This window comes from Tistrella mobilis, from assembly GCF_039634785.1.
GTDB classification, from domain to species: Bacteria; Pseudomonadota; Alphaproteobacteria; order Tistrellales; family Tistrellaceae; genus Tistrella; species Tistrella mobilis.
Genome location: NZ_JBBIAB010000015.1, coordinates 1 through 112,808, shown reverse-complemented (window position 1 = coordinate 112,808; position 112,808 = coordinate 1). Strand labels below are relative to the sequence as shown.

Here is a 112,808-nt window from a genome sequence, read left to right as displayed (position 1 = left end):
ATGTCGAAGCTGACCCCCTGGACGATGTAGCTTTCGCCGTAATAGGCGTGAATGTTGCGCACGCTGAAATAGGGGGCCTTGGCGGAGGCGGCGGCCGGCCCGGCGGAAGGCATCGCGTTCATCAGTGGTTTCCTCCGAGATAGGCCTCGCGCACCTTCGGATTGGCGCGCACCTCGTCGGGCGCGCCATCGGCGATGATCCGCCCCTGGGCCAGCACGGTGATCCGGTCGGCCAGAGAGAACACCACATGCATGTCGTGTTCGATGATCACCTTGGTCATGCCGCGCTCCTTGATCTTCTTCAGCAGATCGATCGTGGAGTTGGTGTCGTGGCGCGACATGCCGGCGGTGGGCTCGTCCAGCAGCAGCAGGCGGGGGTGCTGGACCAGCGCCATGGCCAGTTCCAGCCGCCGCTTGTCGCCGCGCGACAGGCTGCCGGCGGTGCGGTGCATATGTTCTTTCAGCCCGACATCGGTCAGCCAGTGTTCCGCCTCGTCGCGGATCGCCGCCTGGGCCGACACCATCTGCAACGGGTTGAGCCTGAACGATCCGTCGCGCTTCGCGAAGGCCGGCACCATCACATTCTGCAAGAGGGTGAGATCGGGAAAGATCTCGGGCGTCTGGAAGACGCGCGCGATGCCCATCTGGTTGATCTCGTGCGGCTTCTTGCCGGTGATGACCTCGCCGTCGAACACCACGGCACCCGAATCCGGCGGCAGCCGGCCGATGCAGACGTTGAGCAAAGTGGATTTGCCGGCGCCGTTCGGGCCGATGATGGCGTGGGTGGTGCCCTCCATGACCTGGAGGTCGATATCCGACAGCGCCTTCAGACCCCGGAAATTCTTCTGCACATCGGCGACGTGGAGGACTGCATTCTCCATGGCCGTCATCTCCTATTCCGCCTTGGCCGGGCGCAGGCCGCCCGTGGTCTGATCCGCCGTCGCAGGCTGCCGGCGCCGTGTCCAGGCCGCCCGGATCCGCCGGGCGCCTTCCATCAGCCCGCCGGGCAGGAAGATCACGATCACCAGGAAGATCAGGCCGAGCGTCAGGTGCCAGCCCTCGCCTACGAACGGCGAGATGACCGTTACCATGGTATGCTGCAGCCCGTCGGGCAGGAAGGAGAGCGCATCTTCCAGCTTGGCATGGTGATAGGCCGAGAAGATGTTCTCGAAATACTTGATGACGGTCGCCCCGATCAGCGGGCCGAGCAGGGTGCCGGCGCCGCCCAGGATGGTCATCAGCACCACCTCGCCCGAGGCCGTCCACTGCATGCGCTCTGCCCCCGCCAGCGGGTCGGTCACCACCAGCAGCGCACCGGCGAGGCCCGCATACATGCCTGAGATCACGAAGGCGGCCATGGTATAGGGCCGGGTGTTGAAGCCGGTATAGGCCATGCGGGTCTGGTTCGACTTGATCGCCCGCAGCATCATGCCGAAGGGCGAATTGTCGATCCGGAGCGTCAGGAAGAAGCCCAGGATCAGCAGCACCGCGCAGAAATAGAACCCGCCGAAGCCGCTCATATCCATGCCGAAGATGGTCGGCACCGGCAGGCCGACGGTCGGCTCGACGCCCAGCGCCGCATCGATGACCCTGGGGTCGCTCTGCGACAGCTGCAGCCCGGTCTCACCATTGGTGATGGGGGTGAGCACCGAATATGCCAGATTGTAGGACATCTGGGCGAAGGCGAGCGTCAGGATCGAGAAATAGATGCCGCTGCGGCGCAGGCTGATGAAGCCGATCACAGCGGCGAACACCCCGGAGACCAGCACGCCGAAGATCAGCGCCGGGATGGCGCTCATGGTCAGCAGCTTGAACGACCACATCGCGGCATAGGACCCGACGCCCAGAAAGGCGGCATGGCCGAAGGACAGATAGCCGGTCATGCCGAACAGGACATTGAAGCCGATGGCCAGAATGCCGTAGATCGCGAACCGCTGGAGCAGATCGGGATAGGCGGCACCGAAGGGCTGCATCCACAGCGGCATGGTCAGGATGACCAGGGTGAAGACGGCCATATAGATCAGGTCGTGGCGAAGCGTGCGCATCTCAGTTCTCCATCACGCCCTTGCGACCCATCAGCCCGCGCGGCCGGATCAGGAGCACGGCGACGGCGACGAGGTAGACGATCACCTGGTCGATGCCGGGGATCACGGCCTTCACCTCGGTCATCGAGGCGAAGCTCTGCAGGATGCCGAGCAGGAAGCCGGCGGCGACCGCACCGCTGATCGATCCCATGCCGCCGACCACGACGACGACGAAGGAGAGCACCAGGAATTCCATGCCGATATGGTAGCTGGGCGGCACGATCGGCGTGTACATCACCCCCGCCATGCCGGCGACCGCGGCCGCGATGCCGAAGACGATCGTGAAGCGGCGCTGGATGTTGATGCCCAGGAAGCCGACGGTCTGGCGGTCCTGCATGCCGGCCCGCACGACCATGCCGTAGGTGGTGAATTGCAGGAAGGCGATCACGCCCGCGATGATGACCAGGGCGAAGCCCAGATAGACCAGCCGCCACCAGGGATAGATCACCCCGGCGCCGAGCCCGATCCACTCGCCGATATTGGCGCTGCCCGAAAAGGCCGGCGGCGCGGCCATCGAGATCGGGTTGGCGCCGAAGGCGGCCTTGATCAGCTCCTGCAGCACGATGGCGAGGCCGAAGGTCACCAGGATCTGTTCGGCATGGGTGCGGCGGTAGAAATAGCGGATCAGCCCGCGTTCCATGGCGACGCCCAGCAGCAGCATCACCGGTATCGCGACCAGGATCGACAGCGGCACCGAATACTGCAGCAGGAAGCCGCCGAAATCGCCCAGCCAGGCCTGGACCAGGGGCGTGCGCACCTCCATGGGCGATCCCCAGGGGGTCAGCTTGGTGGGATCGATGGTCACGGTTTCCAGGCGCAGCAGCCCGTTCACGCTGACGGCGATGAAGGCGCCGATCATGAACAGGGCGCCGTGGGCGAAATTCACCACACCGAGCGTGCCGAAGACCAGAGTGAGGCCCAGGGCGATCAGCGCATAGGCGCCGCCCTTGTCCAGACCGTTGAGCAGTTGGAGAGCGAATGCGTCCATGGGTTTTTCCCAGCCCAGCCTGCGCGGGCCGCTTCCAAGAGGGCAGGAGATACGCGCATGCGCGACGCGCGCATATGAGGACGGGCCGGTCCCGTCGCCGGGGCCGGCCCTGGATCCCTCAACGGGTCAGCAGCGGGAGTTGACCGGGCCGAGCTCGCCGCCGAACATCGCGGCGTCGTAGATCACGTCCTCGGTGGGCACCTGCTTGACGATGCGCATCAGGTCGAACTTGTCGGACGGGTTCTCCTTACCCTGCACGACCAGCACCGGCTTGAAGCACTGGTGATCGTCGGCACGATAGAGAGTGGGGCCGTTGCCGAGCCCGTCGAACTTGAAGCCCTCCAGCGCCTTGACCACACCCTCGGGATTGAAGGTGCCGGCCATTTCGCAGGCATTGGCGTAGAGCAGGGCCTGCACATAGCAGGTGTGGGCGGCCTGCGACGGCGGCTGGCCGTATTCCTGACCGAAGGATTTGGTGAAGGCCCTGGTGCCTTCGTCCTCCAGCTTCCAGTCCCAGTTGGCGGTGCCGTAGATGCCCTTCACGGCATCGCCCGCACCCTGGGCCATCAGTTCCGAGAACAGCGGGACGACGATCTCGAAATTCTTGCCGTTCACCTGCTTGTCGCGCATGCCGAACTGCACCGCCTGGGTCAGCGAGTTGATCATGTCGCCGCCATAGTGGTTGAGGATCAGCACATCCGCGCCCGAGCTCAGCACCGGGGTCAGATACTGCGAGAAATCCGCCGCGCCGAGCGGGGTTCTGACGGTCGCGACCGTCTTCCAGCCCAGTTTCTCGGTGGCCGCCTTGATCGATTCTTCCTGGGTCCAGCCCCAGGTATAGTCGGCGGTCAGGTGATAGGCCTTGCGGTCCTTGCCATAGGCTTCGCCCAGCACCGGCCCCAGCGCCTGACCCGACATATAGGCATTGAAGAAGTGCCGGAACCCGTTGCGGCGCTTGTCCTTGCCGGTGGTGTCGTTGGAATGGGTCAGGCCGGACATGAAGATCACGCCGGCGTCCTGGCAAAGCGACTGCACCGCCACGGCCACACCCGACGACGAGCCGCCGGTGATCATGATCGCGCCGTCACGCTCGATCATGCGGGTGGCCGAGGCGCGGGCCGCATCGGATTTGGTCTGCGTGTCGCCGGTGACGAAGACGACCTTCTTGCCCAGGATGCCGTTGCCCTTCAGCTGCGAGCCCTTGAACGTGTTCAGCATGCCGCCGTCGCCCTCGCCGTTGAGGTGCTTGACGGCCAGCTGATAGGCGCGCAGTTCGTCCGCACCCTCGTCGGCATAGGGCCCCGTCTGGGGCACGTTGAAGCCGAGGGTCACGGTGCTGCCGGTCGGTGCGTTGCAGAAGTCCGCGGCTCTGGAGGCGCTGGTGAAGATGGTCGGTACGGCGAGCCCGGCACCGACGAGTGCACTGCTCCTCAGGAAGGCACGTCGGTTCATCCGAACGATGCTCATTATGTCTCCTCCCGTATCTTGATCGCGCCGATCCGCGGGCCGGCGCGTCAGGCGTTCCCGCCTGGGCACTATCCTTCCCTCATTTGTGGCGTGTTTCAATAAGTCATTGTTTTGGTTATATAATTTTGTAAATCTTTTGAGTCGATATGTCCCTGTTTTGTGATTAATTTACAAGAGCGCTGGTGGGAGAGGGGAGATGTCGCGCACGCTGACCGGCATGAAGATCCGGACCCTGCGCAAGGAGGCGGGGTTGACGCAGGGCGCGCTTGCGCGTCGCGCAGGGATTTCTGCGGCCTATCTCAACCTGATAGAACATGATCGCCGGCCGGTGGCGGGGGAGCTGCTGGACCGGATCGCCCGCGGGATCGGCGTGCCCCGCAGCCTGCTGGATGGCGGTGCCGAGCGTCGGCTGGTCGACATGCTGAACGAGATTGCCGCCGATCCGGCGGTGTCCGATGGCGCGCCGCCCGCCGAAGCGGCCGAGGAACTGGTCGGCCGGGCCCCCGGCTGGGCGGCGCTGCTGCTGGGGGTCTACCGGGCCTGGATGGATCAGCGCCAGGTGGTGCTGGCCATGGCCGACCGGCTGAACCACGACCCCTTCCTGGGCGAGAGCGTCCACCGGATCCTGACCCGGGCGGCGGCGGTGTCGTCGGCGGCCGAAATCCTGGAAGGCGGCGATCTGGAAGAGGCGGACCGGGCGCGTTTCACCGCCATCGTCGCCTCGGACAGCCACCGCCTGGCGGAAACCGCTCAGCGTCTGGCCGGTTTTTTCGACAGCGCCCATATGCGGGTCCGGTCCTCGACCGTGATGGAGCATGTCGACACATTCATCTATGAGACCGGCAATCATTTTCCGTTCCTCGAAACGGCGGCCGAGGGGTTCCGCGCGGGGCTGCGGCGGGGAGAAATGCCCGAAGCTGCCGCCGCCGCCCGGCTGGGGATCGCCCTGCCCGAGGATGATCCGCTGACGCCCGAGCGGCGGCGCTTCGGCCTGCTGCGCGATCTTGCCGCCGTGCTGGCGGGGGACGAGATCGAGGCCTTCGTCGCCGCCCATCCGGCACTCGGCACCGACGAGGCGCGGGTGCTGGCCGCGGCGGCGCTGCAATCCTACATGGCCGCCGCCATCGTCATGCCCTATGACCGCTTTCTTGAGGCGGCGGAGCGCCATCGCTACGACCTGGACCGGCTGGGCCGGATCTTCGGCGTTTCCTATGAACAGGCCGCGCACCGGGCCGCCACGCTCCGCCGGCCGGGCGCCGAAGGGGTGCGCTTCGCCTTCATGCGCTCCGACAGTTCCGGCTATGTGACCAAGCGCATGTCGCTGCCGCGGCTGCCGCTGCCGCGCTATGGCAATGCCTGCCCGCTCTGGCCGATCTATGGCGCCTTTCAGACCCCGGGGGTCACGGCGCGCGCCTTCGGTGAACTGCCCTCGGGCGATGCCTTCCTGTTCTTCGCCCGCGCGGTGGAAAAGCGGCCGCCTGCGGCCGACCGGCCCCGGCACCTGCTGTCGGTGATGCTGGCCGCCGCGGCCGCCGATGCCGACCGGCTGATGCAGGGCGACGGCATCGACCGGGCCACCGCCACCATCCCCCTCGGCACGGTCTGCCGGCTCTGTCCGCGCAACGGTTGCGACCATCGCCAGGAAGCCCCGTTGATCACATGATCCGGAAAACCCTTGGGGGCGGGTCGGTGATGGCTGTAGGCTGAACAAAAAACCGGGGAGGATAGATGCCTTGTCAAGGGCGCGCATACTCATCGCCGAAGATGAGCCGAATATCGCGGAGTCGCTGAGCTTCATACTCACGCGGGCAGGCTTCGAGGTCGACACCATCGCCAATGGCGCGGATGCGCTGGACCGGCTCAGACGACAGCCGTTTCAGGCCGTGATTCTCGACGTCATGCTGCCGGGCATGAACGGTTTCGACGTGCTGCGGGCGATCCGGACCGATCGGACGATCGGCGGGCTGCCGGTGATCGTGCTCACGGCCAAGGGCCAGGCCCATGACCGCGAGATGGCCGAGCAGATCGGCGCCAGCGCCTTCATCGTGAAGCCCTTTTCCAACGCCCATATCGTCGAACGGGTCAGCCATTTCGTCGGGGCCTGATCTTACCGAAAGTCCGCAGGCATGGAGACCGATCCCGTCGATGACGGCGGGGGGCACGAGCAGGGGCAGGGGATCCGCGACCTGGCCGGCGTGCTGCCCTATGCCGCCATTCTGCTGCTGATGCCGCCGATCATCCTGATCTTCACGGCTCCGGTGCAGATCGCCGGCATTCCGCTGATCGTGGTCTATCTGTTCGGGGTCTGGGCGCTGATCGTGGCCGGCGCCTTCATCGTGGCAGAGCGGCTGCGCCGGCAGGAAACGGCGACGGGGCCCCATGCGCCGCGCAGACGGGCAGGGCGGGGCTGAACCGATGCTCCAGGCCAATCTGGTCATCACCGTCTGTCTGCTCTATGTCGCGGTGCTGTTCACCGTGGCCTTCATCTGCGACCGGCAGGCCCGGGCCGGGCGCGCCCGCTGGTCGGCCTCGCCGCTGATCTACACCCTGTCGATTTCGGTCTACTGCACCTCGTGGACCTTTTTCGGTGCGGTGGGCTCCGCGGCGCGCAGCGGGCTTGAATTCGCCACGATCTATATCGGCCCGACCATCGTGTTCACCGGCTGGTGGGTGTTCCTGCGCAAGCTGGTCACCGTCGGGCGGGTGCACAACACCACCTCGATCGCCGATCTGATCTCGGCCCGGTTCGGCAAGAACCCGGCGCTGGGCGCCGTGGTCACCCTGGTGGCCCTGGTCGTGACCACGCCTTACATCGCCCTCCAGCTGCAGGCGCTGACCGCCAGCTTCCAGGTGATCACCTTCCCGGCGGGTGCCGTCACCGCCACCAAGATCGATCTGGTGCCCGACTACTGGTCGGGCGCCTGGGTGGCGCTGGGGCTCGCGGTCTTCTCGATCATGTTCGGCGTGCGCAATATCGACGTGAACGAGCGCCATCACGGCGTGATCGCGGCGATTGCGCTGGAAGCGGTGGTCAAGCTGGTGGCGCTGCTCGCGGTCGGGCTCTGGGTGGTGTTCTGGCTGGCGGGCTCCCCCGCGGCCGCGCTTGCCGATGCGCCCGTCAGCCTCACCAATCCGCAGCAGACCTTCGGCGTGCGCTGGGTCACGCTCTGCATCCTGTCGGGTGCGGCGATCATCTGCCTGCCGCGCCAGTTCCAGGTGACGGTGGTCGAAAATTCCAACGAGCGCCAGCTGCGCACCGCCTCGTGGCTGTTTCCGCTCTATCTCTTCGTCTTCTGCCTGCTGGTGTTGCCGATCGCGGTCACCGGGCTCAACCGCCTGCCGCCCGATGCCAATCCCGACCTCTATGTGCTGACCCTGCCGCTGGATGCCGGCCAGGACGTGATCGCGCTGATGGCCTTCATCGGCGGGTTTTCCTCGGCCACCTCAATGGTGATCGTGTCGTCGATCGCGCTTTCGACCATGATCTCCAACCACATCGTGACCCCGCTGGCGCTGCGCTTCTCGTCGCTGTCGGATGCCAATGCCGAAACCGTGCGCAGCTTCATCCTGGGCTCGCGCCGGGCCAGCATCCTGTTCATCATCCTGCTGGGCTTTCTGTATTTCCGCCTGGCCGCCACGGCCGGGGCGCTTGCCGATATCGGCCTGATCTCGTTCTGTGGCGCAGCACAGTTTCTGCCGGCGCTGGTCGGCGGGCTCTACTGGCGGCGGGCAACCCACAAGGGGGCCCTCGCCGGCATGATCGCCGGCTTCCTGGTCTGGGCCTATATGCTGTTCCTGCCCAGTTTCCAGGACCATTTCCTGATCTCGACCGCGCTGGTGCAGAACGGCCCCTTCGGCTGGGCCTGGCTGAAGCCGCGCACGCTGTTCGGGTTGAGCGGGCTCGACCCGCTGGTGCATGCCGCCTTCTGGAGCCTGTTCGTCAACACCGCACTCTTCGTCGTGGTCTCGATGATGACCGAGCCGACGCCGCTCGCCCGGCTGCAATCGGCGCTGTTCATCGATGTCTTCCGCCGCCGGACCGAGAGCGAGCAGCGGGTGCTGCGCCGCACGGCCCCGATCACCGAACTGCGCCAGATCGCCGACCGGGTGCTGGGTCCGGCGGAAACCGTGCAGATCTTCGTCCGCGACCGCCGGGCGGGCCGTGCTACGGTGGCGAGCGACGAATTGATCACCGCGGTGGAGCAGCGGCTCGCCGCCCATATCGGCGCCGCCTCGGCCCGGACCATGATTTCGCGCATCGTTTCCAGCGAGACGATCAGCGTCGAAGAACTGAAGCGGCTGGCGGGAGAGACCGAGCGCATCCGTGCCTATTCGGCCGAGCTGGAGCGGAAGTCGCAGCAGATCGAGAGCACGGCCGCGGAACTGGCCCGGGCCAATGCCCGGCTGCGCGAGGTCGACAAGCAGAAGGATGATTTCCTGAGCCAGATCAGCCACGAATTGCGCACACCCATGGCCTCGATCCGCTCGTTCAGCGACATCCTGCTTGAAAATCAGGATCTGGACGAGGCGAAGAAGCTCCGGTTCCTCGGCATCATCCAGAATGAAAGCCTGCGCCTGACCCGGCTGCTGGACGGGATTCTGGATATGAACCTGCTGGAGACCCGGGGCCTGTCGTGGTCGCCGGGCCTGCTCGATCCGGAAATGGCGCTGGATCAGGCGATCGAAAGCTGCGAGGCGCTGGCCCTGCGCTCGGGCGTGGTGCTGAAACGGGGCACGCGGACCCGCGATGTCCTGATCCTGGGCGATCGCGACAAGCTCGCCCAGGTGATGGTCAACCTGATCGCCAATGCGATCAAATACAACACCGACCCCACACCCCAGGTGGTGGTGTCGAGCCGCGTGCGCGGCGACATCTACGAAGCGAGCGTGCGTGACAACGGCCGCGGCGTGCCCGAAGAGGATCGGGAGCGGATCTTCGAAAAATTCGCCCGCGGCTCCGCCCATCAGCAGACCGGCGCCGGGCTCGGCCTCGCCATCAGCCGCCAGATCGTCGAAAGCTTCGGGGGCCGGCTGGGCCTCGGCACCGGCCGCAGCGGCGCCGAATTCGTCGTCTCGCTCCCCCTCCAACCCCTGCCGGGCACCGGACGCGAAAGGGCGGATCTGCCGAAAGCTTAGGCAGATCCGCCCGATCGTGATCGTTCAGGGCGCAGTGGCGAATGGCTCAGTGGTGCATCGCCACCGCCGGCAGCACCGGGGTGCGGCCGATTTCACGGCGGGTTTCGCGTTTCACCCAGCGGCTGACCTTCTCAAGCGCGCGGGCTTCGATCTGGCGCACCCGTTCGCGGCTGATGCCGTAGACCTGGCTCAGATCTTCCAGCGTCGCCGGGGCGTCGACCAGGCGGCGGCGGCTGAAGATGTCGCGTTCCCGATCGCCGAGGCTTGCGACCGCGCCTTCGATCAGGGTGCGGGCGCGGCCGGTTTCCTCGGCTTCGGCCAGCATGGTTTCCTGGTCGTCCTCGGGGCTTTCCAGCCAGTCCTGCCATTCGGTATCGGCTTCCTGGCGCACCGGCTCGTTCAGCGAACTGGCGATGCCGTCCAGATAGCGTTCCATGGCCACCACGTCCGAGGGCTCGACATCGAGCTTCTCGGCGATGATCGCGACCTGATCGTCGTTGAGCCCGGCCTCGCCCATGATGTCGAGTTCGCTCTTCACCCGGCGCAGGTTGAAGAACAGCCGCTTCTGCGAGGCGGTGGTGCCCATGCGGACCACCGACCAGGACCGCATGATGTATTCCTGAATGGCCGCACGGATCCACCAGATCGCATAGGTGGCGAGCCGGAAGCCCCGGTCGGGGTCGAAACGATGCACCGCCTGCATCATGCCGAGATTGCCTTCGGAGATCAGATCGGCCAGCGGCAGACCATAGCCGCGATAGCCCATCGCGATCTTTGCGACCAGGCGGAGATGGCTGTTGACCAACTGATCCGCAGCGCGTACATCACCTTCGTCGCGGAAGCGACGGGCAAGGCGCTGCTCCTGCTCAAGTTCGAGCACGGGATAGCGGCGGATCTGCTGCAGATAGGGGCCGAGGCCGGCATCGAACATGTTGTCGCGTCCGGCGGTGCGGGGCGTGCGTGAAGCCATGGCACGTGCCTCCTCTCGACTGACCCCAGGGGAGTCAAGGTCCCGGTGGGGTGGGTCCGGCCGCGCCTCTCCCTGGTGCGACCGGCAGGGTTCGTCCGCACCATGCGGAGCGAAGGCCCTTGCGTCCCGTCGCGGGGAGATATGCAAGCAGTGCGCCAGTTTCCGGCGCGCGTGACCCGTTGAGTCCATCTCGGGCGGTTTTCGTCCCTCTTCTGAGGCTTATACGAGCCGCCGCCCAATATCCTACGTTTCAGGTTGCACCAATCTTACGTCCCGGTCGTCCATCCGGATGCGGCCGCACCACATTATTCCGTGGCGTCAGGCGTTCCGATCTTTCGTGCCTTCCGGTCTCTCTGTCCGGCCAACCGATATGATCACCCCGAAGTTCCCAGGGGACGACATGCTCTTTTCGTGACCATGCATCCCCTCGACGTCCCGAGGATGTCACGCCTTTCGTTACCACCGCCTTAAGAGGCTGCGAGAATCTGCGGTACCCGGTTTTCACCTTCCGGGTGAGGCAGTCTCTCATCTGGTCCGCCCTTGGTCGGGGTAGAGCCCTTGGTCGGGGTAGACAGGCGCACCCGTTCCCGGGCACGCTTGTCTTGTACCCCAGACTGACACAGCCGGACGATGACGTCCATCACACTTTAGAAGAATTCCAAACTAGCCAGAAGCTCCCGCATGTCCTGCGGCAGGGGGCTTTCGAATTTCATGCGACGCCCGGTGACCGGGTGCACGAAGCCCAGCCGGCGGGCATGCAGGGCCTGGCGCGGGAAGCTGCACATGGCCTTGATCCGCGGATCTTCCATCCGCTGCAGGCGGGCGGGGCAGCGGCCATAGACCGGGTCGCCCACCAGCGGATGGCCGACATGAGAGAGGTGGACGCGGATCTGATGGGTCCGCCCCGTCTCCAGCCGGCAATCCAGCACCGAGGCCAGAGGCTTTTCCGACACCTCCACCACGCCGACCATATTGGCGATCCGGTAATGGGTCACCGCAGGCTTGCCGCCGCGGGTGACCACGGCCATGCGCTGGCGATCGGTGGCGTGGCGGCCGATATTGCCCTCGATCCGGCCGGGATCGACCGCCGGCACGCCCCAGACGATGGCGGTATAGGCGCGGCGGATGGTGTGGTCGGCGAATTGCCGGGCCAGGGCCAGATGGGCGGCATCGGTCTTGGCGAAAACGATCAGGCCGCTGGTGTCCTTGTCGATCCGGTGCACCACGCCCGGGCGGGTGGGGGCGCCGATCGAGGACAGCCGCCCATCGCCATGGGCCAGCAGCCCCGAGACCAGGGTCCCGCGATCATTGCCGGCGCCCGGATGCACCACCAGCCCGGCCGGCTTGTCGACCACGATCAGCCACTCGTCCTCGTAAACGATGTCGAGCGCCATGGGCTCGGGCTCAAGGCGGCGTTCCTCGGGCACCGGCACGGTCACGGTCAGCTTCTGGCCGGGCTTTACCCGCCGGGAGGCGTCGGCTATCGTCGCGCCGTCGAGCGTGACCCGGCCGTCGCGGATCAGCGCCTGGACCCGCCCGCGCGACAGCGAGGGCGCGGCATTGGCCAGCAGCCGATCCGCCCGTTCCTCTGCGAAACCGGCAGGCAGGGTGATGTCGACCGTGCCGCCCAGCACCGCCGCGGCTTCAAGGGCCGACAGCTCGTCGTCGTCGAGGCCGGCTTCGACCTCCGCAAGGGGCTCGTCCTCCTCCGCCCCGGCGTCGTCGTCCGGGGTGAGGCCCGGGTCTTCGATGAGGCCCGGGTCTTCGATGAGGGCAGGGTCTTCGATGAGGTCAGACCCCTCGATGAGGTCAGACTCTTCGGTCGGGTCGGAATGGGCCGGCACCGCCGTCTCGCGGGGCAGGTCGTCGTCGCCGGGCCGGCGGGAATCGCGTCCGCTCAAAACATCAACTCCCTTCGGGGGATCGGGGACTTCCAGATGAACGACAAGGCGCCCGAGACGATCGAACAGCGCATGACCCGCATTCTGAAGCGGGTGATCATCGGGCTCGGCATCGCCATCCTGGTGGTCGGTGCCGGTCTAGGCGTGCTGATATACCAGCGGGCGACGTCTAACAAGGACCAGAAGCCGGCAGGGGCCCCGGTTGCGACGGCACCGGCGACGCCTGAGGCCGCCACCCCGGCGCCGCAGCCGGCGGCGCCCGGCCAGATCGCCGGCGATTTCCGCACCGCCAACCCGCCTGCCGCCCCGGCCCGGCCGCTCCGCCCGGTTGGCAGCGACGGGCCGGCGCTGATGTCGGACGAGAAGGTCGTCACCCTGGCCGCGGCGGGCGAGGATGTGATGATGGTCGCCGAAGGGGCCGACGGCGCGCAGGTGCTGGTGGTGATCGACCGGGCCTCCGGCCTGCTGATCCGGCGCATCCCGCTGAACGCCGCGGCTGCGGCGGCCGAGGCGAAATGATCCGGGCGCCGCGGGTGACGATCCGCCCGGCGGCGATGCGGGCGGCGGTCGATACGGTCGAAGCCGCCTATCCGGCCGAAGGCTGCGGCCTGCTGCTGGGCCATGCCCGGGCCGATGGGATCGAGGTGACCGAAACGGTGGCCTCGATCAACCTCGCCCCGGATCCGCGGCGGGCCTTCGAGATCGACCCGGCCCTGCGCCTGCGTCTGCAGCGCCGGTCGCGGGAGGACGGGACAGCGCCGGTGATCGGCCTCTATCATGGCCATCCGGACATGGCGGCCGCGCCCTCGGCCGCCGATCTGGCCGGCGCCTGGGAGGCGGGGCTGATCTGGGTGATCTTCCGGGTCGAGGACGGCCAGATGATCGAGGCCCGCTGCTGGCAGCTGGCGGCCGATGGCAGCTGTTTCACCGAAGGCCTGCTGAGGGTGGGCGAGGGGCGGCCTGCGGCCTATGGCCCGCCGCGGCCGGTCGAGCCTTGACCCGGCACCACCTGTAACGATGTTCGACCAGGGGCCGGCGGTATGATGGGACCGGCCCCGTCAAAAAAACGAGACGATGTGTGGACGACGATCGCGACGACGACCGCGAAGATGCGGAACTGGACGGCATCCCGGGTGACGAGGATGACGCGGGCGGGCTGCGCCCGGGCACCCAGATCGAGGTGAGGATCACCGATCTGGGCAGCCATGGCGACGGCATCGGCTCGTATGAGGGCCGGCCGGTCTTCGTGTCCCATGCCCTGCCGGGTGATCTGGTGGCGGCGACCGTGGAGACGGTGGAGCGCGACCGCATTCGTGCCCGCTGGCTGGAACTGGTGGAGCCGGGCCCCGTGCGGGTAGAGCCGGCCTGCCCGCATTTCGGCCCCTGCGGCGGCTGCGCCCTGCAGCACATGGCGCTGCACGATTATCGCGGCTGGAAGCGTGGCCTGGTCGCCGACATCCTGGCCCGCAACGGCTTCGAGGACGCAAAACTGGCGCCGATGCTGCCGGCAGAGCCGCAGGAACGTCGCCGGACCAGCTGGAAGCTGCGTGCGACCGCCCGCAAGGCGGTGGTCGGTTATATGGAGGCCGGCAGCCGCCATGTCGTCGATGTGGAGCATTGCCTGCTGCTGGTGCCCGAACTCGACCGGCTGATCCCGCAGCTGCGGGCCTTCATGGCCGGCCCCGACGGCTACCCCCATCCCACCCATTTCCGGGACGCCCATGCCGAGGCGACCGAAGGCGGCGTCGATCTGGTGCTGACGCTGTCGCAGGCGCCCGACGCCGAGGGGCTGCAGGCGCTGGCGCGCTTCGCCGAAACCGCCGGCCTTGCCCGGATCTCGTGGCGGCCCGAACCCGATCCGGTGCCCGAGCCGCAGCGCGGCGGCCGCGGCCGGAACCAGAAGGGCCGGCAGAGGAGCCCCGCCCGCGGGGGGCCCCGCGCCGGCAATGCCCCGGCGATCCTGGCCGAGCCCGAGGTGGTGGTGCGGCGCCAGGCGCCGGTGGTGCATCGCGGCGGTGTGGCGCTGGAACCGCCGCCGGCCGGCTTCGCCCAGGCGACCGCATCGGGCGAGGAGGCGCTGGTGAGCTTCGTCGCCGGTGTCTGCGGCCATGTGATCGAAGAGGGCGGCACGATCGGCGACTTCTTCGCCGGCTCGGGCACCTTCGCGCTCGCTCTGGCCCATCGCGGCGCCCGGGTGATCGCGGCCGAGGTGGAAGGCCCGGCGCTGGAGGCGCTGTCGCGGGCCGCTGCTGCTGCGGGTTTGTCCGACCGGGTGACGGTGGAGCCGCGCGACCTGATGCGCTGGCCGCCCTCTGCCCGTGATCTCGCCATCCTGGACGCAGCGGTTTTCGACCCGCCGCGGGCGGGCGCGCGGGCGCTGACGGAACAGCTGGCCGCCTCGGGCGTTCCGCTGATCGCCGCGGTGTCGTGCAATCCGGTGACCTTCGTGCGTGACGCGAAGATCCTGGCCGCGGCCGGCTACCGGCTGGTCCGGGTGATGCCGGTCGACCAGTTCCTGTGGTCGCGCCATGTGGAGCTTGCGGCCGAATTCCGGCTGGATCCGGCGCTGGCGGCAGCCCGTGGCGGCACCGGGCGGCAGGCGCCGCGCGACGACCCGCATGCCCCGCCGCGTGGCCGGGGTGCGGCCAAGACCGATCGTGGTCCGAAGCAGAGGGGGATGCGATGAATTTTCACAGCGATCATGTCGTGGGTGCCCATCCCAAGGTGATGGAGGCGCTGGTCGCCGCCAATCAGGGCTCTGTCCCATCCTACGGCAATGATCCGGTCTCGGCGGCGCTGGAAGAGGATCTGGCGGTGCTGTTCGGCCGCGAGGTCCGGGTGTTCATGACGCCCACCGGCACCGCCGCCAATGCGCTGTCGCTGGCGGTGCTGACCCCGCGCTGGGGCACGATCTATGCCCATAGCGAAGCGCATGTGGAGATGGATGAATGCGCGGCGCCGGAATTCTATACCGGCGGCGCCAAGCTCTCGCTCGTGCCCGGTGATCACGGCCGGATGGATCTGGACCAGCTGGCGGCGCGGCTGGCCGCGGCGCCGCGCGGCTTCGTTCATGCCGCCCAGCCGGCGGCGATCACGCTGACCCAGGCGACCGAAGCCGGCACGGTCTATACCCCCGATCAGGTGCGGCGGGCGGGCGCGATCGCCCGCGAGCAGGGCGTGCGGCTGCATATGGACGGCGCGCGTTTCGCCAATGCCTGCGTGCATCTGGGCGTGGCGCCGGCCGAGATCACCTGGGATGCCGGTGTCGACGTGCTGAGCTTCGGCTCGGCCAAGAACGGTACGCTGGGGGCCGAGGCGGTGGTGGTCTTCGACCCCGAGCTTGCCGAGGCGATGGGCTATCTGCGCAAGCGCGCCGGCCTGCTGATCCCCAAGATGCGCTTCCTGTCGGCCCAGTTCCGCGCCTATCTGGCGGGCGATCTCTGGCTGTCGCTGGCGGGCCACGCCAATGCCATGGCAACCCGGCTGGCCCATGGTCTGCAGTCGCTGCCCGGCGTTTCGCTTGCCCATCCGGTGGAGGCGAACGAGCTGTTCGTCGATCTGGCGGAACCTGCCGTCGCGGCGCTGGAGAAGGCCGGGGCCGGCTTCTATCGCTGGGCCGAGCCCGCGCCCGGCACGGTGCGCATCCGCCTGGTCACCTCGTGGGCGACCGACCCGGCGGAGGTCGACCGTTTCCTGGATCATGCCTCGATCGCGGCCGCCCACGGCCGGCGCTGAGCGGGGCGGGTCGGGGCCGGCCGGGGCGGGGCGGGCCGGGGCGGCGCGAAGCCGTTGATTTTCCGGCCCCCTCATCTCCCCGGAAATATTTCGTCATCTGAGCTTCATTTTTTCTCTTGCACGGTCTGACGGCTGGCTGTAAATATCCGCCCACACGACGACGCCCCCATCGTCTAGCGGTCCAGGACGCCGCCCTCTCACGGCGGAAACAGGGGTTCGATTCCCCTTGGGGGTGCCAATCCTCAAGCGTCGTCAGCGAAACGCCGCGCGGATCTCACGATCCAGCGCGGCGTTTCGCATTTCTGGACTTGGTTTCATTTTCCCTGATCTTCAGCACCCGCCGTCGGATCTTGTCCGGCCGCCGCCGCGCTTGTCCTCTTCCCCGGCCGGGCCTATCGTGCCCGGGCCCAGAATTGCTCAGACCAGAATTGCTCAGAGAGGAGGCCCCGCGGTGAGCGACAACCTCTATGCCCGTATCCGTGCCCGTTTCCCGGCCGACCCGGCCCGGCCGATGCTCTACCGGCCCGACGGCAGCGTGCTCACCTATGGCGACGCCGACCGGATCTCGGGCCAGGTCGCGGCCCTGCTCGACCAGATGGGCGTCGCCCCCGGCGACCGGGTGGCGGTGCAGGTCGACAAGTCGCCGATGGCGCTGATGCTCTATCTGGGCTGCCTGCGGCGCGGCGCGGTCTATCTGCCGCTCAACACCGCCTACAAGCCGGCCGAGCTTGAATACTTCATCGACGATGCCGAACCGCGGCTGGTGGTCTGCCGGCCCGAGGCGGAAACCGCCGTCCGGACCATGACCAATGGCCGGCCGATCGAGGTGGCGACCCTGGATGCCACCGGCGACGGCGCCTTCGCCGACCGGGTCCGCGCCACGGCGACCGTGGCCGAGCCGGTGGCGCGCAGCTGCGACGATCTTGCCGCCATCCTCTATTCCTCGGGCACCACCGGCCGGCCCAAGGGGGTGATGCTTTCGGGCGAGAACCTCTGGAGCAATGCAGAGACGCTGGTCGATGCCTGGGGCTTCACCGACCGGGATGTGCTGCTGCACATGCTGCCGATCTTCCACACCCACGGCCTGTTCGTGGCCACCCATTGCGTGCTGCTTTCGGGCGCCGCCATGCTGTTCGAGCCGAAATTCGATGCGGCCCGGGCGCTGGCGCTGATGCCCAGGGCGACCGTGATGATGGGCGTGCCGACCTTCTATGTCCGCCTGTTGGCCGAGGCGGGGCTCACCCGCGAGGCCACCGCCCATATGCGCCTGTTCGTCTCGGGCTCCGCACCGCTGCTGCCCGAGACCTTCACCCGGTTCGAAACCGTCACCGGCCATCGCATTCTTGAACGCTATGGCATGACGGAAACCAATATGAACACCTCCAACCCCTATGACGGCGATCGCCGCCAGGGCACGGTCGGCCGGCCGCTGCCGGGGGTGGAGCTGCGCATCACCGGCGAGGATGGCCAGCCGGTGGCGCCGGGTGAGGCGGGGATGATCGAGCTCAAGGGCCCGAACGTGTTCAAGGGCTATTGGCGCAAGCCCGAAAAGACCGCCGAGGATTTCACCGCCGACGGCTTCTTCCGCAGCGGCGACATCGGCACCATCGACGGTGACGGCTATGTCTCGATCGTGGGCCGCGCCAAGGATCTGGTGATCTCGGGCGGGTTCAACGTCTACCCCAAGGAGATCGAGCTGGTCATCGACCGGATCCCGGGGGTGGAAGAAAGCGCGGTCATCGGCGTGCCGCACCCCGATTTCGGCGAGGCCGTGGTCGCGGTGGTGGTGCGTGCAGCCGTTGCTGATGCGCCCGACGAGGCCGGCGTGCTGGCGATCACCCGCGATCAGCTGGCCAATTTCAAGCAGCCCAAACGGGTGCTGTTCGCGGCCGAACTGCCGCGCAACGCCATGGGCAAGGTGCAGAAGAACCTGCTGCGCGACGCCCATCGGGACCTCTTTGCCGGCTGATCGCGCCGCGGCGCTTGCATCCGCCCGGGGGCGGGGGCATGTGAAGGGAGACGGGGAAGGCGCCTCGTTCTCCCGCGCTCCTGTCCCCATGTTTTTTCAGGGTCCGCAACCGGAAGGCCGGCACCATGCGTATCGACGTGATTTCCGACACCGTCTGCCCCTGGTGCTTCATCGGCAAGCGCCGGCTTGAAGAGGCACTGGAGATGTTCGCGGGCCACCCGGCTGCCCAGCCGGTGGAGGTGCGCTGGCATCCCTTCCAGCTGAACCCGGCCATGCCGCGCGAGGGCACCGACCGGGCCGGCTATCTGGCGGCCAAGTTCGGCGGACCCGAGCGTGCCGCCCAGATCTATGGCCGCATCCGTGCCGCCGGCGCCGAGGCGGGTATCGACATCGATCCCGAGCGTGCGGCGGTGATGCCCAACACGCTCGACAGCCACCGGCTGATCCACCGCATGCAGCTGCGCGATCTGGCGGCGGCCGATGGCGGCAATCGCGGCGACCGGGTGGTCGAGGCGCTGTTCACGGCGTTTTTCGAGCAGGGCCGCAATATCGGCGACAGCGCGGTGCTGACCGGGATCGGCCTGGCGGTCGACCCCGAAGACACCGATCTCGGCGCCTGGCTCGCCTCTGACGAAGACCGCGACATGATGGCCGAGGCCGATGCCCAGGCGCGGCGGATCGGCGTCGACGGCGTGCCCTGTTTCATCATCGACGGCCGCTGGGCGGTGATGGGCGCGCAGGCGCCCGAGCAGATGATGATGGCCCTGGTCCGCGCCGCCACCGACCCGGCCGGCGGCGGTGTCGCCGATGACGGCGAGGGCGGGATGTCGGATGACGAGGTGGATGGCGACGGCTGCTCGCCCGACGACGGCTGCGCGGTGCCGCCGCGCTGATCCCGGCTTCCGTCGGGGTCAGCTGCCGAGCAGGGTGAGGGCAAGAGAGACGGTCGCGACCGAACCCAGGGTCGAGACCAGGATCGCGGCCGAGATCCGGCTCGTGTCCATCCGGTACTGATCGGCCAGCACGAAAACCGACACCGCGATCGGCAGCGACGCCTCCAGCACCAGGATCCGGACCAGCAGCGGGTCGAGCGCGAAGACGATGGTGGCCATCCCCAGCACCAGCAGGGGGTGGACCACGATCTTGAGCAAAGCCAGCCCCGAGACCTCGATCATGCCGCGGGCGAGCGAGCAGCCGGCGAGGTTGGCGCCCAGCGCGAACAGTGCGCAAGGGGCCGCCGCCAGGCCGACGAGATTGCCATAGGCCGCGACCGGCTTGGGCAGCGGCAGCCCCGAGACGCCGTAAAGCGCGCCGGCCACGATGGTCAGGATCAGCGGGTTGAAGGCCAGCCCGCGGGCGATCTTGATCAGGGCCCGTTTCAGCCCGCCGCCGGCGGCGCGCTCGCTTTCGATCAGCAGCACGGTCAGCCCCATCATCAGCACATGGTCGAGCACGATGATGGTCATAGCCGGGGCGGCGGCTTCCGGGCCGAAGGCGAAGATCACCAGCGGCAGGCCCATATAGCCGACATTGGAAAAGGTGGCGCCCAGCCCGCGGATCCCTGAGATCGCAGGACCCCCGCCGAACAGCCGGCGGCCGCCGAAGACTGCGATCGCATAGACGATCAGCCCGGCGCCGTAATAGGCGCCGATCAGCTTCGGATCCAGCAGCCGGTCCAGCGGGATTTCCGCGACCTTCACGAACAGGAAGGGCGGCAGCGCCACCCAATAGGTGAAGCGGTTGAGCCCGGCCAGCCCGCCCGCATCGATGAAGCGCCGCCGGCCGACGATCCAGCCGGTCAGGATCACCGCGAAGAACGGCAGGCATACATCGATCAGGATCTGCATATCTCGGTCTGTCTCGGGAGAAGGGCTTCCAGGCGGCGGAAGGCAGCGGCCGATCCTGACCGGGTGACCGGCGCATTGCAAGCCCACCACACCTGAAGCGATAACATGTGGACCCTAACTCGCCACAAGCTTGACAGCGGGGGCGGGAAGGGTCGATTATCACGAACAGGTTGAATGGTCCTGTCACCGGATCGATCAGGCGGGGACGCGATGGGGGATCGCCACCCGTCAGGCCGCCGGTGAGCTTGGTGGTCCGTCTTCTGTACCGGGCAATGGGTACGCGCATGGCCCTTGTCCGGCCTTCCGTTCACGAGCAAATTCCGGGCGGACTTCGGTCCGCCCGCTTTTTTTGTGTCTCGACCAGATCGGCCTGCGGGGCAGCCCTGCGGGTGCGACCGCTCGCAAGCCCGCGCCGGCTGCGCTATAGTGCGCCGCGCCGGCCCTGGCCGGCACAGCCCATGCGACCTCTATCCCATGCGACTCTTCGAGGAGCGGCCCTTCCCATGAGCGGCAAGCCCACCGTATTCATCGACGGCGAGGCCGGGACCACCGGCCTGCAGATCCGGGCACGTCTGGCCGGGCGCGAGGATCTCGCGCTGGTCTCGATCGCGCCCGAGCGTCGCAAGGATCCGGCTGAGCGTCGACGCCTGCTGAACGAGGTCGACCTCGCGATCCTCTGCCTGCCCGATGCGGCGGCGGTCGAAAGCGTCTCGATGATCGAGAATCCGGCCGTGAAGGTGCTCGACGCCTCCACCGCCCACCGGGTCAAGTCGGGCTGGAGCTACGGCTTCGCCGAGCTGCTGCCCGGCCAGCGCGCGGCCATTGCCGGCGCCACCCGCGTCGCCAACCCCGGCTGCTACCCGACCGGCTTCACCGCCCTGGTGCGGCCGCTGGTCGATGCCGGGATCATCGCGGCCGATGCGGCGCTGTCGGTCAATGCCGTCTCGGGCTTTTCGGGCGGCGGCCGGCAGATGGTGGAAGATTACGAGGCGGCCGCCCCGGTCGGGCGCGAGGCGGCCTATCCCTATGGCGACTACGCGCTGGGGCTTGAGCACAAGCACCTGCCCGAAATGGCGGTCTATGGCGGCCTTGCCGCGGCACCGCTGTTCGTGCCGGCGGTCGGCCACTTCAAGTGCGGCATGCTGGTGCATGTGCCACTGACCCGGGCCCAGCTGGCGAAGGCGGCAGGCGTCGCCGATGTTCAGGCGGTACTGGCCGAACGCTATGCCGGCGAGCGCTTCGTCAGCGTCGCCCCCGCGGGCGGCGGTGACCGTCTGCGCGACGGCAAGTTCCTGGACCCGCGCGAGCTGAACGGCACCAATCGGCTGGAGCTGTTCGTGTTCGGCAATGATGCCGCCGGCCAGATCCTGCTGGCCGCCCGGCTGGACAATCTGGGCAAGGGGGCCTCGGGTGCCGCGGTCCAGAACCTCAACCTGATGCTGGGCCTCGACGAGGCGGCGGGTCTGGAGACCACGCTGCCGCTGTCCGAGACGACGATGTAAGCCCGTCCTTTCAGGCTTAGAACGACAAAGACGGCTGTTCCGCATCGGCGGAACAGCCGTCAGTTCGTTCATCGCGGGGTCGGCCCGCGCAGGATCCGTGCCGGTCCGGGACCAGAGACCGGGAACGGGCGGGATGGCGGGCTGGGCTCAGGCGCCTGGATCGGGGGACGATCCGCCATCCCTTCGGGCCGACGGTGCACGATCGACATAGCCGGAGCCTAGGATGAAGGCGGCGCACAGTCAATCCTGTTGCGACATCATCAAAATTGCTATGCGCGCCATAGTGGCAATGTGTTCTCAGAAGCTCGGCGGCGTGCAGGCGGAGACGATTTCGGCTTCCTCCTCGCCGACATTGCGGAAGCGGTGGGGCAGGCGGCTGTCGAAGTAATAGCCGTCGCCGGCTTCCAGCACGCAGCTTTCGCCGCCGACCGTCAGCTCGATCCGGCCGCGGACCACGATCCCGCCTTCTTCCGATTCATGGCGCAGCAGCTGCTTGCCGGTATCTGCCCCGGGGGCGTAGCGCTCGTGCAGGATCTGCATCCGCCGCCGGCTCAGATTCTCGCCGATCTGGGCATAGGCGACCGAGCCGCGGGCGATCTGGGTCAACTCGTCCGCCCGATAGAAGGCCCGCTGCCGGGTGGTGAGGTCGAGCGAGAAGAACTCCGACAGCGAGATCGGAATTCCCTCCAGCACCTTCTTCAGCGATCCGACCGAGGGGCTGACCTTGTCCTGCTCGATCAGCGAGATGGTCGCATTGGTCACCCCGGCCCGCTTGGCCAGTTCGCGCTGCGACAGACCATAGATCTGCCGGATGGTCTTGAGGCGCGTGCCCAGATCGCCGCTCATCGTCCCGCTTCTCCCTGTTCCTTGCCGGCCGCCCTGCCGGTTCGTGTTGAAGATATTTGACATTCCATGGGTGCTGCAACGCAAAATCAATAGCTTGCATCGCCCACGGAAATCACTTTGTCGAGTTTAATTGCCAATGCTAGGCTGTTCCACAGGATGAGAGGCAAGCCCCCGGCAGTGGTTGCCCAGTGGGACCACCCGACTCCCAGCCGCCATTGCGGCGGCGGCCAAGGGCGCGGTAGCGCCCGCCCGGCGAGGGACGAACAACCAGACTCCAGCCGCCATTGCGGCGGCGGCCAAGGGGTGCGGGAGCACCCCGCCCGGCGAGGGACTAACAAGCAGGAGCGACGCGGTCATGGCGCGCATCACGGTTCCGAACGATCTGGACGCGCATTGGATGCCGTTCACGGCCAATCGCCAGTTCAAGGCGGCCCCCCGCCTGCTGGTCGGGGCGAAGGACATGTACTACACCTCGCATGACGGCCGTCAGGTGCTGGACGGCTGTGCGGGTCTGTGGTGCGTGAATGCCGGCCATGGCCGGGATAAGATTTCCGAGGCGGTCGCCCGTCAGATCTCGGAGATGGATTATTCGCCCTCGTTCCAGATGGGCCATCCGCTGAGCTTTGAGCTGGCGAGCCGCCTGGTCGAGCTGGCGCCCGACGGCATCGACCATGTGTTCTACTGCAATTCCGGCTCGGAAGCGGTCGACACGGCGCTGAAGATGGCGCTCGCCTATCATCGCATCCGCGGCGAGGGCAGCCGCACCCGCCTGATTGGTCGGGAGCGTGGCTATCACGGCGTCGGCTTCGGCGGCATTTCGGTGGGCGGCATCGCCTCCAACCGCAAGCATTTCGGCACGCTGCTGTCGGGTGTCGACCATCTGCGTCACACCCATGATCCGGCCCGCAACGCCTTCTCGTGGGGCCAGCCCGAGCATGGGGCGGAGCTGGCCGACGATCTGGAGCGGCTGGTCGCGCTGCACGATGCCTCGACCATCGCGGCGGTGATCGTGGAGCCGATCGCGGGCTCGACCGGCGTGCTGATCCCGCCGAAGGGCTATCTCACGCGCCTGCGCGAGATCTGCGACCGTCACGGCATCCTGCTGATCTTCGACGAGGTCATCTGCGGCTTCGGCCGGACCGGCAAGGCCTTCGGGGCCGACAGCTTCGAGGTGACGCCGGATCTGATGACCACCGCCAAGGGCATCACCAATGGTGCGGTGCCGATGGGCGCGGTCTTCGCGAAGAAGGAGATCTACGACACCTTCATGACCGGGCCCGAGCATCTGATCGAATTCTTCCACGGCTATACCTATTCGGGCCATCCGCTGGCCTGTGCTGCGGCGCTCGCCACGCTCGACATCTATGCCGAGGAGAAGCTGTTCGATCGGGCGGCGAACCTGTCGGAGTATTTCGGCAAGGCGGCGCATGCGCTGCGCGATCTGCCGAACGTCATCGACATCCGCAATTACGGCATGGTCGCCGCGGTCGAGCTGTCGCCGCGGGCGGGTGAGCCGACCAAGCGGGCCTATGAGATCTTCGTGCGCGCCTATGAGCAGGGCGTGCTGCTGCGCTTCACCGGCGACATCATCGCCATCTCGCCGCCGCTGATCATCGACGAGGCCCAGATCGACCATCTTTATGCGGTCCTGGCCGAGGCCATCAAGGCAACCGCCTGATCCGCCATCATCCGACCGGCGTTGTCGTCGCCGATCCGCATCCCCCGCCCGGGTATCCCCCGGGCGGTCTGGCCCAGGCCGGCACAAGACCCGGCGGCCCGGAGATGCGGAGGCGGCGCTGCGTCTTTCCTGGGGAGGAAACACCATGCTTCTGGGCGTGCCCAAAGAGATCAAGACCGACGAATACCGTGTCGGCCTGACCCCCGCCGCCGTGCGCGAACTGGTCCATCATGGCCATGACGTGCTGGTGGAGCAGGGGGCGGGGCTGGGCGCCGGGCTCGACGATGCGGCCTACGAGGCGGCCGGCGCCACCATCGCCGCCGATGCCGAAGAGGTCTTCGCCCGCGGCGACATGATCGTGAAGGTCAAGGAGCCGCAGCCGGTGGAATGCCGCAGGCTCCGCCCCGGCCAGCTGCTGTTCACCTATCTGCATCTGGCGCCCGATCCCGAACAGACCCGGCTGCTGCTGGCAAGCGGCGCCACCGCCATCGCCTACGAGACAGTCACCGACGCGGCCGGCCGCCTGCCGCTGCTGGCGCCGATGAGCGAGGTTGCCGGCCGCATGTCGGTTCAGGCTGCCGCCCATGCGCTGGAAAAGACCCAGGGCGGGCGGGGCGTGCTGATGGGCGGCGTGCCGGGCGTGCGCCCGGCGCGAGTGGTGGTGCTGGGCGGCGGCGTGGTCGGCACCAATGCCGCCCGGCTCGCCATCGGGCTTGGTGCCGAGGTGGTGGTGATCGACCGCTCGCTCGGCCGGCTGAAGGAACTGGACGCGCTTTACGGCCCGGCCATGCGCACCCTTTATGCCACCCGCGAGACCATCGAAGAGGCCGTGACCACGGCCGATGCGGTGATCGGTGCGGTGCTGGTGCCGGGGGCGGCGGCGCCCAAATTGATCGACCGGCCGCTCCTGGGGCGCATGCAGCCGGGGGCGGTGCTGGTCGACGTCGCCATCGACCAGGGCGGCTGTTTCGAAACCTCGCGCGCCACCACCCATCGCCAGCCGACCTACGAGGTGGACGGCATCGTCCACTACTGCGTCGCCAACATGCCGGGCGGTGTTGCCCGCACCTCGACCTTCGCGCTCAACAACGCGACCCTGCCCTTCGTGCTGGCGCTCGCCGACAAGGGCGCCGCCCGGGCACTGGCCGAGGATCCGCATCTGATGAACGGTCTGAACGTCCATGCCGGACAGCTGACCATCGAGGCCGTGGCCGAGGCCCAGAACCTGACCGCCGTCACCCCCGCCGACGCGCTCTCGCGCGCCGCCTGACGGCCGGCCGGGTTGCTCCCGCCTGGACCTCGCCACCGTCCGACGCCCGCAGGCCTGGCCTGCGGGCGTCGGTTCTTTTCGGCGTCGTCCGGCAAGGCTATTCTGAAATGTACCAGTTCAGCCAAGGGGTGCATCATGAGCACGGCCGAACCGCAGCTGCCTCCGCCCCGGAAGGAGCCCAACGAAGCCACGATGCAGGCCATGGCCGAGCTGAAGGCGGGCAAGGGCGTGAGATTCGACACGGTTGCAGATCTTATGGCGGATCTGACGGCGGAGGACTGACTGTCCGAGACGGCAGACGCTCTGCTCCTCACACCCCCCGCCGCGTCAACCTGACCGCCGCGATGATGCCGATCAGCCCGACCGGCAGGAAGGCGGCGAAGACCCAGAAGCCGACGGTTTGGGCCGTGGCGGGGTCGGGCAGGGCGCCTTCATGGGCGCCGCCGAAGCCCGAGAGGTTGGCGGCGATGCCGGCGGCCGCGGCCCCCAGCGCATAGCCCAGGATCTGCATGGTCGGCACGGCCGAGGAGGCGCTTTCGCGGACCTCGTCGGGCACGGCCGAGACGATCCGGCGGACCAGGAAGGCCCAGCACATGCCGAAGCCTGCGCCCTGGGCGGCCGCGAACGGGGCCACCATCCACAGCTCGCCATGGGGCACCACCACCGCGAAGCCGGCCACGCCCGCCACGATCACCAGGGCGCCGGCGCGGATCAGCCAGGGCTCCAGCCGGGCGCCGGCGCCCGAGAGCAGGATGGCGGCCAGCGTCCAGGCGACGCTTTCGATCGCGACCAGATAGCCCGCGGTCAGGGCATCTGCCCCATGCAGCACCACGAACAGGATCGGGCCGTAGACGGTGAAGGGCACGGTTGCGGCCGAGAGGGTCAGCACCATGGCGAGCCCCATGCCCTGTCGGCGGCGAAGATCCAGCGCGCCCGGCGGCAGCAGGCCCTGGCCCAGCGGCGCCCGGCCGTCCCGGCGGAAGAACAGGGTGAGCAGGGCAAGGCCGGCCAGGCCCGAGAGGGCGGCGGTCAGGGCGTCGCCGGTGACGCCGGCGGTCGCCACCGCCAGCACCGCCACGATCAGCAGGGCCAGCCGGCCGGTCGGAACCGCGGCCGAGGGCAGGGCATGGGCATCGCCCGATCCGGCGGCGGCCTCGGCCGCGGCGGTCACCCGGCGCAGCAGCAGCCCGCCCGCGATGGCCACCAGCGCGGCCTGGGCGCCGAAGGCCCAGAAGGCGCCGCGCCAGAGCCCGGCATCGGCAAACAGCCCGCCGACCAGCGGCCCGGCCAGGGCCGAGGCGCCCCAGAGCCCCGACATGATCGCATAGAGCCTGGGCCAGAGCCTGGGCTCGTAAAGCCGCGACACCGAGACATGGGCCAGCGCCACCAGCATGCCGCCGCCCAGCCCCTGCACCAGCCGGCCGGCAAGCAGCGTGCCCATATCGGGGGCGATGGCGCTGATGACGCAGCCGACGGCGAAGGCGGTGGCCGCCATGGTGGTGGCCCGGCCGAGCCCTGCCGCGCGGGCGGCAAGCCCGGTGCAGGCCCCGGCCACGATCGACCCCAGCTCGTAAAGCGCCAGCGCCCAGTTCACCCAGGCGAGCCCGCCGATTTCCGCCGTCACCGCCGGCATGACCGTGGTGGTCAGCAGGCTGTCGGCGGCGTGCAGCCAGATGCCCAGGCACAGCACCATGAAGGCGCCGAAACGTCCGCCGCGGCGGATCTCGGCCCAGTCGCTGGCCGGGCGGGGGGTGCGGGCATGGCCTGCGGGGGGCATGGCAATTCCTTTTTCCAAGTTTTAACTTGTTTTAATCCAGGCGGGCCGGCACGGCAAGGGTGAAAGCCGGGGGCCTCAAGCCCTGCCTGTGGTGCAGGTCGGCCTGTATTTCAAGCATTCCTCCCCGGCGGATATCTCGGCTAATCTTCCTTAAATCAAAAGCACACAATAGTCTTGATGCGTCTGGAAAAAATCGCCCCCTCATGAAAAAATTGAAGCTTTATGCGGCGCTCGATCACTTGGGGTTGCGCCGGTCTTATGTCGGTAAAATGCTGGCGATCAGCTTTGTCGGCGTCCATATGCCTCTTGTTTGTCTTGTCATCTATCTCATGCTTGCCGGGGATCTGCCCTGGGCCCAGGCGCAGCCGGTGCTGGCGGTGGTGCTGCTGGCGACGCTCGCCGGGACGGGGGCGACGCTCTGGGCGCTGCATTGTCTGCTCGATCCGGTGCGGCTGGCCTCGCATGCCCTGCATGACTATATGCGTGGCGGTCGGGTTCCCTCGCTGCCCACCGGCCATGTCGACGAGGCCGGCCGGCTGATGGCCGATGTGCAGGAGGCGGTGACCCGGCTGGACGCCGCGCTGGATGCCGTCCATGCCGAACGCGGCCGGCTGATCGACGAGCGTCAGGCGCATTTCGAAATGCTCTCGCGGATGAGCCACGAGCTGCGCACCCCGCTGAATGCCATTCTGGGTTTTGCCGAGGTGATCCAGGGCGAGATGATGGGGCCGGTGGGGGCGCGGGCCTATTCCGATTATGCCGGGCTGATCCACAGCAGCGGCGGCGACCTGCTCCATATGGTCGACGGGCTGCTGAAGATGAGCGAGGCCAAGGCCGGCCCCGCCCGCGGCGGTCCTGCCCGCGACGGGCTGGAGCCGGTGGATCTGCATCAGCTGCTGGGCGAGGTCGCCAATCTGCAGCTGGTCCATGCCGGGCGGCGCGAGGTGGTGGTGACCGTGGTGCCCCAGATGGCGCCGGGGGGAGCCGCCCCGGCATCGGGCCTGGTCATGGAAGACCCGCGGGCCCTGAAACAGCTGCTGATGTTCACCCTCTCGGGCCTGATCGCCGGTACGGAGCGGGGTCGGGAGGTGCGGGTCGAGCTGCGGCAGGCACCCGGCGGCCGGCCGGAAGTCGCCGTCTCGGCCCCCGGCGGCTTTGCCGATGCCGATCTGCCGCGGTCGATCGCCCCCGCGGTCACCGGCGGCCTGCCGCCCGAGGCGGCCGCGGCCGACGGGTTCGGCCATGTCTCCGTGCAGGGCTTCACCCTGGCGGTCGCCCATGCGATTGCGGTGGCGGAGCGGATCGGCATGACCATCGCGCCGGGCAGTCATGGCCGACGGGTCGCCCTGGATTTTGCGCCGGTGGCCTGAGATGTGGCCTGATCAGATCCGGAACCGGTCGAGCGTCAACCCCTCGGTCGAAATCTCGGGCGTGCGGCCCGAGACCAGATCGGCGACCAGGCGGCCCGATCCGGCGGCCATGGTCCAGCCCAGCGTGCCATGGCCGGTGTTGAGGAACAGGTTGCGGAAGCGGGTCGGGCCGATCACCGGCACGCCGTCGGGGCTGGCCGGCCTCAGCCCGCACCAGTAGTCCGGCACCGCGTCGCGCGCAATCTCAGGGAACACCGCCTGCACGCCCTTCAGGATCGCCTGCGAGCGCACCCGGTTGAGGCTGAGATCATAGCCGGCGAGCTCTGCCGTACCGGCGGCGCGCAGCCGGTCGCCCAGCCGGGTGAAGACGATCCGGCGGGCATCGTCGGTCAGGCTGCCCTGGGGGGCGTCGTTGCGGCCGGCGACGTTCAGCGTGACCGAATAGCCCTTCAGCGGATAGACCGGCAGGCGGATGCCGATCCGGCGCAGCAGCAGCGGCGTGAAACTGCCCATGGCGGCGACCACGGCATCGGCCTCGATCCGCGTGCCCATGTCGAGCCGCACGGCGGTGACCCGATCGCCGCCGGTTTCCAGGGCCTCGACACTCCGGCCATAGAGCAGGCGGCCGCCTTTGGCCGCAACCCTCCCGGCCAGGTTGGCGGTGAACAGCCGGGCATCGCCCTGCTCGTCGATCGGGCTCAACACGCCGCCGGCCAGCCGGCTCTGCACCGGCGCCAGGGCGGGTTCGTGGGCCACGCACTCGGCCGGGCTCATCACCCGGTGGGGGATGCCGAGCGTGCGGTCCAGCTCGGCCGCATGGCGGCCGGCGGCATCGAAGCCCTTCGGGTCTTCGAAAACATGCAGGATGCCGCGGCTCGCCTCGTCATAGGCGAAGCCTTCGGCGGCGCGGATCGCCTTCATGCCGTCGAGGGAATAGCGGGCCAGCCGCCAGGCGCGTTCGGTGTTGCGGCGCGCGGCCGCCCGGGTGCAATTGGCCAGGAACCGCAGGCCGAACCGCCAGAGATCCGGATCGGCGCGCCAGCGGAAGACCAGCGGCGCATCCTCGCGCAGCAGCCAGCCGGGCAACGATTTCAACGTGGCGGGGTTGGCCCAGGGTTCGGCATGGCTGGGGCTGATCTGGCCGCCATTGGCGAAGCTCGTTTCCAGCCCGGGGCCCATCCTGCGGTCGACGACCGTGACCTCGTGCCCCTGATCGGCAAGGTGCCAGGCGGTGGCGATGCCCACCACCCCGGCGCCCAGAACCACCACCTTCACGAACGCATCCCTCCGATGGCAGCGGATATGCCGGCAGGCCTGCGACCGCGCGCCGCCTTGTCCGGCGCAGGCGCCCCAGGATATAAGCCCCTCTGGCGTTCGGGCCAAGCTTTCCGCCAGGATCGACCCATGATACGGACCTCAACCGGAAGGGAAGACGGATGACGCGGACGATCTGGATCATCGGCACGCTGGGCGCGCTGATCGCCGTGGCGGCAGGCGCCTTCGCCACCCACGGGCTGGAACAGGCAGGCGATCTGCACACCGCGCAGATCGTGCGCACCGGCGCGCTTTACGGCCTCGTCCATTCCCTGGTGCTGATGCTGCTGGCGGTGCTGCGGCCGCTGGTCGATCGCGGGCTGGTGGCCCTCGACCTCCGGTTGCTGATGGCCGCGGCCGGTGCGCTGGCGGCCGGCGCGATCCTGTTTCCCGGCAGCCTGTACCTCTATGCCGCCACCGGCTGGCGGCCGCTGGTCTTCGTGACGCCGGTGGGCGGCACCGCCTTTCTGATCGGCTGGGTGCTGGCGACGCTGGCGGCGCTGAAGCGGCCCCGGAAGCGCTGATCCATCGACGCCGATATATCGATATCGATGTATCGATGCCGATGTATGGGGTGCCGGGCAACTGCATTGACGTCGATATATCGATGTCGATGCATCCGATCGACCTTCGGGCGTGCGCCCGTGTGTGCGATGCAACTTTTGCGCGGTCGAACATCGCTTGAAATTTTGCTTAATGGTTTAATGCCTTGAACCCGTCGGTCGCGATGCTACCCTCTGGCCAGAGATGAGGCTTTCACGGGACCAGACGGGCCATGGACCAGACCACGCAGCCGGCCAAATTCACGGGCACCGACAGCTACGTCGCGACCGAGGACCTGATGATGGCGGTCAATGCCGCACTCACCCTCGGCCGTCCGCTGCTGATCAAGGGTGAACCCGGCACCGGCAAGACCATGCTGGCGGAAGAGGTGGCGCGCGCCCTTGGCCGGCAGCTTCACCAGTGGCATGTGAAGTCGACCAGCAAGGCGCAGCAGGGCCTGTACGAATACGACGCCGTTTCGCGCCTGCGCGACAGCCAGCTGGGCGACGACCGGGTCAAGGACGTCAGCAACTACATCCTGCGCGGCGCGCTGTGGGAGGCGTTTGCCAGCGAAGAGCCCTCGGTCGTGCTGATCGACGAGATCGACAAGGCCGATATCGAGTTCCCGAACGACCTGCTTCGCGAACTCGACCGGATGGAGTTCTACGTCTACGAAACCCGCGAGACCGTGCGCGCCGTGCACCGGCCGCTGGTGATCATCACCTCGAACAACGAGAAGGAGCTGCCCGACGCCTTCCTGCGCCGCTGCTTCTTCCACTTCATCGCCTTCCCCGATGCCGACACCATGCGCGCCATCGTCGACGTGCATTATCCGGGCATCAAGCAGCTGCTGGTCAAGGAAGCGCTGGAGATCTTCTTCAGCGTGCGCGAGATGCCGGGGCTGAAGAAGAAGCCGTCGACCTCGGAACTGCTCGACTGGCTGAAGCTGCTGCTGGCCGAGGATCTGGACGCCGAGACGCTGCGCGAGTCCAAGGACAAGGCCCTGCCGCCGCTTTATGGCGCGCTGATCAAGAACGAGCAGGACGTGTCGCTGGCCCAGCGCCTGGTGTTCATGGCCCGCCGCCGGGCCGAAGGCCCCGGCCGTCCGGGCTGAGGCCGGGGGCAGAGGGCAGGCATTGGTGCACAGGTCGAGGCGAGAGGGCGGGTCCGGATGCTGATCGATTTCTTCTTCAAGCTTCGCGAGGCGAAGCTGCCGGTCACGATCAAGGAATATCTGGTCCTGATCGAGGGCATGAAGGCCGGGCTCGCCCAGTTCTCCCCTGAGGAGTTCTACTATCTCGCCCGCACCTCGCTGGTGAAGAACGAGAAGCATTTCGACCGCTTCGACCAGGTCTTCGCCGCCTATTACAAGGGCGCCCAGGCGCATTTCGCCGCCATCGAAGGGCAGATCCCCGAGGAATGGCTGCGCAAGCTGGCCGAAAAGCATCTCACCCCCGAAGAGATGGCCGAGATCGAGGCCCTGGGCGGCTGGGAAAAGCTGATGGAGACGCTGAAGCAGCGTCTGGAAGAGCAGAAGGGGCGCCATCAGGGCGGCAATAAATGGATCGGCACGGCCGGTACCAGCCCCTTCGGCGCCTATGGCTACAACCCGGAAGGCGTGCGCATCGGCCAGGACCGGTCGCGCCACCGCCGGGCGGTGAAGGTCTGGGATCAGCGGGCCTTCAAGAATTACGACGACGATGTCGAGCTGGGCACGCGCAATATCAAGGTGGCGCTGAAGCGGCTGCGCGCCTTCGTGCGCGAAGGCTCCGATCTGGAGCTGGATCTGGACGACACCATCCGTTCCACGGCGCGCAACGCCGGCTGGCTGGACCTGAAGCTGGTGCCGGAAAAGCGCAACAAGGTGAAGGTGCTGCTGTTCCTGGATGTCGGCGGATCGATGGACGATCACGTCAAGATCTGCGAAGAGCTGTTCAGTGCCGCACGCACCGAGCTGAAGCACCTGGAGTATTACTACTTCCACAACTTCATTTACGAGAACGTGTGGAAGGACAATTACCGCCGCTTCTCGGAACGCACGCCGACCATGGACGTGCTGAACAAGTTCGGCCCCGACTACAAGGTGATCTTCGTCGGCGATGCGACCATGAGCGCCTACGAGATCGTGATGCCGGGCGGATCGGTCGAACACTGGAACGAGGAATCGGGCCAGGTCTGGCTGAAGCGCTTTACCGACCATTTCCCGAAGATGGTCTGGCTGAACCCCGAACCCCAGCAGCGCTGGCGCTATACCGAAAGCGCCAAGATCACCCAGAAGCTGATGGAGGACCGGATGTATCCGCTGACCCTCCGCGGCCTGGACGAGGCGTTGCGCTATCTGAGCCGTTGACGCCTGCGTCACCGGGCTTGATGGTTGCATCGGGCGGCCTTTCGACGCTATAGTTGTGCCCAACGGACCGCGAAAACGACGGTTCGATGATCGTGCCACGAAAATCAAACGGCCAGGGATGTCCCGGCCCGTCGGAACACGCTGCCGGATAAATCGGGCGGTGGTGACCGTGTATTTTCGGATGGTGGCACGATGGTGTCTTCTACATCAGACAGGAACCCGTTGCGGTTCCAGGGGGCAAGGGCGACACCGTCGGCGTTGAGCGATCCGCCGACGGTGTCCCGGCCGCCGCTGGCCGAGAGCCTGCCTCTCGCTGCCAGGCTGCCCCTGACGGTCAGCCTGCCTTCAGCCGGCTTTGCGCGCGTGGAGACGGCCGGAACCGAGCGGGAGGCGGGCGACCCCTTCATTGCCGGTCTGCGCGATCTGCGCGCCGCCCTGGCCGCCCTGTTCCGCCTGATGGGCATGAGCCCGGCAGAGGCGGCGGGCGTCGCCGACAGGGCGGTGGCGGGCGAGGATCTGCCCAAGGGGCAGGACGAGGCCGTGCCCGCAACCGGCGGGACGGCGGCGGCGTCGCTCGGGCTGGCGGGGATCACGGTCGAAGACGGGGCCGCGGCCCGGCTGGGCGAGGCCATGGCCAAGGGCGCCCAGGCCCTGCATGGAGAGCTGATCGCCCTGCTGATGCGGCTGGGGCTCGACCCGTCGGCCGCGCGCATCGCGGCCTCGCGGCTGCTGGCCGGCATTGCCGCGGCGGGCGGTACGGGCGGGGCGTCGCCCGCCAGCCTGCTGGCCGATATCCGCCGCGGCGTGCCGCCTGCGGCCGGTGCCGTCGGGCTGGCGGTGGGGGTGAAGGATCTGACCTTGTCGCGCGATGCGACCCATGTGCATCTTCATCTGGACAGCCTGGTGCTGCGCGGCTTTCCGCTGGCCTCCGACGGCGTGCGGCTGGTGCGCGCCGATGCCTCTGGCACCCGGCTGACGGCGGATCTGGTGATCCCGACCGGCGTGCCGCTGGAAGGCGAGGGCGGCCTCAGCCGGCGGCGAGCGCCCTGACCGGGTCCATGCCGGCCGCCTTGCGGGCCGGCAGCCAGCCGAAGACCAGACCGGTCAGGAAGGCGCAGCTGAAGGCCATGACGGCGGGCATCGGCGTGATCAGAACGTCGAAGCCCAGCCTGCCGAGCCAGACCGCACTGCCGAGGCCCAGCCCGACGCCGATCACGCCGCCCAGCCCGCAGACGGCGATCGCCTCCACATTGAACTGGATCAGCACATCGCGCCGCCGGGCGCCGGTGGCCATGCGGATCCCGATCTCGCGGGTGCGCTCGGTCACGCCGACCAGCATGATGTTCATGACCCCGATCCCGCCCACCACCAGCGAAATGGCGGCAACCGCCCCCAGAAGCAGGGCAAAGCTGCGCTGGCTGTCGGACATGATGATCTGTGCCGCGGTGCTGCTGCGGATCTGGTAGTTCCGGATGTGGTGCCGGTCGAACAGGATCCGGTCGATCTCGTCGGCCACCCGCTCCATATCCCCGGCGTTGGCCACCTTCAGGGTGACCGAGCTGACATGGCTGCGCCCCAGAAGCCGCATGAAGCCCGAAGACAGCGGGATCAGCACGACATCGTCCTGATCGGTCCCCCCGCCCGATACCCCGCGCGGGGCCAGCACGCCGATCACCTCGAACGGCACCCGCCCGGCCAGCACCTGACGCCCGATCGGGTCCTGACCGGGAAACAGGATGTCGGCGACAGACTGGCCCAGCACCATCACCGCGGCATAACTTCGGATGTCGTCGCGGGTGAAGAAGCTGCCCGCGGCGAGCTGCCGGCTTCTGGCCACCAGAAGATCGGGCCAGACCCCCTGGGCCATGGTCGTATAGTCGCGGTTGCCGACCCTGAGCGTGGTTCTGAGATTGCGCTCGGGAGAAATCGCCGCCAGGCCGCGGATCTCCGACAGGGCCTCGATATCGCCGATGGTGAGCGAGGTGAGATCGGCAAGCGAGCGGATGCCGGGGGCGCCGGCGCGCACGGTGATCAGATTGGTGCCCATCTCGGCAATGCGCCGCAGAGTGGCCTCGCGTCCGCCATCGCCGATCGCCAGCATGGCGATGACCGAGGCCACGCCGATGACCACACCCAGCAGGGTGAGCAGGGTTCTGAGCGGGTTGATGGCAAGCGAGCGGAAGGCCATCCGCCCGGCGCTCGCCACATCGCCCAGCAGACGGACCGGCCCCGACCGGCCCGGGCGACAGGGGGCCGCCTCGGCGGTGGCGGGGCTGCCCCGTCGGCCGTCGCCCTCGTCGGCGACCACCCGGCCGTCGCGGATCCGGATCCGCCGCCCGGCATGCGCCGCCACGGTCGGATCATGGGTGACGATGATAATGGTCCGCCCTTCGCCATGAAGATCGTCGAGCAGGGCCAGCACCTCGGCGCCCGCGGCCTCGTCCAGCGCGCCGGTGGGCTCGTCGGCCAGAATGATGTCGGCATCATTGACCAGGGCACGGGCGATGGAGACCCGTTGCTGCTGCCCGCCCGACAGTTCCGACGGCCTGTGGCCGGCGCGATCCTGAAGCCCCAGCTGCCCGAGCAGCCGGTGCGCCGCCCGGCGGCGTTCCTCGGCCGGGCGGCCGGCATAGATGGCCGGCATCTCGACATTCTCGGCGGCAGACAGGCCGTGCAGCAGATTGTAGCGCTGAAACACGAAGCCGAAGCGGCGGTTGCGCAGGTCCGCCAGCGCATCGGTATCCAGCGCCGAGACGTCCTGGCCGTCGATCAGCAGCCGGCCGCCGCTTGGCCGGTCCAGACAGCCCAGAATGTTCATGAGCGTGCTTTTGCCCGACCCCGAGGCACCGACGATCGCGACCATCTCGCCCCGGTGGATCGAGAGGCTGACATCATCCAGCGCGGTCACGCCCTGGGCGCCGCCGAAACGGCGCGACACCCGGTCGAAGGTGATCAGGGGCCGGGACGGGATCGGGGCCAGGATCGGGGCCAGGGTCGGGGAAGCCGTCTCTGCACTCATGCCCCGCGTGCCCCGGCATGATCCTCTTCCGGCAGGATGACGGTCTCGCCCACCGCAAGGCCGGCGGTGACCGCGGCGCGGCGGCGATCGGCGAGGCCGAGCGTGACCCGGCGTCGTTCCACGCCCCCACCGGCGGTGAGGATGCGAACCTCGTGCCCGCCATCCGGCGTGGCGGCCACCGCCTGCAGCGGGACCACCGGCAGGTTCGTCGCCTCGTCGAACACGAAGGAGACCTGGGCCGTCATGCTGGTCATCAACGCGCCGTCGCTGTTGTCGATATCGATCAGCACGTCGTAGAGCACCACGTCGTTGATGGTCTGCGGGGTGGGCAGAATCTGGCGGATCCGGCTTTCCCACAGGCGTTCGGGCTGGCCCAGGGTCGAAAACCGCGCGGTCTGGCCGGGCCTCAGGCGCACGACATCGGCCTCCGCCACCTGGGCACGCACCGTCATGGTCGCCAGATCCGCCAGCCGCAGGATGATCGGCGAGGTCTGGCTGGCGTTCAGCGTCTGGCCGACCACCGAGGTCTGGGAGACGACGGTGCCGTCGATCGGCGCCAGGATGCGGGTGTAAGAGAGGTTGGTGCGATCGCCGTCGAGGGTGGACTGCGCCTCGCCGATCTGGGCCTCGATCGCCTCGACCCGCGCCTCGGCGATGCGCAGATTGGCGGCACTGGTATCGGCATCCTCGCGGCTGGCGGCATTGGCCGCCACCAGCCGCCGGATGCGGGCATCGCGCAGCCGGGCCAGATCGCGTTCCGCCCGCGCCTGATCGGCCTGGGCCTTCAGATTGCGCAGCTTCGCTTCGTCGCCGGTCACCCGGGTTTCATAGATCCTGGGGTCGATTTCGGCCAGCTGGTCCCCTTTCGCCACCCGGTCGCCGATCGCCACATCCACCCGGCGCAGCTGCCCCGAGACCTGGCTGCCGACATCGACGAAGACCCGCGGTTCGATCAGCCCCAGCGCCGCCACGCTGCGGGTGATGGTGCCCGGCATCACGCGGTAGGTATCCGGCGGGTTTTCGGCGGTCGCCTGCGGCAGGGCGGGCAGCAGCTCGGGCGCCCAGCGGCCGAGCCCGGCACCGGCGGCGAAGAACACGGCCCCGGCGGCGAGGAGGGCAAGTGGTCGCAGGGCAGGGAGGGGGCGCCGGGCAGGGCTGTTACGGTCGGGCATCGGAAGGATCCGTCTGGCGGCAGGCGGCGCCCATGATATGTCGGCGGCGGTCGGTCGCCACGACACAAAAACGTGAAGGTCCGGATTGATCGCCCGGCCGGCCGGCGTTTCAATGAGATTACATCGGATCGACGTCACCGGATCGGACCTGCACCGGTGCGCCGGCCCACCCCCCGCGCGCGAGGATTGCTGCCCATGGGCAAGAAGGACAAGAAGCAGAAGAAGGCCGAAGAGGCCGAGCGCAAGGCCAAGGCCGATGCGGCGGACTGGCGCGACGAGGCGCAGATTGCCGAGCCGGAGCTGGAAAAGGGTGAGGGGCCCGAGGCGGCGCTGAAGCGGCTGCAGGATCAGCTTGTCATGCTGCAGCATGCATATGTCATCCACGGCCATCGCGGCATCGTGGTGCTGGAGGGCTGGGATGCCGCCGGCAAGGGCGGGCTGATCCGCCGGATCGGCTGGTGCCTGGACCCACGGCATCTGCGGGTGCATTCGATCGGCGCGCCCACCCAGGGCGAGAAGCGCCAGCACTGGATGCAGCGCTTCTGGACGCGGGTGCCGGAAAGCGGCCGCATGGCGATCTTCGACCGGTCGTGGTACGGCCGGGTGCTGGTGGAACGGATCGAGGGCTTCGCCACCGAATCCGAATGGACCCGGGCCTATGACGAAATCCGCGCCTTCGAGACCACGCTGCTGGACGAGGGCATCCACATCGTCAAGCTGCTGCTCGACATCACGCCCGAAACCCAGCTCGACCGGCTGCAATCGCGCTACGACAACCCCGAAAAGCGCTGGAAGCTGACCGAAGACGATCTGCGCAACCGCGCCCGCTGGCGCGATTACGAGATCGCCTATGGCGAGATGGTGGAGCGGACATCGCTGCCGCGCGCGCCCTGGCAGCGCATCGACGCCAACGACAAGGACATGGCCCGGGTCGCCGCCTTCGAGGCGATCATCAAGGGGCTGGGCGACGGCGTGGATGTCAGCGAGCCGACGGTGCCGCCGCTGATCCGCGCCTTCTTCGGCGACCCGTCCTGACCCGGCGGCCGCTTCCATGCCGGAACTTGCCTGGCCGACGCCCTATCTCGACGTGGCGAGCGCGCTTGCCATCGGCGCGCTGATCGGCTTCGAGCGCGAGAAGCACAAGGCCGACGAACATCTCCAGGGCGCGCTCGGCCTCAGGAGTTTCATCATCGCGGCGCTGGCCGGTGCCGTCGGCGCGCTGATGACCCGCGCGATCGACAGCCCCTGGCCGCTGGTGGCGGTGCTGCTGGCGGTCTCGGGCGTGGTGGTGGCGTCCTATGTGGTGGAGGTCTCGCTCGACCCGCGCAAATCGGGGGCGACCACCGAACTCGCCGCCGTCGCGACCACGGCTCTCGCGGCACTGGCGGTGCTGGGGCATCGTGACATGGCGGTGCCGCTGGCGGTGGCCTGTGCGGCGGCGCTGGCCTTCAAGAAGCCCCTCCGCCGGGTGGTGAAGGGCTTCGACAAGGCCGATCTGCTGGGCATGATGAAGCTGCTGATCGCAAGCTTCATCGTGCTGCCGCTGCTGCCCGACCGCACGCTCGACCCGTTCGACGCGCTCAACCCCTATCGGCTGTGGCTGCTGGTGATCCTGATCACCGCACTCGGGCTGGTGGGCTATGTGGCGGTGCGCCGTTTCGGCGCCCGCACCGGCACGCTGATGACCGCCGTTGCAGGCGCGCTCGTGTCGTCCACCGCGGTGACGCTGTCGCTGGCCCGCCATGCCGCGGCCGTTGACGGCAACGCCGTGCGCCCCGCGGCCGGTGGCATCCTGATCGGCTGGTCGGTGATGGCCGGGCGCATCGCGGTGCTGCTGGTGGCGGTCAATCCGTCGCTGCTGGTGTTGCTCTGGCCGGTGCTGCTGGCGCTGATCCTGCCGGCCATGGCCGGGGCGGCGTGGCTGCTGCTGCGGCCGACGGGCGCGGCCGCCACGGCTGCAGCACCGGTTGGCGACGGGATGGCAGGCGATGGGGTGGCGAGCGACGGTGCGGCGAGCGATGGGGGGGCGGGCAATGGGGCGGCCCGGGTGTCGGCCGCGGTCGCCAACCCGTTCAGCCTGGGCCCGGCGATCCGCTTTGCGGGGCTGATGGCGGTGATCATGTTCGCCTCCGCCCTGGCCGAACGCTATCTGGCACCCGAGGCGCTGGTCGCGGTGGGCGCATTGTCGGGCCTGGCGGATGTGGATGCGATCACCGTTTCCATGGCCGAACGCAGCCTGGCCGAAGCCGCCCGGCTGGATGTCGCCGCGGCCGCCATCGCCGCCGCCGCCCTGGTCAATACCGGGGTCAAATACGGGCTGGCCGCCACCGCCGGCGGCAGGGTGATGGCCCGGCTGCTGGCGCCGGCGACGGCGGTGTCGCTTCTGGCCGCGCTGGCGGCGGCCTGGTTCAGGCTCTGACGATCGTCACGGGCCGCGGGGCGCAGGCCACGCGGCGCGGGGGGATCAGTCCTCCCGCGCCGTGCCTTCGATGCTGCGCAACAGCGGCTCCACCAGATAGTCCAGCGCCGTGCGCTCGCGCAGCGGCACCATCACCTCGGCCGGCATGCCCGGGGTCAGGCCGGCATCGGGCAGGCGGTGCAGCTCGGTGGTCGGCACCTCGATGCGCATGTCGTAGTAGGCGACGCCGGTGCGCTCGTCGGTGAAGCGGTCGGCCGAGATCTGCGCGACATTGCCGTTCAGGATCGGCGTGGTGCGATAGGGATAGGCGGTCAGCCGCACCTCGGCGACCATGCCCCGATGGACATCGTCGATCTGGTCGGGGCGGAGCTGGGCCCGCACCACCAGCGGCGTGTCGCTGGGCACGATCTCCATCACCGTCTCCCCCGGGCGGATCACGCCGCCCACCGTGAAGGCCGTCAGGCCCACCACCGAGCCAGAGGCCGGGGCGCGGATCTCGGTCCGGCCCAGCTGGGCGCGGACGGCTTCCAGCCGCGGCGTCAGGTCGAAGAGCTGTTCCTGGGTCTGGCGCAGCTGCTCGGCCACCTCGGTCTGGCGTTCGCGCTCGATCTGGTCGATCTGCAGCCGGGCCTCGCCGATCGCCTGGCGGGCGCGGGCGGCATTGGCCTCGTTCTCCCCCCGCTCGCCGTCGAGCGAGGCGGCGGCGCGTTCCAGCGCCAGCACCCGGGTCTTGGGCGTCAGCCCCTTTTCATAGAGCGAGCGGGTGCCCTTCAATTCGTCGCGGATCAGCGCCAGCTGGCGGGCATTGGCGGCGGCCTGGGCCTCGAAGCCCTTGATCTGGGCGCCCAGCTGCACGATGCGCTGCTGCAGGATATCGACCTGATTGCCGCGCGAACTGGTCCGGGTGGCGAAAACCCGTTCCTGGCCGTGAACCAGCTGGTCGATTTCTTCGCCCTTGCCCAGCCGTGCGGTGATGTCGGCGGGAAAGACGATCGCGTCCAGCCCGTCGCGCTCGGCGACCAGCCGGGCCTCCAGGATCTTCAGCGCGTCGGTCTGCTTGGACAGGATCGAGGCCTGGGCCGCGAGTTCGGTGTCGTCCAGGCGAAGCAGCAGCTGGCCCGCTTCCACCCGGTCGCCTTCGCGCACCGGCAGTTCGGCGACGATGCCGCCGTCGCGGTGCTGCACGGCCTGGCGGTTGTTTTCCACCACCACCACGCCGGGGGCGACCGCGGCGCTGTCGAGCGGGGCGAAACCGGCCCAGCCGCCCAGCACGCCGAAGAACAGGACCGAGATGATCAGCCCGGTGCGCAGCGGCCGGCCGGCGCCGTCATCGATGCGGGGAGCGGTCGTCGTCGCGGTCATGCCGTGCCTCCGCGCGGGGATGTGTCAGGGCCATGACCGGTCTGATGTCCCGTCTGGTGCCCCTGATGGGTGGGGGCGGGCGGGCGGCCGCCCTGGGATGCGCTCAACGCCTTCACGACCTCGGCGGTGGGGCCGTACATCTGCACCCGGCCGTCGCGCATCACCAGCAGCCGGTCGGCCAGGCCCAGAATGCCGGTGCGATGGGCGACGATCAGCACGGTGCGGCCCTCGGCACGCAGGCGCTTCAGCGCGATGACCAGCGCCTGCTCGCCCTCGTTGTCGAGGCTGGAATTCGGCTCGTCCAGCGCCACGATCGCGGGGTCGCCGTAAAGTGCGCGGGCCAGGCCGATGCGCTGGCGCTGGCCGCCCGACAGGCCGAGCCCGCCATCGCCGACCCGGGTGTCGTAGCCCTGGGGCAGGCCCAGGATCATGTCATGTGCCCCGGCACGCTCGGCCGCCTGGATCACCGCCGCATCGTCGGCCTCGCCGAAGCGGGCGATGTTGTCGCGGACCGATCCCGCCAGCAGCACGACATCCTGCGGCAGATAGCCGATCGCCGGGCCCAGCGTTTCGCGCGGCCAGCGCGCCGCATCGGCCCCATCCAGCCGCACACTGCCCGACAGCGGCACCCAGAGCCCGATCATCAGGCGCAGAAGGGTGGATTTGCCGGCGGCCGACGGGCCCAGAATGCCGACGGTCTCTCCCGGCCGGACATCCAGATCCACACCGCCGATTGCGGCGCGGTCGGTGCCGGGCATGCGGAAGACGACCTTGTCGAGGGTGATCGCGCCCTTGGGCCGCGGCAGTTTCGTCTCTCCCGGGCGCGGCGGCGGGGTGGCGGCCAGCGCCTTCGTGACCCGGCCCCAGGCGTCGCGGGCAGAGGTCATCTGGCGCCACATGCCGACGATCTGCTCGATGGGGGCCAGCGCCCGGCCGATCAGGATCGAGCCCGCGAACATGGCGCCGGGGGTGACCAGGCGTTCGATGGCGAGATAAGCGCCGATCGCCAGCACCAGGATCTGCAGCGACAGGCGCACGCCCTTGGTGGTGGCGGACCAGAAGGCACCGCGTTCGGCCGCGCGGGCATGGCCGGCCAGGGCCTCGCCCCGCGCATCGTTCCAGCGCGAAACCAGGGCCGGGGCCAGGCCCATGGCCTCGATCGGTTCCGCCTCGCGGATCAGGGCGTCGCTGGCGGCATGGGCGCGCAGCTGTGCCTGGCCGGCCGTGGTCGTGGCCTTGCGCATGCTGTATTCGCCGGCGACGGCCAGCGCCATCAGCAGAAGCGCACCGCCCAGCGCCAGCATGCCGAGCCAGGGATGGATGACCCACATGATCGCCACATAGACCGGCATCCAGGGCAGGTCGAACACCGCACCCGGCGCCGGGCCGGCCAGGAAGACCCGCACCGTTTCCAGATCGCGCAGCGGCTGTGCCGCCGGTGGCTGGCCGGGCAGGGCGGACTGGCGGATCAGCCGGGCAAGCAGCGGGCCCGCCAGGGCCCGATCGACCCTGAGCCCGGCACGGCCCATCAGGATGCCGCGCACCCGATCGAGTGCCGCCATGGTGGCAAGGGCGACCAGCGCGATGATGCTGACGAAGATCAGCGTTTCCTCGCTGCCGCTGGACAGCACGCGGTCATACACCTGCAGCATGTAGAGCGACGGCGTCAGGTAGAGCAGGTTCACCGCGGCGCTGAACGCCGCCGTACCGCCCAGATGCCGGCGGATCGAGGCCCGGGCCTCGGCGATCAGACGATTGCCGTCGGCGGCATCGGTTCTGTCGGGGGTGCTTCTGCCGGGCAGTCGACCGGCGGGCGGGGTCGCGTTCATCGGGAGATCGGCTTCCGTGGGGTGCGGCCGTGGATTATGGCATGAGGATCTGACAACGAATCGGGCTGGATCGGCAAAGGACCGGCGACGGAACCTGTGAGCGAGCCCCGCTGGTCTCCCTTATCAATATCGATGAAACTGCCGGCTGTCATCCGGCTTCGGGCGGCACGTTACCGGTGCGGTGGCGCCAGCGGAAGAAGACCGGTGCGAACATGATGACGTAAACCACCCGCATCACATGGAAAACCGCCACCACGGCGGCATCCAGCCCCAGCGACAGGGCGATCAGCCCCATTTCGGTGAAGCCGCCCGGCACCAGGCTCAGCAGCATCGCCAGGCGTGGTGCGCCGGTCAGCGAAGTGAAGACCGGGGCAAGCAGGACGGCAGTTCCCAGCATGATCGCGGCCGAGACCAGGGCCAGGATAACCACCCGCGCCAGATGATGCAGCGACAACCCGGCGAAGCGCGCGCCCATCATCGAGCCCGCGACCAGCTGGGCCAGCGCGATGCCCCAGACCGGGATCTGCACGGTGACGGCGCCCGACAGATGCAGGCCGCCCGAAACCAGCAGCCCGCCCACGAAGCTGGCGCCCGGCAGGCGGATCCGTTCGGCCAGGCGCCAGCCCGCCAGGCCACCCGCGATCAGCACCAGATATTCCAGGGCCTGGCCGGCCGCGCCGCCACCGGCCCAGGCCGAGACGATGCCGCTATGGGCGGCCATGGCCGGTCTTATGGTCGCCGCCACCCCATGGCCTTCGACATAGGCGAGGTAGAGCGGCACGGTGAAGACCACCGCATAGATCCGGACGGCATGGGTGAGGGCGACGGTCGCGATATCCGCCCGGTATTCCTCGGCGACGCGGGTCATCTCGTTGATGCCGCCGGGCATGGCGGCGAAGAAGGCGGTCGCCCGGTCGACCCGGCCGAAGGCGATCATCAGCCCGTAGCCCAGGGCGAAGAGCAGCAGGATATAAAGGGTGAGGGCGGCCAGCCCCAGAGGCCAGCCTGCGGCATGGGCGAAAGTGTCGGGCCGGAAACTGCCGCCCAGAACGATGCCGAGGGCGACGACGGTCCAGATCCTGAGCCGGCGGTTGGTGCCGAGCGGGGCGCCCAGGATCCCGGCCATGGCGGTCAGGCTCATCGCCCCCAGCATCCAGGCCAGCGGCAGATGCAACCAGGCAAAGACCGCGCCGCCGAGCGCGCCGGTCACAAGGGTGAGGGCGATCCTGAGGGGCATCACGTCCGACGGTATCCTGCTCGCCTTTAGGTTGTGGTGCGATCGAAATCGCGCCTGATGGTATACCAGTTCGGATACGGCTTTCCCATCCCGTCCCGCTCCTGTCCCTGGTGCGTGGATCGGCTCTTGCCTCTGGCGCGCCTGCGCGGGAGAGTAGGGCGACTGTCGAAGTGTGATGCCGATCCGGCGACGCCGCCCCCGCCCGAAAGACGAGGGGCGGCCAACGTCGGACAGTTCGTCCCGCCCCGGGCCCGGTCCGGCCGACCGCTCATCCGGTCGGGCGCCCCCCTGCGGGACATGCGAGGAAACGCTGAACCTGATGTCGGTGCTGTTGCTGACCCACCCGGCCTGTCTCGATCACGAGACCGGATCCTGGCACCCGGAATCGCCCGATCGCCTGCGGGCGGTGCTGAAGGCGCTGGACGCCCCTGAATTCGCGGCCCTGGTGCGCGAAGAGGCGCCGCTCGCCTCGGACGAGACGTTGTCCCTCGCCCATGATGCCGCCTATGTGAAAAGCGTGCTCGCCGCCATTCCGGCAACCGGTGCGCAGGCCCTGCATCTGGACCCGGATACCGTGGTCTCGCCCGGATCGGGAGAGGCGGCACGCCGCGCCGCGGGCGCCGTGGTGGCGGCGGTGGATGCCGTGATGGGCGGGCGGTTCGATCGTGCCTTCTGCGCCATCCGCCCGCCCGGACATCATGCCGAGCCGGCGCGGCCGATGGGCTTCTGCCTGTTCAACAACGTCGCGGTCGGTGCCCTGCATGCGCGGGCCGTGCACAAGGTGAACCGGATCGCGGTGGTGGATTTCGACGTCCATCACGGCAACGGCACCCAGGCGATCTTCGAAAACGACCCGGACCTGTTCTACGGCTCGATCCACCAGGCGCCGTTCTATCCCGGCACCGGGCGGATTTCCGAACGCGGCGTCGCCGGCAACATCATGAACATCCCCTTCGGCGCCGGATCGGGCGGGATCATGGTCCGCCGGGCCTTCATCGAGCGGCTGATCCCGGCGCTGGACGAATTCATGCCCGATCTGCTGCTGGTCTCGGCCGGATTCGATGCCCATCACCGCGATCCGGTGGGCGGCATGGATCTCGGCACCGAGGATTTCGCCTGGATGACCAAGGAGCTGATCGAAGTGGCCCGGCGTCATTGCGGCGGCCGGATCATCTCGACGCTGGAAGGCGGCTACGACCTCAGGGCGCTGGCCGATGCCACGGCCTCCCATGTTCATGTGCTGATGACGGCGCCCTGATCCTGCAGTCTGATCCTGGTCTGCCTTGCCCGGCGGCGCAGGGCCGGCTTACACTCCGCCCTCATTCGATCCGCCCGCCCCAGACAGACCGAGGAGGTTCCGAGGCCATGGCCGCCGCCGACACCCTGCCGCCGGAGATCGCGGAGCTGAGCTTCGAGGATGCGCTGAAGCAGCTTGAACAGATCGTGCGCAAGCTGGAAAGCGGCGAGGCACGGCTGGAAGAGGCGATCGAGGATTACGAGCGCGGGGCCCTGTTGCGCCGGCATTGCGAACGCAAACTGGCCGAGGCCAAGGCCAAGGTGGAGCGCATCGTGCTGGGCGGCGACGGCCGCCCCGCCGGGCTTGAGCCGGTGGATCCCGAATGAGCACCGGCCCCCGGGATCGCGTGGCCCAAGACCCGTTTGCGAGCGACGAGACCGTGATGCCGCTGCCCGTCTTCGACGCGGCGGCACGTGGGGCGCTGAACGCCCGGCTGACCGAGGTGGCGGCGGGCGTCGATGCGGCGATGGACCGGCTGCTGCCGCCCGAAGGCGGCGGTGCCTCCCCCCGGCTGACCGAGGCGCTGCGCTATGCGGTCTTTGCCGGCGGCAAGCGGCTGCGGCCCTTCCTGATCGCGGCATCGGGGGCGCTGTTCGACGTGCCGGCAGACCGGCTCTATCGCGCCGGGGCGGCGGTCGAATTCCTGCACACCTATTCGCTGGTCCATGACGATCTGCCGGCGATGGATGACGACGATCTGCGCCGCGGCCGCCCGACCACCCATCGCCGCTTCGACGAGGCGACCGCCATTCTGGTTGGCGATGCGCTGCTGACGCTGGCCTTCCAGGTGCTGGGTGAGCCCGAGACCCATCCCGACGGCACGGTCCGCGCCGATCTGGTGGTGGCGCTGGCCGAGGCGGGCGGTGCCGGCGGCATGGTCGGCGGGCAGATGCTGGACATCGAGGCCGAAACCCGCGGCGAAGCGCAGGATCTGGGGACCATCGGCCGGATGCAGCGGCTGAAGACCGGCGCGCTGATCGAATTCTGCTGCCGGGCGGGCGCCATTCTGGGCGGTGCCGGCATGGAGGCCCGCACCAGCCTGCGCGACTATGCCCGCGCGGTGGGGCTGGCCTATCAGATCGCCGACGACCTGATCGACGCAACCGGCGATGCCGCGGCCGCGGGCAAGGCGGTGGGCAAGGATGCCGCCCGCGGCAAGGCGACCTTCGTCGGGCTGATGGGGATCGACGGCGCGCGTGCCGAGGCCGCCCGGCTGATGGACATGGCCCTGGCGGCCTTGCAGGGCTTCGATGGCCGGGCCGACGACCTGCGCCGGCTGGCCGTGCATATCGTGACGCGTGACCGCTGACTGCAACCTTCCTGCAACGATCACGGTTGACCGGCGCATGGCTGCAGGCTGTGCAAGCCCCGTGACGGTCGCTATATTGGCCGGATTTCCGCTGGTCCGCCGATCGGCGGGTTTCATTGCCGGTGACGGGATGCCATATCACCGGTAATGCCCGATGCCCGCAGCGATATCCGTCGTTGCGGGTTGCCAGGGCAGGCCGAGAGCCCTAAGAAACGGGGCTCCCGATGCGGCAGGGTCGTTGTCTGCCGGGTCGGTCAACAAAACATCGCGTGCGCGAGGAGAGGTCGCAAGTGTCCGATCGCCCGTCCACCCCGTTGCTCGACACCGTTCGGGTGCCGGCCGATATCCGCGGCTTCAACCGCGACCAGCTGCGCCAGCTGGCCGACGAGCTGCGGGCTGAAACCGTCTCCGCGGTCTCGGTCACCGGTGGCCATCTGGGCGCAGGGCTCGGCGTGGTTGAGCTGAGCGTCGCGATCCATCATGTCTTCGACACGCCGCGCGACCGGTTGATCTGGGATGTCGGCCATCAGTGCTACCCGCACAAGATCCTGACCGGACGGCGCGAGCGCATCCGCACGCTGCGCCAGAAGGACGGGCTGTCGGGCTTCACCAAGCGCGACGAAAGCGAATACGACCCCTTCGGTGCCGCGCACAGCTCCACCTCCATCTCCGCCGGCCTGGGCATGGCGGTGGCGAGCCGGCTGAAGGGTGAGGAGGAGCGGCGGGTGATTGCCGTGATCGGCGACGGCGCGATGAGCGCCGGCATGGCCTATGAGGCCATGAACAATGCCGGCGCCATGCCCGACCGGCTGATCGTGATCCTGAACGACAACGACATGTCGATCGCGCCGCCGACCGGCGCGATGAGCGCCTATCTCTCGCGGCTGATCTCGTCGCGGTCCTACCGTTCGCTCCGCGACATCGCCAAGCAGATGGCCCGGGTCTTCCCCAAGCCGCTGGAACAGGCGGCGCGGCGGGCCGAGGAATTCGCCCGTGGCCTGGTCACCGGCGGCACGCTGTTCGAAGAGCTGGGTTTCTATTATGTCGGCCCGATCGACGGCCATAATCTGGATCACCTGCTGCCGGTGCTGCTGAATGTGCGCGACGCCGACCAGGACGGGCCGGTGCTGATCCACATCGTCACCCAGAAGGGCAAGGGCTATCCGCCGGCCGAAAAGGCCGCGGACAAGTATCACGGCGTGGCGAAGTTCGACGTGGTGACCGGCGCCCAGGTCAAGCCGGCGGCCGGCGCGCCCAGCTATACCAATGTCTTCGCCGATGCGCTGATCGCAGAGGCCGAACATGATCCGCGGGTGCTGGCGGTGACCGCCGCCATGCCGACGGGTACCGGGCTCGACCGCTTCGGCCGGCGCTTCCCCGACCGGGTGTTCGATGTCGGCATCGCCGAACAGCATGCCGTGACCTTTGCCGCCGGCCTGGCGGCCGAGGGGATGAAGCCCTTCGCCACCATCTATTCGACCTTTCTGCAGCGCGCCTATGACCAGGTGGTGCACGACGTCGCCATCCAACGCCTGCCGGTGCGCTTCGCCATCGACCGCGCCGGTCTGGTCGGTGCCGACGGCGCCACGCATATGGGCTCGTTCGACCTGACCTATCTGTGCTGCCTGCCCGATTTCGTGGTGATGGCGCCGGCCGACGAGGCCGAGCTGATGCATATGGTGGCGACCGCCGCCCTGATCGACGACCGGCCGAGCGCCGTGCGCTATCCGCGCGGCGAGGGGCTGGGCGTGCCCCTGCCGGCGCGCGGCACCCCGCTCGAAATCGGCCGCGGCCGCATCCTGCGCGAGGGCACCAAGGTCGCGATCCTGGCCCTGGGCAGCCGGGTCGCCGATGCGCTGAAGGCGGGGGAGGAACTCACCGCCCGCGGCTATTCGACCACCGTCGCCGATGCCCGTTTCGCCAAACCCATCGATGCCGATCTGGTCCGCCGCCTGGCATCCGAACACGAGGTGCTGATCACCATCGAGGAGAACGCCATCGGCGGCTTCGCGAGCCAGGTGACCCAGCTTCTGTGCGACGGCGCGCTGATCGAGCGCGGGCTGAAGCTGCGCCCGATGATGCTGCCGGATCTGTTCATCGACCATGCCAGCCCGCGCGATCAGGTGGAGATGGCGGGCCTCGGCGTGCAGGCGATCGTGGCCAAGGCGCTGGAAGCGCTGGGTCATAACGATGTCGACGTGGTGTTGACCACCAACAGCCGCGCCTGATCCGGACCGCTGCCCCATGGCCACCGCAACCACCCGTCTGGACCAGGCCCTCGTCGACCGGGGGCTGGTGGAGACGCGCAGCCGCGCCCAGGCGCTGATCATGGCGGGGCATGTCTTCGTCGACGATCGCAAGGAAACCAAGCCCGGCACGAAAGTGAAGCCCGGGGCGGCCCTGCTGGTGAAGGGGGCCGACCACCCCTGGGTGTCGCGCGGGGGGCTGAAGCTTCAGGGCGCGATCGACCAGTTCGGCCTGGACCCGACGGCTGCGGTCGCGATCGATGTCGGCGCATCGACCGGCGGCTTTACCGACGTGCTGCTGACCCGTGGCGCCGCAAGGGTTTATGCGGTCGATGTGGGCCATGGCCAGCTGGCCTGGAAGCTGCGCCAGGACGAGCGCGTGGTGGTGATGGAGAAGCTGAACGCCCGCTATCTGACCGAAGAGCATGTGCCCGAGCCGGTCGACTGGGTGGTCTGCGATGCAAGCTTCATCGGCCTGCGCACGGTTCTGCCGGCCGCCCTTTCGCGGCTGAAGCCCGGGGGGCTGGCGGTGGCGCTGATCAAGCCGCAATTCGAGGTCGGCAAGGGCCGGGTGGGCAAGGGTGGCATCGTGCGCGAGCCCGAGCTGCATGCCGAGGTGGTGGAGACGATTTCCGGCTGGTTCGCAAGCCTGCCCGGGGTCGAGGTGGCCGGCGTGACCCAGAGCCCGATCAAGGGCCCGGACGGCAATGTCGAATTCCTGATCGTGGCCCGCTTCACCGCCGGCGGCGCAGGGCTTTTCACGCCGCGCGATCCGGGCGAAGCTGACGGGGATGCCGCCGGGGACTGACCGGCGGCCCGCGCATCCCGAGAGGTCCCGCCCCTCACGAGAGGTCACGCCCGTGCAGCCAAACCGGATTGCCGCCGCCTGGAAGGGGCTTGCCGCGTGCCAGAGCTGCGGCATCCGCCGGCTTGCGCTCTTCGCCGATCTGGAGGCGGAGGATTTCGCCCATATCCATCTGCCGATCGAGGAACGCAGCATCCCGGCCGGCACCGCCCTCTACGGGCTGGACGATCCGGCAGAGGCGGTGTTTACCGTGCGCGCCGGCCTGGTGAAGCTGGTCCATATCCAGCCCGATGGCGGCCAGCGCATCGTGCGGCTGGTGCGGGCGGGCGGGGTGGCCGGGATCGAGGCGCTGGTCCGGCCGACCTATCCCCATGCGGCGATGGCCCTGCAGCCGGTGGAGTTGTGCCGGATCCCGACCTCGGTGGTGACCCGCCTGCAGACCGAAACGCCCCGGCTGCATCAGCGGCTGATGGAGAAGTGGTACGAGGCGTTGAGCGTTGCCGACGACTTCCTGACCGAGCTTGCCACCGGCCATGCCCGCCAGCGCCTGGCCCGGCTGCTGCTATGGCTGAGCGAGGATGCCCCCGATCAGCCGGTGCGGCTGTTCAGCCGCGAGGATCTGGGGGCGATCCTGGGGGTGACGCTGGAGACGACCAGCCGGACGATTTCCGAGTTTCGCCGCAGCGGCGTGCTGACCACGCTGTCGCATAATCTGGTGCGCTGCGACCGGGCGGCGCTTGCAGAGATTGCCGCCTGAACAAGGGGGCCGGCTGAGCAGGAGCTCAGTCCCGGCCGGCGATCCAGCGGGCAATCCCCGGCCAGTATTCTTTCAGCGTGCGGGCGCCCATGAACAGGCCGATATGCCCGCCCGGCACCGTCTGCTGCACGATATCGGCTGCGGGCGTGCCGATATATTTCGCCGCGTCCAGCACCTGTTCCGGCGTGGTGATGTCGTCGCCCGCACCCGCCAGAAGATAGGTCGGGCAGGTGATCGTCTTCAGGTCCAGCCGGCGGCCGAGCGCGATGAAATCGCCCTTCGCCAGACGGTTTTCCTTGAACAGCAGTCGGATCGCCTGCAGGTACCAGCGCCCGGGCAGGTCGAGCGGGTTTTCGTACCAGCTTTCGAAGACCTCTTCCTTGGCCAGATAGGCCGGGTCGTCGATATGCTCGTAGAGGTCGATATGGGACTGGATGTAATGCTGCTCGGGATGCATGTTTTTCCAGCCCTGCAGCATGAACTTGCCGCGCATCAGCCCGCCGCCCAGCTTCACCAGATCCTCGTAAAAGGCCATCGGCGAGGCATGGGCCATGCGTTTGATCGGCCCGTCGCCGGCATCGGTATCGATCGGCGCCCCGGCCAGCACCAGTGAATTCACCTTCTCGGGGAAGCGGGCGGCGATCATCGCCGAGGTCCAGCCGCCCTGGCAGAGGCCGACCAGATTGACCCGGCCGCCCAGATCGTCGATCGCGACCACCAGCTGGGCCAGATAGTCGTCGATCTCCAGATCCTTCATATCGGCGGTGGCGCTTTTCCAGTCGGTCAGCGCGACATGATCGATGCCGTTGGCGAGCAGGGTTTCAACCAGGCTCTGGCCCTGGTGATAATCCGCGATCATCGCGGTATGGCCGGCATAGGGGGCGTTCACCAGCGTGGGGATGCCCTTACCCTGCTGGCCATATTCGCGCAGAGCCATGGTCCGCAGGTCGAGACGCAGCCGGCTGGGCGTGGCGAGTTTGGGCCGCAGATCATCGTGGATGCGGATCTCTTCCTCGACGAATTTCGCATTGCGCGCATACAGCTCCAGCCCCTGCTGCAGCATGTCGTTCGCCATGGCGAGCGGCCAGAAGGCGGGGACGGCGCTGGGGGTGGCGGATCCGACGGATTTCGATGACATGAGCGACTTCCTTTGCGTGGCGTCGCCGGGTCTCCGGCTGCGCCACGAAAATGGGGCAGCCGTTCGGAGCGGAGGCTCGACGATCTCATCGACGGGTCGAGTCTATGCCGCAATGCAGCATGGCAAAAATGAATTCCCTGTCAGGATGCGGCGGCCGGGGCAGGGCAGCCATGCATTTCCGCCCAGTGAAGCAGGGCCGGCAGCTGAACATGGCGTAGCGCATCATGGAGGCGCATCAGCACGGGCCCGGCCTCGGCATCGCCCTGCACCGCCGGCAGCAGCCGGCTTTCATAGCCGCCGATCGCCGCCACGGCGTTGTCGGCCGCCATCCGGCAGGCGGCCCGCAGATCCGCGGGCAGGGCCGGCGGGGCGGCAACCGGGCGCGCCGGGGCAGACATGCCGCGGGCGACGAGCAGGCGGATCAGGGTGGCGGCATGCAGATAATCCGACATCAGCAGGTTGCGGAAGGGCATGACCGGCCCGAAACGCGCAATCACCGCCTCGGCGATGGCCGCCGCCCGCCAGGCTTCGTCCAGCGCCGCCCGAATCGCGGCATCGGTGGTGACGGGCATGACGAACCTCCCTCGGGCCAGGCGGGATCGGGACATGGCCGATCCTGGCGGGGAAGGCCGGCGCGCGCTTTGAGATTCCGCAAGGACAGGACGGCGGATCTGAAGATGATCAGGGGCAGCCAATCGCAGCCAGGAAAGGTCCGGTCCCATGCCGATCCGCGAGATTCTGGGCATCACCGAATTCGATGCCTACACCCCTGAAGAAACCCGCGCCGCCCTGGCGACGGGGGAGATCGTGCTGATCGACGTCCGCACCCCGCAGGAATATGCGGTGGAACATATCGAGGGCGCCCTGCTGATGCCCATGGCGTTTTTCGACCCGCGCTTCCTGCCACCCCAGGACAGCCGCCGCATCGTGCTGCATTGCGGATCGGGCATGCGCTCCACCCGCATGGCCGAACGCTGTGCCGCCGCGGGCTTCGACCGCATCGCCCATATGGCCGGCGGCATGAACGCCTGGAAGGACCAGGGCCTGCCCTATATCGCCACCGACCCTGCGACGGGCGGGCCGGTCAGGAAGTGAGAGGGGCGGGTGATGCCGGTGCCGGGTCGTCATCGGCCAGAGATATGTCCCGGCCGGTATCCCGGTCACGGTGCAGGTCGAAGCTGTCCGTCTTCGGGCCGCTCAGCAGGTAATCCCTGAACGTCATGCGGTCCTTATCTGAACGCGACACCATCCTGTCCTCCCGCCGCTGGCTGACCAGGTATATGATCTCCGGCGGCGGGAGGCACAAGTGATGTGATCGACCTCAGTTCACCCGCCGGTCCCGCCCTTCCCAATAGGGCTTGCGCAGATCCCGCTTCAGGATCTTGCCGGCGCCGGACATGGGCAGCGGTTCGTCGCGGATTTCGACGCTGCGCGGGCATTTATAGCCGGCGATGTGCTGCTTGCAGAAGGCGATGATCTCTTCGGCCGTGGGGCGGGCGTCAGATTTCGGCACCACTACGGCATGGACGATTTCGCCCCAATGCTCGTCGGGGATGCCGATCACCGCGCATTGGGCGACGTCCGGATGGCGGGCGACGACGTTTTCGACCTCCAGAGAATAGACGTTCTCGCCGCCGGAGATGATCATGTCCTTCACCCGGTCGACGATGTAGATGAAGCCGTCCTCGTCCATGCGCGCGCCGTCGCCGGTGTGCATCCAGCCGTCGACGATCGCCTTGGCGGTTTCTTCCGGGCGTTCCCAATAGCCCATCATCACATTGCGGCCGCGCACGACCACCTCGCCGACCTCGCCCACCGGCACCGGCCGGTCGTCGGCATCGACGATGCGCACCTCGCAGCCGATCACCGCCCGGCCGGCCGAGCGGTGGCGGCCTTTGGCCCGGCTTTCGCCCACATGTTCCTGCGGGTGGAGCAGGGTGGCGACGGGGGAAAGCTCGGTCATGCCATAGGCCTGCATGAACTCGACCCCGGGCAGCTTCGCCGTGGCGCGGTCGAGCACGGCCTCGGTGATCGGGGCGGCGCCATAGATGATCCGCTTCATCGAGGAGAGGTCGTAATTGCCGATCGCCGGGTGGTCGACCAGCATCTGGATCATGGTCGGCACCAGCAGGGCCGAGGTCACCTTGTGCTCCTGGATCGCCTTCATCACGCCTTCGGGCGTGAAGGAGGGGATGATCACATGCGGTTCCCCCTTCATCAGTAGGGAGAAGGTCGCAGCCCCGTCGGCCAGATGGAACATTGGCGCGCTGTGCAGATAGACCGTGCCGTCGGGAAACAGGCCTTCGGCCAGGGAATGCAGGCTGTTGGAGATGATGTTCTCGTGCGACAGCATCACCCCTTTGGAGCGGCCGGTGGTGCCGCCGGTATAGAAGATGCCGAACAGATCGTCGCCGCTGCGTTCGGCATCGGGGATCGGATCATGGTTCCGGATCAGATCCTCGATATGGGGCATGTCTTCGGGCGCCGGGCCGTCGCCGGCATAGATCAGGGCGAATTGCGAGCCCGAGGCCGCCGCGATCGCCCGGCCCATCTCGGCGAAGGCGTCGTCGACGATCAGCAGGCTGGCGCCGCAATCCTCGATCGCGTCGGCATTCTCGGCGCGGCTCCAGCGGATGTTCAGCGGCACGATCACCGCGCCCGCCCAGGGGGTGGCGAGGTAGAATTCGATATAGCGGTCGGAGTTCAGCGTCAGCAGCGCGACGCGGTCGCCATCCTCCACCCCCAGCGCCCGGAAGGCGCCGGCGATGCGGGCGACGCGGTCGGCGGTTTCGCCCCAGCTGCGGGTGCGGCCGGCGCAGATCGTCGAGGTCCGATCGCGGGCAATGGCGATCGTCCGTCGGAGCCCTGATGTGATGCCCATATATCCTCCCAGTGGGTTTGAGCGTTGCCTCCGGTATGCCGTCCGCACTTCTTTATCGGGCGGATCGGGCAGGAACGCCGGCACGGGGGAAGAGGGCAGGGCGGCGGGCCGCCGCCCGGGCCCTAGCGTGCCAGCGCGTGCCGCGCCATGTCTGCCATGACGTCGGCGATCTCTTCGGCCGTGCGCGGGCCGCCTTCGCGGAACCACTGGCCGACCCAGTTGACCGCACCGGCCAGCAGGAAGGCGGCGATGCGGATATCGACCTCGCGGATCGAGCCGTCGGCGACGCCCTGGGCGATATAGCCGCGCAGCCTGGTATCGATCGACCGCTTCCAGTCGCGGACCTTGCGCCGGCTGTCGGGCGCCAGGTCGCGATCGTCGACGCTGACCAGACACATGCCGAAATCGGCGGTCATGTTCAGCGTATAGGCCCTGAGGAAGGCGACCGCCCGGTCCAGCCCGCGCTTGCCCGCATCATCGACACCGGCAAGCTCGGCTTCGATCAGCTCTCCGCCCAGCTGATAGCAGGCGTAGAGGATGTCTTCCTTGTTACGGAAATAGTGGTAGAGCGCAGGCTTGGTGATGTGCAGCTGCTCGGCCACGTCCGCCATCTTGGTCCGGTGGAAGCCGTTCTCGACGAACAGCCGCGCCGCCGTGCGCAGCACCGCATCACGCTTGGCATCGCGGTCGCGCTGGCGTTCGGCGGCGGGCTTCCAGGGGGAGGCGGGAATCTCGATCTGCACGGGGGGTCTGATCTCTCTGCTGCACGGGCCTGGGGTCGCCGCCCTCCGGAAACCGCCGGAGCGGGCCGGTGGGCAGATCCGGGGGGATGATCGCACGACCGGCCCCGGATCGGAACGGCCGCGCATCACAATCCGGACGATTGACGGCCCGACTTCGTATTCGGTATCTTACCCATGGGTAAAAGAAAATGTCCATGCCCGTCGCGGCGACCGGCCGCCGGGCCTGTCCACAAGTCCGGTCAAGGGCCCGATCACCCAAGGGGCCAGTCATCCCAAGGACCCGGTCATCCCAAGGACGGCGAGCCTTGAGGGCAGTCGTTCCCCCCCCAACAGGCGAGGAAAGCTCATTATGGTCGAGAGCGTGAGGATCGCGGGCGTCGGCATGATCCCGTTCGTGAAGCCGGGCACCAGCGCGCCCTATAGCGATATGGGGGCCGAAGCCGCCCGTCAGGCCCTGGCCGATGCCGGCATCGGCTACGACCAGATCCAGCAGGCCTATGTCGGTTATGTCTATGGCGACAGCACCTGCGGTCAGGCGGCGCTCTACGAGGTCGGCATGTCCGGCATCCCGGTGGTGAACGTCAACAACAACTGCTCGACCGGCTCGTCGGCGCTGTTCCTGGCGCGGCAGGCCGTGGCCTCGGGGGCGGCGGATTGCGTGCTGGCGCTTGGCTTCGAGCAGATGGTTCCGGGTGCGCTCGCCGACGTCTATCAGGACCGGCCGAGCCCGATGGCGAAGTTCATCGAGGTCGCCAAGGAATTCGACCCCGCCGCCGAGGCGCCGATGGCCATCCGCCTGTTCGGCGGCGCCGGCAAGGAATACCAGCAGAAATACGGCGCGAGCGACGCGGCTTTCGCGATGATCTCGGTGAAGGCGCGCCGCCATGCCGAGCATAACGAGCGGGCGATCTTCCGCACGCCGACCTCGGTGGAAGAGGTGCTGGCTTCCAAGCACATGTACGGGCCGCTCACCCGCCTGCAGTGCTGCCCGCCGACCTGCGGTGCCGCGGCGGCGGTGGTCGTCTCCGAAGCCTTCGCCCGCAAGCACGGGCTGACCGACGCCATCCGCCTGCGCGCCCAGGTGATGACCACCGACTTCCCGTCCAGCTTCGGCGAGAAGAGCATGATGAAGGCGGTGGGCTACGACATGGCCCGCGCCGCGGCCGATGCGGTCTACGAGCAGACCGGCGTCGACCCGATGGATGTGAGCGTGGTGGAGATGCATGACTGCTTCACCGCCAACGAGCTGATCTCGTACGAAGCGCTCCGGCTGACGCCCGAGGGCACGGCCGAGAAGTTCATCATGGACGGCGACAACACCTATGGCGGCCGCGTCGTCACCAACCCCTCGGGCGGGCTGATCTCCAAGGGGCATCCGCTGGGCGCGACCGGCCTTGCCCAGTGCGCCGAACTGGTCTGGCAGCTGCGCGGCCAGGCCGGTCCGCGCCAGGTGGAGGGCGCGAAGATCGCGCTTCAGCACAATCTGGGTCTGGGCGGCGCCTGCGTCATCTCGCTTTACGACCGCGCCTGACCGGCATCGAGCAGGAGAGGATGATCATCCATGCTCGATAGAGCGGCGATCGGGCGGGTTCTCCCGCCCGTTACCGCGACGGTCGAACGCGGCCGTCTGCGGTTCTTTCTGAATGCGATCGGCGAGACCAGCCCGATCCACCACGATACGGCCGCGGCGCAGGCCGCCGGCTATCGCGACTGTCCCATCCCGCCCACCTATCTGTTCTGCCTGCGCATGCTGGATGCGCCCGAGCCCTATGCCCTGCTCGACGAGCTGGGGGTCGATCTCGGCACCGTGCTGCATGGCGAGCAGAGCTTCACCTATCACGAGCCGGTGGTGGCGGGCGACGAGATCCGCTTCATCGGCCGGATCGCCGACATCTTCGACCGCAAGGGCGGCGCGCTCGAATTCCTGGTCGAGGAGATCCGGGTCGAGCGGGTGTCGGACGGTGCCCATGTCGCCGATGTGCGGCAGGTGACCGTGATCCGCAATCCCGTGGCCGGAGGTGCGGCATGAGCGGTGAACCGATTCGGGTGGTGGCCGAGATGCCGCCGATCACCCGCACGCAGCTGGCGCTTTATGGCGGCGCCTCGGGTGACCATAACCCGATCCATATCGATATCGACTTTGCGAAGGCCGCCGGTTTCCCCGACGTCTTCGCCCACGGCATGCTGGTCATGGGGCTCGCCGCCCGAGCCGTGACCGGGGCCGTGCCGCTCTCGCGTCTTAAGTCCTATGGCGTGCGTTTCACCGCCATCACCCAGGTCCACGACCGCCTGACGGTCGAAGCGGTGGAGACCGGCGTCACCGAGGCCGGCGACCGCCGGCTGGACGTGACCGTCCGCGACCAGAACGGCCAGGTGAAGGTGCAGGGCGAAGCGCTGATCGCCGCCGGCTGATCCGGCCCGGGCCTGTCTGCCCTTTTCAAAAAACCTCAGAAAATATCGGGAGTGACGTCAAGATGGGCAAGCTCGACGGCAAGGTCGCGCTGGTTTCCGGATCCGGCCGCGGCATCGGCCGCTCCATCGCCCTCAAGCTGGCGAGCGAGGGGGCGAAGGTCGTGATCAACGACCTCGACGAGGCGCCGGCCGAGGCGGTGGCTGCCGAGATCCGCGCGATGGGCGGCGAAGCCCTGATCTGCGCCGGCAATGTGGCGGCCGAGGATTTCGGCACCCGCTTCGTGAACACCGCGGTCGAGGGCTTCGGCGGGCTCGACATCATCGTCAACAATGCCGGCTATACCTGGGACTCGACCATCCAGAAGATGACCGACGAGCAGTTCCAGGCGATGATCGACGTCCATCTGACGGCGCCGTTCCGCATCCTGCGGGCCGCCGCCGAGCCGATCCGCATCTTCTCCAAGCGCGAGGCGCAGGAGGGGCGCGAGGTCTTCCGCAAGGTGGTCAACATCTCGTCGATCGCCGGTCTCTACGGCAATGCCGGCCAGGTCAGCTATTCCTCGGCCAAGGCGGCGCTGGTCGGCATGACCCGCACGCTGTGCAAGGAATGGGGCCGCTACAAGGTGAATGTGAACTGCGTCGCCTTCGGCCTGATCGCCACCCGTCTGACCCAGGCGATCGAAAAGGAACAGGCGACCATCGATGTCGATGGCCGCGAGATCAAGGTCGGCGTGCAGCATCAGCTGCTCGACACCATGGCCCAGCTGATCCCGCTCGGCCGCGCCGGCACGCCGGACGAGGCGGCGGATGCGGTCTATCTGTTCTGCGCGCCCGAGAGCAACTACGTCAGCGGCCAGGTTCTGGTCTGCGGCGGCGGCATCCTGCTCTGATACCTGTCGGCGGCGGCGGGCCCGCGGCGTGACCGCCGGGCCCGCTTGCCGCACACGATCCGACGGAGACATCCCCATGACCGCTTCTGCCCCCCGGACGACCTCTTCCTGGATGACGCCGGAGCTTGAAAGCCTTCGCGACCAGTTCGGCCGCTTTCTGGATGCCGAACTGAAGCCCCATGCCGCGCGCTGGCGCCGGCAGCGCATGATCGACCGCTCGGCCTGGACGGCGCTGGGCGAGATGGGCGCGCTGGGTGCGGCGATCCCCGAGGAATGGGGCGGCAGCGGCGGCGATGTCTATCAGGAGATGGTGCTGCTCGATACCATCAACCGGCACTGCTCCGATCTCGCCAACGGCTACAGCGTGCATTCGGGCATTGTGACCCATTACGTGCTGACCTATGGCACCGAGGATCAGAAGCGGCGCTGGCTGCCCAAACTCTGCTCGGGCGAATGGATCGGCGCGATCGCGATGACCGAGCCGGGCGGCGGGTCCGACCTTCAGGCGCTGACCACCCGCGGCCGGCGCGACGGCGACGACTATGTCATCGACGGCCAGAAGACCTTCATCACCAACGGCATCGCCGCCGATCTGGTGCTGGTGGCGGTGCGCATCGACGGCACGCCGGGAGCCAAGGGCATCTCGCTGATCGGTGTGGAGAAGGGCGCGCCCGGTTTCCAGCCCGGCCGGCCGCTGGAAAAGATCGGCCTGCATGCGGCCGATACCGCCGAGCTGTTCTTCGACGGCGCCCGCGCGCCCGTCGACAACCTGCTGGGCGGCATCGAGGGCCGCGGCTTCTATCAGATGATGGAGCAGTTGCCCCGCGAACGCCTGATCCTGGCGGTCGGCGCGGTTGCGGCGATGGAGCATGCGGTCGAGATCACCCGCGCCTATGTTCACGAGCGCAAGGCCTTCGGCAAGACCCTGTTCGACTTCCAGACCATTTCCTTCCGCCTGGCCGAGCTTGCGACCGAAGCCCATATCGCGCGCGTCTTCGTCGACGACTGCCTGGTCAAACTGGCCGAGAACCGGCTCGACAACGTCACTGCCTCGATGGCCAAGTGGTGGTGCAGCGAACGCCAGGTCCAGACCGTCGACGCCTGCCTGCAGATGTTCGGCGGCTATGGCTATATCGAAGAAACCGAAATCGCCCGCATGTATACCGACGCCCGGATCCAGAAGATCTATGGCGGCGCCAACGAGATCATGAAGCTGCTGATCGCACGCTCGCTCTGACGGCGCGGTTGCCGGCGATATGAGGATGGGGCCTGCCCGAAGATCGGGCGGGCCCGTTTTTATTCCCCGGGGTGAGACAGCGGTTCTACAGAAAGACGAAGACCAAGGGCAGCCAGAACTTTCAGTATAGTTCCGAATTCGGGATTTCCCTTGTCGCTCAAGGCTCGATAGAGGCTTTCGCGGGAGAGCCCTGCATCTTCGGCAATCTGTCTCATTCCTTTAGCGCGTGCCACGACGCCCAACGCGTCGGAGATAAACGCAGGGTCCCCTGTTTCGAAGGCATCGGACAGATAGCCGGCCATAGCCTCGTCATCGTCCAGATATTCTGCTGGATCAAAGGCCGTGGTCTCCAGCGCCATTGTCATCTCTCCATTTCCGCCGCAAGTCTCTTTGCTTGCTCAATGTCAGCATTTTGACGGCTTTTCGTGCCCCCGCATAGAAGAACAATAAGAACAGTGCCGCGTTGGGTGAAGTAAACTCTATACCCTGGCCCCTCATCAATGCGCAGCTCCGAAACGCCTCCACCCACCGATTTGACGTCGCCAGGATTTCCGGACCGCAAGCGTTGGATGCGGACGGCGATCCGTTGCTTGGCGCGAGAGTCACGCAAAGACATCATCCATGCGCGGAAGATGCCGGTCTGCTGTATCTCGAGCATGTTTCTCCACATCATATAGTAGCTTGCGAGCTACAAATTAACAAGCGCCAGTGACCAAGGAGGCGCGGCATTCGATCTGTCGGCGGCCCGGCGCATTCACCGCACCAGCGCATGTAGCCGACAGTGATTTTCAGATGATTTTCTCTGGAGAATATATCGTAAGCGGCAAACAGGCGCATTCCCCTCATCTGAGCGGGCGTCGCGCTCACCCCCGCGCCCGCAGCCCCGCGCCGGCGGCCAGGGTGAGGGGCAGGCGGCCGACGGCCAGTGCGGCGGCGGTGGTGCGCTCCACGTCCAGACGGTTGAGGACGAGCCGGCCTTCGGAGTATTCGACCACCCGGCCGGTCAGCACCACATGGTCCGGGCGGGGCATCACCGTCACCCGCCCGCGGCGGGGAGAGAGTTGCAGGCCGTCCAGCCGGTCGCGGGCCAGCATGTCGGCGAAAAGCGGCGCCAGACCGGCATGGACGATGCCGGTGACCGGATCTTCGGGCACGCCGAGCTTGGGGGCGAAGAAGCGGCAGACGTAATCGGCGCCATCGGCCAGAGAGGCGCCGTCGGCGAGGCTGGCGACCGCCACCGCCCGGGGCGGCAGGGCGGCGATGGCGGCGGCGTCGGGTCGGATCGCCTCGACCTCTGCCGGATCCTCGACCAGCACATACCAGTCGTGGCGGCCTTCCAGCACGGCAGCCGGGGCGACACCGCCCAGTGCTGCGGTGATCGCGCGCAGCAGCGCCGGGCGCGGCTCGATCCCGGTCAGCCGTTCGCGCGGCAGCGACAGGCACAGCCGGTCGTCCGCCTCCGGATCCCGGGCGACATGAAGCAGCCCGCCACGGGTGCGGAACACCACCGCCGGCGCTTCGGGGGCCAGCCGGCTCAACACCACATGGGCGGCTGCCAGCGTGGCGTGGCCGCACATCGGCATCTCGGTGGTGGGGGTGAACCAACGCAGGTGGAAGGGCCCGGCGGCGGTGCCATCGCCCGTGCCGAACCCGCCCGCATCCTCGGGCACCAGGAAGGCGGTCTCGGACAGCCGGTTTTCGGCCGCGATCGCCTGCATCACCGGCACCGGCAGCCAGGCATCCATCAGGCAGACCGCCGCCGGATTGCCGGCGAACAGCCGCTCGGCGAAGGCATCAAGGTGAAAGATCCTGACGTTTCGCATGGCGGGACCATTCCTTCGCAAACTGTGGGTTGCGTTCAATGGGAATGATCACGCCAATTCAGATCGTCAGGCAAGCGGCATTTGCGCGCCGCGGCAAATCCGTGGTCAGCGGTTCATATCGTGATATTCGTCGTTCGGCAGCATGTCGACCGCGCTCGCGACGCGGTTGGTCATGTTGTAGAAGCCGATGACATTGGCCAGGTCGAAAATGTCTTCGACCGAAAAGCCCGCATCGCGCAGCCGGGCCCGGTCGGCCTCGTCGACCAGGGTCGGGGTTTCGGTAACCTTGGCGGCGAAATCGAGCATCGCCCGGTGACGGAGCGACAGCGGCGCCACCCGGTAGTTCATCACCAGCATCTCGCCGAGCTTCGGATCGCCCGACAGCGCCCTGACCGCCTGGCCATGGGCGACCAGACAGTAATAGCAGCGGTTGATCGACGAGACCACCACCGCGACCATCTCGCGCTCCAGCTTGTCGAGCCCGCTGTCGCCCAGCATCAGCTCGTTGTAGAAGCGGCTGAAGGTGCGGAACTTTTCCGGCCGCAGCGTATAGGCCTGCAGCACATGCGGAACCATGCCGAGCTTCTCGCGGCACTTCGCGTAATAGGCCTGGATGTCGTCGGCATTGCCGGCTTCGTCGGGGATGGGCAGGGCCATCACCTCGGGCTTCAGCTGCAGCGGCTTGTCGGCGGACATGGATAAGCGTCTCCCCGGTTCTTGTTTGATCCGGGGAGTATGCCTGCCGGGGCCGGGGCTGTCTTCAGAAGCCGGGCGTCACCCGCCACATTGGCCGCGATGGCGCAGCAGATGATCGGCCAGCACCACCGCCATCATCGCCTCGCCCACCGGCACCGCGCGGATGCCGACGCAGGGGTCGTGGCGGCCCTTGGTCACCACCTCGGTATCCGCGCCGTCGCGGGTGACGCTGAGCCGGGGGGTGAGGATGGAACTGGTCGGCTTGACCGCAAAGCGCACCACCACCGGTTCGCCATTGGCGATACCGCCCAGGATGCCGCCGGCGCGGTTGCCCAGGAAAGCGGGCTTGCCCTCGCGCATCCGCATCTCGTCGGCATTCTGCGAGCCGGTGAGACGGGCGGCCGCGAAACCGTCGCCGATCTCCACCGCCTTGACCGCATTGATGCCCATCATCGCCTTGGCGAGATCGGCATCCAGCTTGTCGTAGAGCGGATCGCCCAGCCCGACCGGCACGCCTTCCGCCACCACTTCGATCACCGCGCCGCAGCTGTCGCCGGATTTGCGCAGCCCGTCCAGATATTCAGCCCAGCGCGCGGCGGTTTCGGCATCGGGGCAGAAGAAGTCGTTACGGCCGGTCTCGTCCCAGTCCCAGCGGCTGCGGTCGACGCCGATGCCGCCCATCTCGACCAGGGCGCCGCGGATGGTGACGGTCTCTCCCAGCACCTTGCGGGCCACCGCGCCGGCCGCCACGCGCACCGCGGTTTCGCGGGCGCTGGACCGGCCGCCGCCGCGATGGTCGCGAATGCCGTATTTGGCCTGATAGGTGAAGTCGGCATGGCCCGGACGGAACTTGTCCTTGATCTCGCCGTAATCCTTCGAGCGCTGATCGGTGTTGCGGATCAGCAGGCTGACCGGGGTGCCGGTGGTCAGGCCTTCGAAGGTGCCCGACAGGATTTCGACCTCGTCGGGCTCGCGCCGCTGGGTGGTGAAGCGCGACTGGCCCGGCCGGCGCTTGTCGAGGAAGGGCTGGATGTCGGCCTCGGTCAGCGCCAGGCGCGGCGGCACGCCGTCGACCACGCAGCCGATCGCCGGGCCATGGCTTTCACCCCAGCTCGTGAAGCGGAAAAGCTCGCCGAAACTGTTGCCTGCCATGGCCGGTCCGATCCTTCAAAACGGTGCTGTGGGAGAGAGGTGGGGTCAGCTGAGATTGATGTCGGGCGCATCCTCGGCCTTCATGCCGACGATGTGATAGCCCGCATCGACATGCATCACCTCGCCGGTGATGCCGGTGCCCATGTCCGAGAGCATCAGCAGCGAGGCGTTGCCGACCTCTTCGATCGAGACCGTGCGCCGCAGCGGCGAGTTCATCTCGTTCCAGCGCATGATGTAGCGGAAGTCGCCGATGCCCGAGGCGGCCAGCGTCTTGATCGGCCCGGCCGAGATGGCGTTGACCCGGATGTTTTCGGGGCCGAGGTCGGCCGCCAGATACTGCACGCTGGATTCGAGCGCCGCCTTGGCCACGCCCATGACGTTGTAATGCGGGATCACCCGCTCGGCCCCCAGATAGGAGAGCGTCAGGATGCTGCCGCCATGCTGCATCAGCGGCCGGGCATACTGCGCCATCTGCACCAGCGAGAAGGCCGAGATCTGCATGGTGCGCAGGAAGTTGTCGAGCGTGGTGTCGACATACTTGCCCTTCAGCTGGTTCTTGTCGGAATAGGCGACGGCGTGCACCAGAAAGTCGAGCCGGCCCCATTTTTCGGCGATCGTGTCGAACAGGGCCTTCATGCTGTCGTCGTCGGTGACGTCGCAGGGGGCGACCAGGGTCGCGCCGACCTCGGCGGCCAGCGGGCGCACCCGCTTTTCCAGCGCCTCTCCCTGATAGGTCAGTGCCACTTCCGCGCCGTTCAGCGCCACCGCCCTGGTGATCCCCCAGGCGATCGAGCGGTCATTGGCGACGCCGACGATCAGGCCGCGCTTGCCGGCCATCACGTTCGATTGAACGATCATGCGGTCCCCTCGCTGTATCCAGGCGGCCGGTCCAGGGAGGCGCCGGGGGCGCGGCCGGCCCTGGCGGACCTCGTGTGACAGGTTGCATCCTGCAGGTTGCAGACGTGCCGTTCGGCCGGCGGCCGGGCACAGGTGCGGCGCATCCTACACGAAACCGCGGTCCGGTCAAATCGGCACCGGACGGGGCCGGAAGGGCGGATTTCAGCGCTGTCCGGGCCGGTGCATGTGCCGTCGTGCCAGCCTGCGGGCGGCCGCATGCCGGCGCCGGTGACGGTCGATCCGCGACCGCACGGCGGCCCAATAGCCGCCAAGCAGGAAGACATAGGCCGCCAGATACAGCAGCAGCAGGGTTGCGATCATGCTGCCCAGGCTGCCATAGACCGCGTTCATGCCGCCGGTCTGGCGCAGATAGACCGAAAAGCCGATCAACAGGGCCATCCAGCCCAGCACGATGACCGCCGCCGGCGGCAGCAGCACCCGCCGGCGCGGCGGCAGGGCATCGGGCAGCAGGCGCAGCAGGCCCCAGACCACGGTGACGGTACCGGCCAGCACCAGGGGCGGGCGCAGGGTATGGACCAGCCAGACCCAGGCATCGGACAGGCCGAAGAAATCGACCGCAGGCCCGATCGCGATCGGCAGGAAGACCAGCAGCGCCAGCGCCACCGGCAGGGCGAGCGCCCCGCCCGCCACCAGGGCCAGACTTTGCAGCCGCCGTTTCCACAGCGGCCGGACCATCTTCACCCGGAAGGCGCGGTTGAGCGCGTTGCGCAGGCTTTCTAGCGCATTGGAGGCCGACCAGAGGGCGGTGAGGATGCCGAAGGTGAGCAGCCCGCCCTTGGGGCCGAAGATGATCGTGTCGATCGGCCCGCGCAGCGCCTGGGCGACATCGGGCGGCAGATAGTCGAGCAGAGTGAGGATCAGGGCATGAACCTCGCCGCCCTGGCCGATCACGCCGGCCAGCACCACCAGCACGATCAGGAAGGGGAACATCGAAAACAGGCTGGCGAAGGCGATATGGCCTGCAATCTGGTCGGCGCCGTCGCGGGTGAAGCGGCCGTAGGTGACCATCAGCTCGCGGACCCGCCGGTTGCTGCGCAACCGGCGGAGAAGAGGGCGGTAGAAGGGGGTCTTGTCGGGGGTTGCCGTTGCCGTCATTCGATCCCGGCTCGCCGCCGGACCTGATCGTAATCCGCGGGCGGCTTCCACCGCTTCACGAATTCCGTCAGCGCGGGGTCGTCGCGATCGGGCAGGACCAGTTTCAGCACAACGAACAGGTCGCCGCGATCGCCCTTGTCCGCACCCATGCCGCGGCCCTTGAGCCGCAGCCGGCGCCCGCCCGAGGATCCGGGCGGCACGGCGACCCGGACCGGGCCGTCCAGGGTGGGAACGACGATGCCGGCGCCGAGCACCGCTTCAGGCAGGGTGATGGGCACATCGATCAGGATGTCGCGGCCCTCGGCGCGGAACAGGGGGTGGGGGCGGACATTCACTTCCACCAGCGCATCACCGGCCTCGGCATTGCCGAAACCGGGCATGCCCTGGCCGTTCAGCCGCAGTTTCTGGCCGTCGCGGATGCCGGCGGGCACGGCGACTTCCAGCTCGCGGCCCTCGGGCAGGCGGATGCGCTTGCGGGTGCCGCGGGCGGCCTCGATGAATTCCACCGTCACGGTATAGGTGACGTCGACACCGCGGCGATGAATGCCGGTGCGGCCGGCGCTGCCGTTGCCGGCGGCGGCCTGGTCGCTGCGCCCCGGCTGCGCGCGGCGGCTGCGGGCGGGGTCGGTGAAGATGTCCGAGAAAAAGTCGGCGAAGCCGCCGCCCTCGGCACCCCGGGGGCGCGGGCGGGCACGGCCGTTGCCGGCACCGTCGATCTCGCCACGGTCGAAGGCGGCACGCCGCGCCGGGTCGGACAGGATCGCATAGGCGGCAGACACGTCCTTAAACCGGCGTTCGACCTCGGCATCGCCCGGGTGCAGGTCCGGATGATAGGCCTTGGCGAGGCGCCGGTAGGCAGTCTTGATGGCGTCGGGCGTGGCATCACGGCCCACGCCCAGTGTCTGATAAGGATCGGCGTTCACGCGGTCCCCCGTGGACGTAAGCGGGCCGCCGCCCGATCAGGCGGCGGCCCGTGCCCAAGGGTCGTTGCGGCCGGCCCCTGCGTCAAGCCCGTAGACGTCAGGAGTTGACGATCTTCCAGCTGCCGTCCGGCTGACGGCAGGCGGTGCCATAGGCTTCCTCGGTCTTGCCGCCCACATTCACGCGCTGGGTGAATTCGCGGCAGTATTCGCCGCTGGAGCGCTGATAGGTCTTGACCGGGGTGATCGAGCCGGAATTGCCGCTGTCCGGGTTGCTCCAGGTGCTGCTCTGTCCGGTGGGGTTGCTTTCCAGCGCCCGCTGGCTGGCACGCTCTGCCTCCAGCTGGTCGGCACGGTCGAGCGACTTGCCGATTTCATTGCCGGCGAAGGCGCCGAGCAGCGCACCGACGGCGGTGGCGGCCAGCTGGCCCTTGCCCTTGCCGAACTGGGCACCGGCGACGGCGCCGCCGACGCCGCCCAGCACCGCGCCGACACCCTGCTTGGTGCCCATGTCGGACTGGGCGCAGGCGCCGAGGGCGAGGCCGGCTGCGACGATCAGGGGGATGAACGGCTTCATGGGAGCTTCCGGTAGATGATGTGTCGGGTGCGGGCGCCGCATCCGGGGCGCCGTTTCGTATCAGGTGCGCATGGTAGCACGCGACCAGCCATGGCCAAGCGGCCTCGGCGTGTCAAATTTCGGTCGGAGGACAACACATCCGGGCCTTGGGAAAGATATCGGCGGCCCACCCCCGTCTGCCAAGGGGTGCGACAGATGCGACCATGGAAGGGGGCGGGTGCTGCCCGCAGCGCTTGCCGCCCTGCCGGGTGTGGTGCATCTATTGAGCGGAGGGCCGGCGCGCGCCACCAGACCGCCCCCACCCCCCGCCCATCATTCGCGGAGCCTTTGAAACCATGTCCCTCCCCGAACTTGAAGATCCGTTCGAGCAGTTCGGCAAATGGTATGCCGAGGTGCGGGACGAACCCGCGATCACCGAGCCGACGGCGATGTGCGTCGCCACCGCCGGGACCGACGGGCTGCCGGCGGCGCGCATGGTGCTGCTGAAGGCCTGGGACCGCGACGGCTTCGTGTTCTACACGAATTACGAGAGCGACAAGGGCCGCGACCTGCTGGCCAATCCGCAGGCGGCGCTGCTGTTCTACTGGATGCCGCTGGGCCGGCAGGTGCGGGTGCAGGGCCGGGTGGAGCAGGTGACGGCGGAAGAGGCCGATGCCTATTTCGGCAGCCGGGCCCGCGACAGCCAGATCGGCGCCTGGGCCTCGCGCCAGTCGCGGCCGATGACCGGCCGCTACGATCTTGAGAAGCGGGTGGCGGAATTCGCGATCAGGTTCAATGTCGGCCGGGTGCCGCGGCCGGATTACTGGTCGGGCTTCCGGGTGGTGCCGCAGCGCATGGAATTCTGGCAGGAAGGCCGTTTCCGCCTGCATCAGCGCCTGGTCTATCTGAAGGACGGGGACGGCTGGACCCGTCAGTGGCTGTTCCCGTGATCCGGCCGCTGGGCGTTCTGGCACCGCCCGATCCCGAGGTGGCGCGGCTGAAGCGGCGGGTGACGCTCGCCTCGCTTGCGGTCGCGCTCACCCTGGTGGCGCTGAAGCTGGGCGCGTCGGTCATGACCGGATCGGTCAGCATCCTGTCGAGCCTGGTCGACAGCGTGTCGGATTCGGGCGCAAGCCTGGTGACGCTGATCGCCGTGCGCCAGGCCATGCGCCCGGCCGATGCCCATCACCGCTTCGGCCATGGCAAGGCCGAGCCGCTGGCGGCGCTGGGTCAGGCGCTGTTCGTGACCGGCTCTGCCCTGCTGCTGTGTGTCGAGGCGGTGCGCCGGCTGATCGAACCCGAACCCGTGGGCGAGGGACCGGTCGGCATCGCGGTGATGATCTTCGCCATCGTGGCGACGCTGCTGCTGGTCCGCTATCAGGACCGGGTGATCGCCCGCACGCAGTCTCTGGCGGTGGGGGCCGACCGGCTGCACTATGTGGGCGATCTTCTGATCAACCTGGGCGTTATTCTGTCGATCCTGCTCAGCCAGTACGGGGGCGTGACCGAAGCCGATCCGGTGATCGCGGCGCTGATCGCGCTGCACCTGATCCGCGGCGCCTGGAAGATCGCACGGGGCGCGCTGGATGCGCTGATGGACCGGGAACTGCCCGAGGCCGAGCGCACCGAGATCCGTAAAATCGTTCTGGCGGTGCCGGGGGTGCGCGGCATGCACGACCTGCGCACCCGGTCGTCCAGCGTGCACACCTTCATCCAGCTGCATCTGGAGCTGGACCCGGCGGCGCCGCTGGCGGATGCGCACGGGGTCGCCGATCGGGTTGAAACGCTGCTGCATGCGCGCTATCCCGATGCCGAGATCATCACCCATCTTGATCCGAAAGGCGTGGCGGAATTCGTTCCCACCTTCCGCTGATCGTATCGACGGTAGTGATGCCAAAACATCTCCACTACAGGTTGTTGTTTTGCTAGGCTCTCGCATGGTGGATCGCGTAGCGACCATCAGGCCCCATGCCGGGCGACCCGCCTGTCGACGTCCAGAAGGAAGACTGCCGCGATGGATCTTGCCAGCCATATCCGCCGGGTGCCCGATTTTCCCAAGCCGGGCATCCTGTTCTACGACATCTCGACCCTGCTGGCCCATTCCGGGGCCTGGCGCGAGACCATCGACCGGATGGCCGAGGCGATCCGTCCGCTGCAGCCCGATCTTCTGGCCGGGATCGAAAGCCGCGGCTTCCTGGCCGCCGCACCCCTGGCGCTGGCGCTGGGCAAGGGCTTCGTGATGGTCCGCAAGCGCGGCAAGCTGCCGGGGCGCACGGTGTCCCATGCCTATGCGCTGGAATATGGCGAGGATGTGGTCGAGGTGCAGGACGGCATGATCGAGCGCGGCCAGCGGGTTGTGCTGGTCGACGACCTTCTCGCCACCGGCGGTACCGCCGCGGCGTCGATCGAGCTGCTGCGCAAGGTGGGGGCCGAGGTCCCGGCTGCTGCCTTCATCATCGAACTGATGGGCCTCGGCGGCCGCGAGCGGCTGGACGTGCAGGATGTGCGGACCCAGACCGTGCTGCAGTTCCCGGCCTGAGCCGGACCAGACCGTGGGCAGGATCAGGCGCCGGCGCTGATCTCCGCATGGCGCGGGCAGGTGGTGAGGTGGTCGTTGACCAGCCCCGCCGCCTGCATGAAGGCATAGACCGTCGTCGAGCCCAGATGCCGGAAACCCGCCTGTTTCAGCCGGCGGGCCAGGGCATCAGAGACGGCGGTCTTGCCCGGCACCTCGGCACCGGTCGTGAAATGATTGGTCAGCGGCTGCCCGTCCACCGCCGCCCACAGAAAGGCGGCGAGGCCGGGCCCGCTTTCGCGCAGCGCCAGCACCGCCCGGGCATTGGCGATGGTCGCCTCGATCTTGCCGCGGTGGCGGATGATGCCCGGATCGGCCAGAAGCCGCGCCACCTCTGCCGGGCCGAACCGGGCCAGGATGTCGGGATCGAAGCCGGCGAAGGCCCGGCGAAAGCCCTCGCGCCGGCGCAGGATCGTGATCCACGACAGCCCCGACTGAAAGCTTTCCAGCACCAGCATCTCGAAGAGCGGCCGCTCGTCACGTACCGGCACGCCCCATTCGGTGTCGTGATAGGCCCGGTAGAGCGGGTCGGTGCCGCACCAGGGGCAGGGGCCGTGCCGGGTGTCCTCCTGCTCAGTCATCGGTTCGCGGCCGGGCGGTGATGGTCAGCCCCTGGGCGGTGAGGGCGGGGCCGCTGCCGTCGGTGGCCTCGGTCGTGCGGTCGATGCGCAACAGGGCGAGGCCGACGGGGCCGATCGCGCTGCGCAGCTGGCCGGCCTCGCGTTCCCCCGCTATCACCGGCGTGCCCGGGGCGGGCAGGGGCGCGCCATCTGTGGCATCGACCACGAACAGCCGCTTGCGGACCTGGCCGCGGAACTTGCTGCGGGTGGTGACCTCCTGGCCGACATAGCAGCCCTTGTCGAAGGCGACACCGTTCAGCCGGTCCAGATCATGTTCCAGCGCCAGCCCCTGTTCGGGCGGCAGATCCTCGGGGCCTTCCGGCACGCCCGCCTCGATCCGGTGCAGATGCCAGGCCGCTTCCGGCACCGGGGTGAGACCGGTATCGGCCGCAAAGGCTTCAAGCGCCGCCTCGGGCCCCCAGAGCCGCAGGCCGAGGCCATCTTTGCGCGGATCGGGCACCTGCAGAACATCGTTGCCGTCGCCCTGGACGACCAGGCCCGCACCCTGCACCCCGGGACCAAAGGCGACCGCGACCGCAAGCCCGCTGGCCGGCGCGATCTTCACCTTCGCCCGCAGCTTGTAAAGGGTCAGGCGCCGGATCAGGTCGGCGGCAAGGCCGGTCGCGCATTCGACCAGCAGCCGGCCCTCGCCGGCGCGGGCCACGATCAGGTCATGCAGGATCTTGCCCTGGGGCGTGAGCAGGGCGCCGTAACAGGCCCGCCCCTCGGCCACCGGGTCGAGATCGCCCGAGACCAGACCGTCGAGGAATTTGAGCGCGTCCTCCCCCTCCACCACAACCAGGCTGCGGGCGGGCAGGCGGGTGAAGGCGGGGACCGTCGGCCGGGGGGGCAGTGTCGCGGTCGTCGTCGCGGGCTCGGTCATGGCGATGGATCCGGATCCTTGATGGGCGGGCGGACAAGGTCGCTCAACAGTGGCGTCGCCGGGCCGATGGTTCAAGAGGCGACGGCCGGCCGTGACCGGCCATGGTTGCGCCCGAACCCCCGCGCGCCCTATAACCGGCGGGATGCCCATCTCCGGGACCGCGCATGGAACTGCTGTTCATCACCTCGACCCGCATCGGTGACGCCGTCCTGTCGACGGGGCTGCTCGATCATCTGATCGCAACCGAAACCGCTGCCGGCCGCCCGGTACCGCGGGTGACGGTGGCCGTGGGCGCGCCCGCAGCGCCGCTCTTCGCCGGGCTGCCCGGGCTGGTCCGGGTGCTGCCGATCGTCAAGCGGCCCCGCGCCGGCCACTGGCGCGATCTATGGCGGGCCACGATCGGCACGCGCTGGGATCTGGTGGTCGATCTGCGCGGTTCCGCCATCGCCTGGCTGTTGCGGGCCCGGCGCCGGCGGGTGTTGTCGCGCCATGAAGACGGCCGGCACAAGCTTTATGAACTGGCGCGCACGCTTGATCTGGACCCGCCGCCCGCACCGCGCATCTGGACCCGCCCGCAGGATCATGCCGCGGCCCTGGCAGCGTTTCCGGAAGGTTCGCAGCCGATCCTGGCGCTGGCACCGGCGGCAAACTGGGTGGGCAAGCAATGGCCGGCGGAGCGTTTCGCCGAACTGGTCGGCCGGCTGGCCGGGCCGGGCGGGGCGATGGCCGGGGCCCGGGTGGCGGTGATCGCCGCCCCCCACGAACGCCCGCAGGCCGAGCCGGCGCTGGCCGCCGCGCGCGCGGCGGGGCTGGAGGCGCCCGACATCATCGGCAGCCTGCCGCTGCTGGGCGTGCAGGCGCTGCTGGAACGCAGCGCCCTGTTCATCGGCAATGACAGCGGGCTGATGCACATGGCGGCGGCGGCCGGTGCGCCGACCCTGGGCCTGTTCGGACCCACACCCGATGCACTTTACGGCCCCTGGGGGCCGCATGCCGTGGCGGTGCGCACGCCGGAGACCTATGACCGGTTGGCCGCCGAGCGGCCGTCCTCACCTGCCGATCGCTGCTATATGACCGGGCTGGCCACGGATACGGTGGAACGGGCGGCGGTGGCGCTGCTCGACCGTGTGGCGCGGTCGGGACGGATACCGGCATGACCGCGCGGCCGGCCGATCTCGCCATCCTGCTGCCGCCGAGCGAGAGTTTCCAGGCGGCCAATGCCGGCGCGATCTCGTTGTCGGTGCGCGATTTCGTCCGCTTCAGCGGCTATGCCGACCGGACCACGGTGTTCGGCGCCCGGGTCGACGAGCCCTTTGCGGGCATCCGTTTCCGCGGGCTCGCCACCCGCGGGCTGGCGGGCTCCCGCCGGCTTGCCTATCTGCTCTCGGCGACCCGTGCCCTGCTGACCGCGCGCCCGAAGCTGATCGAGGTTCACAACCGGCCGGAATTCCTGCCCTGGCTGATGCGGGTGGCACCCGGTGCGGGCTTCGCACTGTTCCTCCACAACGACCCCCAGGCGATGCGCCGCTTCCGCAGCGCGGGCGAGCGTCGGGCGCTGCTCGCCCGGCTCGACACGGTGTTCTGTGTCAGCGGCCATATCCGGTCGCGGCTGCTGGAGGGAATCGACGATCCCGCGCTGGCCTGCAAGGCGGTGGTCTGCCCGATCGGTTTCGACCTGCCGGTCTTCGACGCCCGGCGGGCGGCGATTGCGGCGCCGCGGGACCCGGTGGTGCTGTTCGTCGGTCGGATCGTGCAGGACAAGGGCGCCGATCTGTTCGTCGAAGCGGCAGCGGCGGCGCTGGCCGACCGGCCGGGCTGGCGGGCGGTGATGGTGGGGGCCGACCGGCCGCCGGAGGGGGCGACGGCCCGTGCGGCGGCGGTGTCGCCTTTCGAAGCGGCGGTGCGGGCGCGGGTGGCGGCGATCAATGCCGGCCGCGACCGGCCGCTGATCGAGATGGCCGGATTCCGGACCTACGACCAGGTGCTCGATCTTTACGGCCGGGCGGCGATGGCGGTGGTGCCGTCGGTCTGGGACGAGCCGTTCGGCCGCACGGCGGTGGAGGCCATGGCCATGGGCTGCCCGCTGATCGCGACCGAACGCGGCGGCCTGCGGGACATCGTTCATGGCGCCGGGCTGACGCTGGACCCGGCCACGCCCGATGCGCTGGCGGCCGCGATCGGCATGCTGGCCGATGATCCCGCGCGCCGCGAGGCCCTGGCGCGGAACGGCCGTGCGCATCTGGACCGCCAGGGCTACGATATCCGCGACGTCGCGGCCGGGATGGACCGGGCCCGCCGCGACCGGCTGGGGCAGCCCGTGTCCGCCCCGCCGGTTTCGACGTCCGGTAACCCGCCCCGACCCCCGCTGACCCGCCCCGGCCCCCGCTAACCCAACGGACGGATGATGCCTGATACCGAACAGCCGCGATCTGCGACCGCCCCCGACCGCCCCATTCTGCAGAGGGACGGCCGGCCGCTTCGGGTGATGCAGCTCATGGCGGGTGCCGCCCATGGCGGTGCCGAAGCCTTCTTCGACCGCCTGGCCATCGCCTTCCATCGCGCCGGCATCGAGCAGGCGATCGCGGTCAGGCCGCATGAAGAGCGGATGGCGAAGCTGAGGGCCGCGGGGCTTGACCCCAAGGGGTTGCGCTTCGGCCGCCACGCCGATCTGAAAACCTGGTGGACGCTGCGGCGGATGGTGAAGCGTTTCCGCCCGGACATCGTGCTCACCTGGATGAACCGGGCGACGGCGGCCTGTCCCTCGGGCGATTTCGTGCATGTCGCCCGGCTGGGCGGCTATTACGATCTGCGCCATTATCGCGGCGCCGATCATCTCGTCGGCAATACCCGCGACATCGTCGCCTATCTGCGCCGCAAGGGCGTGCCGGCCGATCGCAGCCATTACGTGCCGAATTTCGTAGACGCAACGCCGCTGCCGGCCGAACCGCGCGCCCGCTGGGGCACGCCCGAGGATGCGCCGTTGATCCTGGGCCTGGGCCGTCTGCATCCGAACAAGGGCTTCGACGTGCTGATCCGGGCGGTGGCGCAGGTGCCGCGCGCCCATCTGTGGATCGCGGGGGTGGGTTCGCTGGAAGACGATCTGCGCGAGCTGACGCGGTCGCTCAGCATCACCGATCGGGTGTCGTTCCTGGGCTGGCGCGCCGATGTCGCCGCCCTTTATGCCGCGGCCGATGTGTTCGTCTGCTCGTCGCGCCACGAACCGCTGGGCAATATCGTGCTGGAGGCCTGGGCGCATCATGTGCCGGTGGTGGCCGCCGCATCCCAGGGGCCGTCGGAGCTGATCGCCCATGGCGTGAACGGGCTGCTGGTGCCGGTCGACAACGATGCCGCCATGGCCGCAAGCATCGAGACGGTGCTGCGCGAGACCGGCCTGCGCGAGACCATGGTCGCAGGCGGCCGGGCGACCTATGAGGGGCATTTCACCGAGGCGGCCGTGGTTCGCGCCTATGCCGATCTTTTCGCCCGCATCCTGCCCAACCGCTGACCCTGACCCGCTGACTCTGGCCCGCCGACCGGAACCCGCCGATCTGAGAGGACCGCCCCCATGTGTGGCATCGCCGGCATCATGACCCGCGACGGCAGCCCGCCTGCGGCGGAGCTGCTCGACCGCCTGGCCCGGGGGCTGGCCCATCGCGGGCCCGATGGCCACGGCGTCACGGTGCGCGGCGGGGTCGGGCTGGTCCATACCCGGCTTGCGATCATCGACCTCGTCACCGGCGATCAGCCGCTGCTCTGGCCGCTGGACCCCGGGGCCGGGGAGGCGGGCGGCACGCTCGCACTGGTGGGCAATGGCGAAATCTACAACTATCGTGAGCTGAAGGCCGAACTGGCCGGCCGCGCCTTCCGCACCGGATCCGATTGCGAGCCGCCGCTGCCGCTATACCTGGAACAGGGGCTGGACGGGCTGGACCGGTTGCGCGGCATGTATGCGCTGGCGATCCACGATCCGCGGCAGGGCGGGCGGCTGGTGCTGGCGCGGGATCCCTTCGGCATCAAGCCGCTCTATTATGTCGAGGGGGCGTTCGGTCTGGCCTTCGCCTCGGAACCGGGGGCGCTGATCCGGGCCGGGCTGGCCGGCGCGGCGTTGGACGATGCCCGCATCCTGGAACTGCTGCAGCTGCATTTCACCACCGGGCCCGAGACCGTGTTCCCGGCGATCCGCCGGGTGTTGCCGGGCGAACGGCTGGTGGTGGCGGCGGGGCAGGTGACGGCCCGCCGGCAGAGCCCGGCCCTGCCGGCAGCCGATGCCCGGCCCGACCCCGATCCCGGCCGCGACATGGCGGCGGCGGTCAAGGCCTTCGACCGGGTGTTCGAACAGGCGATCGACCTGCATCAGCGCAGCGACGTGCCCTATGGCCTGTTCCTGTCGGGCGGCATCGACAGTGCGGCCGTGCTGGCGATGATGGCCCGGCTGAACCCGCGCCCGGTGACCGCCTTCACGGCCGGGTTCGCCGATGGCGGCGTCCATGACGAACGCGCCCAGGCCCGCATCGTCGCCGATGCCGCCGGCGCCGAGCTGATCGAAACCCTGGTCACGCGTGCGGATTTCGACCGGATCGCCCCGCTGGCGGCGCAGGCGCTCGACGATCCGACGCTCGACTATGCCGTGCTGCCCAGCTTCCGACTGGCCGAGATCGCCCGGCCGCAGGTCAAGGTGGTGCTGTCGGGCGAGGGCGGGGATGAGCTCTTCGCCGGCTATGGCCGCTATCGCCGGGCCGCGCGCTGGCGGCTGCTGGGGGGCCGGCCGATGCGGCGCAAGGGCGATCTGGACGGGACGGGGCTGCTGCGGCCGGAATACGAGGCGGCGGCCGCGCGCTGGCGCGACGGCATGGCTGCGGCAGAGGCGGCGGCGGCCCGCGCCGGCGGCAGCCGGCTGCGCCGCCTTCAGGCGGTGGACTGCACCGACTGGCTGCCCAACGACCTGCTGCTGAAGCTGGACCGGATGCTGATGTTCAACGGCATCGAAGGACGCACCCCGTTTCTGGACCGCGGCGTCGCCGGATTTGCGCTGCCCTTGCCCGACCGGCTGAAGATGGATGGCCGGCGCGGCAAGCTGGTGCTGCGTCACTGGCTGGCGCAGCATCTGCCTGCCGCCGCCCCCTTCGCGCCCAAGCGCGGCTTTACCGTACCGGTGGGGGCCTGGATTGCGGCCGATGCCGACCGGCTGGGCCATCTGGTGGCGGACGAGCCGCTGATCGCCCGGCTGGCACGGCGCGAGGCGGTGATCGGGCTGTTCCGCGATGCCGGCCGCCAGGGACAGCGCGCCTGGGGGCTGCTGATGCTGGCGCTGTGGCATCGCATCCATGTGACCGGCGGCGCGCCCTGCGGGGACATCGCCGCCACCCTGGCCGAGACCTGACCGGCTTCCGGCCGGTCAGTCGACCCCTTCTACCTTTGCCCGATAGACCACCGGCCAGTCGTCCCAGGCGATGCCCTGGCAGATGCCCATCATCTCCATGCCGGCCAGGCGGAAACGCGCGCCATCCCACACCCAGCGGGCGCCGACGCCGCAATCGCCGATGCCACGCCCCTTGGCGAAGGTGGACAGCGTGCGGGTCGCCGGGTCGTAGCCGGGATTGATCAGCTCGGCCGCATCCATCAGCCCGTCGGGCACATCGAACACCGCCGGTACCGGCTGGGCGCCCTCGGCCGCGACGAAGAAATCATAGGCGACGTTGTAGGCGCCCGAGAAACAGGCCTGGCCATAAAGAACATGGGTGTCGTCCAGGCGCTCGATGATCGGATCGAACTGGTCCGAGACGGCGGGGTCGCAGTCGCCGTCGTCGGATTTGTGCGACAGGATCGCCGGCCGGGCCGCCGGCACCGGCTTGCGGGAGGCGGGTGCCGCCCGGATCACCGGCAGATCCGGCACCGGCGGCACGGCCTCGGCCGGCTTCGGGCCCGGCTTCCAGGCGGCGGTGACGGTGCCGACCCGGCCCTGGGCGTCGTCGAGGAACAGCATCGCCGCCGCCGATCCGGAGAGCGAGATGCCGGCCTTGACCGGGGTGGTGACGGCACCGCCCGAAAGGGTGACCGGCAGCGTGTCGGCATGGCGCAGCTGGTCGAGCAGCGCGGGCAGGGTCTCGGCCGGCAGGTCGGCCAGGACCACCCCGCCCTCGATCCGCGCCGGGGCGGTTGCGACCGCGGGCCCGGCATCGCCCCCCACCTTCAGCGTCGCGGCGCCGTCGACCGCCTGATCGACCAGGATCATGCCGATCCGGGCGGTCAGCGGCGCCGTGGCCGCACCCTCGCGGCCAAGCCGCAGCCAGGCACCGTAATGGTCATCGGCCGGCGCCATTTCCGGCCCATAGGCGGAACACGACCTGAGGTTGTCGCAGGCGACCCACCAGTCCTTGAAGCTGCGATCGGCGGCCGCCTCGGAGACGGACGGCGACAGGGAGAGCGCGCCCGCCAGGGCGGCCCAGGTGAAGACGAGGCGGGTAAGATCGGGTGCCGGGCGGACGGGACCGGGGGCGGCGCCCGGAAGACGGCGACGGATCATGACATGTTCCGTATCGGCGGGTTGCGGGATCGGCATTCTGGCCTGTCCGGCGCGACGGAGCCAGTGTCGGTCATGTGGCCAGCGGTGGTATCAGATCGCGTATCAGCTTCGCGTCTCGCGGGTGGTGCGCGCGATAAGCGTAAAATATAATGAAACGCCACAGGTTCTGCCGCTACACTTCGACCATTCCCTTTCCCGGACCGGAGACGGATGAGCGAACCGCATTCCACACGCCAGCGTCCTCAACCGGAAGGACAATCCGGACCCGCTGCCCCGCATGGCGGCTGGCACGGCCTGCCGCGCTGGTCCCCCGGGCGCTGGCGGCTGATCCATGCGCTGATCGTGGCGGCACTGGGGGTGTTTCTGCTGTTCGTCGGCGTGGGGGCGGTGCAGCTGGGCACCGCCTATGACCAGCCGCTGAAAGATGCTGCGGTACGCGCCGAGGGCACCGCCCGCCTGCTGGCCGAACATGCCGCCCGCACGCTGGAGGGGGTGGATCTGACGCTCGGCCGGGCGCTCGACATGGCGGCGTCGGGGCCGGCGCCGATGGCGGAGGCCGGCAGCGGCGCCGAGGCGCGGCGGCTTTATGGCCGGCTGGAGGCGATCATCCGCAACGGCACCGCGCTGAGCGCGATCTGGGTGATCGATCGCGAGGGGCGGATCTATCTGCACACCGGCGTCTTTCCGGCGCCGCCCGTCGACCTTTCGGGCATGGCCGCGGTGCAGCGGCTGATGCTGACCCCCGCCGCCGGGCCGGTGGCGGGCATGCTGGGCGATGGCGGTGCCGGCGCCCGCAAGGAGGTCTTCCTGGCCCGGGCCCTGACGGACGAGGCGGGCGGTTTCATCGGTGCGGTGGTGGCGGTGGTGGATGCCGATCAGTTCGCGGCGCTCTATCGCAGTGCCTCGGTCGGGCCGAACGGCCGGGTGATGCTGCTGTCGTCGCTGGCCGGCGGCGTGATGGCCGTGGCCCCGGACCTGCCCGATGAAACCCGGCTGCGGATGGCGGAACTGGCGGGCGAGGTGCCGCCGATGCCGGCCGATGCGAACAATCCAAGCCCCGCCCGGCCGTTTCTGGTGGGGGACGACGATGCCGACGGCCCCTGGGTGGCGGCCGTGGCGCCGGTCCATGGCCGCGACATGCAGGTGGCGGTGCTGCTGGCGACGGCCGATGCCCTGGGCGGCTGGCGGGCTTCCGTCTGGCGCACGGCGGGGCTGACGCTGATCGTGGCGGCGGGGCTTGCCTGTACGGTGCTGATCGCGCGCAGCACCGTATCGCGGCCGCTGGACCGGCTGTGTGCGGCGGTGCGCCGGGTGGAACAGGGCAGTTTCGATCGCCCCGTCGGCGGCAGCGGCGGCATCCGCGAGATCGAGGATGCCATGGCCGGCATCGAGCATCTGCGCCTGTCGCTGGCCCATCTGACCGATCATCTGAATGCCGAGGTGGAGGCACGCACCCGCGAGCTGGAAGAACGCAGCCAGCAGTTCAACGCCGCGCTGGAGAACGTCTTCCTGGGCCTTGCCATGTTCGACGCCGAGCGCCGGCTGGTGGTGTGCAATCAGCGCTATCGCGAGATGTTCGGCCTGAGCGAGGATCTGGCCTGCCGCGGCACCACCCTGCACGCCATCCTGGAACATGCCGCACGTGCCGAGGGCTATGTGGTGGCCGAGCTGGGCGATATCCTGTCGCGGCGGCTTGCCCGGCTGGCGACGCGCGAGATCCGCACCTGGTCCGAGGAACTGCGCGACGGCCGGGTGCTGGACCAGTTCGTCCGGCCGCTGGCCTCGGGCGGCGCATTGCTGGCGGTGCAGGACGTGACCGAACAGCGCCGCTTCGAACAGGCGCTGATGGAAGCCAAGATGGTTGCCGAGCGCGCCAACCGGGCGAAGTCCGAATTCCTGGCCAATATGAGCCATGAACTGCGCACGCCACTGAATGCGATCATCGGCTTTTCCGAGATCATCGGCGCCGAGATGTTCGGCCCCGCCGGCAATCCGCGCTATGCCTCTTACGGCCGCGACATCGCGACATCGGGGCGGCATCTGCTGATGCTGATCAACGACATTCTCGACCTGTCCAAGGCGGAATCCGGCCGGATGAGCGTGGATCTGGCCGAGGTGTCGCCGGCCCGCCTGGCAGAGACCTGCCTCAGGATGATCGAGACCCAGGCACAGGAAAACGGCGTCCGGCTGGTGGTGGAGGTGCCCGAAGACCTGCCGCAGCTGCGCACCGACGAGCGCCGCCTGGTCCAGGTGCTGATCAATCTTCTGTCCAATGCGGTGAAGTTCACCCCCCGTGACGGCACGGTTTCGCTGCGGGCGAGCGTGGCGGGCGACCGGCTGATCCTGGTGGTGGAGGATACCGGCATCGGCATGAGCCCGGAAGAAATCGACGTGGCGCTGAGCGTCTTCGGCCAGATCGAAAGCGCCATGCACCGCCACCACCACGGCACCGGGCTTGGCCTGCCGCTTGCAGCCCGTCTGGTGGACCTGCTGGGCGGCCGCTTCGATCTGACCAGCACCCGCGGCGTCGGCACCCGGGCGGTGGTGGTGCTGCCGCTCGACGGCAGCACCCCGGCATCGGTGCGGGATCTGGAGATGACGGGAGCGTCCTGACCGAGCTGTCGGCAACAAGTTGCCGCAGTTGACGGGAAGATTTTCAGAAGTCGAAACGACATCATAGTCGACGCAGAGGCGCACGACCTCTGCTGCATGTGCTGGCCATACGAATGATGGCAGCAGGACATGAAAAAGCCCGCCGGACATGTGCTGCCGGGCGGGCCTTTCGAAATACCTGTCTTCACAAAGAATGGTGCCGCCGGCGTGGATTGAACACGCGACCTCTCCCTTACCAAGGGAGTGCTCTACCACTGAGCTACGGCGGCGCCTCTGGTGAAGCGGGGCGGAAACTGCCACGAAATCCGGCGGGCTGCAACCGCTTTTTTCACCGCACGGGACGTGGCCGCAGATACATCGCCAGACACATCGATCAAGAGGAACTTACGATGTCAGTCCAGCCCTTCGTGGTTGCGACCATCGCTGCCCTGCGCAGTGTTGCCGGTGCCGAGCGTGTCGACACCTTCGTCCAGGGATACTACGCCGCGGGTGACGGCGGCGGCGGCTGGTTCCGCTATGACCCCGCCGAGACCTCGCCCGACAATGGCGGCACGGTGATTGCGCCGACCGACGGCGTCGGCCGCTGGTTGCGGGTGCTGCCCGAGCCCAACCTGCTGAAGGTCGTCTGGTTCGGCGCCAAAGGCGACGGTAAAGCCGACGACACCGATGCCATCCAGCGGGCGCTGGATGCGCTGGAGCCTTTCGACGTGCTCGATTTTTCGATGCCCTCGGGCCCTGTTACCCGGCCGCATTACCTTGTCTCGCCACCGGACGGCCGGGAGCACGCCCTGGTTCTGGCGACGAACGACGTCACCCTGCGGGGCTGCCCGGGCTTCCGCGCACCGATGATCCGCTGCGTGACCGCGAACAGTGTGACGCTGCGGATCGAAGAACGGGGGATCGGGATTCAGGGGCTGACCTTCGAGGGCGATGGCGACATCGGCGATGCCGGGACGTCCGGGACGTCGACCGCCATTCTGTGGCGGCTGTCTTCGGCGAGGTATCCGGCGGATACCGACTCGCAGATCATCGACTGCCGGTTCTTCAAGATGCATCAGGCGCTCGACATCCTGGGGCGCAATGTCGAGATCCGCGACAATGCCTTCGTCTCCATGCGCCGCTGCATCACCGTGAGCACGACGGTCAACACCTGGCCGGACCCGGAGACCGGCCAGGTGACGCCCTTCATCGAGCACCTGCGCGGCATCCGCATCCTCTCGAACCGTTTCCACACCATCGGCAACAATTCCGCCGATCCGAGAAAGGGCGAAGCGGCCTGCATCTGGATCGACGCCATCCAGCCGACACCGGCGGTGGAGCCGCCGGAGGAGGATCCGTTTGCCGATATCGGGTCCTATGTCTTCAGCAACGTGATCCACGGCAACTTCGCCGACTATGCGCGGCGCTTCTATGTCGGGCCGGCCAAGAGGGTCGATATCCAGGACAACCACATCATCTTCGGCCGTTCCGGCGGCCCGGACGACGAGTTTCCGGGGGTCATCAGCCTGCGGGACTCCGACCCGCGCACCCCGAAGACCCGCGGCTGGCGCGTTGCCGGCAACGTGATCGCGGTGACCACCGGCAATCTCGAAACCGGGCCCGGCATCTGGTGCGAAGCGTCGAACGGCATCATCGCGGACAATGTGCTGTCGGGCATGACGGGCGAGGCGATCCGGCTGCTGCCCGCGGCCGGCAATGTGACGGTGCGCGGCAACCTGATCGACGACGTGTCCCATGAATGGGTCGCGGGCCGATGGCAGGATGGGGGCCGGGATGCCATCCTTGTCGAAAGCACGGGGGCCTGGATCGACGACAACCGGATCAATGCGAGCAACCCGCACCGCATCCGGCATGGCATCCATGTCGCCGGCCTGGGCAGCGCGACCATCGGGCGCAATCATATCCAGACGAGCCATCTGACCGGCCAGGCGATCTATGCCGCACCGGGCGCGGCGGTCATTCTGGGCGATGCCGAGAATCTTGCGGATCATGCGGCGCCGGTCGATCGGGCGCGGCGGCGGATCTTCGGGACCTCGCGGCTGTCACCGGTTCTGCGCACGGTGGATGTGGGCACCGTGATCGACGTTGCGGCTGCGGCACCCGGTGCCTTCGCCGGCCGGATCTGTATCGAGGCCGGCACGAACGGGGCCGTGTCTTTCGCCGCCACACCGGCCGGTCTGTCGCTGACGGCTGCACCCGCGGACGCGGCGACGCTGCGGATCGGCGACATTGTCGACATCGGCGGCGATACGGCGGGCCGGCGGGTGGCGGCGATCGCAGACGGAACGATTACGCTGGAAACGGCGACCACCGAAACGGCGGATCCCGCCACGGTCAGCCTGCATCCACCGCGCTGGGCCAGCCGGGATCAGGTGAACCTGCGCGCGGCCCTGTACTGGACGCCCGGGACGGTCGCCGCCGGGGCGACGCTGGTCTCGCCGGTGATCCCGGTGCCGGGCGGGCAGTGGCCGAACGGTTTCCTGCTGATGGCGCCGCCCGCTCTGCTGCCGGAGGGGCTGATCGCCCAGGCCTTCATGTCGGGGCCCGGAGAGGCGAAGCTGCGGCTGACCAACGTCACCACGGCCGGCCTGACGGCACCGGCGGGTACCTGGCGGGTGCGGGTGCTGAACGACGCGGTCGACGAGTGACCGATCGCTGCCTGCCCCCTGATGGCCGGTACTCCCGGCAATAAAGAAGGCCCGGTGTCGCACAGGCGGCACCGGGCCTTCGAACATCGTCAATCGCGAGAACCGCAGAGGCGGAAGCTGGTGCCGCCGGCGTGGATTGAACACGCGACCTCTCCCTTACCAAGGGAGTGCTCTACCACTGAGCTACGGCGGCGACGCTCGCGAATGTGGGCGGGGTGTGCCATGTTTCCGGGCGTCATGCAACCCTGTTCTTCACCGAACGCTCATCCGATCGCAAGGCCAGACGCCCGATGACCGACCGCGCGCCGATCGAAACCACTGATACGACATCGAAAACCGCTCCCGAGCCCAAGCCGCGTCCCGGCGAGCCCAAGCCGCGCCCCAACGAAACCGAGGCGGCCCGCCAGGCAGCGGCCGAACGCCGGGCGCGGCAGGCGGCGCAGCTGCGTGCCAATCTGGCGCGGCGCAAGGCGCAGTCGCGCGATCGTGCCGCCGAGGAGGAGGGGCTCTGACGCCCCTGCCGCAGGCGCAATGGAGAGTTCCGCCAACGCGGCGTTGAGCCCTGCTGCGGCGTCGTCTATAAGTGGCCGGCTGCCCCCCGGGGCAGCTTCGGGCCTGCACCGCCCGCCCATTCGTGCCCGACCGCGCCGTCCCAGGCCGGCCGCAGCCCATGGGTGGCGGATTGCGGGCTTCGCCTGTTGCCAGTTGCGGGCCTTCGCCTGTTGCCAAACGTCCGGGAGACGCCCCGATGTCGATCATGTCCGATCTGTGGATCCGCGAAACAGCCTTGAACGAGGGGATGATCGAGCCCTTCGTCGAGAAGCAGGTCCGCGAGGGCATGATCTCCTACGGCCTGTCGTCCTATGGCTATGACGCGCGCGTCGCCGACGAGTTCAAGATCTTCACCAATGTCGACAGCGCGGTGATCGATCCGAAGCAGTTCTCGGATCAGAGCTTCGTGGACCGCAAGCTGGATGTCTGCGTGATCCCGCCGAACAGCTTCGCCCTGGCCCGGACGGTGGAGTATTTCCGCATTCCGCGCGACGTGATGGTGATCTGCGTCGGCAAGTCGACCTATGCCCGCTGCGGCATCATCGTCAACGTGACGCCGCTGGAGCCGGAATGGGAAGGCCATGTGACGCTGGAATTCAGCAACACCACGCCGCTGCCGGCCAAGATCTATGCGGGCGAGGGTGCCTGCCAGTTCCTGTTCCTGAAGGGCGATCGCCCCTGCGAGACCTCGTACAAGGACCGGCTGGGCAAGTATATGGGGCAGCGGGGCGTGACCCTGCCGCGCCTTTAAGCGTGGCGCCGCCGGTGACCGTATTGAATTCGGCTGCACTGCAGCAGGCATCGTCCCTCGATCCCACTCCCAGGCAGAACGGGGCAGGCATGGACAGCATCCGCATCCGCGGCGGGCGGCCGCTCGAAGGGGTGATCCCGATCGGGGGCGCCAAGAATGCGGCGCTGCCGCTGCTGGCCGCCGCCCTGCTCACCGAGGACCGGCTGGTTCTCTCCAACCTGCCGAGCCTGGCCGACATCACCACCATGGTGAAGCTGCTGGCCCAGCACGGCGTGGTCTGCGCGATCGACGAGGCCCGGGATGCCGCCAATGGCGGCCGGGTGATCACGCTGGATGCAGGCCGGATCAGCAACACCACGGCACCTTACGATCTGGTGCGCAAGATGCGCGCCTCGATCCTGGTGCTGGGGCCGCTGCTGGCGCGGGTGGGGGAGGCGCAGGTCTCGCTGCCCGGCGGCTGCGCCATCGGCACCCGCCCGGTCGACCTGCACCTCAAGGGGCTTGAAGAGCTGGGCGCGGTCATCGAGCTCGAAGGCGGCTATATCCACGCCACGGCGCCCAAGGGGCTGAAGGGCGCGCATATCCGCTTCCCCTTCGTCTCGGTGGGGGCGACCGAAAACCTGCTGATGGCGGCGGCCCTGGCCGAGGGGACCACCGTGCTCGACAATGCCGCGCGTGAGCCCGAGATCGGCGATCTGGCCCGCTGCCTGATCGCCATGGGCGCGCGTATCGAGGGCATCGACACCGAGACCCTGACCATCCACGGCGTGGCGCGCCTGCACGGCGCCACCCATGCGGTGCTGCCCGACCGGATCGAGGCCGGCACCTATGCCATCGCCGGCGCGATCACCGGCGGCGATGTGGAGCTGACCGGGCTGGATGCCGAACTGATCCGATCGGTGCTGGACAAGCTGGAAGACGCCGGGGTGCGGGTGACGCCCACCGCCCGCGGCGTGCGCATCGCCCGCACCGACGGTCCGCTGCGCGGCACCGATGTGATGACCCAGGTCTATCCCGGCTTCCCCACCGACATGCAGGCGCAGTTCATGGCGCTGATGACGGTGGCCGAGGGCGCCGCCATGGTCACCGAGACCATTTTCGAGAACCGCTTCATGCATGTGCCGGAGCTGCACCGCATGGGCGCCAACATCGTGCTCCACGGCGCCTCGGCGCTGGTGCGCGGCGTGCCGCGGCTGAACGGGGCGCCGGTGATGGCGACCGATCTGCGCGCCTCGTCGTCGCTGGTGCTGGCCGGTCTTGCCGCGCGCGGCGAAACCCTGGTCAACCGCGTCTATCATCTGGACCGCGGCTACGAGAACATCGAAGCCAAGCTCGCCGCCTGCGGCGCCGATATCGTCCGGGTCGCCGGCGGCGCCTGATCGTCGCCGCGGCCGACCCTGCGGACAGCAAAACCCGAGGACATGTCAGAGATGAGCCCCGCCACCACCGCCCGCCGCGGCCTGACGATCGCCCTGCCCAAGGGGCGCATCCTGAAGGAAGTGCTGCCGATGATGGCGCGCGTCGGGATCGAGCCGGAGCCCGACTTCTTCGACGACGCCTCGCGCAAGCTGGAATTCGAGACCAGCGTGCCGGATATCCGGCTGGTGCGCGTGCGCAGCTTCGACGTGGCGACTTTCGTGGCCTTCGGTGCCGCCGAGATCGGCGTCTGCGGCCGCGATGTGATCATGGAGTTCGACTATCCGGAACTCTACGCCCCGCTGGACCTGAATATCGGCCGCTGCCATATCGCCGTGGCGGAACCGGCCGATCTGGCCCATGGCGACGATCCCCGCCGCTGGAGCCATGTCCGCGTCGCAACCAAATACCCCCATGTCACCCGCGCCCATTTCGCGGCGCGCGGCGTGCAGGCGGAGTGCATCAAGCTGAACGGCGCGATCGAGCTTGCGCCGAAGCTGGGCCTCTGCCGGCGCATCGTCGACCTGGTTTCGACCGGATCGACGCTCAAGGCCAATGGTCTGGTCGAGATCGAGACCATTGCCGAGGTGACCTCTTACCTGGTGGTCAACCGTGCGGCGCTGAAGACCCGGCCGCAGCTGGTCGGCACCTGGATCGACCGTTTCCGCGAGGTGGTGAACGATGCCGTTCCGGCTTGACGTCAACGACCCGTCCTTCCCCCAGGCCTTCCAGGCCCTGCTGGGCATGAAGCGCGAGACCACGGCCGAGGTGAACGACGCCGTGCATGCGATCCTGGAGGATGTCCGCCTGCGGGGCGATGCCGCGGTGATCGACTACACCGCCCGCTTCGACCGGATGACCATCGATGCCGAGCGGCTGGCGATCACCGCCGAAGAGGTCGATGCCGCGCTCGCGGCCTGCCCGCATCACCTGATCGACAGCCTGGAGACCGCCGCCGAGCGCATCCGCGCCTATCACGCGAAGCTGGTGCCGGAAGATCTGGACTATGTCGACGAAACCGGCGTGCGGCTGGGGGCGCGCTGGCGTCCGGTGGCGGCGGCCGGCATCTATGTGCCGGGCGGTCTTGCCGCCTATCCGTCCTCGGTGCTGATGAACGCGATCCCGGCGCGGGTTGCGGGTGTCAAGCGCATCGCCATGGTGGTGCCCACCCCCGGCGGCGAGATCAACCCGCTGGTGCTGGCGGCGGCGCGGATCTGCGGCGTCGACGAAATCTATCGCATCGGCGGCGCCCAGGCCGTGGCGGCGCTGGCCTATGGCACCGAGACGGTGGCGCCGGTCGACAAGATCGTGGGCCCGGGCAATGCCTATGTCGCGGCGGCCAAGCGCCAGGTCTTCGGCACGGTCGGCATCGACATGATCGCCGGCCCGTCGGAGATCCTGGTGGTGGCGGATGCGGCCAATGATCCGCGCTGGATCGCCGCCGATCTGCTGTCGCAGGCCGAACACGACACCGCCGCCCAGTCGATCCTGATCACCGATGATGCAGGGTTCGCCGACCGGGTGGCGCAGGCGGTGGACGATCTTCTTGCGAAGCTGCCGCGCGGCAATATCGCGACCGAGAGCTGGAACACCAATGGTGCGATCATCGTGACCGGTGATCTGGCCCAGGCGGCGCCGCTGATCGACAGCATCGCGCCCGAACACCTGGAGCTGGCGGTGGACGACCCCGATGCGCTGGCCGCCCGGGTCAACAATGCCGGCGCGATCTTCCTGGGCCGCCATACCCCGGAGGCGATCGGCGACTATGTCGCCGGGCCGAACCATGTGCTTCCCACCGCACGCAGCGCGCGTTACTCTTCGGGCCTGTCGGTGCTCGACTTCATGAAGCGCAGCTCGCTGATCGCCTGCGACGAGAATTCGCTGCGTGTGATCGGCGGTCATGCGATCAGCCTGGCCGAGGCGGAAGGGCTTGGTGCCCATGCGCTGTCGGTGGCGATCCGCCTGGATGTGGCGGACGACTGATCTGCGGTGCGACGGAAGGCGGGCATCCGGTACGATAACGGGGCCCGCCGCCGTTCCGGGACGGCCCTGCCGACCCACCGCCGACCGCCGCCTTCAGGAGTCAGCGCCCCCGATGACCGACAGTCCCGAGCCAGACCCCAAGGACCCGCAACCGCGCCGGCCCGCCGAGCCGCGGATCGCCAACCTCACCCTCGATCAGGGCAGTGTTCTGGCCTGGAGCCCCCAGGTCGAGCACGAGCGCAAGGTGGCGATCTTCGACCTGCTGGAGCAGAACCATTTCGTACCACTGGGCGTCGAGTCCGAGGGGCCGTTCGACCTGCTGCTGAGCATCCAGGACAACCGCCTCTATTTCGACATTTCCGAGACCGGCGGCCGCCAGCTGACCCGGATCACCCTGCCGATCGCGCCGTTCCGCGGGATCGTGAAGGACTATTTCATGATCTGCGAGAGCTATTTCTCCGCGATCAAGAGCCAGAGCCCGTCGCAGATCGAAGCGATCGACATGGGCCGGCGCGGCATTCATAACGAGGGCTCGGAGCTGCTGCGCGACCGGCTGGAGGGCAAGGTGGAGCTTGACCTCGATACGGCACGGCGCCTGTTCACCCTGCTTTGCGTGCTGCATATCCGTCAATGAGGGGCGGGGCTGGGCTGCAGGTACCGGCCGGAACGGGAAGGCTGAGGACGCCGTCCAGCGTGCTGTTCTGCTGCACGTTGAACTCCATCCGTTCCCCCCTCGCCGAAGGCATGCTGAAGCTGTTCCACGGCCGGCGGATCTTCGTCGACAGCGTCGGCGTGCGCACCGCCCCGATCGATCCCTTCGCAGTGGCGGTGGCCGAAGAGATGGGCGTCGACATCTCCCGTCATCGGCCCAAGACCTTCGACGACCTGGAAGACGGGTCCTATGACCTGATCGTATCGCTGTCGCCCGAGGCCCAGCACAAGGCCGTGGACCTGACCCGCGACATGGCCTGCGAGGTGGAATACTGGCCGACCTTCGACCCCTCGGTCGCCGAAGGCAGCCGCGAGCAGCGCCTGGATGCCTATCGCGGCGTCCGCGACCAGCTGATGCGCCGCATCCGCGAGCGCTTTCCGCCGGCGGGGTCGGTGGCGGTCTAGGATGGCCGGCTGCAGGATGGGGCGGTCGCGGGTCAGGTGGCTGTCGTCGGGGCGCGCCAGCTTGCGGCGGCCTCTTCAAGAAGACGGGTGCGGACGGCCATCAGCGTCTGATCGGCATGGTCGCGCGGCCGGCTGAGCAGGTGCCAGGCGCGGCCATCGTCGATTTCCACCTCGAACAGGCGCACCAGCCGGCCGGCCGCCAGATCCGGCGTGGCCGCAAGCCGGCGGGTCAGCGCGATCCCCTGTCCGGCCGTGGCGGCGGCCAGCAGCGGCAGCGAATCGGCAAAGACCGGCCCGGCTGCCGGTTCGGGCAGGTCGATGCCGGCAGCGGCAAACCAGGGGGACCAGGGCAGGCCCGCCCGGCGCAGCAGGGGCAGGCCGTCCAGATCTTCCGGCCGTGGCGGCAGGCGGCCCTGATTGAAACCGGGGGCGGCGACCGCAAAAATCGGGTCCGGGAACAGCCGGTCGGTCCAGAAGCCCGGCCAGGGGCCGCGGCCCTGGCGGATGGCGAGATCGATGGCACCGGTTCCCGGGTCGTCGAAGGTCGGACCGGTGCGGAGATGGATGTCGAGCGCCGGAAAGCGGGTGGTGAAGCCGCCGAGGCGCGGGATCATCCAGGCCACGGCAAAGTCCTGGGGCATGCCCAGGGCGATGCGCTTGCGCACCGCACCGGCCCCGAAGGCCGCGAAGCTGCCGGTCAGCAGTTCCAGCCCGCGGGCCACGCTGCGGGCCAGGTCGGTCGCGGCGGGCGTCGGGTCCATGTCGTTGCCCCGCCGGATGAACAGCTGATGCCCGACCAGGTTCTCCAGGCTGCGGATCTGCTGGCTGATCGCGCCATGGGTCAGGCCCAGCTCTTCGCCGGCGCGGGTGAAGCTGCGATGCCGGACGGCGGCGTCCAGCGCGCGCAGCGCCTTCAGCGATGGCAGATGGGGCATGCACCGGCTCCGTTAGAAAACCTCACGACGTTTTCCTGTTTAATTGAATGGGTCCGCCGCTTCCAGAATGGGATGATTCCACCGTCTTCGGAACGTTGCCTGCGAGGTTTGGGAATGAAGCCGGCCCAGTCGATCGATACGAACCGCGAGATGCCCGACCGGCCGGATGGCGCTCCGGCCCCGGTGGAACGGGTGCGGGTGCTGGACCGGGCGATCGGCGCCCGGATCAGCGTCCTTCGGCGGGCCCGCAGGCTGAGCCAGAGCCGCTGCGCCGAGGTGCTGGGGGTGAGCTTCCAGCAGATGCGCAAGTATGAACAGGGCATCAACCGTATCAGCGCGGGGGCTGTGGTCCGCCTGGCGGAACTGTTCGAGGTTCCGGTGGAAGAGATCCTGTATGGCGCCCCCCGCCTGCAGGCATCGCAGGCGCCGCAGATGCCGCAGCCGCCGACCGTTTCCGCTGTGGTGGCGATGCGTGACAGTCTGCGCGACATTCCCGATCCGGCCGCCCGGCGCGCCCTGATGTGCCTGATCAGCGCCCTTGCGACCGATCGCTGTGCAGCCGATCGTCCTGCGGCGGACCGGCAGTCACGTCGTCCAGCCAGGCGGTGAAGGCGGCGAGGCGCGGATCTTCGTCTTCCGCCATCCGCCAGACCAGGTGATAGGCGAACTGGTCGGGGCAGTCGATGTCGAACAGGCGCACCAGCCGGCCTCCGGCCAGGTCGCCCTCCACCAGGGCGGCACGGGCCAGCGCGATGCCCTGGCCGGCGGCCGCGGCTTCCAGCAGCAGCGACATCTCGGAGAAGAGCGGGCCGCGGGCCGGTTCGGGCAGGCGCAACCCCGCCGCCTGGAACCAGGGCGACCAGGGCTGGCGCGGATGGCGCAGCAGCGGCAGCGTCGCCAGATCCGCCGGCCGTTCCGGCAGTCTGCCATTCCGGAAACCGGGGGCGCAGACCGGGAACAGCTGCTCGCCGAACAGGCGCCGGGCGGTCAGCCCCGGCCAGGGGCCGCGACCATAGCGGATGGCGGCCACGATGCCGTCGCGCCCGGGCGGCTCCAGCTCCTGCGTGGCGCGGACCGCGACGTCTATGTCGGGATATCGGCTGGTGAAACCGGGCAGACGGGGGATCAGCCAGCGGGTCGCGAAGGCCGGCAGGGTGCTGATGGTGAGCGTGCCGGTCGACGGCCGCCCCCCGGCCTGGCGCAGGGCGGCATCCAGCGTCGCCAGGATCTGACGGATGGCGGTGGCGAGTTCGGCGCATGCATTGGTCGGAACCATCTCATGGCCCTGCCGCTCGAACAGCCGCCGGCCGAGATCGGCTTCCAGCCCCCGGACCTGCTGGGCCACCGCGCCATGGGTGAGGCCCAGTTCGGTGGCGGCGCCGGTGAAGCTGCGATGGCGCGCGGCGGCTTCCACCGCACGAAGCGCCCTCATCGACGGGAACATCCGGGTCTTGGTCCTCAGGGACTGCCATCACAAATTTCTGCCATTCAATCGTAGATTAAATGAATGGCCGCTGCCAGCCATGGATGTGACCCTGTGCCGGGGAGGGCGTGGGTATGACGGCTTGGCTCGATCGAAAACTCACGCTCTCCGGAGTCGATGTTCCGGAGGCAGCTTGTGAATGATCAGCATGTATTGCGGCGCGAATACCTGGTGGCACTGGGCCTGTCACTTGGTCCGGCGGCGTCCAACGGGCTTGCCCGCTTCGCCTTCGCCCTGATCCTGCCGGCGATGCGCAATGATCTTGACTGGACCTATACTCAGGCCGGCCAGGTCAACACCGCCAACGCGCTTGGCTACCTGGCCGGCGCGGTGGCGACACTGGCCCTGATCGATCGGGTCGGCGCCCGGCGGCTGTTCAATCCGGGCATGGTCATGACGGCGGTCGCGCTGATCGCGTCGGGCGTGGTGGTCGATCATCTGCTTCTGCTGGCCCTGCGGGCGGTTGCCGGCATCGGCGGGGCCCTGGTCTTCATCTCGGGCGGTGTGCTCGCAGCCGGCATCGGCGACGGCGATCCCCGGCGTGCCGCGCAGGCGATCGCGGTCTATTTCTCGGGTGGGGGGCTGGGTATTGCGCTCGCGGGTGGCGCGTTGCCCTGGCTTTTCACGATCTATGGCGATGGTGGATGGCATGCGGCATGGCTGGTTCTGGGCCTGCTGTCGGCCGCCTGCTGTCTTGGAACCCGGGCGGCGGCCCGGGCCGTGCCTGTCCAGCCCCGCTCGGACGCGCCGTCTGCATTGTCGTCGGCCCGATGGTCGCTGGCCCGTTTCCGCTGGCTTGCCGCCGGCTATCTGCTCTTCGCCTTCGGCTATATCGGGTACATGACCTTCGTCATGGCCTGGATGGCCGAAGCGGGTGCATCCGCGACCCGGATGGCCCTCGTCTGGGTGGTGCTGGGCGTCTTCACCGCCTGTTCTCACCGCTTCTGGCGGCGCCCGCTTGCCGAGTGGTCCGGCGGCCGGCCGATGGCTGCCACCATCCTGGTGGTCGCCATCGGTGCGGCCCTGCCGCTTCTGGGGGCGTCGCTGCCATTGATGCTGGTTTCGGCCGTGCTGTTCGGCGGCGCCTTCTTCATCACGCCTGCCGCAGCGACCGCCTTCCTGCGCAAATCCCTGCCGCGGGAAGCCTGGGGGCGGGCGGTCGCCGTCTTCACCCTGCTGTTTGCAGCCGGCCAGACGGCCGGCCCGGTCGTCGCCGGCTGGTTCGCCGATCTGGGCGGGCTGCAGGCGGGGCTGGCGGTCTCGGCCGTGGCGCTGCTTCTCGGGGCGGGCTTCGCGCTGATGCAGCAGGAGACGTCATAACCTCACATTCAATCGCAGATAATATGAATGGCCTGACACGACAACCAAATGGAATATTTCGGCAGCGTATCGTTGCGAAAACAGCCCTGGCTTTCTGGCGTACCGGGCATTTCGGGGGAGATATCGGTGTGTTGATCGACTATTCGGGTGTTGACCGTCTGGTGGGGCAGAGGATCAGGGCATGGCGGCAGGCATCAGGCCTGACCCAGGCGGAACTTGGCGATCGCGTCGGCGTAACCTTTCAGCAGATTCAAAAGTATGAACGGGGGCATAACCGCGTATCGGTCTCGCGCCTGTTCGGCATCGCGCATGCGCTGGGGGTGAGTCCTCTGACCTTCATGGATGGGGTCGATGTGGCGATCCCGGGCGAACCGGGAGTTACTGATCGCCTGACCTGGTCATCCGACCCGGAGGTGGTTTGCCTTGTCGAAGCCTGTGGCAGGCTGCCGCGGCATCTGCGTCGGGGGATGGTGAAGGTGATGACCGACATGGTCGACGCGGTCACGATGGCGGCACCCTTGGGGGCGCATCACCGATAAAGGTTGCGTCCCGGACGCCTCCGGTCGATAATTCGCCGCTCGTTTCCGGCGGGCGCTTATCCCGTCGCCGGATCCCGCAAAAGTTTCCCGCGCCGCCGCGGCGACCGCCGCGTGCGGCGCGTGCGTTCGGTTTTCCCCCAAGTTCCATACGGAAGCAGAAGGTTACATGGCGAAGGAAGACGTTATCGAATTCCAGGGCACCGTCACGGAGCTGCTGCCCAACGCGATGTTTCGCGTGAAGCTCGACAACGAGCACGAGATCCTGGCCCATACCTCGGGCAAGATGCGCAAGAACCGCATCCGGGTCCTGGCGGGCGACCGGGTGACGGTCGAGATGACCCCCTACGACCTGACCAAGGGACGTATCACCTACCGCTTCAAGTGAGGCGCGGCGTGTCCGCGCCCGACGAAGCGGCCGCCGCCGGCGGTTGCACCGGCGGAGCGGGGGACGGCGGACCGGCGGGCGATCATGGCCCGGGCGGTCGTTTCGCGCGTCCACGCCTGGTGCTCGCCTCGGCCTCGCCGCGCCGGCTGGATCTGCTGAAGCAGATCGGCCTGGTGCCCGATCTGGTCCAGGCCGCCGATATCGACGAAACCCCGCTCAAGGACGAAGCCCCCCGCGCGCTGGCCCTGCGCCTGGCGATCGCCAAGGCCATGGCGGCCCGTGCGGCCCTGGGGGCCCTGGCCGATGGGGCCGTGGTGCTGGCGGCCGACACGGTGGTGGCCGCCGGGCGGCGGGCGCTGGGCAAGCCGCGTGATGCGGCCGAAGCGCGGCGCTTTCTGGAATTGCTGTCGGGGCGCCGGCACCGGGTGCATGGCGGGCTGTGCGTGATCGATGCCGACGGCCGCGCGCGGTCGCGGCTGGTGACCACCCAGGTCGGCTTCAAGCGCCTGTCCGAGGCCGAATTCCGCGCCTATCTCGCCTCGGGCGAATGGGCGGGCAAGGCCGGCGGCTATGCCATCCAGGGCCGGGCGGCCGCCTTCATTCCGTTCGTCAGCGGGTCGTATCCCAATGTCGTCGGGCTGCCGCTGGTCGAGACCGCGGTGCTGCTGGCGGCATCCGGCATCGACATCACCGCTGCCGATGCCAGCCCGATGACCGGAGAGGCCACCCCATGACCAACCGGCTGCTGATCGACCAGGCGGAACACGAAACCCGCGTCGCGCTTATCGAGGGCGATCGCGTGGTGGATGTCGTGATCGAACGCCAGGCCCATCGCAGCGCGGTCGGCAATATCTATCTGGGCAAGGTGTCGCGCGTGCTGCCGGGCATGCAGGCGGCCTTCGTCGGCGTGGGGCTGGGGCGCAACGCCTTCCTGCATGCCGATGATGCCCGCGTGCTGCCGCGGGCCAGGGCGGCAGCCGAACGCCTGTCGCGAGAGGCGGCCGAAGCGGCTGCCGCCTCGGCCGCCGCCGCCGCTGCTGCGGCCGCCGCGGTGACCGCGGCGCTGGAACCCGACGAGGATGCCGAAGAGCCCGAGGTCGCGGCCAGCCTGGCCCCGGTGCCCCATGCCCGCCCGCGCCGGCTGACCATCGGCGACTGCGTGGCCGATGGCGACCAGATCATGGTCCAGGTCACCAAGGATGCGGTGAAAGGCAAGGGCGCGCGGCTGACCGCCAATATCAGCCTGCCCGGCCGGCATCTGGTCTTCACCCCCTTTCAGGGTGGGGTGGGGGTGTCGCGCCGGATCGAGAGCGAGGCCGAGCGCCAGCGCCTGCACGATATCGTGCAGCCCCTGGCCGAGGCGGGGGAGGGGGGCTTCATCGTCCGCACCGCCGCCGAAGGGGCGACGCCCGAGGAACTTCAGGCCGATGCCCAGTATCTGCGCACGCTGTGGGCGGATCTGGAAGCCTCTGCCGCCCGCGGGGGCGCGCCCCGGCCGCTGCATCTGGACCTGGATCCGCTGCTGCGGGCGCTGCGCGATCAGGCGCAGGAAGGCGTGGCGGAAATCCTGGTCGACGAGCCGGTGGCCTATGAACGCGCGCTGGTCTTCGCCCGCCGCTTCATGCCGCATCTGGAAGATCGCATCCGCCTCTGGGACCGCCCCGAAGCGCTGTTCGAGGTGTTCGACGTCGAAGAGGTGATCGCCGAGGCCCTGCAGCCGCGGGTGCGGCTGCCGTCGGGCGGCTTCGTCGTCATCGACCAGACCGAGGCGCTGACCGCGATCGACGTGAACACCGGGCGGTTCGTCGGCGAGGCCGACCAGGAAGCGACGGTCCTGCACACCAATCTGGAAGCCGCCGAGGTCATCGCCCATCAGCTGCGCCTGCGCAATCTGGGCGGGCTGATCGTCATCGATTTCATCGACATGGAGCGGGCGGAGAACCGCCAGAAGCTTTATGACGCCTTCCGTGCCGCGATGGTCGGCGACCGGGCCGCGACCACCGTGCTGCCGATGTCCGAACTGGGCCTGGTTCAGATGACCCGCAAGCGCGGCCGCGAGAGCCTGGCCCAGGTGCTGACCGAGGATTGCCAGGCCTGCGGCGGCACCGGCCGGGTGAAATCCGCCGAGACGGTCGCATATGAAGTGATGCGCGCCGCGCGCCGCCTGCTGCTCCGCCCCCGGCCGGGCAAGGTGGCCGCCCGGGCGCTGACGGTGATGGCGGCGCCGGAAGTGGCGGCGCTGTTGACCGAACCCCGCCTCGGCATGGTCGAGGCGGTGGCCGAACTGACCGACGCCGTGCTGGAGGTGCGCGCCGATCCGGCGCTTGCCCGCGATGCCTTCGATCTGGTGGAGCGGGATTGAGCCGCCCCCATCCCGGAAGCCCGCCTTCCGGACGCCGGCGTCCCGGAAGAGGGGACCGATCCCATGAGCCATGACCACACCCATGACGCCACCGCCGGCCAGGGCAGCTGCCCGGTCTGCGGCCGCCCGCGCAAGCCCGATCCGGAACTCGCCCGCTATCGGCCGTTCTGCTGCAAGCGCTGCGCCGATATCGATCTGAACCGCTGGCTGAGCGGCAATTACGTCGTGGCCGGCGGCCCGGCGGAAGAGGCCGACAGCGAGCTGTGGTCGGCCGACAGCCTGAAGCATTGAGGCGCGGCCACGCCCTTTGGCGGGGGTGGTTCCGGGCCAACCCTTTGACGGATCAACCATCGTCATCGGATGTTCATTTTCGCTGAAAACGGCGCTTTACAGCCGTCCGGCTTTGCCCTATAACCCGACCCACGCCGCGGCCGACGCCGCAGCGGGACACGCCCAGGTAGCTCAGTTGGTAGAGCAGCGGATTGAAAATCCGCGTGTCGGTGGTTCAAATCCGCCCCTGGGCACCATCTTCTCCGAAGCCGTCGCTGCCGGCCCGATCAGGGTCATTCGCAGCGGCGGCTTCGTCGTTCCTCCCCCTCGATCTTCGGGTTCCATGTCCATTCGGGGGCAGAGGGTGCCGCCCCGTGACGGCACGGCGCCAAGGCGGTGACAAGACCGTGCAGCGCTTGAGGGCGGGGGCCGGATGGCCCAGTTCCGGTTCATGAGCCAACCGGAATGGAGCCCGATCATGTATCGCGAAGCCGAAACCACCGAGGTCACCGCCGCCGATAACGCCGCCGCCCGCCGCCCCCTGCGCATGCTGGCGGCGGCCGTGGTCGCCATGGGTCTGGCCACCGGGCTTGCCGCCTGCGGTGGGGGCGACGACTCGGTCGCGGTCGACGGCCGCACCAAGGGCGAGGCGCTGACCGACATGAAGGGCGCCTATGACAAGGGCGCGATCACGCCCGACGAGTATGAGGAACAGCGCGAGGAGATTCTGGACGAGTGATCGGGGCCACGCCCAAATCCGGCAACGATCAGGCCTCGGCCGCCACGACAAGACCGGCGGCCTGAAGCTCGGCCAGGATGCGTGCAAGATCGGCGCGGGCATCTGCCTCGGTGACGTCGTAATAATCGGTCACATGGGCCACCAGCTCGTCCTGGGATGCCCCGTCCCGCAGCGGCGCCGTCAGCCGGCTGACGGCGCCGGTCAGGCCGAAATATATTTCCGACGCAAGCAGAGCAGCATGGCCTTTTAGAGAGAGTATCTGAATGTCGCATGCAGGTTCTGATTTCGTGAGCCCGGAGAAAAGCCGGGCTGTGTTTGAACCCTCTGCGCTGAAAGAGCATGGCACGGTCGAGGCGCTGACGCAGGGTGATTCTGGTGGGCCCACGGACGGCTCGGCATACACCTCCTGAACGGATGCCGCAATGGACGGGCCGTGCCTGGGCGGTCGGGTCGTTGACGCAGCTGAATCGATCAGCCCGTCGCCGATGAGGCGACCAGCCAAACGCCATCTGCACTGCCGCAGCCGTCAGGCAGGAATAAGCGAGTTATGGCAATCCCGAGGGCATACCGATCTGCCGCTTCCGGATCTCCGGCGATGGACGGCTGGTGCTGTCCGACAGTGTGGCCGGGCTCGTCTGGTACGATTTATACAGCCTGTTCACTCAACCCGTGATGCGGATTGTGCTGTCGCGCCTGGGGCTGGTGTCGTTTCATGCGGTGGCCCTGGTGAAGCAGGATGCGGCGATCCTGATCATGGGGCAGAAGGGGGCCGGCAAGTCCAGCCTGTCAACGGCGCTGACCCGCACAGGCTGGCAGCCGATTGCCGATGATCTGGTACGGATCGCCGAACGCAATGGCCATTGCCTTGTCGGTTGCGCCTGCCCTATCGCCTGGACGCACTTGCCGCCGCCGCGGCTGCAGTCGATGCCAGGCTTGCTGAAGGCAGCTGTGTTGCGGCCTGATCCCGCCATCCCCGGCCTGTCGCCCGCCGGCTGCTTCGATATCCTGTCGCACCGGCTGGCCGATGTGCTGGTCGCGCCGGCCAGGCGCCGGGCGATCCGGGATGCCGCCCGGCAGCTGCCGCCGGTGCCGCGTCTGGCGCTGGAAATCTGTTGGGGATGCGGGCGGCGATGGGGTCGTCGACCTGCACCAGATGATCACCCGGCGCGAGGAGGATCCGCCGATCCTGGGGCGCCATCTGGACCAGAGGGGTGGTGCCTGGGCCGGGGCCATCATTCCGCCGAGACCGTCGCGGCGCTGACGGCCCGTGGCGGTGATCTTCTGGCAGGCCCCACCTTCTGCGCCGGTGCCCCCGGCTGTCGGGGGTGGGTCTGGGCCCGCATGACCGAGGCGGGGCTGGTGCTGGCCTGCCATATCATGCCGCCGCCCGACGTGGCACGGCAGATGGCCGCCACGGGGGAGATCGTGCCGTTCGAGATGCTGGACGGCGATGATGCGCCGCGGCCGGATCGGGTCGTCTTCGCCACCGAACGCGTCGAGATCTTTCTGAGCCGGTTGATCTTCGACGGCGTGCTGCAGCGCTATCCGGGCCTGCACTGCCTGATCGCGGAATTCGGCGGCGGCTGGGTGCCCGACATGATGCGTCGCCTGGATGCCGCGGCCGCGCAGATCTTTCGCGGCGCGGGCCGGGCACCGGCCCGCCGACCTTCGGAACAGATTCTGGACCAGTGTCTGTTCACGCCCTATCACCACGAGGATGTGGGGGCGATGATCCGGGCATCTGACAGCCGGCTTTATGCGTTTTCCACCGATTATCCGCATATCGAAGGCGGCCGGGACCCTGTCGCATCCTTCGATGCCACGCTCGGCGGTTGCACAGAGGCAGAGCGCGCCGCCTTCTATGCCGGAAATTTCCTGCGCATCTTCGGCGAGTGATCGGGGCCCGCCGCGGAACATCGCCGGCCGATGCCCGGCTGCGATATCTGCATCGCGTGTGGTTGCGTTGACGCATTCTTTACCGCCCCTCCTGCATTCTGAGCGGCGACGCGGCGCATGTCTCTGCCGCACTGCGAAAATGCCGGTCGGGGATGCTTTCCCGCCCGGGGTGAATGCCTTAAACTTTGCCCGCGGGTGCCTGGACGGCGCCTGAGGGAAGTGGTCCGGCCCCGGCCGGACGACGTGACGGCCAGGAGACGGGCACGGATGGCGACGGACGAGACCGAGCCTGCAGACGATGATATCGACTGGGGCGATGTCGGCATGGAGATGCCGCAGGCCGCGCCCATCGATCGGATCAGGCGTGCGGTGGCGGTGCTGAGGCATCCGGCCGCGAGCGAAGACCCGCTGGCCTCTGCCACCCAGGCGCTTGAAGGGGTGGTCGAAGGCACCGAGGCTGCGACCGAGGCGATCCTGTCGCAGATCGAGGCGATCGAAACCGCGCTGGATGCGGTGAGCGCCGAGCTGTCGCCGGAAAGCCAGGCCCGTGCGGCGCTGGACAATGCCGGCATGGCGATCACCGCGCTCTACGAAGCCTGCGGCTTCCAGGACCTGACCGGCCAGCGCATCGCCAAGGTGCGCAAGGTGCTGCAGCAGGTGGATGCCCATCTGGAAGAGCTGCTGGAAATCGTGGGCCATGATCAGGTGGCGGCCCTGCCGCCGCCGGCGGAGCGCGAGGGCGATGCCCGGCTGCTCAACGGCCCGGTCGACGACGCCAGCCGGGTGTCGCAGAGCGACATCGACAGCCTGTTCGACTGACGCATCGATCCATCGATATGCGAACGGCGGCGCTGCGAAGCGGCCGCCGTTTTCGTTTGAGGGCGATATGCCCGCCCGGTCAACTGTCTCTACCCGGTCAGGCGGCAGCCGATCCGCTCTCCAGCGCAACCAGATCCGCCTCGTCGACCGTGTCGAAACCGGGCGCCGCGCCACGCACGAAACGGGCGCTGCAGGACGGGATCTCGCCGCCGACCCGGGTCCAGGCCTCGCCCCAGCCGGTGCCGAGCCCCAGGAAGCCTGCGACCGCATCGGCGGTGGCCGGCATCACCGGGCGCGCAAACAGCTGGAACAGGCCGGCGAGCCGCGGGATCCGCTCGGGCGTACCGTAAAGGCGGGCCTGTTTCATCTGGCCGTTCAGCCCCAGCACCACGCCGGCCAGCGCCGCCAGAGAGAAGCTGCGGCCATCGAGTGCCGCATGCAACCGGGCCCGGAAATCGGTGATCAGGTCGTCCTCGGCCCGGTCGTGGGGCAGGGCGGTGCCGGCCACCGGGTCCAGATTGGCGATGGCACCGAGCGAGGTGCCGAGGTCGCGGACCAGGAACAGATTATGAGTGCGGGCCAGATCGGCCAGCGACAGCTCGCGGGCGTCGTGCGGTTCCGACATCAGCGCCAGATAGAAGCGCAGCGCCTCGGCCGGGACCCGGTCGAGCAGATCGTTCAGGAAGATCGCCCGGCCGGTCGACGGGTCGAAACTGCGGCCGGACAGATCGGTCAGCGCCGGCGGCGCCACGATCCGGGTATCGGTGATCGGCCCCAGATCCGGAATCTCGGCCACCGCCTCGATCAGGCTGCGGGCGGTGAGGGCATCACGGCCGGCGAAGACCGTCAGGCGCACCGGCATCGGCTTGTCGCCCAGTTGCCGGCCCTGCTGGCGGCGCAGCGGCAGCACGCCCGGGCCTTCGCCCTGGAAGGTGAGCACGCCGTCGATGCCGATCCCGGCGCGGCGCAGCGTGGCGGCCGCGCGGCCGCCCTCTTCGATGCCGTCCCGCGGGCTGCCGTCCCGGCTGCTGCGCGGCCGCGGCGCATCACCCGCCGCGACCAGCACCCGGGCCGACCGGCCCAGCAACCGCTGGCCGCGGGCATAGACATCGGCCGCCAGCCAGATGGATGCGAAACCGGCCGCATCGATATCCCGGTCGCCGGGCGGTGCGGCGCACAGAATCAGTTCATCGGTCAGCACCGTGGTCATTGCCGCGGCTCTCCCCTTGTGCCCTGTCGCGGTTGATGCCCTCTCGCGGGGTCGATGCCCGCGATCCGTCAAGGTTAGGAGGGGGGGCGACAGCCGTCAACATCAAGGGTTGTTCAATTGAAAACGAATGCGCGCAGAGAGATTCATGCCTCAGACAAACCGGCGCTGGTCGTCAGTCTTCCGCGCGGCCGTGCCGGGCCGATGCAAATACCGCAAAAGGAAAACGCCCGGCTCATCCAGAGATGAACCGGGCGTTTTCAAAACCCGAGCGAGTGGCGGGAGTGACGGGACTTGAACCCGCGGCCTCCGGCGTGACAGGCCGGCGCTCTAACCAACTGAGCTACACCCCCGTAGCCTCTCGCGTGCCCCACCGTGTCTCAGTGGGTGCGCGGTTTATAGCCAGTCGGCGTGCGCTTGAAAAGCCCTTTTTTTCGACCTTGTGACGATTGCGCGTCGCCGCCACATGTTGAACCAAGAGGGCCGGTATCGGCGCCGGTCCGAGCACCAAAGTCGAGGACATCACCCATGCCCTTCCAAACCGAGGTCCGCCCGCCGAGTTCGACGATCATGCTCACCGCGCTCCGGATGCTGGCCATGCAGCCGGCCGACAAGCACCGGGTGGGGGAGCGTCTGCTGCAGGATCTGGCGCGCATCGCGCCCAAGGCGGCAGAACTGTGCGATCCGGCGGCGCGGGCCGAATTCGACCGCCGCGTGGTCATCGATCTCCGGCGCCTGCTGGTCTCCGGGTTGATCCGGCGGGTCGGCGACGGCCTGCTCGGCATCACCGATCGCGGGCGCGAGGCGCTGAAGGAGAACCCGGAAGGGCTCGACGACACCGTTCTGATGCGCTACCCCGAATTCCGCGCCCATCTGGCCCGCCGCCGCGGCCTGGTGATCGACCCGGCCGCCGGGCTGGACGGCGCGATCGAGCCGCCGGCCGATGGCGGCGATACGCCGATGCGCAAGGCGCCGGTGGTCCGCGAGCTGCAGGAAGGCTTCATCGCTTTCCTGGACGGCCAGACCGCGACCGACAACCCCTATGAAACCGACACCCAGGCCTTCATCACCTGGGAAGAGGGCTATTGGGAGGCGGCAGGCATCGCCCGCAACGAGATGGCTTGAGCACGACACCACAGCCCGACATGCAAACGGGCCGGCCGGGGATATCCCCGGCCGGCCCGTTCTTCGAGATCTGCGGGACGGATCACCAGGCGACGACGAGCGCGCCCTTGTACTGCTCGTTGATCCAGTCCTTGATCTTCTGGTCGTGATAGGCCTCGACCAGGGTCTTGGCCCAGGCGGCGTCGGCATCGACCTTGCGGACCGCGATCACGTTGGCATAGGGCGACTCGGCCGCCTCGCGCGCGATCGGGTCCTTCACCGGGTCGAGGCCCGCCTCGACGGCGTAGTTGGTGTTGACGGCCGAGGCTGCGGTGTCGTCGAGCGAGCGCGGCAGCTGGGCGGCGTCGAGTTCGATGATGCGCAGGTTCCTGGGGTTCTCTGCGATGTCGAGCGGCGTGGCCTTGAGACCCGCCCCCTCGCGCAGCTTCAGCACGCCCTGGGCCTGCAGCAGCAGCAGGGCGCGGCCGCCATTGGTCGGGTCGTTCGGGATGGCGACCGAATCGCCGTCCTTCAGCTCGGCCAGGCTCTTGATCTTCTTCGAATAGATGCCGAGCGGGAAGACCACGGTCTTGGCGATCGACACCAGACCATAGCCGCGATCGGCATTCTGGTTGTCGAGATAGGGCTGGTGCTGGAACGAGTTCGCCTGGATGTCGCCCGCGGCGAGCGCCTGGTTCGGCACGACATAGTCGCTGAACTCGATGATGTCGATATCGAGGCCCTTCGCGGCGGCGATCGGCTTCACCTGCTCCAGGATCTGGGCATGGGGGCCGGGGGTCACGCCGATCTTGATCTCTTCGGCCTGTGCCGCGCCGGCGGCGACGAGCGTATAAGCCGCGCCTGCGGCGACGAGGCCGAGGATGGCGGCCGCGCCGCCCAACGTCTTCAGAATCCGCATCTGGACTGGTGTCCCTGCATCTTGTCCGTCGGATCGGGGCCACGGGGGCGGCTGCAACCCTGATCCCGTCCGGCCGCCTCACCCTTGCGGGAGACCTGCCGGACCAAACACGAAAAAACCCGCGTGACAGCGTCGCGCGGGTTTCCGACCCCTCCGCTTTAGCTGCATTTGTAACGCGCCCGCAAGCTGTGGCTCAAATCGGCGCGACAGCGGCACCCTAAAACACCGAGACGCTTACGTCAATTGCCGATCCACAACACGGCAGCCATGTGGAAACCGCAGGCAATCCTGCCCGATTGCGAAACGGCAGCGGGCGCATGGTGAAAGCCATGCGCCCGCTGCCGGCATTCCGCAGGGACCGGCCGATCAGGCCGCCGTCGCCGCCGCCAGCGCCTGTTCGATATCGGCGATGATGTCGTCGACATGCTCGATGCCGATCGAGAGGCGGACATAGCCCGGGGTCACGCCCGAGGCCTTCTGCTCCTCTTCCGACAGCTGGCTGTGGGTGGTGGTGGCGGGGTGGATCGCCAGGCTGCGCGCATCGCCGATATTGGCGACATGATAGAGCAGCTTCAGCGCCTCGATGAAGGCGCGGCCGGCCTCGGCGCCGCCCTTGATCTCGAAGCCGATCAGCGCGCCATAACCGCCCTTCAGATACTTGTCGGCGCGGGCGCGCGCCTCACCCTCGGCCAGGCTCGGATGGGTGACGGTCTGCACTGCCGGATGCTCCGACAGGAACTTGGCGACCAGGGTCGCGTTCTTGTTGTGCTCGCGCATGCGCAGCGGCAGCGTCTCCAGGCCCTGAATGGTCTGGAAGGCGTTGAAGGGCGAGGCGGCGCAACCCAGGTCGCGCAGCAGGGTGACGCGGGCCTTGATGATATAGGCGATGGGGCCGAGCGGCTTCACCGCCTGGGTCCAGACCGCGCCGTGATAGCTGGCATCGGGGGTGTTCAGCAGCGGCTGACGCTCGGGGAAGGCCTCCCAGTCGAAGGTGCCGCCGTCGATGATGATGCCGCCGATCGAGGTGCCGTGGCCGCCGATATACTTGGTGGTGGAATAGACCACCACGGCCGCGCCATGTTCAAGCGGCCGGGCGATGATCGGGGCGGCGGTGTTGTCGATGATCAGCGGGATGCCGAAGGACTTGCCGATCTCTGCGACCTCGGCGATCGGGAACACCCTGAGCTTGGGGTTCGGCAGGGTCTCGCCGTAATAGGCGCGGGTCCGGTCGTCGGTCGCGCGGCGGAAATTCTCAGGATCCGACGGGTCGACGAAGCGGACCTCGATGCCCTGCTGGCGCAGCGTGTTGGCAAACAGGTTCCAGGTGCCGCCGTAAAGATCGGTCGACGAGACGACATTGTCGCCCGCCTGGGCGAGGTTCTGGATCGCCAGCGCCGAGGCCGCCTGACCCGAAGAGACGGCGAGCGCCGCCACACCGCCTTCAAGGGCGGCCAGGCGCTGCTCCAGCACGTCGGTGGTCGGGTTCATGATCCGGGTATAGATGTTGCCCAGCTCCGACAGCGCGAACAGGTTGGCGGCCTTCGCGGTGCTTTCGAACTGATAGGAGGTCGTCTGATAGATCGGCACCGCCACCGCGCCGGTGGTGGGGTCCGCACGATAGCCCGCATGCAGAACGGCCGTCTCGGGGTGACGGTACTGGGTCATCTGGTCTCGCTCCCTGGATGGTGCCGGGCCCGGATCATGTCTTGAAGGGGGCAGTGCCGGCCCGTTGCGGCACTGTATATAAACGACACCCATTGTGGAACCGGCTTCAAACACAAAAAATCTTTGTCAATTTGGCGGAAAAAAGCTCCCGGCGATGATGACCGCCGGGAGCAGAAGGGGCCGGGAGGCCCTGCGGGACAGGGAAGAGGATGCCTTGCGGCCTGCGGCAGCTCAGCCGGGCAGGCCGGTGCCGCTGTCGGCCACTTCGCGATAGAGGGCGACCAGCGCGCCGTGATCGTTGAAGCGGTCGGGGGTCGGATCGGCCGCCAGCCGGTCGCAGACCGCATCGATCTTGTCGATGTCGATCACCACCCCGGCCTCGGCCAGGCGGCGGGTGATGGCGTTGCGCGGCGTGCCGCCGACCATGACCGCATTGGGGCGAAGCGCCGCCACCGGCCGCACCGGCCAGGCCTCGGCCGTGCGTGCCCAGCCGAGATGGGTGGGGGCGGTGACGGTGCGGGCCTCGGTGCCGAGCAGCGGCTTGGTCGGCATCAGCGGCAGGCGGATCATCTCGCGCAGGGCATGGGCGGCCTCGATCACCGGCTCCAGCGCCACATCGGTCGCAAGCCCCATGCGCGGGCCGTTGAGCCGCAGCTGGGCGATCGCCTCTTCAAGCGCGGTATTGCCGGCCCGCTCGCCGATGCCGCAGAGCGTCGCCTGGAAGCTGTCGGCGCCGGCTTCCAGCGCCGCCAGGGTGTTGGCGAGCGCCAGCCCCATATCGTCGTGGCAATGGGCCGAGAGGATCACGTCCGGACCGACCCAGGACCGCATGGCGCGCACCAGGGCGGCGAATTCATGCGGCAGCGCGCAGCCGACCGTATCGGGGATCGCAACCGTGCGCGCGCCTGCCTCGACCGAGGCCTTGAGCAGACGCTCCAGGAAGGGCAGAGAGCCGCGGGTGGCGTCTTCCGGGGCGACGGCGATGTCGTCGAACCCTAGAGAGGCCGCATGGCGCACGCTGCGCACCGCTTCCTCGATCGCCTCTTCGGCGGTGATCCGGCGCTTGTGCTCCAGATGGATTTCCGAGCCGACCAGCAGGATCTCGATCTGGGCATTGCCGCTGGAGCCCAGCCCTTCGGCGATGATGTCGATGTCGCGTTCGGCGGCCCGGCAGAAGGCGCAGATCCTGCTTGCCCGCGGGCCCTGGGCCATTTCGCGGAAGGCTTCGAAATCCTCGCCCGACGAGGCCGGAAAACCGCCTTCGACCAGATCGAGGCCCAGCGCATCCAGCCGGCGGAACATCGCCACCTTCTGCTCGGCCGACATCACATTGCCCGGCGCCTGCTCGCCGTCGCGCAGCGTGGTATCGAAGACCATCACCCGTCGCGGCTGAGGTGCGGTGGCGGGCTGGCGGATGTGAACGATGCCGTTCTCGGTGGTGTCCATGGCTTGCCCCGTCGCTGGCTGCTGCCGATCGTGCAGAACCCTATGATCGTGGCGCGGGCCTGCATACACAACCACTGGTACATATACCTGACGGTTTTGTCGATCCAAAACTTGCGCACGTCTGGCGCGATGATACGGTCCCGGGATTGGCAGCCCCGGATCGGGGCGTTATCACTGCATGTTTCTCCCGTCTGCCGAGGAGCTGCCCCTTGATCGACCGGCTGGAGTTTCTGCTGGCCCTGTCCCGCGAACGCCATTTCGGCCGCGCCGCCCAGGCCTGCGGCGTGTCGCAGCCGACGCTTTCCGCCGGGGTGAAGGCGCTGGAAGACCTGCTCGGCACCATGCTGGTCCAGCGCGGCTCGCGCTTTCGCGGCTTCACGCCGGAAGGTGAACGGGTGTTGGACTGGGCGCGGCGCATCGTCGGCGATGCACGCTCGATGCGGCAGGAGATCGATGCGCTGAAGCGCGGCCTGTCGGGCACGCTCAGGATCGCGGTGATCCCGACCGCGCTGGGGATCACGCCGCGGCTGACCACCGGCTTCCGGATCCGCAACCCCCAGGTTCGTTTCGCCATCCGCACCTGTACCTCCACCGAGGTGCTGCAGCTGGTCGATGATCTGGCGGTGGAGGCGGGCATCACCTATCTCGACAACGAACCGCTCGGCCGGGTGGGGACGGTGCCGCTCTATCGCGAGCGTTATCACCTGCTGACCGCCGCCGACAGCCCCGAGGGCGGCCGCGCCTCCATCGCCTGGGCCGAAGCCGCCGGGCTGCCGCTCTGCCTGCTCAGCCGCGACATGCAGAACCGCCGGATCATCGACGGCATGCTGGCGGCCGCCGGCGGCGATGCGGCGCCGCTGCTCGAATCCAATTCGGTCTCGGTGCTCTCGGCCCATATCCGCACCACCCGCTGGTCCACGATCATGCCGGTGGGGCTGGCCGAGGCGCTGGGTCTGGTGGGCGACGGCCGGATCAATGCCGTGCCGCTGGTCGATCCGGATGTTTCTCACCAGGTCGGGCTGGTCGTACCCCAGCGTGAGCCGATGATGCCGCTGACCGCGGCCCTGGTCGCGGAAGCCCGGCGTCTGGTGGCCGCCGACAGCGCGTCGATGCCCCAACCCCGATCGCGACGATAGGAAAAGCTGATCGTGTAACGGAAACGCGATATTGATGCGGGGCCGGCCCGGGGCCATCCTCACCTCAGAGGACTTTCGCCCAGGACAACCAGAAAACGGGCCGGGGAATGACGCGATACGACAGCTGGACGCCCGAAAAGGGCGCCCTGATCATCGGTGATATGGCGGCGGAGGGCCGGACGGCCCTGCTGCCGATCCTGCACGAGATCCAGGCGAGCTTCGGCCATGTGCCGGCCGAGGCGGTGCCGATGATCGCCGAGGCGCTGAACCTGACCCGGGCCGATGTTCACGGCGTGGTCAGCTTTTACCATGATTTCCGCGAAACGCCGGTGGCGCCCCGGGTGCTGAAGCTCTGCCGGGCCGAAGCCTGCCAGGCCGCCGGTGCCGACCAGGTGGCCCGGCGGGTGGCGGAGCGGACCGGCCTTGCCTGCGGCGAAACCTCGGCCGACGGGGCGCTGGCGGTGGAGGCGGTCTATTGCCTGGGCCTCTGCGCCACGGCGCCGTCGGCCATGCTGGAAGGCCCGGGTGTCGAGGGCGGCCGACGGCTCGGCGCAAGGCTGGGCGGGCCCCGGCTCGAACGCCTGATCGACGAGGCGGTGCGATGAGCGTGACGATCTACCTGCCCAAGGATGCCGCTGCGCTGGCGCTTGGCGCCGACGAGGTCGCGGCCGAACTCACCCGTCTTGCCCGTGCAGCCGGGCAGGATCTCAATCTGGTGCGCACAGGATCGCGCGGTCTGTTCTGGCTGGAGCCGATGATCGAGGTGGCGACCCCCGGGGGCCGCATCGCCTATGGCCCGGTGGAGGCATCCGATGTCGAGGGGCTGGTCGCGGCCGGTCTCTTCGAGGGTGGGGCCCATCCGCTGCGGCTCGGCGCCCCCGCCGCGATCCCCTTCCTGGCCCGCCAGACCCGGTTGACCTTCGCACGCACCGGCATCGTCGATCCGGCATCGGTCGAGGATTATCGCGCCCATGGTGGCTGGGCCGGGCTTGAACGCGCGCTGGAGCTGGGGCCCGAGGGCATCGTCGAAGAGGTGGTGCAGTCGGGGCTGCGCGGCCGCGGCGGGGCGGGTTTCCCGACCGGCGTGAAATGGCGCACGGTCGCCGCCGCCAGGGCGCCGCAGAAATACATCGTCTGCAATGCCGACGAGGGCGACAGCGGCACCTATGCCGACCGGATGATCATGGAGGGCGACCCCTTCGTGCTGATCGAGGGCATGGTCATCGCCGGCATCGCCGTTGGTGCCAGTCGCGGCTATGTCTATCTGCGCTCGGAATATCCGCATGCCGCAGCGGCCTTTGCCCTGGCGCTCGACGCGGCCCGCCGGGCCGGACTTCTGGGCGCGCGCATCGGCGGCTCGGCCCATGATTTCGACATCGAGCTGCGCATGGGCGCCGGCGCCTATGTCTGCGGCGAGGAAACCGCGCTGCTCGACAGCATCGAGGGCAAGCGCGGTCAGGTCCGTGCCAAGCCGCCGCTGCCGGCGCATCAGGGCCTGTTCGGCCGGCCGACGGTGATCAACAACGTCATCTCGCTCGCCAGCGTGCCCTTCATCCTGGCCGAGGGCGCGGGGGCCTATCGCGATTTCGGCATGGGGCGGTCGCGCGGTACCATGCCGATCCAGCTGGCCGGCAATGTCCGCTTCGGCGGGCTTTACGAGACCGGCTTCGGTGTCACCCTTGGCGAGCTGGTCGACGAGATCGGCGGCGGCACCGCCAGCGGCCGGCCGGTGCGGGCGGTGCAGGTGGGCGGGCCGCTGGGGGCGTACTTCCCCCGCGCCTTGTTCGACACGCCCTTCGACTACGAAGCCTTCGCGGCGGCCGGCGGGCTGATCGGCCATGGCGGGGTGGTGGTGTTCGACGACACCGTCGACCTGCGCGCCCAGGCGCGGTTCGCGATGGAATTCTGCGCGATCGAAAGCTGCGGCAAATGCACGCCCTGCCGGATCGGCTCCACCCGCGGGGTGGAGGTGATCGACCGGATCGGGGCGGGGGATGCGAAACAGATCACCCTGCTGCGCGACCTCTGCGAGACCATGAAGTTCGGATCGCTTTGCGCGCTGGGCGGTTTCGCCCCCTATCCGGTGCTGAGCGCGCTCGATCATTTTCCCGAGGATTTTGGCCCCGAAGATTTCGGTGCTGGCGCGGCCGGGTCCGCCGCCGCGGCCGAATGAGGAGACCGGACATGTCGCTGATCCACGAAACCGATTACGGCACCCCGGCCTCGCACGCCACCGCCATGGTGCGGCTGACCATCGACGGCCGCGAGGTAGAGGTGCCCGAGGGCACCTCGATCATGCGGGCGGCGACCGAGGCCGGGGGCGCCATCCCCAAGCTCTGCGCCACCGACATGCTCGATGCCTTCGGGTCGTGCCGGCTGTGCCTGGTGGAGGTGGAGGGGCGCAACGGCACGCCCGCCTCGTGCACCACGCCGGTGGCCGACGGCATGGTGGTCCATACCCAGACGCCGCGCCTGCAGAAGCTGCGCCGCGGGGTGATGGAACTCTATATTTCCGACCACCCGCTCGACTGCCTGACCTGTGCCGCCAATGGCGATTGCGAGCTGCAGGACATGGCGGGCGCCGTGGGCCTGCGCGACGTCCGCTACGGCTATGACGGCGCCAACCATCTGGTGGCGGAAAAGGACGTCTCGACGCCCTATTTCACCTATGACCCGTCGAAATGCATCGTCTGCTCGCGCTGTGTCAGGGCCTGCGAAGAGGTGCAGGGCACCTTCGCGCTGACCATCGAGGGGCGCGGCTTCGGCTCGCGCGTCGCGGCCGGCCAGGGCGAGGCCTTCTTCGACAGCGAATGCGTGTCGTGCGGCGCCTGCGTCCAGGCCTGCCCGACGGCGACGCTGACCGAGACCACGGTGATCGAGATCGGCCAGCCCGAACGCTCGGTCGTTACCACCTGCGCCTATTGCGGGGTGGGCTGCACCTTCAAGGCCGAGATGCGCGGCGAAGAGCTGGTGCGGATGGTGCCCTACAAGGACGGCAAGGCCAATCGCGGCCATTCCTGCGTCAAGGGCCGCTTCGCCTGGGGTTATGCCACCCATCGCGAGCGCATTCTGAAGCCGATGGTGCGCGAGCGGATCACCGACCCCTGGCGCGAGGTGTCGTGGGACGAGGCGATCGGCCATGTCGCCCGCGAATTCCGCCGCATCCAGGCCAGATACGGCCGCACCGCGATCGGCGGCATCACCTCGTCGCGCTGCACCAATGAAGAGACCTTCCTGGTTCAGAAGCTGATCCGCGCCGGCTTCGGCAACAACAATGTCGATACCTGCGCCCGGGTCTGCCATTCGCCGACCGGCTATGGGCTGAAGACCGCCTTCGGCACCTCGGCCGGTACCCAGGATTTCGATTCGGTCGAACAGTCGGATGTGGTGATGGTGATCGGCGCCAACCCCACCGACGGCCACCCGGTCTTCGGATCCCGGCTGAAGAAGCGGCTGCGCCAGGGGGCGAAGCTGATCGTGGTCGATCCGCGCCGGATCGATCTGGTGCGCACGCCCCATGTCGCCGCCGCCCATCACCTGCCGCTGCGCCCGGGCACCAATGTGGCGGTGCTGACGGCACTCGCCCATGTCGTCGTCACCGAAGGCCTGGTCGACGAAGCGTTCGTGCGCGCGCGCTGCGACATGGAAAGCTTCGGCGCCTGGGCGGAGTTCGTCGCCGACCCGGCCAATTCGCCCGAAGCCGTGGCGCAGTATACCGGCGTCGACCCCGACGAGATCCGCAAGGCCGCCCGGCTCTATGCCACCGGCGGCAATGCCGCGATCTATTACGGGCTGGGCGTCACCGAACACAGCCAGGGGTCGACCACGGTGATGGCGATCGCCAACCTCGCCATGGCCACCGGCAATCTCGGCCGGCCGGGGGTGGGCGTGAACCCGCTGCGCGGCCAGAACAACGTTCAGGGCGCCTGCGACATGGGCTCGTTCCCGCACGAGCTGTCGGGCTATCGCCATGTCGCCGACGATGCCACCCGCCAGATGTTCGAGGAACTCTGGGGCGTGGAGCTGGATCACGAGCCGGGGCTCAGGATCCCGAACATGCTGGATGCCGCCGTCGGCGGCAGCTTCAAGGGGCTCTATGTCCAGGGCGAGGACATCCTGCAATCCGACCCCAACACCGCCCATGTCGCGGCCGGGCTGGCGGCGATGGAATGCGTGGTGATCCAGGACCTGTTCCTGAACGAGACCGCCAATTACGCCCATGTCTTCCTGCCCGGCTCTACGTTCCTGGAAAAGGACGGTACCTTCACCAATGCCGAGCGCCGCATTCAGCGGGTGCGCAAGGTGATGTCGTCGCGCTCGGGCAAGGCCGATTGGGAGATCACGCTCGACATCGCCCATGCCATGGGCTTCCGCATGGATTACAGCCACCCGTCCGAGATCATGGACGAGATCGCACGGGTGACGCCGACCTTTGCCGGCGTCTCTTACGACCGGCTCGACGCGTTGGGCTCGATCCAGTGGCCGTGCAACGAAAAGGCGCCCCAGGGCACGCCGGTGATGCATGTCGACGGTTTCGTGCGCGGCCAGGGCCGGTTCATGATCACCGAATATGTGCCGACCGACGAGAAGACCGGGCCGCGCTTCCCGCTGCTGCTGACCACCGGCCGGATCCTCAGCCAGTACAATGTGGGCGCCCAGACCCGGCGGACCGAGAATGTGCGCTGGCATGAAGAGGATCTGCTGGAGATCCACCCCCATGATGCCGAGGAACGCGGCATCCGCGACGGCGATCTGGTGAAGCTGCAGAGCCGCGCCGGCGCCACCGCGCTCAAGGCGCTGATCACCGACCGGGTGGCGCCGGGCGTGGTCTACACCACCTTCCATCACCCGATGACCCAGGCCAATGTGGTGACCACCGACTATTCCGACTGGGCGACCAACTGCCCAGAATACAAGGTGACCGCGGTCCAGGTCTCGCCCTCCAACGGCCCCACCGACTGGCAGGCACGCTATGACGATTTCGGCCGTCAGAGCCGGCGCATCGTGGTCGATGCGGCAGAGTGACCGCGAGGAGCAGCGCCCCCTGGTCGGGGTGACGCCCACGGGCTGGCACGAGGCCCGTGTCAGCCGGCGGGCGCGCACCATTCCCGACGAGGTGGCGGTCGCCTTCACCTACAACCAGAGCACCCATGCGGTGATGATGGCGAGCCCGGCCGATCTGGAAGATCTGGCCGTGGGCTTCAGCCTGAACGAGGCGATCGTCGAGCATCCCGGCCAGATCGAGGAGATCCGGGTGGCGGTGCTGGAGGACGGCATCGATCTGCGCATCCGCCTGGATGCCGACCGCGCCGCCGGGCTGATCGAACGGCGCCGCCATGTCGCGGGGCCGAGCGGCTGCGGGCTTTGCGGCATCGACAGCCTGGCCGGCGCCATGCGGCCGCCGAAGACGGTGGGGGCGGGGCTGCGGCTGACGCCCGATCAGGTGCTGGCGGCGCTGGACGCGCTGGGTCCGCATCAGATCTGGGGGCGGGAAAGCCGGGCGATGCATGCCGCCGGCTGGTGGCATCCCGATCGCGGCATGGCGCTGGTGCGCGAGGATGTCGGCCGGCACAATGCGCTCGACAAACTGGCGGGCGCACTGGCGCTGGGCGGCCTGCCCGCGTCCGAGGGCGTGGCGGTGATCACCAGCCGGGTCTCGATCGAGATGGTGCAGAAGGTGGCGATGGCCGGGATCACGGTGATGATCGCGGTCTCGGCACCGACGGCGCTGGCGATCCGCACGGCCGAGGCGGCCGGCATCACCCTGGTCGCGGTTGCCCGCGCCGATGGTTTCGAAGTCTTCACCGGGGCCCGGCGGATCGCCGGCCTCGACCTGTCCTGAGGAAAGCTGACCGCCGATGTCCCCCGACAAGCTGGTGATGATGGCCAACCAGATCGGCCGTTTCTTTGTGGCCCAGGGCCCCGATCAGGCGGCCCAGGGCACCGCCGAGCATATCCGCCAGTTCTGGGACCCGCGGATGCGCGCGGCGATCCTGGAGCACCTGGCCGCCGGCGGCGAGGGCCTGGACCCCCATGTCCGCCGCGCGGTGGAGATGCTGCGCGACGGCGGGGGAACGGCTGCCGGCGCTTAGTGCTACAGTTGCATATTATATCTTTCGCCCGATGCGAAATGGCCGCAACCGCTTGATGTGACTGCCGCCACCGAAACCATGCCCAGACGTCCCCTGCGTGGCGTTGTGTCGCGAACAGAAGCCTGGAGAGAAGCCGCCTGATTTCAGCTGTA

Annotated in this window: 106 protein-coding genes, 5 tRNA genes and 1 riboswitch (1 of these 112 running past the window's edge); of the genes, 68 read left to right on the top strand and 43 right to left on the bottom strand. The window is 68.5% G+C overall.

Annotated elements, in window-relative coordinates; all coding sequences use genetic code 11:
• From WI697_RS19870 to WI697_RS19850, 5 genes are all read right to left on the bottom strand, one after another.
• On the bottom strand, positions 1–122 hold the 5' end (the start) of the coding sequence (locus WI697_RS19870) for an ABC transporter ATP-binding protein (RefSeq protein ID WP_014744442.1). Its footprint begins 628 nt before the window's first position; the window shows 122 of its 750 coding nt (coding positions 1–122); it begins with the start codon at positions 120–122; its stop codon lies beyond the left edge, outside the window.
• Complete coding sequence (locus tag WI697_RS19865) at positions 122–880, bottom strand: ABC transporter ATP-binding protein (RefSeq protein WP_062769711.1); 759 nt, start codon at positions 878–880, stop codon at positions 122–124. The genes WI697_RS19870 and WI697_RS19865 overlap by 1 nt, the downstream gene beginning before the upstream one ends.
• Positions 881–892: 12 nt before the next feature.
• Complete coding sequence (locus WI697_RS19860; RefSeq protein ID WP_062769714.1) at positions 893–2,044, bottom strand: branched-chain amino acid ABC transporter permease; 1,152 nt, start codon at positions 2,042–2,044, stop codon at positions 893–895.
• A gap of 1 nt (position 2,045) precedes the next feature.
• Positions 2,046–3,071: a branched-chain amino acid ABC transporter permease gene (locus tag WI697_RS19855; protein WP_014744445.1), complete on the bottom strand. Its 1,026-nt coding sequence runs from the start codon at positions 3,069–3,071 to the stop codon at positions 2,046–2,048.
• A 126-nt stretch (positions 3,072–3,197) separates the two neighbouring features.
• Complete coding sequence (locus WI697_RS19850; protein WP_345959682.1) at positions 3,198–4,538, bottom strand: substrate-binding protein; 1,341 nt, start codon at positions 4,536–4,538, stop codon at positions 3,198–3,200.
• 196 nt (positions 4,539–4,734) lie between these two features.
• Between WI697_RS19850 and WI697_RS19845 the strand changes: the two genes are divergently transcribed.
• The 4 genes from WI697_RS19845 to WI697_RS19830 all read left to right on the top strand — a co-directional run bounded on the left by WI697_RS19845 (position 4,735) and on the right by WI697_RS19830 (position 9,674).
• Positions 4,735–6,201 carry a helix-turn-helix domain-containing protein gene (locus WI697_RS19845; RefSeq protein ID WP_345959681.1) on the top strand — a complete coding sequence of 489 codons (1,467 nt, stop codon included), beginning with the start codon at positions 4,735–4,737 and terminating at the stop codon, positions 6,199–6,201.
• Between the two features lie 70 nt (positions 6,202–6,271).
• Positions 6,272–6,643, top strand: coding sequence for a response regulator transcription factor (locus WI697_RS19840; protein ID WP_014744448.1), 372 nt, complete (start codon positions 6,272–6,274; stop codon positions 6,641–6,643).
• Positions 6,644–6,664: 21 nt separating this feature from the next.
• Positions 6,665–6,949 carry a hypothetical protein gene (locus WI697_RS19835; RefSeq protein WP_345959680.1) on the top strand — a complete coding sequence of 95 codons (285 nt, stop codon included), beginning with the start codon at positions 6,665–6,667 and terminating at the stop codon, positions 6,947–6,949.
• On the top strand, positions 6,918–9,674 hold the full coding sequence (locus WI697_RS19830; RefSeq protein WP_345959679.1) for an ATP-binding protein: 2,757 nt from the start codon (positions 6,918–6,920) through the stop codon (positions 9,672–9,674). Before WI697_RS19835 ends, WI697_RS19830 begins: the two co-directional genes overlap by 32 nt.
• A 46-nt stretch (positions 9,675–9,720) precedes the next feature.
• Here the strand turns inward: WI697_RS19830 and rpoH are convergent, their stop codons facing one another.
• The gene (gene rpoH / locus WI697_RS19825) at positions 9,721–10,644 is read right to left on the bottom strand and encodes an RNA polymerase sigma factor RpoH (protein WP_345959678.1); all 924 of its coding nucleotides are present in this window, start codon (positions 10,642–10,644) and stop codon (positions 9,721–9,723) included.
• Positions 10,645–11,291: 647 nt separating this feature from the next.
• On the bottom strand, positions 11,292–12,545 hold the full coding sequence (locus tag WI697_RS19820; RefSeq protein WP_345959677.1) for an RluA family pseudouridine synthase: 1,254 nt from the start codon (positions 12,543–12,545) through the stop codon (positions 11,292–11,294).
• Positions 12,546–12,581: 36 nt separating this feature from the next.
• Between WI697_RS19820 and WI697_RS19815 the strand changes: the two genes are divergently transcribed.
• The 7 genes from WI697_RS19815 to WI697_RS19785 all read left to right on the top strand — a co-directional run bounded on the left by WI697_RS19815 (position 12,582) and on the right by WI697_RS19785 (position 19,142).
• Entirely contained in the window at positions 12,582–13,064 is a 483-nt protein-coding gene (locus tag WI697_RS19815) for a hypothetical protein (protein WP_345959676.1), read from the top strand.
• Complete coding sequence (locus tag WI697_RS19810; RefSeq protein WP_062769731.1) at positions 13,061–13,543, top strand: M67 family metallopeptidase; 483 nt, start codon at positions 13,061–13,063, stop codon at positions 13,541–13,543. Before WI697_RS19815 ends, WI697_RS19810 begins: the two co-directional genes overlap by 4 nt.
• Before the next feature lie 80 nt (positions 13,544–13,623).
• The gene (locus tag WI697_RS19805) at positions 13,624–15,231 is read left to right on the top strand and encodes a class I SAM-dependent RNA methyltransferase (RefSeq protein WP_345959675.1); all 1,608 of its coding nucleotides are present in this window, start codon (positions 13,624–13,626) and stop codon (positions 15,229–15,231) included.
• The gene (locus WI697_RS19800) at positions 15,228–16,280 is read left to right on the top strand and encodes a threonine aldolase family protein (protein ID WP_345959674.1); all 1,053 of its coding nucleotides are present in this window, start codon (positions 15,228–15,230) and stop codon (positions 16,278–16,280) included. Before WI697_RS19805 ends, WI697_RS19800 begins: the two co-directional genes overlap by 4 nt.
• A gap of 162 nt (positions 16,281–16,442) precedes the next feature.
• Positions 16,443–16,518: transfer RNA gene (locus WI697_RS19795), tRNA-Glu, on the top strand.
• A 213-nt stretch (positions 16,519–16,731) separates the two neighbouring features.
• Positions 16,732–18,249 (top strand): malonate--CoA ligase, encoded by a 1,518-nt coding sequence (locus WI697_RS19790; RefSeq protein ID WP_345959673.1) that lies wholly within the window; start codon positions 16,732–16,734, stop codon positions 18,247–18,249.
• Positions 18,250–18,374: 125 nt separating this feature from the next.
• On the top strand, positions 18,375–19,142 hold the full coding sequence (locus WI697_RS19785) for a DsbA family oxidoreductase (RefSeq protein ID WP_345959672.1): 768 nt from the start codon (positions 18,375–18,377) through the stop codon (positions 19,140–19,142).
• Between the two features lie 18 nt (positions 19,143–19,160).
• Here WI697_RS19785 and WI697_RS19780 read toward each other — a convergent pair whose 3' ends face one another.
• A complete protein-coding gene (locus WI697_RS19780) occupies positions 19,161–20,096 on the bottom strand; it encodes an AEC family transporter (RefSeq protein WP_345959671.1) in 936 nt (311 codons plus the stop codon).
• Between the two features lie 503 nt (positions 20,097–20,599).
• On the opposite strand from WI697_RS19780, the gene argC reads away from it, so the two are divergent.
• Positions 20,600–21,598 carry an N-acetyl-gamma-glutamyl-phosphate reductase gene (gene argC / locus WI697_RS19775; protein WP_345959670.1) on the top strand — a complete coding sequence of 333 codons (999 nt, stop codon included), beginning with the start codon at positions 20,600–20,602 and terminating at the stop codon, positions 21,596–21,598.
• 297 nt (positions 21,599–21,895) lie between these two features.
• Here argC and WI697_RS19770 read toward each other — a convergent pair whose 3' ends face one another.
• Entirely contained in the window at positions 21,896–22,444 is a 549-nt protein-coding gene (locus WI697_RS19770; RefSeq protein ID WP_014744462.1) for a cupin domain-containing protein, read from the bottom strand.
• A 355-nt stretch (positions 22,445–22,799) separates the two neighbouring features.
• On the opposite strand from WI697_RS19770, the gene WI697_RS19765 reads away from it, so the two are divergent.
• The 3 genes from WI697_RS19765 to WI697_RS19755 all read left to right on the top strand — a co-directional run bounded on the left by WI697_RS19765 (position 22,800) and on the right by WI697_RS19755 (position 25,674).
• Positions 22,800–24,122, top strand: coding sequence for an aspartate aminotransferase family protein (locus tag WI697_RS19765; protein WP_345959669.1), 1,323 nt, complete (start codon positions 22,800–22,802; stop codon positions 24,120–24,122).
• 145 nt (positions 24,123–24,267) lie between these two features.
• Complete coding sequence (gene ald / locus WI697_RS19760; RefSeq protein ID WP_345959668.1) at positions 24,268–25,392, top strand: alanine dehydrogenase; 1,125 nt, start codon at positions 24,268–24,270, stop codon at positions 25,390–25,392.
• 135 nt (positions 25,393–25,527) lie between these two features.
• Positions 25,528–25,674, top strand: a complete 147-nt coding sequence (locus WI697_RS19755; protein ID WP_014744465.1) for a hypothetical protein — start codon at positions 25,528–25,530, stop codon at positions 25,672–25,674.
• A 28-nt stretch (positions 25,675–25,702) separates the two neighbouring features.
• Here WI697_RS19755 and WI697_RS19750 read toward each other — a convergent pair whose 3' ends face one another.
• Positions 25,703–27,169, bottom strand: a complete 1,467-nt coding sequence (locus WI697_RS19750) for an MFS transporter (protein ID WP_345959667.1) — start codon at positions 27,167–27,169, stop codon at positions 25,703–25,705.
• A gap of 203 nt (positions 27,170–27,372) precedes the next feature.
• On the opposite strand from WI697_RS19750, the gene WI697_RS19745 reads away from it, so the two are divergent.
• On the top strand, positions 27,373–28,539 hold the full coding sequence (locus tag WI697_RS19745; protein WP_345959666.1) for a sensor histidine kinase: 1,167 nt from the start codon (positions 27,373–27,375) through the stop codon (positions 28,537–28,539).
• Between the two features lie 12 nt (positions 28,540–28,551).
• Here WI697_RS19745 and WI697_RS19740 read toward each other — a convergent pair whose 3' ends face one another.
• Positions 28,552–29,814 (bottom strand): D-amino acid dehydrogenase, encoded by a 1,263-nt coding sequence (locus WI697_RS19740; protein WP_345959665.1) that lies wholly within the window; start codon positions 29,812–29,814, stop codon positions 28,552–28,554.
• Positions 29,815–29,975: 161 nt separating this feature from the next.
• Here WI697_RS19740 and WI697_RS19735 point away from each other — a divergent pair, with 161 nt between their 5' ends.
• From WI697_RS19735 to WI697_RS19720, 4 genes are all read left to right on the top strand, one after another.
• Positions 29,976–30,377 carry a DUF423 domain-containing protein gene (locus tag WI697_RS19735; protein WP_345959664.1) on the top strand — a complete coding sequence of 134 codons (402 nt, stop codon included), beginning with the start codon at positions 29,976–29,978 and terminating at the stop codon, positions 30,375–30,377.
• A gap of 251 nt (positions 30,378–30,628) precedes the next feature.
• Entirely contained in the window at positions 30,629–31,510 is an 882-nt protein-coding gene (locus WI697_RS19730; RefSeq protein ID WP_062766492.1) for an AAA family ATPase, read from the top strand.
• Positions 31,511–31,567: 57 nt separating this feature from the next.
• Entirely contained in the window at positions 31,568–32,746 is a 1,179-nt protein-coding gene (locus WI697_RS19725; RefSeq protein WP_014744472.1) for a vWA domain-containing protein, read from the top strand.
• Between the two features lie 258 nt (positions 32,747–33,004).
• A complete protein-coding gene (locus tag WI697_RS19720) occupies positions 33,005–33,796 on the top strand; it encodes a hypothetical protein (RefSeq protein ID WP_345959663.1) in 792 nt (263 codons plus the stop codon).
• Here WI697_RS19720 and WI697_RS19715 read toward each other — a convergent pair.
• Together WI697_RS19715 and WI697_RS19710 are read right to left on the bottom strand one after the other, a co-directional pair.
• Positions 33,774–35,726 (bottom strand): ABC transporter permease, encoded by a 1,953-nt coding sequence (locus WI697_RS19715; RefSeq protein WP_385998772.1) that lies wholly within the window; start codon positions 35,724–35,726, stop codon positions 33,774–33,776. The genes WI697_RS19720 and WI697_RS19715 overlap by 23 nt on opposite strands.
• A 35-nt stretch (positions 35,727–35,761) precedes the next feature.
• Entirely contained in the window at positions 35,762–36,937 is a 1,176-nt protein-coding gene (locus WI697_RS19710; protein ID WP_345959661.1) for an efflux RND transporter periplasmic adaptor subunit, read from the bottom strand.
• A 195-nt stretch (positions 36,938–37,132) separates the two neighbouring features.
• On the opposite strand from WI697_RS19710, the gene WI697_RS19705 reads away from it, so the two are divergent.
• Together WI697_RS19705 and WI697_RS19700 are read left to right on the top strand one after the other, a co-directional pair.
• Positions 37,133–37,972, top strand: a complete 840-nt coding sequence (locus WI697_RS19705) for a polyphosphate kinase 2 family protein (RefSeq protein WP_231889467.1) — start codon at positions 37,133–37,135, stop codon at positions 37,970–37,972.
• A 16-nt stretch (positions 37,973–37,988) separates the two neighbouring features.
• Complete coding sequence (locus WI697_RS19700) at positions 37,989–39,356, top strand: MgtC/SapB family protein (RefSeq protein WP_345959660.1); 1,368 nt, start codon at positions 37,989–37,991, stop codon at positions 39,354–39,356.
• A 45-nt stretch (positions 39,357–39,401) separates the two neighbouring features.
• Here WI697_RS19700 and WI697_RS19695 read toward each other — a convergent pair whose 3' ends face one another.
• From WI697_RS19695 to WI697_RS19685, 3 genes are all read right to left on the bottom strand, one after another.
• Entirely contained in the window at positions 39,402–40,718 is a 1,317-nt protein-coding gene (locus tag WI697_RS19695) for an HlyD family type I secretion periplasmic adaptor subunit (RefSeq protein ID WP_345959659.1), read from the bottom strand.
• Positions 40,715–42,547 (bottom strand): type I secretion system permease/ATPase, encoded by a 1,833-nt coding sequence (locus tag WI697_RS19690; RefSeq protein ID WP_345959658.1) that lies wholly within the window; start codon positions 42,545–42,547, stop codon positions 40,715–40,717. The genes WI697_RS19695 and WI697_RS19690 overlap by 4 nt, the downstream gene beginning before the upstream one ends.
• A 148-nt stretch (positions 42,548–42,695) precedes the next feature.
• Positions 42,696–43,784, bottom strand: a complete 1,089-nt coding sequence (locus tag WI697_RS19685) for an AbrB family transcriptional regulator (protein ID WP_345959657.1) — start codon at positions 43,782–43,784, stop codon at positions 42,696–42,698.
• A 319-nt stretch (positions 43,785–44,103) separates the two neighbouring features.
• On the opposite strand from WI697_RS19685, the gene WI697_RS19680 reads away from it, so the two are divergent.
• The 6 genes from WI697_RS19680 to WI697_RS19655 all read left to right on the top strand — a co-directional run bounded on the left by WI697_RS19680 (position 44,104) and on the right by WI697_RS19655 (position 50,198).
• Positions 44,104–45,042: a histone deacetylase family protein gene (locus WI697_RS19680; RefSeq protein ID WP_062766468.1), complete on the top strand. Its 939-nt coding sequence runs from the start codon at positions 44,104–44,106 to the stop codon at positions 45,040–45,042.
• A gap of 107 nt (positions 45,043–45,149) precedes the next feature.
• Complete coding sequence (locus WI697_RS19675) at positions 45,150–45,407, top strand: exodeoxyribonuclease VII small subunit (protein ID WP_014744482.1); 258 nt, start codon at positions 45,150–45,152, stop codon at positions 45,405–45,407.
• A 56-nt stretch (positions 45,408–45,463) separates the two neighbouring features.
• The gene (locus WI697_RS19670; protein WP_345959656.1) at positions 45,464–46,390 is read left to right on the top strand and encodes a polyprenyl synthetase family protein; all 927 of its coding nucleotides are present in this window, start codon (positions 45,464–45,466) and stop codon (positions 46,388–46,390) included.
• Between the two features lie 290 nt (positions 46,391–46,680).
• Complete coding sequence (gene dxs / locus WI697_RS19665; RefSeq protein ID WP_345959655.1) at positions 46,681–48,618, top strand: 1-deoxy-D-xylulose-5-phosphate synthase; 1,938 nt, start codon at positions 46,681–46,683, stop codon at positions 48,616–48,618.
• A 16-nt stretch (positions 48,619–48,634) separates the two neighbouring features.
• A complete protein-coding gene (locus WI697_RS19660) occupies positions 48,635–49,444 on the top strand; it encodes a TlyA family RNA methyltransferase (RefSeq protein WP_345959654.1) in 810 nt (269 codons plus the stop codon).
• Between the two features lie 52 nt (positions 49,445–49,496).
• Positions 49,497–50,198, top strand: a complete 702-nt coding sequence (locus WI697_RS19655) for a Crp/Fnr family transcriptional regulator (RefSeq protein WP_062766459.1) — start codon at positions 49,497–49,499, stop codon at positions 50,196–50,198.
• 25 nt (positions 50,199–50,223) lie between these two features.
• Here the strand turns inward: WI697_RS19655 and WI697_RS19650 are convergent, their stop codons facing one another.
• A complete protein-coding gene (locus tag WI697_RS19650; RefSeq protein ID WP_345959653.1) occupies positions 50,224–51,336 on the bottom strand; it encodes an alpha/beta fold hydrolase in 1,113 nt (370 codons plus the stop codon).
• 140 nt (positions 51,337–51,476) lie between these two features.
• Positions 51,477–51,908 (bottom strand): ferritin family protein, encoded by a 432-nt coding sequence (locus tag WI697_RS19645; RefSeq protein WP_345959652.1) that lies wholly within the window; start codon positions 51,906–51,908, stop codon positions 51,477–51,479.
• A 148-nt stretch (positions 51,909–52,056) separates the two neighbouring features.
• Between WI697_RS19645 and WI697_RS19640 the strand changes: the two genes are divergently transcribed.
• Positions 52,057–52,431, top strand: coding sequence for a rhodanese-like domain-containing protein (locus WI697_RS19640; protein WP_345959651.1), 375 nt, complete (start codon positions 52,057–52,059; stop codon positions 52,429–52,431).
• Between the two features lie 226 nt (positions 52,432–52,657).
• On the opposite strand, the gene WI697_RS19635 is transcribed toward WI697_RS19640, so the two are convergent.
• Positions 52,658–54,217, bottom strand: a complete 1,560-nt coding sequence (locus WI697_RS19635; RefSeq protein WP_345959650.1) for an acyl-CoA synthetase — start codon at positions 54,215–54,217, stop codon at positions 52,658–52,660.
• Between the two features lie 122 nt (positions 54,218–54,339).
• The gene (locus WI697_RS19630) at positions 54,340–54,960 is read right to left on the bottom strand and encodes a TetR/AcrR family transcriptional regulator (RefSeq protein WP_014744492.1); all 621 of its coding nucleotides are present in this window, start codon (positions 54,958–54,960) and stop codon (positions 54,340–54,342) included.
• Between the two features lie 349 nt (positions 54,961–55,309).
• Between WI697_RS19630 and WI697_RS19625 the strand changes: the two genes are divergently transcribed.
• From WI697_RS19625 to WI697_RS19605, 5 genes are all read left to right on the top strand, one after another.
• Positions 55,310–56,491: a lipid-transfer protein gene (locus WI697_RS19625; RefSeq protein WP_014744493.1), complete on the top strand. Its 1,182-nt coding sequence runs from the start codon at positions 55,310–55,312 to the stop codon at positions 56,489–56,491.
• 30 nt (positions 56,492–56,521) lie between these two features.
• Positions 56,522–56,989 (top strand): MaoC family dehydratase N-terminal domain-containing protein, encoded by a 468-nt coding sequence (locus WI697_RS19620; protein WP_345959649.1) that lies wholly within the window; start codon positions 56,522–56,524, stop codon positions 56,987–56,989.
• Positions 56,986–57,372, top strand: a complete 387-nt coding sequence (locus WI697_RS19615; RefSeq protein ID WP_014744495.1) for a MaoC/PaaZ C-terminal domain-containing protein — start codon at positions 56,986–56,988, stop codon at positions 57,370–57,372. Before WI697_RS19620 ends, WI697_RS19615 begins: the two co-directional genes overlap by 4 nt.
• A 62-nt stretch (positions 57,373–57,434) precedes the next feature.
• A complete protein-coding gene (locus WI697_RS19610; RefSeq protein ID WP_062766434.1) occupies positions 57,435–58,262 on the top strand; it encodes an SDR family NAD(P)-dependent oxidoreductase in 828 nt (275 codons plus the stop codon).
• A 76-nt stretch (positions 58,263–58,338) separates the two neighbouring features.
• Entirely contained in the window at positions 58,339–59,499 is a 1,161-nt protein-coding gene (locus WI697_RS19605; RefSeq protein ID WP_345959648.1) for an acyl-CoA dehydrogenase family protein, read from the top strand.
• A gap of 59 nt (positions 59,500–59,558) precedes the next feature.
• Here WI697_RS19605 and WI697_RS19600 read toward each other — a convergent pair whose 3' ends face one another.
• The 9 genes from WI697_RS19600 to WI697_RS19560 all read right to left on the bottom strand — a co-directional run bounded on the left by WI697_RS19600 (position 59,559) and on the right by WI697_RS19560 (position 66,680).
• Positions 59,559–59,858, bottom strand: a complete 300-nt coding sequence (locus tag WI697_RS19600; protein ID WP_062766507.1) for an addiction module antidote protein — start codon at positions 59,856–59,858, stop codon at positions 59,559–59,561.
• Between the two features lie 2 nt (positions 59,859–59,860).
• Positions 59,861–60,157 (bottom strand): type II toxin-antitoxin system RelE/ParE family toxin, encoded by a 297-nt coding sequence (locus WI697_RS19595; protein WP_082828685.1) that lies wholly within the window; start codon positions 60,155–60,157, stop codon positions 59,861–59,863.
• 205 nt (positions 60,158–60,362) lie between these two features.
• A complete protein-coding gene (locus WI697_RS19590; protein WP_345959647.1) occupies positions 60,363–61,322 on the bottom strand; it encodes a PhzF family phenazine biosynthesis protein in 960 nt (319 codons plus the stop codon).
• Between the two features lie 105 nt (positions 61,323–61,427).
• Positions 61,428–62,018, bottom strand: coding sequence for a peroxidase-related enzyme (locus WI697_RS19585; protein WP_062766425.1), 591 nt, complete (start codon positions 62,016–62,018; stop codon positions 61,428–61,430).
• Between the two features lie 78 nt (positions 62,019–62,096).
• Positions 62,097–63,170 (bottom strand): chorismate synthase, encoded by a 1,074-nt coding sequence (aroC, locus tag WI697_RS19580; protein ID WP_062766422.1) that lies wholly within the window; start codon positions 63,168–63,170, stop codon positions 62,097–62,099.
• Positions 63,171–63,215: 45 nt separating this feature from the next.
• Positions 63,216–64,028, bottom strand: coding sequence for an enoyl-ACP reductase FabI (gene fabI / locus WI697_RS19575; RefSeq protein WP_062766419.1), 813 nt, complete (start codon positions 64,026–64,028; stop codon positions 63,216–63,218).
• A gap of 201 nt (positions 64,029–64,229) precedes the next feature.
• Entirely contained in the window at positions 64,230–65,183 is a 954-nt protein-coding gene (locus WI697_RS19570; RefSeq protein ID WP_062766416.1) for a YihY/virulence factor BrkB family protein, read from the bottom strand.
• Positions 65,180–66,106 carry a DnaJ C-terminal domain-containing protein gene (locus tag WI697_RS19565; RefSeq protein WP_062766413.1) on the bottom strand — a complete coding sequence of 309 codons (927 nt, stop codon included), beginning with the start codon at positions 66,104–66,106 and terminating at the stop codon, positions 65,180–65,182. The genes WI697_RS19570 and WI697_RS19565 overlap by 4 nt, the downstream gene beginning before the upstream one ends.
• Before the next feature lie 97 nt (positions 66,107–66,203).
• Positions 66,204–66,680: an RT0821/Lpp0805 family surface protein gene (locus WI697_RS19560; protein WP_345959646.1), complete on the bottom strand. Its 477-nt coding sequence runs from the start codon at positions 66,678–66,680 to the stop codon at positions 66,204–66,206.
• A gap of 335 nt (positions 66,681–67,015) precedes the next feature.
• Here WI697_RS19560 and pdxH point away from each other — a divergent pair, with 335 nt between their 5' ends.
• The 3 genes from pdxH (at position 67,016) to WI697_RS19545 (ending at position 69,198) form a co-directional block, all read left to right on the top strand.
• Positions 67,016–67,609, top strand: coding sequence for a pyridoxamine 5'-phosphate oxidase (gene pdxH, locus WI697_RS19555; RefSeq protein ID WP_296715359.1), 594 nt, complete (start codon positions 67,016–67,018; stop codon positions 67,607–67,609).
• The gene (locus WI697_RS19550; protein WP_345959645.1) at positions 67,594–68,532 is read left to right on the top strand and encodes a cation diffusion facilitator family transporter; all 939 of its coding nucleotides are present in this window, start codon (positions 67,594–67,596) and stop codon (positions 68,530–68,532) included. The genes pdxH and WI697_RS19550 overlap by 16 nt, the downstream gene beginning before the upstream one ends.
• A 141-nt stretch (positions 68,533–68,673) precedes the next feature.
• On the top strand, positions 68,674–69,198 hold the full coding sequence (locus tag WI697_RS19545; RefSeq protein ID WP_296715363.1) for an adenine phosphoribosyltransferase: 525 nt from the start codon (positions 68,674–68,676) through the stop codon (positions 69,196–69,198).
• A gap of 23 nt (positions 69,199–69,221) precedes the next feature.
• Here WI697_RS19545 and WI697_RS19540 read toward each other — a convergent pair whose 3' ends face one another.
• Entirely contained in the window at positions 69,222–69,815 is a 594-nt protein-coding gene (locus WI697_RS19540; RefSeq protein ID WP_345959644.1) for a DNA-3-methyladenine glycosylase I, read from the bottom strand.
• Positions 69,808–70,737: a CAF17-like 4Fe-4S cluster assembly/insertion protein YgfZ gene (gene ygfZ, locus WI697_RS19535; protein WP_345959643.1), complete on the bottom strand. Its 930-nt coding sequence runs from the start codon at positions 70,735–70,737 to the stop codon at positions 69,808–69,810. Before ygfZ ends, WI697_RS19540 begins: the two co-directional genes overlap by 8 nt.
• 164 nt (positions 70,738–70,901) lie before the next feature.
• Between ygfZ and WI697_RS19530 the strand changes: the two genes are divergently transcribed.
• From WI697_RS19530 to asnB, 4 genes are read left to right on the top strand one after another with little or no spacing between them, the layout of a single operon-like run.
• Complete coding sequence (locus WI697_RS19530; RefSeq protein ID WP_345959642.1) at positions 70,902–71,894, top strand: glycosyltransferase family 9 protein; 993 nt, start codon at positions 70,902–70,904, stop codon at positions 71,892–71,894.
• The gene (locus WI697_RS19525) at positions 71,891–73,126 is read left to right on the top strand and encodes a glycosyltransferase family 4 protein (RefSeq protein ID WP_345959641.1); all 1,236 of its coding nucleotides are present in this window, start codon (positions 71,891–71,893) and stop codon (positions 73,124–73,126) included. The genes WI697_RS19530 and WI697_RS19525 overlap by 4 nt, the downstream gene beginning before the upstream one ends.
• Before the next feature lie 15 nt (positions 73,127–73,141).
• Positions 73,142–74,242, top strand: a complete 1,101-nt coding sequence (locus WI697_RS19520) for a glycosyltransferase (protein WP_345959640.1) — start codon at positions 73,142–73,144, stop codon at positions 74,240–74,242.
• A gap of 60 nt (positions 74,243–74,302) precedes the next feature.
• Positions 74,303–76,117 (top strand): asparagine synthase (glutamine-hydrolyzing), encoded by a 1,815-nt coding sequence (gene asnB / locus WI697_RS19515; RefSeq protein WP_345959639.1) that lies wholly within the window; start codon positions 74,303–74,305, stop codon positions 76,115–76,117.
• Positions 76,118–76,132: 15 nt separating this feature from the next.
• Here asnB and WI697_RS19510 read toward each other — a convergent pair whose 3' ends face one another.
• A complete protein-coding gene (locus WI697_RS19510; RefSeq protein WP_345959638.1) occupies positions 76,133–77,260 on the bottom strand; it encodes a DUF1176 domain-containing protein in 1,128 nt (375 codons plus the stop codon).
• Positions 77,261–77,470: 210 nt separating this feature from the next.
• Here WI697_RS19510 and WI697_RS19505 point away from each other — a divergent pair, with 210 nt between their 5' ends.
• On the top strand, positions 77,471–79,873 hold the full coding sequence (locus WI697_RS19505; RefSeq protein ID WP_345959637.1) for an ATP-binding protein: 2,403 nt from the start codon (positions 77,471–77,473) through the stop codon (positions 79,871–79,873).
• Between the two features lie 194 nt (positions 79,874–80,067).
• Here WI697_RS19505 and WI697_RS19500 read toward each other — a convergent pair.
• Positions 80,068–80,142, bottom strand: a tRNA-Thr gene (locus tag WI697_RS19500).
• Between the two features lie 120 nt (positions 80,143–80,262).
• Here WI697_RS19500 and WI697_RS19495 point away from each other — a divergent pair.
• On the top strand, positions 80,263–82,521 hold the full coding sequence (locus WI697_RS19495; RefSeq protein WP_345959636.1) for a hypothetical protein: 2,259 nt from the start codon (positions 80,263–80,265) through the stop codon (positions 82,519–82,521).
• Positions 82,522–82,639: 118 nt separating this feature from the next.
• On the opposite strand, the gene WI697_RS19490 is transcribed toward WI697_RS19495, so the two are convergent.
• Positions 82,640–82,714 (bottom strand) — tRNA-Thr (locus tag WI697_RS19490).
• A 97-nt stretch (positions 82,715–82,811) separates the two neighbouring features.
• Here WI697_RS19490 and WI697_RS19485 point away from each other — a divergent pair.
• The 7 genes from WI697_RS19485 (at position 82,812) to WI697_RS19455 (ending at position 88,339) form a co-directional block, all read left to right on the top strand.
• Entirely contained in the window at positions 82,812–83,033 is a 222-nt protein-coding gene (locus tag WI697_RS19485) for a hypothetical protein (protein ID WP_345959635.1), read from the top strand.
• A 236-nt stretch (positions 83,034–83,269) separates the two neighbouring features.
• Positions 83,270–83,824, top strand: coding sequence for a dCTP deaminase (gene dcd, locus WI697_RS19480; protein WP_014744517.1), 555 nt, complete (start codon positions 83,270–83,272; stop codon positions 83,822–83,824).
• 89 nt (positions 83,825–83,913) lie between these two features.
• Positions 83,914–85,203, top strand: coding sequence for a UDP-N-acetylglucosamine 1-carboxyvinyltransferase (murA, locus tag WI697_RS19475; protein WP_062765815.1), 1,290 nt, complete (start codon positions 83,914–83,916; stop codon positions 85,201–85,203).
• Between the two features lie 51 nt (positions 85,204–85,254).
• A complete protein-coding gene (hisG, locus tag WI697_RS19470) occupies positions 85,255–85,938 on the top strand; it encodes an ATP phosphoribosyltransferase (RefSeq protein ID WP_062765818.1) in 684 nt (227 codons plus the stop codon).
• Positions 85,922–87,223 (top strand): histidinol dehydrogenase, encoded by a 1,302-nt coding sequence (hisD, locus tag WI697_RS19465; protein WP_345959634.1) that lies wholly within the window; start codon positions 85,922–85,924, stop codon positions 87,221–87,223. Before hisG ends, hisD begins: the two co-directional genes overlap by 17 nt.
• Before the next feature lie 112 nt (positions 87,224–87,335).
• Positions 87,336–87,857 (top strand): UPF0262 family protein, encoded by a 522-nt coding sequence (locus WI697_RS19460; protein WP_062765824.1) that lies wholly within the window; start codon positions 87,336–87,338, stop codon positions 87,855–87,857.
• Entirely contained in the window at positions 87,854–88,339 is a 486-nt protein-coding gene (locus WI697_RS19455; RefSeq protein ID WP_062765827.1) for an arsenate reductase ArsC, read from the top strand. The genes WI697_RS19460 and WI697_RS19455 overlap by 4 nt, the downstream gene beginning before the upstream one ends.
• A gap of 32 nt (positions 88,340–88,371) precedes the next feature.
• Here the strand turns inward: WI697_RS19455 and WI697_RS19450 are convergent, their stop codons facing one another.
• Entirely contained in the window at positions 88,372–89,274 is a 903-nt protein-coding gene (locus tag WI697_RS19450) for a LysR substrate-binding domain-containing protein (RefSeq protein WP_345959633.1), read from the bottom strand.
• Positions 89,275–89,388: 114 nt separating this feature from the next.
• Here WI697_RS19450 and WI697_RS19445 point away from each other — a divergent pair, with 114 nt between their 5' ends.
• The gene (locus WI697_RS19445; RefSeq protein ID WP_345959632.1) at positions 89,389–89,883 is read left to right on the top strand and encodes a helix-turn-helix domain-containing protein; all 495 of its coding nucleotides are present in this window, start codon (positions 89,389–89,391) and stop codon (positions 89,881–89,883) included.
• Here WI697_RS19445 and gcvA read toward each other — a convergent pair.
• Positions 89,804–90,706 (bottom strand): transcriptional regulator GcvA, encoded by a 903-nt coding sequence (gene gcvA, locus WI697_RS19440; RefSeq protein ID WP_345959631.1) that lies wholly within the window; start codon positions 90,704–90,706, stop codon positions 89,804–89,806. The two genes, WI697_RS19445 and gcvA, sit on opposite strands and share 80 nt — an antisense overlap.
• A 186-nt stretch (positions 90,707–90,892) precedes the next feature.
• Between gcvA and WI697_RS19435 the strand changes: the two genes are divergently transcribed.
• From WI697_RS19435 to WI697_RS19400, 8 genes are all read left to right on the top strand, one after another.
• A complete protein-coding gene (locus WI697_RS19435) occupies positions 90,893–92,077 on the top strand; it encodes a YbfB/YjiJ family MFS transporter (protein ID WP_345959630.1) in 1,185 nt (394 codons plus the stop codon).
• A gap of 131 nt (positions 92,078–92,208) precedes the next feature.
• Positions 92,209–92,616 carry a helix-turn-helix domain-containing protein gene (locus tag WI697_RS19430; RefSeq protein ID WP_345959629.1) on the top strand — a complete coding sequence of 136 codons (408 nt, stop codon included), beginning with the start codon at positions 92,209–92,211 and terminating at the stop codon, positions 92,614–92,616.
• 166 nt (positions 92,617–92,782) lie between these two features.
• Entirely contained in the window at positions 92,783–93,001 is a 219-nt protein-coding gene (infA, locus tag WI697_RS19425; RefSeq protein ID WP_014744523.1) for a translation initiation factor IF-1, read from the top strand.
• A 119-nt stretch (positions 93,002–93,120) separates the two neighbouring features.
• Positions 93,121–93,735 carry a Maf family protein gene (locus WI697_RS19420; RefSeq protein WP_062765869.1) on the top strand — a complete coding sequence of 205 codons (615 nt, stop codon included), beginning with the start codon at positions 93,121–93,123 and terminating at the stop codon, positions 93,733–93,735.
• Complete coding sequence (locus WI697_RS19415) at positions 93,732–95,363, top strand: Rne/Rng family ribonuclease (RefSeq protein WP_062765839.1); 1,632 nt, start codon at positions 93,732–93,734, stop codon at positions 95,361–95,363. Before WI697_RS19420 ends, WI697_RS19415 begins: the two co-directional genes overlap by 4 nt.
• A gap of 63 nt (positions 95,364–95,426) precedes the next feature.
• Complete coding sequence (locus WI697_RS19410) at positions 95,427–95,654, top strand: DNA gyrase inhibitor YacG (protein ID WP_345959628.1); 228 nt, start codon at positions 95,427–95,429, stop codon at positions 95,652–95,654.
• 160 nt (positions 95,655–95,814) lie between these two features.
• A tRNA-Phe gene (locus WI697_RS19405) sits at positions 95,815–95,890 on the top strand.
• A gap of 221 nt (positions 95,891–96,111) precedes the next feature.
• Positions 96,112–96,372, top strand: a complete 261-nt coding sequence (locus WI697_RS19400; protein WP_345959627.1) for an SHOCT domain-containing protein — start codon at positions 96,112–96,114, stop codon at positions 96,370–96,372.
• A gap of 28 nt (positions 96,373–96,400) precedes the next feature.
• Here the strand turns inward: WI697_RS19400 and WI697_RS19395 are convergent, their stop codons facing one another.
• Positions 96,401–96,718: a PqqD family protein gene (locus WI697_RS19395; protein ID WP_345959684.1), complete on the bottom strand. Its 318-nt coding sequence runs from the start codon at positions 96,716–96,718 to the stop codon at positions 96,401–96,403.
• Positions 96,719–96,978: 260 nt separating this feature from the next.
• On the opposite strand from WI697_RS19395, the gene WI697_RS19390 reads away from it, so the two are divergent.
• Both WI697_RS19390 and WI697_RS19385 read left to right on the top strand, forming a co-directional pair.
• The gene (locus WI697_RS19390; protein WP_345959626.1) at positions 96,979–98,268 is read left to right on the top strand and encodes an amidohydrolase family protein; all 1,290 of its coding nucleotides are present in this window, start codon (positions 96,979–96,981) and stop codon (positions 98,266–98,268) included.
• Between the two features lie 267 nt (positions 98,269–98,535).
• Positions 98,536–99,087, top strand: a complete 552-nt coding sequence (locus tag WI697_RS19385; protein ID WP_062765863.1) for a protein phosphatase CheZ — start codon at positions 98,536–98,538, stop codon at positions 99,085–99,087.
• Between the two features lie 97 nt (positions 99,088–99,184).
• On the opposite strand, the gene WI697_RS19380 is transcribed toward WI697_RS19385, so the two are convergent.
• From WI697_RS19380 to WI697_RS19370, 3 genes are all read right to left on the bottom strand, one after another.
• Positions 99,185–100,297, bottom strand: coding sequence for a class I tRNA ligase family protein (locus tag WI697_RS19380; RefSeq protein ID WP_062765866.1), 1,113 nt, complete (start codon positions 100,295–100,297; stop codon positions 99,185–99,187).
• 273 nt (positions 100,298–100,570) lie between these two features.
• A tRNA-Asp gene (locus WI697_RS19375) sits at positions 100,571–100,647 on the bottom strand.
• Between the two features lie 27 nt (positions 100,648–100,674).
• Complete coding sequence (locus WI697_RS19370; protein ID WP_296715414.1) at positions 100,675–100,866, bottom strand: hypothetical protein; 192 nt, start codon at positions 100,864–100,866, stop codon at positions 100,675–100,677.
• Here WI697_RS19370 and WI697_RS19365 point away from each other — a divergent pair.
• On the top strand, positions 100,865–101,419 hold the full coding sequence (locus WI697_RS19365; RefSeq protein WP_345959625.1) for a hypothetical protein: 555 nt from the start codon (positions 100,865–100,867) through the stop codon (positions 101,417–101,419). The genes WI697_RS19370 and WI697_RS19365 overlap by 2 nt on opposite strands.
• A gap of 82 nt (positions 101,420–101,501) precedes the next feature.
• On the opposite strand, the gene WI697_RS19360 is transcribed toward WI697_RS19365, so the two are convergent.
• The 3 genes from WI697_RS19360 to WI697_RS19350 all read right to left on the bottom strand — a co-directional run bounded on the left by WI697_RS19360 (position 101,502) and on the right by WI697_RS19350 (position 105,428).
• Positions 101,502–102,317: a MetQ/NlpA family ABC transporter substrate-binding protein gene (locus WI697_RS19360; RefSeq protein ID WP_345959624.1), complete on the bottom strand. Its 816-nt coding sequence runs from the start codon at positions 102,315–102,317 to the stop codon at positions 101,502–101,504.
• Between the two features lie 137 nt (positions 102,318–102,454).
• Positions 102,455–102,532, bottom strand: a riboswitch (SAM riboswitch).
• Positions 102,533–102,683: 151 nt separating this feature from the next.
• Positions 102,684–103,982 (bottom strand): O-acetylhomoserine aminocarboxypropyltransferase/cysteine synthase family protein, encoded by a 1,299-nt coding sequence (locus tag WI697_RS19355; RefSeq protein WP_345959623.1) that lies wholly within the window; start codon positions 103,980–103,982, stop codon positions 102,684–102,686.
• Between the two features lie 231 nt (positions 103,983–104,213).
• A complete protein-coding gene (locus WI697_RS19350) occupies positions 104,214–105,428 on the bottom strand; it encodes a LeuA family protein (protein WP_062761989.1) in 1,215 nt (404 codons plus the stop codon).
• Between the two features lie 209 nt (positions 105,429–105,637).
• Here WI697_RS19350 and WI697_RS19345 point away from each other — a divergent pair, with 209 nt between their 5' ends.
• From WI697_RS19345 to WI697_RS19320, 6 genes are all read left to right on the top strand, one after another.
• Complete coding sequence (locus WI697_RS19345; RefSeq protein WP_345959622.1) at positions 105,638–106,564, top strand: LysR family transcriptional regulator; 927 nt, start codon at positions 105,638–105,640, stop codon at positions 106,562–106,564.
• 107 nt (positions 106,565–106,671) lie between these two features.
• Positions 106,672–107,169: an NAD(P)H-dependent oxidoreductase subunit E gene (locus WI697_RS19340; RefSeq protein ID WP_345959621.1), complete on the top strand. Its 498-nt coding sequence runs from the start codon at positions 106,672–106,674 to the stop codon at positions 107,167–107,169.
• Complete coding sequence (locus tag WI697_RS19335) at positions 107,166–108,737, top strand: formate dehydrogenase beta subunit (protein ID WP_345959620.1); 1,572 nt, start codon at positions 107,166–107,168, stop codon at positions 108,735–108,737. The genes WI697_RS19340 and WI697_RS19335 overlap by 4 nt, the downstream gene beginning before the upstream one ends.
• Positions 108,738–108,748: 11 nt before the next feature.
• The gene (fdhF, locus tag WI697_RS19330; protein WP_345959619.1) at positions 108,749–111,589 is read left to right on the top strand and encodes a formate dehydrogenase subunit alpha; all 2,841 of its coding nucleotides are present in this window, start codon (positions 108,749–108,751) and stop codon (positions 111,587–111,589) included.
• Positions 111,576–112,406, top strand: coding sequence for a formate dehydrogenase accessory sulfurtransferase FdhD (fdhD, locus tag WI697_RS19325; RefSeq protein WP_345959618.1), 831 nt, complete (start codon positions 111,576–111,578; stop codon positions 112,404–112,406). The genes fdhF and fdhD overlap by 14 nt, the downstream gene beginning before the upstream one ends.
• A 16-nt stretch (positions 112,407–112,422) precedes the next feature.
• The gene (locus WI697_RS19320; RefSeq protein WP_062761983.1) at positions 112,423–112,656 is read left to right on the top strand and encodes a formate dehydrogenase subunit delta; all 234 of its coding nucleotides are present in this window, start codon (positions 112,423–112,425) and stop codon (positions 112,654–112,656) included.
• Positions 112,657–112,808 lie beyond the last annotated feature (152 nt).

Bases quoted from the DNA above. Each gene is read 5' to 3' on its own strand.
- WI697_RS19545 (WP_296715363.1), top strand. From the start codon at position 68,674: ATGGATCTTGCCAGCCATATCCGCCGGGTGCCCGATTTTCCCAAGCCG.
- WI697_RS19340 (WP_345959621.1), top strand. From the start codon at position 106,672: ATGACGCGATACGACAGCTGGACGCCCGAAAAGGGCGCCCTGATCATC.
- WI697_RS19355 (WP_345959623.1), bottom strand. From the start codon at position 103,982: ATGACCCAGTACCGTCACCCCGAGACGGCCGTTCTGCATGCGGGCTAT.
- WI697_RS19605 (WP_345959648.1), top strand. From the start codon at position 58,339: ATGACCGCTTCTGCCCCCCGGACGACCTCTTCCTGGATGACGCCGGAG.
- WI697_RS19750 (WP_345959667.1), bottom strand. From the start codon at position 27,169: ATGCCCCCCGCAGGCCATGCCCGCACCCCCCGCCCGGCCAGCGACTGG.
- WI697_RS19850 (WP_345959682.1), bottom strand. From the start codon at position 4,538: ATGAGCATCGTTCGGATGAACCGACGTGCCTTCCTGAGGAGCAGTGCA.
- WI697_RS19725 (WP_014744472.1), top strand. From the start codon at position 31,568: ATGCTGATCGATTTCTTCTTCAAGCTTCGCGAGGCGAAGCTGCCGGTC.
- WI697_RS19735 (WP_345959664.1), top strand. From the start codon at position 29,976: ATGACGCGGACGATCTGGATCATCGGCACGCTGGGCGCGCTGATCGCC.
- WI697_RS19835 (WP_345959680.1), top strand. From the start codon at position 6,665: ATGGAGACCGATCCCGTCGATGACGGCGGGGGGCACGAGCAGGGGCAG.
- argC (WP_345959670.1), top strand. From the start codon at position 20,600: ATGAGCGGCAAGCCCACCGTATTCATCGACGGCGAGGCCGGGACCACC.
- WI697_RS19660 (WP_345959654.1), top strand. From the start codon at position 48,635: ATGGCCACCGCAACCACCCGTCTGGACCAGGCCCTCGTCGACCGGGGG.
- WI697_RS19385 (WP_062765863.1), top strand. From the start codon at position 98,536: ATGGCGACGGACGAGACCGAGCCTGCAGACGATGATATCGACTGGGGC.
- WI697_RS19540 (WP_345959644.1), bottom strand. From the start codon at position 69,815: ATGACTGAGCAGGAGGACACCCGGCACGGCCCCTGCCCCTGGTGCGGC.
- WI697_RS19615 (WP_014744495.1), top strand. From the start codon at position 56,986: ATGAGCGGTGAACCGATTCGGGTGGTGGCCGAGATGCCGCCGATCACC.
- fdhF (WP_345959619.1), top strand. From the start codon at position 108,749: ATGTCGCTGATCCACGAAACCGATTACGGCACCCCGGCCTCGCACGCC.
- WI697_RS19685 (WP_345959657.1), bottom strand. From the start codon at position 43,784: ATGCCCCTCAGGATCGCCCTCACCCTTGTGACCGGCGCGCTCGGCGGC.
- WI697_RS19415 (WP_062765839.1), top strand. From the start codon at position 93,732: ATGACCAACCGGCTGCTGATCGACCAGGCGGAACACGAAACCCGCGTC.
- murA (WP_062765815.1), top strand. From the start codon at position 83,914: ATGGACAGCATCCGCATCCGCGGCGGGCGGCCGCTCGAAGGGGTGATC.
- WI697_RS19585 (WP_062766425.1), bottom strand. From the start codon at position 62,018: ATGTCCGCCGACAAGCCGCTGCAGCTGAAGCCCGAGGTGATGGCCCTG.
- WI697_RS19450 (WP_345959633.1), bottom strand. From the start codon at position 89,274: ATGCCCCATCTGCCATCGCTGAAGGCGCTGCGCGCGCTGGACGCCGCC.
- WI697_RS19705 (WP_231889467.1), top strand. From the start codon at position 37,133: ATGGGCAAGAAGGACAAGAAGCAGAAGAAGGCCGAAGAGGCCGAGCGC.
- WI697_RS19680 (WP_062766468.1), top strand. From the start codon at position 44,104: ATGTCGGTGCTGTTGCTGACCCACCCGGCCTGTCTCGATCACGAGACC.
- WI697_RS19855 (WP_014744445.1), bottom strand. From the start codon at position 3,071: ATGGACGCATTCGCTCTCCAACTGCTCAACGGTCTGGACAAGGGCGGC.
- WI697_RS19460 (WP_062765824.1), top strand. From the start codon at position 87,336: ATGACCGACAGTCCCGAGCCAGACCCCAAGGACCCGCAACCGCGCCGG.
- ald (WP_345959668.1), top strand. From the start codon at position 24,268: ATGCTTCTGGGCGTGCCCAAAGAGATCAAGACCGACGAATACCGTGTC.
- WI697_RS19800 (WP_345959674.1), top strand. From the start codon at position 15,228: ATGAATTTTCACAGCGATCATGTCGTGGGTGCCCATCCCAAGGTGATG.
- WI697_RS19350 (WP_062761989.1), bottom strand. From the start codon at position 105,428: ATGGACACCACCGAGAACGGCATCGTTCACATCCGCCAGCCCGCCACC.
- WI697_RS19520 (WP_345959640.1), top strand. From the start codon at position 73,142: ATGCCTGATACCGAACAGCCGCGATCTGCGACCGCCCCCGACCGCCCC.
- gcvA (WP_345959631.1), bottom strand. From the start codon at position 90,706: ATGAGGGCGCTTCGTGCGGTGGAAGCCGCCGCGCGCCATCGCAGCTTC.
- WI697_RS19410 (WP_345959628.1), top strand. From the start codon at position 95,427: ATGAGCCATGACCACACCCATGACGCCACCGCCGGCCAGGGCAGCTGC.
- WI697_RS19620 (WP_345959649.1), top strand. From the start codon at position 56,522: ATGCTCGATAGAGCGGCGATCGGGCGGGTTCTCCCGCCCGTTACCGCG.
- WI697_RS19380 (WP_062765866.1), bottom strand. From the start codon at position 100,297: ATGACCACGGTGCTGACCGATGAACTGATTCTGTGCGCCGCACCGCCC.
- WI697_RS19495 (WP_345959636.1), top strand. From the start codon at position 80,263: ATGTCAGTCCAGCCCTTCGTGGTTGCGACCATCGCTGCCCTGCGCAGT.
- WI697_RS19650 (WP_345959653.1), bottom strand. From the start codon at position 51,336: ATGTCATCGAAATCCGTCGGATCCGCCACCCCCAGCGCCGTCCCCGCC.
- infA (WP_014744523.1), top strand. From the start codon at position 92,783: ATGGCGAAGGAAGACGTTATCGAATTCCAGGGCACCGTCACGGAGCTG.
- fabI (WP_062766419.1), bottom strand. From the start codon at position 64,028: ATGATCGTTCAATCGAACGTGATGGCCGGCAAGCGCGGCCTGATCGTC.
- WI697_RS19445 (WP_345959632.1), top strand. From the start codon at position 89,389: ATGAAGCCGGCCCAGTCGATCGATACGAACCGCGAGATGCCCGACCGG.
- WI697_RS19700 (WP_345959660.1), top strand. From the start codon at position 37,989: ATGCCGGAACTTGCCTGGCCGACGCCCTATCTCGACGTGGCGAGCGCG.
- WI697_RS19755 (WP_014744465.1), top strand. From the start codon at position 25,528: ATGAGCACGGCCGAACCGCAGCTGCCTCCGCCCCGGAAGGAGCCCAAC.
- WI697_RS19690 (WP_345959658.1), bottom strand. From the start codon at position 42,547: ATGAACGCGACCCCGCCCGCCGGTCGACTGCCCGGCAGAAGCACCCCC.
- WI697_RS19730 (WP_062766492.1), top strand. From the start codon at position 30,629: ATGGACCAGACCACGCAGCCGGCCAAATTCACGGGCACCGACAGCTAC.
- WI697_RS19675 (WP_014744482.1), top strand. From the start codon at position 45,150: ATGGCCGCCGCCGACACCCTGCCGCCGGAGATCGCGGAGCTGAGCTTC.
- WI697_RS19485 (WP_345959635.1), top strand. From the start codon at position 82,812: ATGACCGACCGCGCGCCGATCGAAACCACTGATACGACATCGAAAACC.
- WI697_RS19815 (WP_345959676.1), top strand. From the start codon at position 12,582: ATGAACGACAAGGCGCCCGAGACGATCGAACAGCGCATGACCCGCATT.
- WI697_RS19525 (WP_345959641.1), top strand. From the start codon at position 71,891: ATGACCGCGCGGCCGGCCGATCTCGCCATCCTGCTGCCGCCGAGCGAG.
- WI697_RS19865 (WP_062769711.1), bottom strand. From the start codon at position 880: ATGGAGAATGCAGTCCTCCACGTCGCCGATGTGCAGAAGAATTTCCGG.
- WI697_RS19455 (WP_062765827.1), top strand. From the start codon at position 87,854: ATGAGGGGCGGGGCTGGGCTGCAGGTACCGGCCGGAACGGGAAGGCTG.
- rpoH (WP_345959678.1), bottom strand. From the start codon at position 10,644: ATGGCTTCACGCACGCCCCGCACCGCCGGACGCGACAACATGTTCGAT.
- WI697_RS19335 (WP_345959620.1), top strand. From the start codon at position 107,166: ATGAGCGTGACGATCTACCTGCCCAAGGATGCCGCTGCGCTGGCGCTT.
- WI697_RS19570 (WP_062766416.1), bottom strand. From the start codon at position 65,183: ATGACGGCAACGGCAACCCCCGACAAGACCCCCTTCTACCGCCCTCTT.
- WI697_RS19635 (WP_345959650.1), bottom strand. From the start codon at position 54,217: ATGGGCATCACATCAGGGCTCCGACGGACGATCGCCATTGCCCGCGAT.
- WI697_RS19505 (WP_345959637.1), top strand. From the start codon at position 77,471: ATGAGCGAACCGCATTCCACACGCCAGCGTCCTCAACCGGAAGGACAA.
- WI697_RS19810 (WP_062769731.1), top strand. From the start codon at position 13,061: ATGATCCGGGCGCCGCGGGTGACGATCCGCCCGGCGGCGATGCGGGCG.
- WI697_RS19610 (WP_062766434.1), top strand. From the start codon at position 57,435: ATGGGCAAGCTCGACGGCAAGGTCGCGCTGGTTTCCGGATCCGGCCGC.
- WI697_RS19765 (WP_345959669.1), top strand. From the start codon at position 22,800: ATGGCGCGCATCACGGTTCCGAACGATCTGGACGCGCATTGGATGCCG.
- WI697_RS19370 (WP_296715414.1), bottom strand. From the start codon at position 100,866: ATGATCGTCGAACTCGGCGGGCGGACCTCGGTTTGGAAGGGCATGGGT.
- ygfZ (WP_345959643.1), bottom strand. From the start codon at position 70,737: ATGACCGAGCCCGCGACGACGACCGCGACACTGCCCCCCCGGCCGACG.
- WI697_RS19830 (WP_345959679.1), top strand. From the start codon at position 6,918: ATGCGCCGCGCAGACGGGCAGGGCGGGGCTGAACCGATGCTCCAGGCC.
- WI697_RS19595 (WP_082828685.1), bottom strand. From the start codon at position 60,157: ATGCTCGAGATACAGCAGACCGGCATCTTCCGCGCATGGATGATGTCT.
- hisG (WP_062765818.1), top strand. From the start codon at position 85,255: ATGAGCCCCGCCACCACCGCCCGCCGCGGCCTGACGATCGCCCTGCCC.
- WI697_RS19600 (WP_062766507.1), bottom strand. From the start codon at position 59,858: ATGGCGCTGGAGACCACGGCCTTTGATCCAGCAGAATATCTGGACGAT.
- dcd (WP_014744517.1), top strand. From the start codon at position 83,270: ATGTCGATCATGTCCGATCTGTGGATCCGCGAAACAGCCTTGAACGAG.
- WI697_RS19770 (WP_014744462.1), bottom strand. From the start codon at position 22,444: ATGAGCGGCGATCTGGGCACGCGCCTCAAGACCATCCGGCAGATCTAT.
- WI697_RS19640 (WP_345959651.1), top strand. From the start codon at position 52,057: ATGCCGATCCGCGAGATTCTGGGCATCACCGAATTCGATGCCTACACC.
- hisD (WP_345959634.1), top strand. From the start codon at position 85,922: ATGCCGTTCCGGCTTGACGTCAACGACCCGTCCTTCCCCCAGGCCTTC.
- WI697_RS19860 (WP_062769714.1), bottom strand. From the start codon at position 2,044: ATGCGCACGCTTCGCCACGACCTGATCTATATGGCCGTCTTCACCCTG.
- WI697_RS19845 (WP_345959681.1), top strand. From the start codon at position 4,735: ATGTCGCGCACGCTGACCGGCATGAAGATCCGGACCCTGCGCAAGGAG.
- WI697_RS19745 (WP_345959666.1), top strand. From the start codon at position 27,373: ATGAAAAAATTGAAGCTTTATGCGGCGCTCGATCACTTGGGGTTGCGC.
- WI697_RS19510 (WP_345959638.1), bottom strand. From the start codon at position 77,260: ATGATCCGTCGCCGTCTTCCGGGCGCCGCCCCCGGTCCCGTCCGCCCG.
- fdhD (WP_345959618.1), top strand. From the start codon at position 111,576: ATGCGGCAGAGTGACCGCGAGGAGCAGCGCCCCCTGGTCGGGGTGACG.
- asnB (WP_345959639.1), top strand. From the start codon at position 74,303: ATGTGTGGCATCGCCGGCATCATGACCCGCGACGGCAGCCCGCCTGCG.
- aroC (WP_062766422.1), bottom strand. From the start codon at position 63,170: ATGGCAGGCAACAGTTTCGGCGAGCTTTTCCGCTTCACGAGCTGGGGT.
- WI697_RS19560 (WP_345959646.1), bottom strand. From the start codon at position 66,680: ATGAAGCCGTTCATCCCCCTGATCGTCGCAGCCGGCCTCGCCCTCGGC.
- WI697_RS19710 (WP_345959661.1), bottom strand. From the start codon at position 36,937: ATGCCCGACCGTAACAGCCCTGCCCGGCGCCCCCTCCCTGCCCTGCGA.
- WI697_RS19400 (WP_345959627.1), top strand. From the start codon at position 96,112: ATGTATCGCGAAGCCGAAACCACCGAGGTCACCGCCGCCGATAACGCC.
- WI697_RS19590 (WP_345959647.1), bottom strand. From the start codon at position 61,322: ATGCGAAACGTCAGGATCTTTCACCTTGATGCCTTCGCCGAGCGGCTG.
- WI697_RS19780 (WP_345959671.1), bottom strand. From the start codon at position 20,096: ATGCAGATCCTGATCGATGTATGCCTGCCGTTCTTCGCGGTGATCCTG.
- WI697_RS19530 (WP_345959642.1), top strand. From the start codon at position 70,902: ATGGAACTGCTGTTCATCACCTCGACCCGCATCGGTGACGCCGTCCTG.
- WI697_RS19670 (WP_345959656.1), top strand. From the start codon at position 45,464: ATGCCGCTGCCCGTCTTCGACGCGGCGGCACGTGGGGCGCTGAACGCC.
- WI697_RS19320 (WP_062761983.1), top strand. From the start codon at position 112,423: ATGTCCCCCGACAAGCTGGTGATGATGGCCAACCAGATCGGCCGTTTC.
- WI697_RS19695 (WP_345959659.1), bottom strand. From the start codon at position 40,718: ATGACCGCGACGACGACCGCTCCCCGCATCGATGACGGCGCCGGCCGG.
- WI697_RS19360 (WP_345959624.1), bottom strand. From the start codon at position 102,317: ATGCGGATTCTGAAGACGTTGGGCGGCGCGGCCGCCATCCTCGGCCTC.
- WI697_RS19625 (WP_014744493.1), top strand. From the start codon at position 55,310: ATGGTCGAGAGCGTGAGGATCGCGGGCGTCGGCATGATCCCGTTCGTG.
- WI697_RS19365 (WP_345959625.1), top strand. From the start codon at position 100,865: ATGCTCACCGCGCTCCGGATGCTGGCCATGCAGCCGGCCGACAAGCAC.
- pdxH (WP_296715359.1), top strand. From the start codon at position 67,016: ATGTCCCTCCCCGAACTTGAAGATCCGTTCGAGCAGTTCGGCAAATGG.
- WI697_RS19645 (WP_345959652.1), bottom strand. From the start codon at position 51,908: ATGCCCGTCACCACCGATGCCGCGATTCGGGCGGCGCTGGACGAAGCC.
- WI697_RS19785 (WP_345959672.1), top strand. From the start codon at position 18,375: ATGCGTATCGACGTGATTTCCGACACCGTCTGCCCCTGGTGCTTCATC.